This window comes from Flavobacterium panici, from assembly GCF_903819335.1.
Lineage (GTDB): Bacteria > Bacteroidota > Bacteroidia > Flavobacteriales > Flavobacteriaceae > Flavobacterium > Flavobacterium panici.
In genome coordinates, this window is record NZ_CAIJDE010000058.1 from 57,672 (window position 1) to 173,014 (window position 115,343).

A 115,343-nucleotide genomic window follows, 5' to 3' on the forward strand; every position below is an offset into this window, starting at 1 on the left:
AAAACTTATAAAAACTACTCTTTTACACGCTCCATGTAAGAACCTGAAGCTGTATCGATTTTAATTTTATCACCTTCGTTGATGAACAACGGAACGTTTACAGATGCACCAGTTTCTACTGTAGCATTTTTTGTAGCGTTTGTAGCTGTATTTCCTTTTACTCCCGGCTCAGCGTAAGTAACTTCAAGAACTACAGATGCAGGCATATCTACAGATAAAGGTAAATCAGTTTCAGTATTAATCTGGACCATTACATTTGTTCCTTCTTTTAATAAATCCGGAGCATCTAAGATATTTTTGTTTAAAGAAATTTGTTCAAATGTCTCAGCATTCATAAAGTGAAATTCATCACCTTCTGGATATAAAAACTGGAACGTATGTGTCTCAACTCTAATAACGTCAATTTTGTGACCAGCAGAAAAAGTATTATCCAATACTTTACCTGAAGTTAAGCTTTTTAATTTAGTTCTTACGAAAGCTGGACCTTTTCCTGGTTTAACGTGAAGAAATTCAATGATTTTATAGATATCGTGATTAAATTTAATACACAATCCGTTTCTAATATCTGATGTAGATGCCATTTGTTTTTTATTTTAGATTTTTGAATGTAGATTTTAGATTTTAGATTTTGAAAAACTCATCCACATTGTATTTTTATAATATGATTTAAATTTTATTTTACAGCTTAGAAATCTAAAATCAGAAATCTAAACTCTAAAATTAATAATTCCCTGAATAACCTTTCATAATTCCTCGTGATGAATTTCTGATAAAATCAAGAATTTCATCTCTCTCAGGAGTCGCTTCCATTTCAGCTTCAATAATACTTAAAGCTTGTGTTGTATTGTAATTCTTTTGATATAAAATTCTGTAAATTTCCTGAATTTCTCTAATTTTTTCAGTACTAAATCCTCTTCTTCTTAAACCAACTGAATTGATCCCCACATATGATAATGGTTCCTTAGCCGCTTTTGTATAAGGAGGAACATCTTTTCTTACCAAAGACCCGCCAGAAATCATAGCGTGATCTCCAATATGAATAAACTGGTGAATTGCTGCCAAACCACCAATTACGGCGTGATTACCAACAACTACGTGTCCTGCTAATGCAACACCATTTACAATGATAGCGTTATTACCAATCTCACAATCGTGTGCAATGTGAGCATAAGCCATAACTAAACAATTGTTACCCAAAATAGTTTGTCCAGAAGCTACTGTACCTCTATTAATCGTAACACATTCTCTAATTGTACAGTTATCTCCAATAATTGCAAGAGAATCTTCTCCTCCAAATTTTAAATCTTGCGGCACCGCAGAAATTACAGCTCCTGGAAAAATGTTGCAATTTTTACCAATACGAGCACCTTCCATGATGGTCACATTTGAACCAATCCAAGTACCGTCTCCAATAACAACATTATTGTGAATTGTTGTAAAAGGTTCAATTACAACATTTTTAGCGATTTTAGCGCCTGGATGAACATATGCTAATGGTTGATTCATCTATGTTTTATATTTTAATTAAAATAGTCTAATTTTTAGGGCAACAAACCTAAACAATAAATTTGATTAATTATTGTTTTCTTGCAATTTGTGCCATTAATTCTGCCTCAGTCACTAATTTTCCGTTAGCATAGGCATTTGCCTGCATATGGCAGATTCCTCTTCTGATAGGAGAAATCAACTCACATTTGAAAATTAAGGTATCACCCGGCAATACTTTGTGTTTGAATTTAACATTGTCAATTTTCATGAAATATGTCAAATAATTTTCAGGGTCCGGAACAGTGCTTAAAACTAAAATTCCACCTGTTTGTGCCATTGCTTCAACAATTAAAACTCCCGGCATTACTGGAGCTTCAGGAAAATGTCCTACGAAGAAATTTTCGTTCATCGTAACATTTTTCAAACCAACCACATGACGATCAGACATTTCAATAATTCTGTCAATTAATAAAAACGGCGGTCTGTGAGGAAGCATTGCCATGATTTTGTGAATATCCATCAATGGCTCCTGGTTTAAATCATAAACAGGAACATGATTTCTCTGTTCTATTTTAATGATTTTTGCCAGTTTTTTAGCAAACTGAGTGTTTACAAAGTGACCTGGTTTATTTGCAATGATTTTTCCTTGAATACGAACTCCAATTAAAGATAAATCTCCAATAACATCAAGTAATTTGTGTCTTGCAGCTTCGTTTGGATAATGCAAAGTAAGGTTATCTAAAACTCCGTTTGGTTTAACAGAAATCTCTTCTTTACCAAAAGCTTTCTTTAAATTAGCCATTGTAGACTCAGAGATTTCTTTGTCTACATAAACAATAGCGTTATTTAAATCGCCGCCTTTAATTAAACCGTGCTCTAGTAAAGATTCTAGTTCATGTAAAAAACTAAAAGTTCTTGAGCTTGCAATTTCTTGTTTAAAATCTGATAAACTTTTAAGCGTAGCATTTTGAGTACCTAAAACTTTTGTACCAAAATCTACCATCGTAGTTACTTGATACTCATCGCTTGGCATAACAAGGATTTCGCTTCCAGTAGCTTCATCAGTAAACGAAATAACTTCTTTTACTACATAAACATTACGGCTTGCGTCTTGTTCTTCGATTCCTGCTTTTTCAATTGCTTCAACAAAATATTTTGATGAACCATCCATGATAGGAAGTTCAGAGGCATCCAATTCTATAATAATATTATCCAAATCGCAACCAACTACAGCCGCTAAAACGTGTTCCGGAGTTTGTATTTTAACACCTAATTTTTCTAAATTAGTTCCTCTTTGCGTATTAACAACATAATTAGCGTCAGCCTCAATGACTGGCTGGCCTTGCAAATCTACTCTTACAAAAGTGAAACCATTATTAATTGGAGCTGGTTTAAAAGTCATTGTAACTTCTTTTCCAGTATGTAATCCAACGCCTTTTAGTGAAATTTCATTTTTGATGGTCTTCTGTTTAACCATTATTTCCATTTTTTGGGTTTATTATTTGTTTTTTTATTTCTTCAACTTCGGCAACTATTTTAGGAAGATTTTTGAAATGAACATACGATTTATTAAAATCCGTATATCCAAGTGATGGCGTTCCTTGGAGAATTTCATCATCTTTAATATTTCTTGCCACTCCAGACTGCGCCTGAAGTCTCACATTATTTCCTATTGTTAAGTGGCCTGCGATACCAACCTGTCCGCCAATCATACAGTTTTCGCCGATTTTAGTAGAACCTGCAACACCGCTTTGGGCAGCAATTACAGTGTTTTTACCAATTTCAACATTATGGGCGATTTGAATTTGATTGTCTAATTTAACTCCTTGTCTAATAATTGTAGAACCCAGAGTTGCTCTGTCAATTGTAGTATTGGCACCAATATCTACATTATCTTCGATAATTACATTACCTATTTGTGGCACTTTACTATAAACTCCTTCTTCATTTGGCACAAAACCAAAACCGTCTGCACCTATAATAGTACCGGAATGTATGGTACAATTATTACCAATTATAGTTTCAGAATAAATTTTTGCACCGGCAAAAATAAACACATTATCGCCAATAACAACATTATCGCCAATAAAACTGTTTGGGTAAATTTTTACATTATTTCCTAAAACTACATTTTGTCCAATATAACTAAAGCTTCCTAAATACAAGTTTTCACCATATTTAGTTCCCTCAGACATAAAAGACTGTGGTTCGATTCCGTTTTTATTCAATTTTACCTGATTATAAAAATGCAATAGTTTAGAAAAAGAAGCATAAGCATCTTCAACCTTAATTAATGTAGTCGTGATTTCCTGTTCAGGTATAAAGCTGTCGTTAACAATGGTAACTGTAGCTTTTGTAGTATATATATAGTTGATATATTTCGGATTAGCCAAAAAAGTAAGAGATCCTTCCTCTCCTTCTTCTATCTTAGAAAGTCGAGAAACTTCGGCATTGGGATTCCCAACAACTTCTCCTTCTAAAATTCCTGCTATTTGTTCTGCTGTAAATTTCATCGCGACAAAAATATAAAAAATAGATTTTAAATGTTAATTTTAGATAAGTTGTTTTGGAAAACAGATATAATATTTTGTCACCAATTTAGATAACGATTTCAGATTCAACTGATCAGAAGCTTCAACAACATCCTCAATTGTTTTATCTTTTTTCAAAATTCGTATTGGTTCGGCAGCTTTACTATAAGCCTGATTCTTAATTTTACCTCTAAAAATAAAATAACCGGCATCAAGTGCCGAAATATTATGTGCTTCTGCAAATTCTTCTTTTAAAGATTGGGATTCTTCCATCGGAATTTTGTCTGCACTAAGTTTAATCTTTAATAAATCTCTGTTAATGATCATTTTACTTAAGGTAGAAAGTATAAAATCAGAATTTCTCTGCCATGCTTTTAAAGCGCTGATGATATCAAAATCATCTAACTGGGAAAATAAATCCAGTTTTTCGGCATCAAAATCTTCAAGACTAATTTTGTTTTGTATAAAATACAAAAGCGGTTCACTACAAGGAAGTTTAACTCCTTTTAAAGTCAATTCTTTAGCTCGTTTCAACACTTTCATTAAAATTAACTCGGCAACCAGACTTGTTTTATGCAAATAAGCCTGCCAATACATTAATCTTCGCGAAAGCAGAAATTTCTCTACAGAATAAATACCTTTTTCCTCAATCACCAAAACGTCGTCAACAACATTCATCATCTGAATTAAACGTTCTGAATTCACATTTCCTTCTGCAACTCCAGTATAAAAACTATCTCGTTTAAGATAATCCATTCTGTCCATATCTAATTGACTAGAAATCAATTGCAACATGAATTTTCTATGATATTCACCTTTAAAAACCTGAATTGCAAGGCTTAATCTTCCGTCAAATTCATCATTAAGCCTGTTCATAAACAATAATGAAATGGCTTCGTGATTTACATCTTCAACAATACTTTTTTCCATAGCATGCGAAAACGGTCCATGCCCAATATCATGCAGTAAAATAGCAATTAATAAAGCACATTCTTCCTCATTTGAAATCGCAACACCTTTAAAACGAAGACTTTCAACAGCCTTTTGCATTAAATGCATACAGCCCAATGCATGATGAAAACGAGTATGATTTGCTCCCGGATAAACTAAATACGATAATCCCATTTGCGATATACGTCGCAAACGCTGAAAATAAGGGTGTTGAATTAGGTCGTAGATGAGTTCGTTCGGTATAGTTATAAACCCGTATATTGGGTCATTGAATATTTTTAATTTGTTAATTTGAGTCACTCTTTGGTTATTTTTTGGTCAACAAATATAAGTAATTAAGTATAAATTCATTTCAGTTTTTAACTTAAAAAACAGATATTTACTATAAGTATTTTCTTAAACATTAAAAAGGCGCAAAAAATAATTCTAAATAAATTTCAATTCGTCATCCTTAATTTTATACTATTTTTAATACTTTTTAAGTTCTATACTTTTAAATTGCATTAAAATTAAAACTGTTTATGGATAAGATAAAAATACTTTGGGTCGATGATGAGATCGATCTTTTAAAGCCACATATATTATTTCTCGAAAAAAAGAATTACGAAGTTACCACAAGTAATAACGGTCTTGATGCCATTGCTTTGTTTGAAGAAGAAAATTTCGACATTGTTTTCCTTGATGAAAATATGCCGGGAATGAGCGGACTTGAAACCCTTTCTGAAATGAAAGAGAAAAAATCAGCTATCCCAATGATTATGATTACCAAAAGTGAGGAAGAATATATAATGGAAGAAGCGATTGGTTCTAAAATCGCCGATTATTTGATAAAACCAGTAAATCCGAACCAGATTTTATTGAGTTTGAAGAAAAATCTGGATGATTCCAGATTAATTTCAGAAAAAACAACGCTCGATTATCAGAAAGAATTCCGCAAAATTTCAATGGAATTAGCAATGGTAAATTCGTATGAAGACTGGGTTGAATTGTATAAAAAATTGCTTTTCTGGGAATTAAAATTAGAAAACATTAACGATCAGGCAATGGTCGAAATTCTTGAATCTCAAAAAGTTGAAGCTAATTCTCAATTTGGGAAATATATCGAAAGAAATTATGAAGACTGGTTTGCACCAAAAGCAGACAAACCAATTCAGTCTCACAATTTATTTAAAGAATTAGTAGTTCCTGAAATCAAAAAGAAAGACAAACCAATCTTGTTTGTTGTAATTGATAACCTTCGCTACGATCAATGGAAATCATTTGAAACTGTAATTTCTAATTACTATAAATTAGAAAAAGAAGTTCCGTATTTTTCTATTCTTCCAACTGCTACACAATATGCCAGAAATGCTATTTTCTCAGGTTTAACGCCTTTAGACATGGAAAAACAATTTCCGCAATATTGGAAAAATGACGTTGAAGACGGCGGAAAAAACCTTTATGAAGCCGAATTTCTTTCGGCACAAATAAAACGTTTAGGATTAAACATTAAAGAAGATTATTTTAAAATCACCAATTATGCCGGCGGAAAAAAACTGGCTGAAAACTTTAAAGCCTTAAAAGGTAACGACTTAGTAACGGTTGTATACAATTTTGTGGATATGCTTTCGCACGCTAAAACTGAAATGGAAGTAGTAAAAGAGTTAGCTTCTGATGATAAAGCGTATCGTTCACTTACCTTGAGCTGGTTTAAAAATTCTCCTTTATTAGAAATTATTCAACAAGCACAAGTTTTAGGTTTTAAATTGATTTTAACCACAGATCACGGAACAATTAATGTAAAAAATCCGTCGAAAGTTGTGGGAGATAAAAATACAAGTTTAAATTTGCGCTACAAAACAGGCCGCAGTTTAACATACGAACAAAAAGATGTTTACGTAGTTAAAGAACCCAAAACAATTGGTTTACCTGCTATAAATATGAGTAGCTCGTTTATTTTTGCCAAAAATGATTTTTTCCTGGCTTATGTAAACAACTATAATCATTATGTAAGTTATTACAAAAACACATACCAACACGGTGGAATTTCATTAGAAGAAATGATTATTCCGTTCTTGGTATTTAACCCGAAATAAAGTTTTCAGTCTCGGTTTACAGTATTCAGTAAAAACTTGAAATTGATTTAAAATATATTTTGCCACAGATTAAAAAAATTAACACAGATTAAAAAATCCTTAAAATCCTTTTAATCTGTGGCAAAAAAATAATTTCGCTTTCGCGGAAGATAATTGAAATGAATAAAAAAGTTTACAGTCGCAGTTAACAGTTTTCAGTCTGAGACTGTTAACTGCGACTGAGACTAAAATAAATAAACATAAAAATGACTATCGTTTTTTCATTAGATCAAATTCAGGAAGTTGCACAGCAAATTTTAGATTCAAACCCTAAAAAAATCATTCTTTTTAATGGAGAAATGGGCGTTGGAAAAACTACTTTAATTAAGCAGTTATGCAAAAGTTTAGGAGTTCAGGATGCTACCAGCAGCCCGACTTTTTCTTTGGTAAATGAATATTATACTTCTAATAATCAAATCGTTTATCATTTTGATTTCTACAGATTAAACAAAGAAACCGAAGCACTCGATATGGGTGTTGACGATTATTTATATTCAGGAAATTGGTGTTTTATCGAATGGTCTGAAAAAATTGCAAATCTTCTTCCGGAAGAATACTCTACCATTAATATTGAATTATTGGCAGACGGAAAAAGAGAATTGAAATTAGCTTAGAAAACTCTGCGAACCTCTGTGAATTCTTTGTGTCCCAAGGCTTCGGGATTGTAATAAAATTTAACACAAAGATCCTCAAAAAATAACTTAACATTAGACGTTACTATTAGCAGAATTTTTGCACTAATTTTAAAACTTTTTACGTAATTTGTACCCTTAATATTTTGCACAATCCATGTCAATTACCTTAACTCCATTTACAAAACAACAATTGCTTCCGCAAGAAGAAAAACTTGAGGTTGGTCGTTTTAAAAGAGAACTTTTCATAGGAATTCCTAAGGAAACAAGCTATCAGGAACGTCGTATCTGTTTGACTCCTGATGCCGTAAATTCCCTTACTTATGAAGGTCATCGTGTTATGATTGAATCTGGAGCAGGAGAAAGTTCGAGTTATACCGATAAGGAATATTCAGATGCAGGTGCAGAAATTACAAAAGATACCAAAAGAGTTTTCGGTTGTCCGCTGCTATTAAAAGTAGAACCGCCAACATTAGCTGAAATTGAAATGATAAATCCGGAAACGACAATCATTTCGGCCATTCAATTGAAAACCAAAAAGAAAGCATACTTTGAAGCTTTGGCACAAAAAAAAATTACAGCTTTAGCTTTTGAATATATTAAAGATGAAGACGGTTCTTACCCTGCCGTAAAATCGCTAAGCGAAATTGCAGGAACTGCTTCAATCCTTATTGCTGCCGAATTAATGATTACTGATGAATTTGGAAAAGGACTTTTATTCGGAAATATTACCGGCGTCCCTCCTACTGAAGTTGTAATTCTTGGAGCCGGAACGGTTGGTGAATTTGCAGCAAAAACAGCCATTGGATTGGGTGCAAACGTAAAAGTTTTCGATAATTCAATCACAAAATTACGTCGTTTACAAAATAATTTAAACCAGCGAATATTTACTTCAACGATACAACAAAAAGGTTTATTAAAAGCTTTAAGACGTTGTGATGTTGCGATTGGAGCTATGAGAGGAAAAGAAAGATGTCCGATTGTAGTTAATGAAACTATGGTCGAACACATGAAAAAAGGCGCCGTAATTGTCGATGTGAGCATTGATACGGGAGGTTGTTTCGAAACTTCAGAAGTTACAACTCACGAAAAACCTACTTTCATAAAAAGTAATGTTTTACACTATTGTGTACCAAATATACCTTCACGTTATTCCAAAACTGCCTCATTATCAATTAGTAACATTCTAACACCTTACCTGCATCAGATAGCCGAAGATGGTGGTTTAGAAAGTGCAATTCGATGCAATAAAGGACTTAAAAACGGAATTTATTTATATCATGGAATCCTAACAAATAAAGCAATTGGCGACTGGTTCGACCTGCCAGACAACGATATTAATTTACTTGTATTTTAAAGGAACTTTAATGTACCTTTGCCAAAATTTTATTTCATGAAGTTCGTACACCGTTTTGCATATTATTTGATTGGATTAATTATGGGATGCTTTTTTGTAGCCCTTGTATTTAGTGGTAAAGACACTCGCTGCAATTATTTTCCAAACGCCCGAGTTTTAAACAATCTAAGAACAAAACCTTTTAAATATTCCGATAAAGCAATTCAGACTTTAAACGAAAAATGGGTTGATACTGCCGATATTAAAAATACTTTAACTTACGGTGATGTTGATTTTGATCAAAGTAATGTTCCGTTTAACAAGGGAAAATTATATGTCATTGAAGGAAAAACAGTTAAAAATCAAGAGATTATTCTAAAAGTTACTAACTACGAAAACGAAGCTGTTTTAGAAGAAATCATTAAGAAAGCTGTCGAAAAATAGTCTATAAATCTATTAATTTATTAAGTTTTTTGTCATTTCGAGAAACGAGAAATCGCACACGAAACTCGACAAAGATTAGTGATAATCTTGACGGAATTACTAGTGTGATTTCTCGTTCCTCGAAATGACAAATTAAGCTTTTTACCACTCTATTTCCTTAAGTCCTTTTGATTTTAGAAAAGTATTTGTCTGGCTAAAATGTTTATTTCCAAACCAAAAACCTCTATTAGCACTTAAAGGAGACGGATGTCCTGATTTTAAAATATGATGTTTAGAAGCGTCGATCAATGCTGCTTTCTTTTGAGCAAAACCGCCCCAAAGTAAAAACACAACATTTTCAGATTCAGCAGAAATTTGTTTAATAACAGCATCAGTAAATTTTTCCCAGCCTTTTCCCTGATGACTTCCGGCTTCGGATTGTCTAACGGTTAAAGTAGCATTTAAAAGAAAAACTCCCTGATCTGCCCATCGCTCTAAATTTCCGGTTTTTGGAAGCGGCTTTCCTAAATCAGTTTCGATTTCTTTGAAAATATTATATAAAGATGGAGGAAAGGGAATTCCGTCGTTTACAGAAAAACACAAACCATTTGCCTGATTAGGTCCGTGATAAGGATCCTGACCAATGATAACCACTTTTACCTGATCGAAATGACAATGATCAAAAGCTGAAAAAATCTGGCTTCCTTTTGGATAACAAACCTTTGTTGAATATTCAGATTTTACAAAATCGATTAATTCATTGAAATAAGGTTTTTCAAATTCTTCATTCAAAACCGGTTTCCAGGAAGAATGCATTTTTACGTCCATAATTTTTTTATGCGAATTTCAGAAATTTTTAAGTTAAATCATACTTTAACAAACAATAAAATAACACAATAACTTTACAGTATTCAATGATACTATTTTTGTATTTTTGCCTGTACTTTCTTAAAGAAATTAAATGATTAGTATTACCGAAAAAACATTACAAGATTTACAATTTCCAACAGTGCTCGAAACCATTTCGGCTGGCTGTAATACAGATATTGGAAAAGAAAAAGCTTTACAAATAACACCATTCAGAGATAAAGAAACCTTAATGCAGTCTTTAATGCAGACTTCAGAATATGTTTCGTCTTTTGAAAATAACAACGCAATTCCAAATCATGGATTTGACGCTATAACGCACGAAATTAAGTTTTTAGCAATTGAAGACAGTTTTCTTGAAGTAGGCAGTTTTAGAAAAATTGCGAATCTTTCTGCGACAACAAATGTCTTATTGAATTTCTTAAAAAAATTCGATGATTATTATCCAAACTTAAATGCAAGAGCTTCTCGTGTAGAATTAACAAAAGATATCATAACTCATATTGATGCAATTGTTGATAAATACGGAGAAATTAAAGACAATGCTTCTCCTGCACTTTTGAGTATTCGTCAGAATATGAATTTGGTTCGAGGAAAAGTAAACCAAAGTTTTGGTGTAGCTTTAACGCAATACAATGGTTTAGGATATTTGGACGACATCAAAGAAAGTTTCGTTCAAAACCGACGTGTTTTGGCTGTACTTGCTATGTACAGACGTAAGGTAAAAGGCTCTATTTTAGGAAGTTCTAAAACTGGAAGTATTGCTTACATTGAACCTGAAGCTACTTTAAAATATTCAAGAGAATTAGCGAATCTTGAATACGAAGAAAAAGAAGAAATTACGCGAATTTTAAAGAATTTATCGAATATAATTCGTCCGTATTTACCTTTACTAATTGAATATCAAGATTTTTTAAGTGATATTGATGTCGTTGCCGGAAAAGCAAAATATGCCAACCGAATCAACGGAATTTTACCAGCAATTACTGAGGAAAGAAGATTGTTTTTTAGAGAAGCGTATCACCCAATTTTGTATTTGAACAACAAGCAAAAAAATGAAGTTACGCATCCGCAGACAATTGAATTAAAACAAGAAAACAGAATTATTGTAATTTCTGGACCAAATGCCGGAGGAAAAACAATTTCCTTAAAAACAGTTGGTTTGTTACAATTGATGCTTCAATCGGGCATATTAATTCCGGTTCACGAACGAAGTGAAACTTTCTTGTTTGACAGGATTCTAACAGATATTGGAGACAATCAATCTATTGAAAATCATTTAAGTACATATAGTTATCGTTTAAAAAACATGAATTATTTCTTGAAGAAATGTAACAAGAAAACCATGTTTTTAATTGATGAATTTGGTACAGGTTCTGATCCTGAATTGGGTGGAGCTTTAGCTGAAATTTTCTTAGAAGAATTTTATCACCGTGAAGCTTTCGGAATTATTACAACGCATTATTCCAACTTAAAAATTCTGGCTAACGAATTACCTTTTGCTACAAATGCAAATATGATGTTTGACGAAAAGTCTTTAGAACCAATGTACAAATTGGCTTTAGGACAGGCAGGAAGTTCTTTTACGTTTGAAGTGGCGCAAAAAAATGGGATTCCGTTTGGATTGATTAATCGTGCCAAAAAGAAAATCGAAGTTGGAAAAGTTCGTTTTGACAAAACCATTGCAACACTTCAAAAAGAAAGATCGAAGCTTGAGAAAACTTCTCTTAATTTAAAAGAAGAAGAAACCCGTGCGCGTGAGGAAAGTAAAAAGATGGAAAATATCAATACTAGAATCCAGCAGAAATTAGAAAGCTATCAGGAATTATATGACAGTAACCAGAAGATCATATATATAGGACAAAAAATTGATGATATTGCTGAGAAATATTTCAACAACAAAAACAAAAAAGAACTTATTGGTGAATTTTTGAAAATTGTCGAAATCGAAAACTCAAAACGTAAAAAAGCAACTCCAAAGGAAACTAAAGCGATTACCGAAAAGAAAAAAGAAGTTATTGCCGAAGTTCAAGTAAAAGTTGAAGAAATTCGTAAAGAGAAAAAAGAGAAGAAACTCAAACCAGTTATCGAAAAACCAAAACCAATTTTAAAAGTTGGTGACCGAGTTAGAATGCTCGACGGAAGATCTGTTGGAAGTATTGACTCTATCGAAAAAAACAAAGCAACTGTCAATTACGGAATTTTTACTTCGAAAGTAAGTTTAGACGAATTGGAGTTTGTTGAAGCTGGGAAGAAATAATTTTTTTTGAGTTTTCAGTCGTATTGACATTTTTTAGTTTGAAAAATGGGAGAAATTGAGACAAAATTAAAATAAAGCGATTTAAGAAACGATCTTAAAAAAGACAATTACGAAGATGGAAAAATTTCAAAAATTGCTTAAAAATAATTTATGAAAGCTGTTTTTGATTGATTAAATTTATTAAATTTTTACATTTAATAAATTATAACAATAGTCTTTTTATTCTCATTTTTGTCATTCCGAGGAACGACTAGTAGCATAGAGCTTTGTCAAAGTTTCAAACTTTGACAAAGTTTTCATCTTAAACCAACAAAATGCAAGACTTACCAAAGTACAAAAAAATAATCCTCTTCGACGGCGTTTGCAATCTGTGCAACGGCGCAGTTCAGTTTATTATCAAACACGACAAAAAAGATATTTTTCGTTTTGTGGCTTTGCAGTCAGATTTAGGAAAAGAAATTTGTAATTATATTGGTGTTGATCAAACTAAAATTGACAGCATTATTTTGTATAATCCCGGAGTTGCTTATTATCATAAATCTTCTGCAGTTATAGAAATTGCAAATGACTTAGGTGGAATTTACAGTTTACTTTCTGTTTTTAAAATTTTACCTGAAAAACTTCGAAATTATATTTACAACTATATTGCTAAAAACCGCTATAAATGGTATGGCAAAAAAGAAAGCTGCATGATTCCTACTCCGGAATTGAAGGCTAAGTTTTTGTAAATTCCAATTTATAAAAATTCCAAATGCCAATTTTTATGCTATATTTTCATTTCGACGTAAGGAGAAATCGCACAAGTAATTCCGTATAGAATGTCGCCAATCTTTGTCGAGTTTCGAGTGCGATTTCTCGTTCCTCGAAATGACAAAAAATAAAAATCCCAAATTTCAAATCTATTACAATTTGGAATTTGGGATTTAAAAATTTGAAAATTATTAAAACTATCTAATCAATTTTCTATATTTCAAACGTTTAGGAGTTAAATCACCACCAAGACGTTTCTTTTTGTTTTCTTCATAATCAGAGAAACTTCCTTCGAAGAAATATACTTCAGAGTCACCTTCAAAAGCTAGAATGTGTGTACAGATTCTGTCTAAGAACCATCTGTCGTGAGAAATAATTACTGCACAACCTGCGAAATTCTCTAAACCTTCTTCAAGTGCACGAAGTGTGTTAACATCTAAGTCATTCGTAGGCTCATCCAGTAAAAGTACGTTTCCTTCTTCTTTCAAAGTCATTGCTAAGTGTAAACGGTTACGCTCTCCACCTGAAAGCATTGATACTTTTTTGTTTTGCTCGCCGCCGCCAAAATTGAAACGAGATAAGTAAGCTCTTGAATTTACTTGCTTCCCTCCCATCATAATCAATTCCTGACCATCAGCAAAGTTTTCCCAAATAGATTTATTCGGATCAATGTTAGAGTGTGACTGATCTACGTAAGCGATTTTTACAGTTTCTCCAACTGAAAATTCTCCGCTGTCAGTAGCTTGCTCTCCCATGATCATTTTGAAAATGGTAGATTTACCTGCACCGTTTGGTCCAATAATTCCAACAATACCAGCTTGTGGCAAAGTAAAGTTCAAATTATCATATAATAATTTTTCACCAAAAGCTTTGGCAACATTTTTAGCTTCAATAACATTTGTACCTAAACGAGGACCATTCGGAATATAGATCTCCAAGTTTTCGTCCAATTGTTTTTGGTCTTCATTTAATAATTTATCGTAATTCTGTAAACGTGCTTTTTGTTTTGTCTGACGTCCTTTTGCTCCTTGACGCACCCATTCCAACTCACGCTCTAAAGTTTTTCTACGTTTAGAAGCTACTTTTTCTTCCTGAGCCATACGGTTTGATTTTTGGTCTAACCAAGAAGAATAATTTCCTTTCCATGGAATACCTTCTCCTCGATCTAACTCAAGAATCCAACCAGCAACATTATCAAGGAAATATCTATCGTGCGTTACCGCAATTACAGTTCCTGCATATTGTGCTAAGTGCTGCTCTAACCAAAGTACAGATTCAGCATCAAGGTGGTTGGTAGGCTCATCCAGTAATAATACATCTGGCTGTTGTAATAACAAACGACATAAAGCTACACGACGACGCTCACCTCCAGAAAGGTTTTTAATAGGCGTATCACCTTCCGGCGTACGCAAAGCATCCATTGCGATTTCTAATTTTGTATCGATTTCCCATGCACCTAGAGCATCTATTTTGTCTTGCAAAGCTGCTTGGCGATCCATTAATTTATCCATTTTATCTGGATCTGAGTAGTTCTCTTCAAGACCAAATAAATCATTAATTTGATTGTATTCTTCTAAAACTGCCATAGTTTCAGCAGCTCCTTCACGAACAATTTCGATAACCGTTTTAGAATCATCAAGAATTGGCTCCTGCTCTAAATAACCTACAGTATAACCTGGCTGAAAAACCACATCTCCCTGATAATTTTTATCAACTCCTGCAATAATTTTTAAAAGAGAAGATTTTCCAGAACCGTTAAGACCCAAAATACCAATTTTAGCTCCGTAAAAGAAACTTAAATAAATGTTTTTAAGTACTGGTTTGTCTGCTCCCTGATAGGTTTTACTCAATTTTTGCATTGAGAAAATTACTTTCTTATCGTCTGACATTCTATTTATTTTTTATTTTGATTAATTATTTTTTTATTGAATTTATATTGCAATTGATTTTTGCAATTGATATCGAAAAGATTAAACTCTACCTTTTAAAGCGTTAAAAACCCAGGCATTAGCAAAAAAACCAACACCTGCCGCCGCAAATCCCCAGCCAGAAACATCGCTATATCTAAAAGCGCCAAGACCTATAAGCAACAATCCCATAAGTACCATTATAAAAGTAGCCCATCCTAAAACGGTATTTTTATTCATTCCCATAATTGTGTAATTATTATTTTTAAGTAGTAAAATTTTTAGAAAGGCAAATATCGTGAATTTTCACGGCTTAATTAAATATTTTATACAGCATTTCTTTTAACAAATCTGATTGTGGTAAAGCGTTGGCTCCTACCCCTTTACTTTTTACATCAATATCTCTTAACGCTCCAACAATCTGACTGACTTTTCGCATTGGATAATTTTTTACAGCCAAATCGTATTCTTTTAAAAAATACGGATTTACCCCAATTGCTGCTGCCACGTTCTTTGGATTTTTATCTTTAAGTCCGTGGTATTTTAAAAGCTGTACAAAAAATCCAAAAACTAAACCGGTTGTCATTACCAGCGGGTATTCCTTTGGATTATGAGCAAAATTTTCGGCTATCTTATAAGCTTTCAACTGATTACGTTCGCCAATTGCTTTTCGAAGTTCAAATACATTATAGTCTTTACTAAAACCAATATTTTCCTCAATATGCTGCGGCGTAATGATTGTACCCTGCGGTAAAATTATCTGCAGTTTTTCTAATTCGTTATTTATTTTACTTAAATCAGTTCCCAAAAATTCAACAAGCATAGCATTTGCTTTTGGATCGATTGTATATTTTTTTCCAGCCAAAACTCGTTTAATCCAATCTCCAACCTGATTTTCGTATAGTTTTTTACTTTCGTAAACAATTCCTTTTTGCGCTAAAAGTTTGGTTACTTTTTTTCGTTTATCGAGCGTTTTATATTTATAACAAAAAACCAAAACTGTAGATGGCATCGGATTATCAACATACGATTCGATCTTATCAATTGTTCTGGATAAATCCTGTGCTTCTTTTACAATAACAACCTGACGATCAGCCATCATAGGATAACGTTTCGCTGTTGAAACAATATCTTCAATAGAAACATCTCTTCCGTATAAAACCGTTTGGTTAAATCCTTTTTCTTCTTCGGCCAGTACATTTTGCTCAATGTATTCAGACAATTTATCTATATAATAAGGTTCTTCGCCCATTAAAAAATAAATAGGTTTTATATCTCCTGCCTTGATATCATTGACAATTTTTACAACTTCGTCCATTCAAATATTTTTGTTTCAAATTTCAGGTTTCAGGTTCACGTTCCAAAACTTGAAACTTTAAACCTGAAACCTGAAACTATTTTATATTTTTGCTTTATGTTAAAACTAAATTTCCCTACATATACTTTCCGATTCAAAAATAGCGAAAATAAAGTGTCTATTTTTGATGAAATCAGGAAAAAATTTATCATTCTTACTCCAGAAGAATGGGTTCGTCAGCATGTTGTTCATTATTTAATTAATGAAAAAAAATACCCAAAATCGCTTATCAATGTAGAGAAAGTTTTAACTGTCAACGGATTACGAAAAAGATATGACGTTGTGGTTTTTAATTCTGATGGTTCTATACATATATTAGTAGAGTGCAAAGCGCCTGAAGTTAAAATATCACAAGCAACTTTTGATCAAATTGCCCGTTATAACATGACCATGAAGGCACGGTTTTTGAATGTCACGAATGGGTTAAGTCATTTTTATTGTCAAATGGACTTTGAAAATGAAAAATATCAGTTTTTACAAAACTTACCAGATTACCATATTAATAAATAAAATAAAACACTTTTGGATAAAATAGCAGTTGTCATTTTAAATTGGAACGGAGTTAAATTGTTAGAACAATTTTTACCATCTGTTTTACAATATTCAGAAGAAGCTACTATTTATGTGGCTGATAATGCATCAACAGATACTTCTGTAAATTTTGTTAGAGAAAACTATCCATCAATAAAAATTATTCAAAATAGCGGAAATCATGGCTTTGCAAAAGGTTATAATGATGCACTTCAAAGTGTAGATGCTGAAATCTATGCTTTAGTTAATTCTGATATTGAAGTAACTGAAAATTGGTTAAAACCTATTATTGAAACTTTCGATAAAGAAAAAGAAACCGCTATTATTCAGCCAAAAATCCTGGATTTTAAAAACAAAGAATATTTTGAATATGCCGGAGCAGCGGGCGGATTTATTGACAAATACGGTTTTCCGTTTTGTCGAGGCCGAATTTTTGATACTGTCGAAAAAGACAACGGTCAATATGATGACAGCTGTAAACTTTTTTGGGCATCGGGCGCTTGTTTCTTTATCAGAAAAGAAGTCTACCATGCTTTAGGAGGCTTTGATGAAGCTTTTTTTGCGCATCAGGAAGAAATTGATTTATGCTGGCGTGCTGCAAATGAAGGACATACAATAAAATACAATTCAGAATCAGTTGTTTATCATGTTGGAGGAGCAACTTTACAACAGGGAAATCCTAAAAAAACGTATTTAAACTTTAGGAATTCATTGTTAATGCTTGTTAAAAACCTGCCTAAAAAAGGATTGTTCTTTGTAATTTTCTTTCGAATGGTTTTAGATGGAATTGCGGGTATCCGTTTTCTTACACAAGGAAAGTTTGGGCATACTTTTGCAATTTTAAAGGCGCATTTTTCATTTTATTGCCTATCTTTAAAATATCTAAACAAACGAAAAGATTTTCAAATACAGCAATACTATACCGTAAAAAGTATCGTTTTCCTTTATTATATAAAGAAATTAGAGGTTTTTAAAGAAATCTTTAACAGTAATCAAAATATTAAAAACTAAATTTGTAATCAACGTTTAATTAAATATAATACCTATGAGAAAAATAGTTATCGCACTATCAGTATTAATGGCCTTAACTTCGTGTGTATCTAAAAAGCAATATGCTGCATTAGAGGCTAAGCAAAAAGAGACACAAGATTTATTAAACTCTTGCACAGTTAAATTAAATTCTTGTCTGGAAGAAAAAGCAGGATTAGCAGCAACAGCTGAAAGCTATAAACAACACAATCAAGATTTAATCAACAGCTCTAAAGATTTAACAGTTTTAACTACTAAAGGTGCAGAAAACTTAGAAAAATCGCTAGAAAGCTTAAAAGAGAAAGATTTAAAAATATCTAGACTTCAAGATGCTCTTACAAAAAAAGACAGTGTAACATTAGCATTAGTTACAAGTTTAAAAGGTGCAGTTGGAATCAACGATCCGGATATCGAAATCAATGTTGAAAAAGGAGTTGTATTTATCTCTATTGCTGATAAATTATTATTCAAAAGCGGAAGCTATGAAGTAAGTGATAAAGCAAAATCAGTTTTAGCTAAAGTTGCAAAAGTGGTAAATGACAAACCTGATTTTGAGTGTATGGTTGAAGGACATACTGACGATGTTCCTTACAAAAGCAACGGAGTTTTGCTAGACAACTGGGATTTAAGTGTTAAACGTTCTACTTCTATCGTTCGTGTCTTGACAAATGACTTAAATGTTAACCCTGCAAAATTAATTGCTGCTGGTAGAAGTTCATACGTTCCATTAGTTGCAAACGATTCTCCAGAGAACAAAGCTCGTAACAGAAGAACTCGTATTGTTGTTATGCCTAAAATTGATCAATTCTACGATATGATCGAGAAAGAAATGAAAAAACAGGCAAAATAATTTTTAAAGTAACATATACTTTATATACAGAAAAGGCTGGTCAATTGACCAGCCTTTTTTTGTACCCTTAATTTTTTTTAACAACCAATTAAAATAAATTAAGACAACATTGCTTTTATTAACTAACTAAATTTTAACTATACTAAAGTTAGGTATAATTTTTTAAGTTTTATGCAATTTAAGTTTTTTTTTACAAAATATCAATATCACCTTTTCCTTCCCTTACAATAACCGGCTCATGTTCTGATAAATCTATAATGGTTGACGGAATATTATCTCCATAACCACCGTCAATTACCATATCAACCAGATTCTGCCATTTTTCAAAAATTAATTCAGGATCAGTAGTATATTCAATTACATCATCTTCATCACGAATCGAAGTCGAAACAATTGGATTCCCTAACTGGCGAACAATTTCTAAAACAATATTATTATCGGGAACACGAATACCAACAGTAGTTTTCTTTTTAAACTCTTTTGGCAGATTATTATTTCCCGGCAAAATAAATGTATAAGGCCCAGGCAATGCTCTTTTTAATATTTTAAAAGTCGATGTATCGATCTGGCGCACGTAATCTGAAAGATTACTTAAATCATGACAAATGAAAGAGAAGTTTGCTTTCTCTAATTTAACTCCTTTTATTTTCGCTACTTTTTCTAATGCCCTCGAATTGGTAATATCACAGCCTAAACCGTAAACAGTATCTGTTGGATAAATTACCAAACCACCATTTTGAAGCACTTTTACAACCTTTGCAATTGCAGCTTCACTGGGTTTATCTGGATATATTTTTATGAATTCTGCCATTTTTGTTTTTTGTTTAAAGTTTTTTGTTGTTTCAAGTTTCATGTTTGTCAGGCTGAGCGAAGTCGAAGCCCACGTCCAATTAGAGCGCCCTTCGACTTCGTTCAGGGTGACAAATATTTTCAAAATTTGAAACAAATATTCTTATCCTACAACATCTAATTTAGCAAATCTTAATAGAAGTTTTTTAATTCCTCCTACTTCAAATTTAATTTCGGCTTTTTTATCAGCTCCAACTCCTTCTAAATTAATCACTTCTCCTTTTCCGAAACGTTCGTGCATTACGACATTTCCAATTGTTAGTTTACTGTCAAATAAATTAGTATTAGAACTCTCCGGCGCATTTCCAGATACAGGTTTCAATTTACGAATGTTTAAATCCGGTTTCGGGTTATTATCTGTAATATGTTTTGGCGGCGTTCCACCTACTGGTTTTGCTAATCGCAATTTTGATTTATCAATGTCTCCAAAAATATCACCATCGATTGGTGATTTATAACGATAATTACTTTCTGACGGAGTTAGATATTCTAGAAACTGCCCGTCAATTTCTTCAATAAAACGAGAGGGCTCACTATCTGTCAATTTCCCCCAGCGGTAACGAGATTGCGCGTAAGTCAAATATGCCTGATGTTCTGCACGCGTTAGCGCTACATAAAACAAACGACGCTCTTCTTCCAATTCACTTCTCGTACTCATACTCATCGCACTCGGAAACAAATCTTCTTCCATACCAACCACAAAAACATGAGGAAATTCCAATCCTTTTGCTAAGTGAATCGTCATCAGCGCCACACGATCTTCATCATTGGTATCTTTATCCAAATCTGTTGCCAAAGCCACATCTTCCATAAATTCAGAAAGTGCACCTCTAGCTCCGTCAATTTCTCTTTGTCCTTCTGTAAAGTCCTTAATACCGTTTAAAAGTTCTTCGATATTTTGGATTTTTGCCATTCCTTCCGGAGTTGCATCTTTCTTCAATTCCTGAACCAGACCGGTTTTCTTTGCAACGTGATCTGTAATATAAAAAGCATCCTGATTCTGATCAATAACCTGAAAACTCTGAATCATCGTTACAAAATCTTTCAATTTGTTTTTAGTTCCAGCGTTTAATTTAAGATCAATTTTATCGATGTTCACCATTACTTCCCAAATCGAACGTTTGTAATGATTTGCAGCAATAGTTAATTTTTCTACGGTTGTATCTCCAATTCCACGTGCCGGATAATTGATTACACGAATCAAAGCTTCTTCATCTTTCGGATTCAGAACCAAACGCAAATAACATAAAACGTCTTTAATTTCCTTACGTTGGTAGAAAGATAATCCACCATAAATTCTATACGGAATATCACGTTTTCTCAACGCATCCTCCATTGCACGCGATTGAGCATTAGTACGATACAAAATTGCAAAAGCTCCATTATGCAATTGATTCTGCATTTTCTGTTCAAAAATCGTACTGGCTACAAAACGACCTTCTTCGGCATCTGTCAAACTTCGGTGGACTTTAATTCTTGGACCAAAATCATTTGCAGTCCAAACTACTTTATCCAGTTTAGTTTTGTTGTGCTCCATAACCGTATTTGCCGCTTCCACAATATTTCGGGTTGAACGGTAATTCTGCTCTAAACGATACATTACTACACCATCGTAATCCTTTTGGAAATTCAAAATATTATTGATATTCGCTCCACGGAAAGCATAAATACTCTGTGCATCATCTCCAACCACACAAATATTCTGAAATCTGTCTGACAAAGCTCTAACAATCAAATATTGAGAGTGGTTTGTATCCTGGTACTCATCAACCAAAATATAACGGAAACGATCCTGATATTTTGCTAAAACCTCTGGAAAACGAGTCAGTAACTCATTTGTCTTCAGAAGCAAATCATCAAAATCCATTGCGCCAGCCTTAAAACAACGTTCTACATACTGCTGGTAAATTTCTCCCAATCTCGGTCTTTTTGCCATTGCATCAGCTTCGACTAATTCCGGATTATTGAAATAGGCTTTTACTGTAATTAAGCTGTTTTTATAACTGGATATACGTCCTAAAATCTGTTTTGGTTTATAAATATCACGATCGAGCTGCATTTCTTTAATAATTGAAGAAATAAGTCTGGCCGAATCCTGGGAATCGTAAATTGTAAAATTAGACGGATAACCTAAATGATCTGATTCTGAACGAAGAATACGGGCAAATATCGAGTGAAAAGTTCCCATCCAAAGGTTTTTAGCCTCAGATGCTCCCACAATATCCGAAATCCTGTGCTTCATTTCACGGGCTGCCTTATTGGTAAAAGTCAGCGACAAAATGTTGAAAGCATCAACACCCTGAGCCATCAAATAAGCAATTCTAATTGTTAAAACACGGGTTTTCCCCGAACCTGCACCAGCAATAATAATCATTGGCCCGTCTTTTTGTAAAACAGGCGCTCTCTGTGCTTCGTTTAGCTGGTCAATATATTTCTGCATGTAATTTTTCTCCTTTATGCAAAAATAAGAATTAAAAAAGAAAGTTCCTAAGATACAAATGAAAGGTTCTGAGATACTAAGATTCTGAGATGCTAAGTTTTTTTGAAGCCAAAGAATAAGCATTTTATTTAATATGGTTTCCCGCTTTCGGCTATATCTCCTCCCGATAGCCATCAAGATGCAATGATATCGCCTCTATCGAGGCTAGGCTCAAAAAAATGGTATTCTTTAATTTTTTTGAAAGAAAAATCTTAAATTAATTTTATCTTTGTAAAGCTTATAAAATAAAATGAAAATAATAATTACCGAAAATGCTGAAAAAACTTATTTCGAGCTTACTAACAAGTATTCAGAAAATAAGGCAAAATTATTTTCTAAAAAGACAATTGCAATTTTGGAAATGATTCAAATAAATAATCAAATTGGTTCAAGGTATAAAAAAACTGCTTATAGAAAATTCTTAATAACAAACCAAGTGTATCTTTTTTATAGAATTGAGGAAAATATTATTTACGTAACACTATTTTGGGACAATAAAAGAAATCCTTTAAATTTAGATATTATACTTAGTTCGTAGCTTTTCTTTAAAATCAGAAAAATCTACAGTTCTTCCTGCTTTAATATCTTCTTCGCTTTTTTGAAGTTCCTGAATCAAAATTTCTTCAGGAAACAATAAAGTCGTAATTAACTTTACTTCTTGATGTGTGAAGCTTTTTGATTTTAATTTTCTATAATATGTAGCATGTTTCAAACCTAGTTTTTGCATGAAAAACTCAGCTTTATAATAAGATTTACTTATTAATTCTGGAAGACTATTAATATAATTCTCGTAATTTTCAACTATTTGTATCATTAAATGATATTTTAAGTATTATAATTTCACAAATATACTCTAATAAAATGATAATTAAGATAGAAAAACAACAAAAAACTTAGCATCTCAGAACCTTAGCATCTTAGCAACTCTATTTATAAAATACATCGTAAGCAAATCGAATCAAAGTTCCCACAACAACAATCAAAAAGAAAATTCTAATAAAACCATTTCCTTTATTGATTGCGAGTTTTGCACCAAGCCAGCCGCCAAGTCCGTTGCTGACTGCCATTGGGATTGCGATTGTCCAGATGATTTTTCCTTTTATCATAAACAAACAAATTGAACCGAAATTCGTTGCCAGATTTACCATTTTCGCATTCGCGGAAGCGTGCAAAAAATCAAAACCTAAAAGTGCAATAAATGCCACAACAAAAAAGCTTCCGGTTCCGGGGCCAATAAATCCGTCGTAAAAACCAACGATAATACTAATGACAACTGCATATATTATTTGAGTTGCTGCCGAATGATCTTTGGCAACATGCTGTCCGAAGTTTTTCTTTGCATAAGTATATATAAACAACAATGATAAAACGACAAGTAAAAGAGGTTTCATAAAATCATTGCTTACAAGTGTCAAAATAGTAGAACCTAAAAATGCGGATGGAACTGCTAAACACATCATAATCAAAAGCAATTTCCATTGAATAACTACTTTTTTCAGGTATTGAAATGCAGCAAAGGCTGTTCCGCTGAAAGCTGGAATTTTTAAAGTTCCAATAACTGTTGAAACTGGTAGATTTGGCAATAAAATTAATCCCATTGGTGTTTGGATAAGTCCGCCGCCGCCCACTATTGCATCAATAAATCCTGCTGCAAAAGCTGCCAGGCAAAGAAAAAGTATTATGTATGAATCCATTAAAAGTGTATTAAAAAACAAGTAGCAAAAGTAAGTTTTACAATTTGTTTATTCGTGTAAATTTAAAGTGGATTTCTCGTCAAAAAGTATATTTTTGCTAAAAAAATTTACCCAAATGGATTTTACAAGAATTATAGAATTAGCAAGTTATACTTTACCTGCAATTGTTACCGGATTTGTAGCCTACAGTTTTTTTGAACTGCATATTAAAAACAATGATAAAAAGCGTGCTTTTTTGTTAAACAGACAGGCGCATAAAGAATCACTTCCGATACGTCTACAAGCTTACGAACGTATGACTTTATTTTTAGAGCGTATCAATTTGACAAAATTATTAATCAGAATCACTCCTATTTCTCACGATAAACATGATTACGAAAACTTTGTAATCGACCAAATCGAACAAGAATTTGAGCACAATTTAACGCAGCAAATTTATATGTCTGATGAATGCTGGACAATAATTACGACTGCAAAAAACTCAACAATTCAAATGATTCGTAAAGCTGCCATGAGCGACCGCGTTGACAGTGCAGATAAACTTCGTGAAGTTATTTTGAATGAACTTTTAGAAAAACAATCTCCAAGCAATGCAGCTTTAGGTTACATTAAAAACGAGGTTGCTGAACTTTGGTAGAAAAATAATTTTAGATTTTAGATTGCAGAGTTCAGATTTATGAAACTTTCAATCTAAAATCTAAAATCAGCAATCTAAAATCTAAAATCATCTGTTATCACTCATAACCTCAGACTTATTCTGAGCATATTCATAACCTTGTTTCCACCATTCTTTCATTATTTCCTTATTGAAAATTAATGCGTTGTCGGTCAATTTGGTTGGAGTGTAATATAAATTAAGCTTTACATCTTTAGTGTTTGCCATAAGTTTTCCTATAGCAATATCATGTTTTTCAACTTGATCTAAGGCAATTCGGAATAAATCAATCATTAACGAAAATGGATTTTTACCAATAACCATTTTACTTGTATTGACTTCTGTTTCTAAAATAATAACATCGATTTCTGTTGCGCCTCGGTTAATAGCTTCACGAATTGGAACCAAACTTGAAAATCCGCCATCGCCGTATTCGGAATTGTTTTTTGAAACCAAACTCATAAACGGAACATAATTACTGGAGATCCATGACCATTCGCAAAACTCTTCATAACTACAGTCTTTTACTGACTTATATTCTGATTCGTTTTTAGTGAAATTGGTAACCGTAATAATTACGTCATTATTCATTTTTTTAAGTTTGTTGAAATCAGAGATTGAAAAATTATTCTGGATATATTTTTTCAAACCTTTGCTTTCGCCAAAAGTTCTCTTTCCCTTAAAAAATTGACGAAGTACATTAAAGTGATTAATCGTTACAATATCTACTCCTTCTTTTACTTTCACTACAAAGGGGCAGATATTAAAAATACTGGACATTGTAACATTTGTATAAACGGAATGTATTTTTTTGATATGACCGAGAGCTAAATGCGGAATAAGCAAACTTCCTGTAGATGTTCCTATAAATAAATCGTATTCATGATGTTTTTCTTCAATTAAATACTGTGCAACTCCTCCGGCGAAGGCTCCTTTACTTCCACCACCAGAAATAACTAATGCTCTCATAAAATATATAGTAGGTTTTGTTTTTGGTTAGAAAATAGAAGAAAGAAAATAGAATATAGACTCACCTAAAAATCTATTTTCTTTATTCTATTCTCTATTTTCTATTCTTTTAATAAACGATTCAATTGAAACTGTTCATCGGGGTTCAAATTAGGTAAAATTCTATTAAATGAAGCACGCATTTCTGAATTTTTTAATAAAATCCTAATCGAATCTCTACCAAATTTTGAAAACTGCCACATATGGTGCGTTGTGGCGTTAACTAAATTGGTTAAAACTTCATCGTTAATAAACTTAAACGCAATCAATTTTTCTAATGCATTCTGGCGTGTTGTTGCTTCATATTTTGTTGTAGAAAAAGCAACTAATTCATTTATTAATCCCTCAGGATTACTGCTGTAATCCTGAGTCGATAATGCAAGCGACAGCCACAATGTACGAAGGTTATAATCGTTAAAACCAATCCAGTTTTTCGATTTATCAAGATATTCTTTTCTATGATTCGGGAAGTTATTCCATAAATAGAATAATGCGGCTTCTTGTGTTTGATACGATTTATCGTCTAAAAGTGTTTCATATTCTGTTCTAAAATCTTCCGGGATTTTTGATAAAGTTTCTGCTAAAGTCTGACGAAGCTGTACGTTATTTTGATGCAAAGCTTTCAATAATAACTCTTTTTTATCTTCATATTTTTCAGTCTGTAATTGCGAAATAATTGCTTCTTTCACTGAATGATGAATATCTGAATCCATAGTTTTAGTGAAGAAATCAAGCTTTTCTTTTAAAGGTGTTTTCTTTAATTTATCAACTTCTAAGTGCACTTTAATTGCATTGTTTTTGCTTAATAAAGCATTGGCTGTCGGCGTATCAAAAGCTGTAGATTCCAGCCAGGTTTTTTGAAACTGAACCAAATCAAAATCTGAAACTTTTTTAATTTCGTCGAAGAAATTCTCTGTGTTTACATTCTTGAATGCATATTTATTCAAATAACTTTTTATGGCTTTTTTAAAGGCTTTGTCTCCAATAGATTCATGCAAAACAAAAAGTGCCCACGCTCCTTTTTCATAAAAAGTAAGCGAACTTGCTTTTCCATTTAAAACCGGAATAGTGTCTGTTCTTGAAGCAAATTTTATCTGCTGTGCCGTATCGTATAATTTGGCGTAAAAATAATCATCTCCAAAAATACTTCTTTCTGCCAATAACGCATAATACGTTGCAAAACCTTCCTGAAGCCAGTGATGTGTGCTGCTTTCGGCAGTAATTAAATCTCCAAACCAATGATGTGCCAGTTCATGTGCATCAACATTAGTATAATTTCGATCTGTAAAACCAATATTATCCACTACATAACGAGTTGTAAAAAGTGTCGTTGTTGTATTTTCCATTCCGCCATACAAAAAATCGCGAACCGGAATCTGCCTGAAAACTTTCCACGGATATTTTACTCCAATTTCTTTTTCGAGGAAATCAAAAATTCGTTTTGAATAGCGATATGTTGGTTCAAAACGCGATGCATCTTTGTTTTCGATATAATATTCTAACGGAATTTTAGATTTAGATAAAAATTGTTTTTTATCATATTTCCCAATAGAAAGCACCAATAAATAAGAACTCATTGGGTTTTCCATTTGGTATTGCCAATGCACCAGATTATCTTTCTCCGTTTTACTTTTTAAAACTCCGTTTGAAACGACCTGATATTCTTTTTTATAGGTAATTCCGAGATTGAAAATTACCTTTTCATTTACATCATCAAAACTCGGAAACCAATTACTAGTATATCTTCCCTGTCCCTGCGTCCAGATTTGAATATCGTCATTTTCAATATTTACAAAATACAAGGCTTGTTTTGGTTTTACATTATAACTGAAAGTCAAATGATTATTTCCTTTCTGGAAGTTGTTGATGATTTGTAATTCTTTGTTTGTATTAATAAAAATTACATCTTTTCCGTTAATTTGAACATTTGTAAACTGCATGTTCTTGGCATCGATTTTTATCGTATCAATCGGCTGTAAAACCTCAAAATCGTAATCTACTTGTCCGTAAATTATTTTTTGGGAATCAACGATATTCAATTGACCTGAAACCGATTTAAAATCAACATATTTGGTTTGCTGCGCAAAAATGAAAGTGGTTATAAAAAAGAAAATGTATTTCATTGCAATTATGAATTTATAGAATCCGTCTCCCAAGATATTGGATTATTTTTAATATAATCATAAATTGTTTCAAATGTTTTATAATTTCTAACAATATGATCGTGATAGTTTTGCTGCCAAATTGATTCAAAACCATTTATTTGTTTTGTCGTAATCGATTTAAAAAGAGCTACAAATGATGAAATGGAATTGGGTTTACGAGAGAATGTCTGCAAAGATTGGTTCTGTAGAGGCGCACAGCAGTGCTTCTCCGCAAAGGGTGTCGACAAAGATTGCGTTTCATTCGTTGTGGATATGCTGGACGTAGACGCACTGCTGTGCGTCTCTACAATATGCGACGGTTCAATACGTGACGTTTTAATTTGCGACGTTTGAATCTGCGCATTTGAATTTGATTCATTCGATAATTTCAACAACGATTCGTTTGATGATTTCGACAAAGATTGGTTCTGTAGAGGCGCACAGCAGTGCGTCTCCGCAAAGTGTGTCGACAAAGATTGCGTTTCATTCGTTGTGGATGTGCCGGACGTAGACGCACTGCTGTGCGTCTCTACAATACGCGACGTGTTAATACGCGACGTTTCAATCTGCGTATTTATATTTGATTCATTTGATAATTCCGGCAACGATTGGTTCTGTAGAGACGCACAGCAGTGCGTCTCCGCAAAGTATGTCGACAAAGATTGCGTATCATTCGTTGTGGATGTGCCGGGCGTAGACGCACTGCTGTGCGTTTCTACAATACGCGACGTTGAAATCTGCGACGTTTCAATATGTGTCGTTCCAATCCGTTTTTCCATATTTTCCTGAATTTCAATCAATAAATGAATATGATTTGGCATCACAATCCAATTATGAAAAAACCAATTTTTACGAATCTTTATCGATTTCAAAAGCTCATTCTCCACAATCTTTCCATTTTCATTTAAAATCATTTTTCCATCTTCAACAGATCCAAAAATGCATTCTCTGTCTTTTGTAACCATTGTAATGAAATAAACTGCTTCACTAGAATAATCCCAATCTCTCAATCGATTGGAATCAATTTTTAATTTGTCCTTGTATAATGTCATAAATTGGCGTGTAAAAACCCAAAGTTACAAAGGTTCCGCCAACAAATCGAATGAAATTTGTAAGTTTACCGCACAAAAATAATCCAACGTGTCGACACCTAAAAAAGCCTTATTTAACTGGAGCAGCGGAAAAGATTCTGCACTAACATTATACAAAATTCTTCAAAATCCGGAATTTAAAATCGAATGTTTATTAACGAGCGTGAATCAGCAATATCAGCGAATTTCAATGCACGGCGTTCGCGTGGAATTATTACAGGCTCAGGCAGAAAGCATCGGAATTCCATTAAAAATTATGCAGGTTCCGGAAATGCCGACAATGGAAGTTTACGAAACCGTAATGACAGAAACTTTGACAGAATTAAAAAAACAAGGAATTATGTACTCTGTTTTTGGAGATATTTTTCTGAAAGATTTGCGAAAATATCGTGAAGAACAATTGGCGAGAATAGGTTTTGAAGGTGTTTTTCCCATTTGGAAAATTCCATCTCTCGATTTAATTCAGGAATTTATTTCGCTTGGATTTAAAACTATTGTGGTTTGTGTAAATGAAAGATATTTAGATAAAAGTTTTGTCGGCCGAATTATCGATCAGGATTTTATAAATGATTTACCTGAAAACGTTGATGTCTGCGGAGAAAATGGAGAATTTCATACTTTTACTTTTGACGGACCAATTTTCTCTAAACCAATTGATTTTGAAATTGGTGAAATTGTTTATCGAAAATATGAAAAACCAAAAAGTCAGGATTCATCCAATAAAGCCTGTGACACAAGTGCAACAGATGCTTTTGATTTTGGATTTTGGTATTGTGATCTTATTTAATTGGTTCAATATAAAAACAAATTTATATGTCTTTGCAAGAAAGTTACGAAGTAAAAAAAGTGCTTCAGTTTCTAAATGAAATTAACATCAACATAATTGAAAAAGAGCTGGGTACAACTTTTTTACCCGGATTGGATTTAGGACCAAATTGCATTTATATTGATTATAATAATTTATTATATCCCGGAGATATTTTACATGAAGCCGGGCATCTAGCCGTTACAACTTCTGAAGAAAGAAAATTGATAGGCACAGCCAAAATTTCTTCTGAATGGCCTACTCAGGGAGAAGAAATTGCGGCTATTCTATGGTCATTTGCGGCAGCCAAATATTTGAATTTACCGCTAGAATTTATATTTCATCCAAATGGATATAAAAATGATTCTGATTGGTTAATTTCAAATTTCAGCAATGAAAATTACATAGGATTACCTCTTTTGGAATGGATGGGTTTATGTTTGGGAAATGAACTTGCTGCTAAAGAAGGAAAAGCGGCTTTTCCAGCAATGCTAAAATGGATGCGGGATTAATTCTGTTCCTCATACATTGCTAACAAATTCGTAACCGTATTCAAGTTACGCATTGTGCCAATTACATTTAGTTTTTTCTCGATATATTTCAATTCCAGTCTTGTCTTTCCGGCGCCAACAGCATATTTAATATAAATCCTGTTTTCGTCAATAGTTGCTTCGTCTGGCTTAAACTGACTGATTTTTAAATCATGTATATTTTCTTTCTTCAAAGCAATTGCCACAAAAACAATATAAAGTTTTTTGATATCTATATCTTTTTCCTTCAAATAAAGATTGTTTGCAAAGCACAATTCTAAATCCTTTTTTGCAATTACAATGGCAGGAACTTCATGTCCGAAAACCTTAAAGATTTCCTGCTTGATCATAAAACCCACTTTTGCAGCATCTTCTTCACTATCAACAAAAACATTTCCGGATTGCAAATAGGTACGAACATTTTGAAAACCAATATTTTCAAGCATTGTTTTCAAAGCGTCCATTTTAATCATATTGTGACCAGAGACATTGATTCCGCGAAGAAGTGCTAAGTGTGTTGCCATTTTTAAAATTTTAGTCAAAGATAAATATTCATTGTATCAAAACTAGTCTTCATCTTCACCAATTTCAATATCGAACTTGGTTAAAAAATCATTGAGTTGTTTTTTATACTTTGCTTTTGCTTGATTTACAATTTCATCCGTTTCTTCGTTTGTTTCTATTGCGTTTAAATTAAATTCCTTTTTAACCCATTGCTGAAATTCCTCTTTATTTTCATTTTCTTCGTAATATTCTTCATCTTTATAGAAATAAGCATTGTCAAAATCGACTGAAACTTCGGTATCCAAAGTTAAAAGATGAATCAATTTACGTGTATTTTCAGCTACAACATGAATTCCGCCTTCGTCACCAAAAACTACTATTGGGCAATTATTTAAATCTTTATCAATAAGCCAGTACGCATAAGAACTTCCTGAACCGTTTGCGCCAGCAAATTCAATAAAACTATTATAAAATTCTTCTTCTTCAGACCATGTTTTTATTCCGGTTTTATCATCATAAATTAACAATCCAAAACATTCTGAATAGGTTTCTGATCCATACTTTTGATCAAATTCATACAGTTTTACTAAATCTTCAGGTAAAGCATAATTGCCAAACTGAACTGAATATTCTTCTAAAGAAAAACTATTATCATATTCCTGATATTCTGTTTCTTCATCGTCGTCTTCATCATCATCTTCTTCAGAAGGTTCTGCTGTCAATACTTCAAAAGCTTCTAATGCAGCACATTTTACAGTAAACATTTCTATTCCGGGTGCAGTTTCATTATTGGCCCATTGGTATTTAGTTTCTCCATCTTCATCAAGATATTCAAGAACGAGCGTGATTTCTTCATCATCATGGCACCATAAAGCACGCATTTTTATATTAAAACCATTTCCAATTTCTTCAGAAAGCTGGCTGTATTTCTTTCCTTCATAAGTAAACGGAATAAAGGAATATTCGTTTGTTCCACTCTTTTTACTAATTCTGCCTATGTGTTTTACATATTCTAATTGAGATAAAACTTCCACCATATTTATAAACTGACTACGAAAATCAGTATACATATATTTTTCTTTTTTATCGTAATCAAGAATTGAAAGTCCTTCATTAAAAACGTCTTCGTGGTAATTATTTCCTAGTATTTCTGTACCATATTCTGAATGTTCGATAAAAGAATCGTCAACAATATCAGATAATTTATGTGTTGATGGAAAGTAGTTTTCAATTGTAATTATATTGCCGTCAGCATCACTGAGATTGCTGCAAATCATTATATCCGGTCTGTTTACACTAACAATTGCCTGAATATCTGTAAAACGTTCAAAATGCATCAGCATATCGTCGCTGTAAATTAACCACGATGTAACATCTCCTTTTACAAAAAGTTCTCCGTGATTGTATTCACCAATAATGGTATCGCATTTTAAACCTCCGCCTAAATAATGTACATTTCCAAACAAAGTGATATTGACCGTTTTAGTTTCTCCCAAAACAATCAAAGCGGGCGAATTATCGGTATCAAAAGAACTTATCAATTTTGTGACATTCAGATTTCCTTTAAAAATAAATCCCAGAATAAAAATATCCTCATGTTCTTCTGTAGTGAAATCCATCTCGAAGATATCCATTTCTACATCTTCTTCTGCTAATAAAAAGATTGGATTTTCTTCATAATCAGGAAAACGCCAGGTATCTTCAAAAACATTGTAGATTTTTTGACCGTTAAAATCCGTAAGATCTCCAATAATAGTGTGGGCTTCGTTTCTATTAATAACTTTAAACGTAACACCTGCAAACACAATAGTTTCAAAAGGAACTTTTTCTTCTTTACTCATTTTCTTAGTGGCTTATATTTAAAACAAATCTAATAATTATCTTTATTTATTAAAACAAAACTGACTATAAACGAAAAAACTCTGTTAAGTTTCTAACAGAGTTTTTTTATTTTGAATTTCGTGAAATCTACAACTATTTTGTTTTTTCGTATACCAATGTTGGGCCATCGCAATTTTGCCATGTACTTATTAGTTCTTGTGCTTCATTAATAAATAATTCTTCGCTTAAATTTCCGGTACAGCTTTCTATAATATCGCTTGTGCTGGTATAAGTTAATTTAAAATGCTTCTGATTTTGAATTTCTGTTATCGAAAAAGTTCCTGATGCCGTTGTTGTAACTCCATCTTTTGTTCTGGTTTTTATAAATGTATTATCTTTTTTTAAATCATAATATTCCAGATATTGCGGCTTGCCAATAATATAAATAGCTTCAACAAAAGAACCAGTAGATCTGGTAAGTTTCCATTTTCCGTAATAAGTAAAAGAAGATCGGGAATCGGCATTATCACTTGAGCAGGAAACAATACTTAACATTAATATAAAAATAGAGGCAAATTTTTTCATTTTGATTTTATTTTTAAAGTTTAACTATATAAATAGATGACAATATTGTTAAAAGGTTGCTTATCTGCGTAATAAAATTTTTCAAAACTAATGTACTTTCAAATTTCCTAATTAAAATTTATCTTCGCTTTTCAAATTAAATCCCAAAATAGAAATTCCAAATTCCAATACCGAAATCTAAAATCAACAATCTAAACTCTAAAATCTAAACTCTAAAATCTAAACTCTAAAATCTAAACTCTAAAATCTAAAATTCATAAATGTCTAATAATCTCCTTGAAACTCCTATCGAATACTTAAAAGGTGTTGGCCCAAGTCGTGGTCAATTGTTTCGTAAGGAATTAGGAATTCATAAATATGGAGATTTAGTCAATTTTTACCCAAACCGATATATTGACAGAACACGTTATTATAAGATTAACGAACTGCAAAATACAGGAAGTGAGGTTCAGATTGTTGGAAAAATCATCAACATAAAAACGGTTGAATTTGCTAAAAACAAAAAACGTTTAGTTGCCAGTTTTGTTGATGAAACCGGAATGATTGAACTGAACTGGTTTCAGGGCCATAAATGGATTCGCGAAAGTTTAAAACTAAACGAACAGCTTGTTATTTTTGGAAAATGTTCTTTGTACGGAAGCCAATTCAGTATGGCACATCCTGAAATTGAGTTGTTGAGCGAACACGAAAAAAGTCTTCGTTCTGCCATGCAGCCGGTTTATCCATCGACAGAAACGCTGACAAACCGCGGCATTTCAAACCGAACGATCAATAAAATGATGGAACAATTGTTTATTGAAACTCAGGCTTTGTTTACCGAAACTTTCCCGGCTTATTTACTTGAAGAATTGAAGCTGATTCCAAAAAGGGCGGCTTTATTTAATATACATTTTCCAAAAAGTGCAGATGCTTTGGCGAAAGCCCAATTTAGATTAAAGTTTGAAGAATTGTTTTTTATTCAATTACAATTAATTACTAAAAACTTAATTAGAAAACATAAAATAAAAGGGCATCCGTTTACAAAAGTGGGTGAACTTTTTAATGATTTCTACCAAAATCATCTGCCGTTTGATCTGACAAATGCCCAAAAAAGAGTGATCAAAGAAATTCGCTCAGATATGGGAAGCAACGCCCAAATGAACCGATTACTTCAGGGAGATGTTGGTTCAGGAAAAACGATTGTGGCTTTTATGAGCATGCTTTTGGCGATTGACAATGGTTTTCAGGCGTGTTTAATGGCACCGACAGAAATTCTGGCTAATCAGCATTTTCTTGGATTGTCGGAATTTGCTAATACACTAAACATCAACATTAAAATATTAACGGGTTCAACTAAAACTTCTGAAAGGAAAATTATTCATGAAGAACTGGAGAACGGAAGTTTGCAGATTTTAATTGGAACTCACGCTTTGTTAGAAGATAAAGTAAAATTTCAAAGTTTAGGTTTGGCGGTTATTGACGAGCAGCACCGTTTTGGTGTAGAACAACGCTCTAAATTGTGGAAGAAAAATGATATTCCGCCGCACGTTTTGGTTATGACGGCAACGCCAATTCCGAGAACTTTGGCGATGAGTTTATACGGCGATTTGGATATTTCTGTAATTGATGAATTACCGCCGGGAAGAAAACCTATTGAAACTGCACATCGTTTTGATTCGAACCGCTTAAAAGTCTGGAAATTCCTGCGCGACGAAATTGCTAAAGGAAGACAAATTTATATTGTATATCCGTTAATTCAGGAATCTGAAAAAATGGATTATAAGGATTTAATGGACGGTTATGAAAGTATTTCGAGAGATTTTCCACTGCCGCAATATTCAATTTCGATTCTACACGGAAAAATGAAACCTGCGGATAAAGATGCCGAAATGAAACGTTTTTCTGAAGGAAAAACCAATATTATGGTCGCAACAACTGTAATTGAAGTTGGTGTAAATGTGCCAAATGCCAGCGTTATGATTATCGAAAGTGCCGAACGTTTTGGTTTATCGCAATTACATCAATTACGCGGACGTGTAGGCCGTGGCGCGGAACAGAGTTATTGTATCTTAATGACAAGCCACAAATTAAGTGCCGACAGTAAAACGAGAATGGAAACGATGGTACAAACAAATGATGGTTTCGAAATCGCCGAAGTCGACTTAAAACTTCGCGGCCCGGGAGATTTAATGGGAACGCAGCAAAGTGGTGTTTTAAATTTACAAATCGCTGATATTGTCCGCGATCGTGATATTTTATCTTTGGCACGAAACTACGCATTAAAAGTTTTAAAAGAAGACGCTCCGCTACAAAAACCGGAACATGCTATTTTAAAAATGGTTTTTATAGAATTGACGAAGAAGAAAAATATTTGGAATTATATTTCGTAAGGTTCAAAGGTTCAGAGATGCAAAGTTTCAAAGGTTTTAACTTGACGAATGTCATCCTGAGCGAAGTCGAAGCGAAGGCTTATGAAACCAAAAAAACTTAGCATCTTAGCGTCTCAGAACCTTAGCATCTTAAAAAAAAATACACTCCACTGCATCAATAAGTTTTACATATTCAGGTGATTAGATTTGTTGGGGAGCAAACTTTTGATTTGAATATTACGTCGACGCAATGAAGTATATTTATTAAACTATTTCTTGGGCGGCGTTTTGTCAAATAAACCGCTGAATAAGCCTTTGCTTACTTTGTTTTTATCATCTTTTCCTGTAGAGATTAAATGGTCGATATATTCCATATAAGTCTTTTTTCGCTCTTCTAAAAAGCCAACCAAATATTCTTCAGAAGCGATTAGTCCGCTTGTTTCTTCAATCTGTAAAAGCTTTTTATATAATGGTTCAATAAATTTTGTAATAAGAGGTTCAGGAACCGATTTTCTGGTTCCAAAGTAGCCTACAATATCTCCATCAGCATCGGCAATAATTTTAAAATCGGTTACAACCCAGTAATAACGACCGGTTTTTGCCATATTTTTTATAACAACATGAATGTTTTCACTTGATTTAATGCTGTCCCACAAGAATTTAAAAATCACTTTTGGCATATCAGGATGCCTCACAATATTGTGAGGCTGTCCTACAAGTTCAAATTCATCATATCCTGAGACATCTATAAAATCTTCATTGGCATAAAGAATCGTTCCGTTTTTATCTGTTTTACTAAGTAATACTTTATTTTTATTCCAATCTACTTCTCTGTCAGAAGGCGTTGGACGGTTAAATCTCGTATCCATAAATTTGCTGCTAATAATTAATAAATGGTTGATTGTGCGTGTAAAAATGTTGGTGCGGGGAAGTTGGTTTTTACAGTTTTTAATTTCTGGTATTAGTCGATTTTACATGAATATCATTTACTAAATCATCAATTTTTTTGGCACTTTCACGCATCATATCCAAATATGTTAAAAGCTTATCATTATCGGTATGTCCTTTTGAAACATCAATTAATTTTAAAACAGAATTTACCGGAAGTTTTAAATCCAGGGTTGTTCTGTGAATAAAATCGTTGTATTCTTTTGTTGCAGATAATGAACTGTATTTAGCAGAAGCCAGTTTCATGTTTTCTAATTCGTATTCATCAGAAATTTTAGAGATATGATTGTGGCTGTGTTCTTTAAAATAATAAGCCCAATACCCATTCATGAAAAATACAACGGCAGCCAAAACAGTATGGATAATAAGCGTTTCTAAATCAAAATTTACTTGCGAAAAATAAACCTGAAGTCCGTTTGCATCATTATAAACGAAGTTTTGCAAATAAGCCAAACCAGCATGATGAAGCACAACCAAAAGCGTTAAGGGAATCTGCAGTTTCCAGTTTTGATAAATAATCAAAATAGTACTCGCAATAAAAACTGTAAAGTGCATTTCGAATAAACCATGCATTTGGTAAATATATTGTGCCATAAATACTGCCAGTATAACTGACAGAACGTATTGATAAAATTTAGAATTCTTTAGAAAAAACTTTGCCGAATAATAGGCCAAAAGGTTCAGCGTCCCAACTCCTACTCCAATTTCGAATGTATCATACTTAAAGGATAATCCGATTCCGAGAAGAAAATAAACGGCTAGAACATAATTAATAATGATATCTGATTTTTGCGTCATAGTCGACATAAAACTGTGCAGATAATCTTGCTCATTTAAACTGGCTTTTGTTTTCATAGGTTTAAAAAATTTTAGTTAGTGATAGATTTTATTTAGTGCAATTTGGTAATGAACATCCGTAAGCTCTAAGAGCTAAAGCATTAAATGAGGGCGAAATATTTTGTTTTAACAGCGAATCGATCGCCATTTGGGCGTAATTACTTTCGGCATCTGTGCAATATCTTGTTTTATTGTAATTACCACGATAATATAAATTATGATCAGCATCAAGCAGAACAGCTTGCGGAGTAGAAATTACACCGCACTTTTGAGCAATGCCTTCATCAAAATAAACTGGAATTGGTGCTCCGAATTTTTGCTGAATTTCTTCGATAGAAAAAGTTCTCTTTTTGTTTAACACCACAATTTTAAAATTGATTTTATTTCCGTATTTCTTTATCAAATCACTTACGTGCGGCACATTGAAGCGTGAGCACGGACAATCCGGATTAAAGAAGTGAAAAAAAACAGGTTTATTATCAAATGCACAGCATTGCGACAAATCAACTTTGGAGCCCATTGCTATAGCATGATAATTTTTCGGTATTGGCGTTGGCAGACTATATTTAAATTCATTCTGCCAAAAAAGATAACCAACTGAAAATAGTAAAAGTGTAAACCATAAAGCTAAGAGTATTTTTTTCTTCATATATTATTTTTTTAGCAATTAAGAACAAAAAATATAAACACTTGTTAATATAATTATCAAATAATTTCTGTAAAAAACCTAAAAAATTACACCTAACTCATTATTTTAACTAATAAACCTACATAATTTAGTAAGTATTAGTAGCAAAACCAACATTTTGTTTAACATAGTAATGTTACAAATAAATTCGATAAACTGCAAAGAAAATCGGACAAAAGCGAAAAAAAATTATGAAGACTGAGCAATCATTGAAGTTCTGAGATGATAAAACCACAAACATTAAATTTTACTTTTTAAAATAAAAAATTACATTTATTTGATTATGAGACAGATAACTTACAAAACATTTTAATTGTTAAGAATTACAAAAAAAAGTAATATTTACATTTAAACCTTTTCTTAAAAACGATGTCTAAAAGCAAACTTTTGCTGTTAGAGCTAATTAAAACGATTTGAAATTATTGTAAGCCAAGTGTTAAATAAAAGCTAACGCCTTTTGGTTTCAGCACAAAAAGTTAAATTTGCTAGTTGCAAAAAAACATACAACAAAAAAACATTCACCTAAATTTTATGAAATTAAAACACCTAATCTACGCCTTGATCATCATCGTTTTAGGAGGATTTATTACTTACCGAATAATATCCAACAAAGGCAAAAATGACGAATCAAAAAAATTTGGCGATAAAGATAAGCCAACAACTGTAACCGGACTTGTTATTAAAACTTCGACTTTTGATAACAACTTATCTTTATCTGGCTCAATCGAAGCAAACGAACAAATTGAAATTCACAGTGAAGTTTCGGGAATTGTAGAAGGTATTTATTTTAATGAAGGAACTTACGTGAATAAAGGTCAGGTACTTTTTAAAGTAAACGACATTGAATTAAAAGCACAATTAAGACAAGCTGTAACCAAAGAAGGCTTAGCAGCAGAAAACGAAAGAAGAGCCAAACTTTTACTTCAAAAAGAAGCCATCAGCCAGGAAGAAGCAGATGTTGCAAGAGCAGATTATGCTTCGGCGCAGGCGCAAAGTCAATTAATTAGAGCCCAAATATCTAAAACCTCTGTAAAAGCACCATTTTCAGGAAAAGTTGGTTTACGTTCTATTTCACCGGGAACTTATATTACACCAACAGTTGTAGTAGCAAAACTGGTTAATACAGGAAAATTAAAAATTACATTCTCAATTCCGGAAAAATATGCAGCGCAGGTAAAATCCGGTTCAATAATCGATTTTAATGTTTCGGGATCTGATAAAACCTATTCAGCAAAAATTTATGCAATCGAGCCAGAAATTGCAGTTGCAACACGTACATTACAAATTCGCGCTATTGCAGATAATACCGACGGAAAACTTTTCCCAGGAACTTTTGCCGATGTAAAATTACCATTAAATATTATTAAAGATGCTATAGTTGTACCTTCTCAGGCTATCATACCTGTTCAGGACGGTAAAAAAGTGTTTATTGCAGATATGGGCAAAGCCAAAGAAGTTATGGTTGATGCCACAACAAGAACTGATGCTTCTATTTTGATTTTATCAGGATTAAAAGCCGGAGATACTTTAATAACAAGCGGTGTTATGTCATTAAAAAATGAAGCACCTATAAAAGTTAAAGTAAAATAGTCATAAAGCCGAAAGTCCAAAGTCGTAAGACTTAAATATAGATTTAAAGATGGCAGTAAGATTTAGCAATAAATCTGAAATCTAAAATCAACAATCTAAAATCTAAAATCACACATGAGTTTATCAACTACAAGTATAAGAAGACCTGTTTTAACCATTGTACTGAATTTATTAATCATATTATTCGGTTTTATTGGTTATACGTTTTTGGGTGTTCGTGAATTTCCTTCTATCGATCCCGCACAGGTTTCTATTAGAACCAATTATACAGGAGCCAATTCTGATATTATAGAATCACAAATTACAGAACCTCTTGAAAAAGCAGTAAATGCAATTGACGGAATTCGAAACATAACATCATCCAGTAATCAGGGAAGCAGTAATATTACCATCGAATTTAATCTGGATAAAAATCTGGAAGAAGCCGCAAATGATGTTCGTGACAAAGTTTCGCAGGCTGTTCGAAGTTTACCTCAGGATATTGATGCGCCGCCGGTGGTTTCTAAAGCCGATGCCGATAGTGAATCTATTATTTCGATGACGGTTCAGAGCGATACCCGAAGTCCTTTAGAACTAAGTGATTATGCCGAAAATGTAATTTCACAGCGCTTAGAAACTATTCCCGGAGTAAGCGGGGTTCAAATTTGGGGACAAAAACGTTACGCCATGCGTTTATGGATTGATCCGATAAAATTAAATGCTTATAACTGTACTGTTGCTGATGTTCGGGATGCCTTAAATGCGCAAAACGTAGAATTACCATCTGGAAAATTAACTGGAAACAATACCGAATTGACCGTAAAAACCATTGGAAATCTTTCTAAACCAGAAGAATTTAATAACATTATCATTCGAACAGACGGAGAGAAAATTGTTCGTTTGAGCGATGTGGGTGGTGCCGAATTAGGACCTGAAAATATCGAAACTTCTTTGACATCTTCAGGACTTCCAATGATTGGTTTAGCCATTGTCCCAATGCCGGGAGCCAATTATCTTGATATTTCGAAAGAATTCTATAAAAAATATGATGCTCTAAAAAAGGATCTTCCAAAGGATATAAAACTAAATATTGCACTTGACAATACGCTGTTCGTAAAAAAATCGGTATTGGAAGTTGCCGAAACTTTAGGAATTTCGATCATTCTGGTAATCATTATTATTTATCTTTTCTTTAGAGACTGGGCAATTGCGTTCAGGCCTTTAATTGATATTCCCGTTTCATTAATTGCTACTTTCTTTATCATGTGGCTTTTCGGGTTTTCCATCAATGTATTGACTTTATTAGCCATTGTTTTGGCAACAGGTTTGGTTGTGGATGACGGAATTGTAGTTACCGAAAATATATTTAAAAAGGTCGAAGAAGGAATGTCGCCAATTGAAGCAGCCATTAAAGGTTCTAATGAAATTTTCTATGCCGTAATCTCTATTTCAGTAACACTTGCGGCGGTATTTTTACCTGTAATTTTCTTAGAAGGTTTCGTAGGCCGACTCTTTAGGGAATTTGGGGTCGTTATTGGTGCCGCTGTATTAATTTCTGCCTTTGTATCCTTGACTTTAACGCCAATGTTAAATGCTTATTTAATGAAAGGCGGAGAACAAAAAAAATCAAAATTCTATATAAAAACAGAGCCATTTTTCGAAAAAATGAACAGCGGTTATGCGGAGTCTTTAACCAAATTCATGGATAAAAAATGGATCTCCTTCCCCATACTTATTGCTTGTTTTGGATTGATTTATTTGTTTTTTACTATACTCCCAAAAGAAACTGCTCCTTATGATGACAGAAGTTCGGTAACCATGAGAATGACCACTCCAGAGGGTTCTTCTTATGAATATACCAACCGTTTTATGCAGGAAATATCAAAATTGGTTGATGATTCTATTCCGGAGAAAAAAGTCAGCTTGGTAATTACCGCAGGAGGTTCCGGAGGTTCTGCAACAAATTCCGGTTTTATCAGGCTTTCGCTTAAAGAACCAGACGAAAGAAACAAGTCTCAAAAAGATATAGCCGATCAATTATCAAAATGGACTAAAAAATATCCAGATGCTAAAACATCTGTGATTCAGCAGCCTACAATTGCCGTGAACAGACGTGGAGGTCTTCCGATTCAGTACATTATTCAGGCTCCAACTTTTGAAAAACTAAGAGAAAAAATCCCTGTTTTTATGAATGAAGTAGGTAAAAGCGATGTTTTCTCGACAACAGATGTCAATTTAAAATTTAATAAACCTGAAATCAACGTAAGTATCGATCGTGAAAAAGCAGAGAGTTTAGGAATTTCTATTATTGATATTGCACAAACTTTACAGCTTTCGTTAAGCGGACAGCGTTTTGGATATTTCATTAAAAACGGAAAACAATATCAGGTTATAGGTCAGTTTGATCAAAAAGACAGATCAAAACCGCTGGATTTAACTTCAATGTTTGTGAAGAACAAAAGCGGACAATTAATTCAAATGGACAATGTTGTCAATGTTGTTGAGCAGAGTAATCCGCCGCAATTGTACCACAACAATCGTTATATGTCTGCAACCGTTTCTGCAGGTTTAGCACCGGGAAAAAGTATCAGCGATGGTATTGAGGAAATGGACAGGATTAAAGCCAAAGTTTTAAACGAAAGTTTTACAACAGATTTAAGTGGAGAATCGCGAGATTTTGTGGAGAGTAGTTCTAATACTTCTTTCGCATTTGGATTAGCTTTATTATTAATTTTCCTGATTCTTGCAGCACAGTTTGAAAGTTTTATCGATCCATTTATTATCATATTAACAGTACCAATGGCGGTTGCCGGAGCTTTATTTTCGCTTTGGTTATTCAATCAAACGTGGAATATTTTCAGCCAGATTGGAACCGTAATGCTTATTGGCCTGGTTACTAAAAATGGTATTTTGATTGTCGAATTTGCCAATCAGTTACGAGAGCAGGGCAAGCCAAAAATGGAAGCTATTCTTGAAGCATCAGAAGCACGTTTACGTCCTATTTTAATGACGAGTTTAGCGATTGCATTAGGAGCATTACCAATTGCAATGTCGCTTGGAGCTGCTTCTACCAGTAGAATTGGTATGGGAGTTGTAATTGTGGGAGGAACAATTTTCTCTTTGGCGCTGACTCTTTTTGTGATTCCGGCGATCTATTTTATGTGGTCAAAAGCCAGAAAACATTATCCTGAATTTGATCGTATCGACGAATACGAAAAAGAAAGTAAATAATATTAGCCATGAATTCACGAATACAATTTGTGAATTCATGGCAAAAGAAAAATAATATGAATATTAAGAATATATACTGCACTTTAATAGTTCTGTTCTTTTGCGTTTTTAAAACAAATGCACAGGAAGTTTTGACTATTGAAGAAGCAATGAAAATCGCTTTAGAAAATAATTTTGAGATTAAAATTGCCAAAAATAATTCGACCATAAGCGAAACAAATGTTACTGTAGGAAACGCAGGAATACTGCCAACCGCTACAGCTAATATTGTTGACAACAATAGTGTTACAAACTCAACTCAGGTACGTCAAGACGGAACATCAACTACATTAAACAATGCAAAAAACAACAGTTTAACGTATGGTGTTAGTTTAGGCTGGACGGTTTTTGACGGCATGAGAATGTTTGCGAGATACGATCAGTTAAAAGAACTTCAAAAATTAGGCGATTCTGAATTAAAAAGAACTATTCTCGTAAAAATTGGTCAGGTAAATGCTGCTTATTATGATTTGGTTCAGCAACAGCATCAATTAGCGGCTTTAGATACTACAATTGTAATTTCTAAACAAAGAGTAGAATTAGCACAAAATCGTTTCACCATTGGTAAAGCTTCAAAATTAGAAGTTTTAAATGCGCAGGTTGATTTAAATACAGATCAGGTTACTTTATTAAGACAAAAAGAATCCTATGCGAATGCTAAAATATTATTGAACCAATATTTAGCACGTGATCCTAAAATTAATTTCAAAGTAACTGATGTTGTTACTGTTGATGATAAACTGGTTTTGGCCGATTTAATGAATTTGGCACAAAAACAAAATCCGGCTTTAGAATCGCAGATTATCAATAAACGTATTGCCGAATTACAGCTGAAACAAGTAAAAGCAAGTAGATATCCAACTGTAAATTTAACTTCTGGTTATAATTTTGCCGAAAGTCAGTCGAGTTTAGGATTTACAAGTGAAAACTCTTCAAGAGGTTTTACCTATGGATTTAATGCTTCGATGAATATTTTTGACGGATTTAATCAGCATCGAAATGAAAAAGTAGCCAAGCTTCAAATCGAAAATTCTCAAATTGCAATTGACCAGCAAAATATGATTCTGAACACGCAATTAAGTACTGCTTTTCAAACGTATTTAACCAATTTAGAATTAATTGATTTAGAAGAAAATAACGAAGCAATTGCCAGACAAAATTTAGAAATTACTTTAGATAAATTCAGAATTGGAACTATCACAACCATTGATTTCAGAACGGCTCAGCTCAATTATGTAAACGCAAAAGTTCGTTACAGCAATGCGCAATACGAAGCAAAATTATCTGAAATTGCCTTAAAAGAATTAGCAGGAAATATTAATTTTTAATTTTTCAACTAATAATTAAGAGAACTAGAACCACTTACCTATAAAATATAAAGCATTAGTTTGAACTCATCTTCATCTGCTAATCTCCTAAATCTGCGGGGAAAAAATCAGCTCGCAGATTCAGCAGATTCAGCAGATTTTTTTTTCATATTACAACAAATTAGGTGATTTTTTATTTTAAATTTGTTTCAAAACAAAATTTAGATGATCTCTTATAATACCAAAGAATGGTTTACGTTCATATTCCATTTTCATAAATCAGATACCGTTAGAAAACTATTTCCAATCATGCTTGCGATTGGTGTTTATGCCGCAGCCGTTGGATATCTGGAAGTTGAATACTTTAAAGTTGGCAAAAATGATTATATCCACAACATTCCTATTATGCACGGAATGCTTGGTTTTGTCATTTCGTTATTACTGGTTTTTAGAACAAACACCGCGTATGACCGCTGGTGGGAAGGACGTAAACTTTGGGGAGGTTTGGTAAACAGTAGCCGTAATCTGGCTATAAAACTTTCGGCAATTTTAAAAGACGAAAACGACAGGAGTTTCTTTAGAAAATTTATTCCGCTATATGCTGATATTCTGCACAAACATTTAAAAGATGCTGATACCAGCAAACAACTTTTTGAAGATGTTGATTTAGAAATTGACCATCATAAACACAAACCCAATCAGCTTAAAAGAATCATGTATCATAAAATCAATGATTTGTATGATGCAAAGAAAATTACTGGCGATCAGTTAATCATTTTAAATGACGAATTGCAATCGTTTACAGATATCTGCGGTGCGTGCGAGCGTATTAAAAACACGCCTATTCCCTACTCTTACAGCGCTTTTATCAAGAAATTTATCTTCTTTTATACCATGACACTTCCGTTTGGATATTCTATTAGTTTGGGATATTTTGTAGCGCCGGTTGTCGTTTTTATATTTTATGTTTTGGCGAGTTTGGAGCTTATTGCCGAGGAAATCGAAGATCCGTTTGGAGATGATGAAAATGATCTTCCAACAAAAAAGATTTCTGAAAACATCAAAAAACATATTGAAGAATTGATTTAAACAAGCTAAAACTCAAAAGAATAACATACTATTTTGAGCTAAACAGATGTTTTAAGGGAGAAAAACCAAATAAATTCTTTCTTACTACAATTCTCAATCCTTATATTTGTATCCTGATAAAAGAATAAAACTAACATGAAAATATCTTATAACTGGTTAAAACAATTCATTAAAACGGATTGGACATCTGAGCAAACTTCTGAATTATTGACAGATCTGGGTCTTGAAGTTGAAGTTGTTGAGAAATACCAGTCTATTAAAGGCGGATTAGAAGGAGTTGTTGTAGGTCACGTACTTACCTGCGAAAAACATCCTGATGCAGACCGATTAAAAGTTACTACAGTAAATATTGGTTTAGAAGCTCCTGTACAAATTGTATGCGGTGCTGCGAATGTGGCTGCGGGACAAAAAGTTCCTGTTGCAACTATTGGAACCGTTTTATATGATAAAGAAGGCGTTGAATTTACTATTAAAAAAGGTAAAATTCGCGGACAGGAAAGCCACGGAATGATTTGTGCCGAAGATGAATTAGGTCTTGGTACGGGACATGACGGAATTATGGTTCTGGATGAAAATCTGGTTCCGGGAACTAAAGCTTCTGAAGTTTTTCAAATTGCTGATGATGAAGTTTTCGAAATTGGTTTAACACCAAACCGTGCCGATGCAATGAGCCACTATGGAACAGCGCGCGATTTAAGAGCCGGAATGCTTCAAAGAGGCGTAAACGTAGAATTGATTACACCATCTGTAAGCAATTTTAGAGTTGATATGCGTACACTTAAAATTGATGTTAATGTTGAAGAACCAGCTTTAGCACCAAGATATTGTGGTGTAACAATTTCAGGAATTACGGTTCACGAATCTCCAAAATGGCTTCAGGATCGTTTAAAAGCAATTGGTTTAACGCCAAAAAATAATATTGTCGATGTTACTAATTATGTTTTACATGAGTTAGGACAGCCGCTTCATGCTTTTGATGCTGCAAAAATTACCGGAAAAGTAATTGTAAAAACATTGCCGGAAGGAACAAAATTTACCACTCTTGATGATGTTGAAAGAACATTGCATGCTGAGGATTTAATGATTTGTGATGAAAAAGGCCCGCTTTGTATTGCAGGTGTTTTTGGAGGAAAAAAATCGGGCGTTACAGACGGAACAACTTCTATTTTCTTAGAAAGTGCTTATTTTGATGCTGTAAGCGTTCGTAAAACAGCAAAAAGACATCAATTGAATACAGATGCTTCTTTTAGATTTGAAAGAGGAATTGACCCAACTATTACAGAATATGCTTTAAAACGTGCGGCTATCTTAATTCAGGAAGTTGCAGGTGGAAAAATTACATCAGATGTTGTAGAAGTTTATCCTAAAAAAGTGGAAGATTTTTCGGTTTTATTGAATTTCAGCCACGTTTCTAAAATCATTGGACAAGAAATCCCAAAAGATACCATCAAAAAAATCCTTGTTTCTTTAGATATTAAAGTAAACAGCGTTTCTGATACTGGTTTAGGTTTAACTATTCCGGCGTATCGTGTTGACGTCCAAAGAGAAATTGATGTTATTGAAGAAATTCTAAGAGTTTATGGTTACAACAATATTGAGTTTTCTAAAAAATTCAATGCAACGGTAGCTAATTCTCCAAGAACAGAAGATTATAAAGTACAAAATGTTATCGCTTCTCAATTAAACTCTCAAGGTTTTCATGAAATGATGGCAAACTCTTTAACAACAGCTGCTTATGCAAAATTATCGACTGTTTTAAAAGAAGAACATAATGTTACCATGTTAAATCCTTTAAGCAGTGATTTATCAACAATGCGTCAGTCGTTGTTGTTTTCTGCTCTTGAAGCGATTTCATACAATATCAATAGAAGAAATTCTGATTTAAAATTATTTGAATTCGGAAAATCTTATCACAAATACCTAAACGGTTACGAAGAGCACAAACATTTAACTTTATCTATTTCTGGAAACAGAAATAAAGAAAGCTGGACAACGCCTCAAAAAGGAACTGATTTCTTCTTATTGAAAGGGTATGCAAAAGGTATTTTGGCTCGTTTGGGAATTGAAAAAATTTCGAATGCTCCGGTTCAGTCTGATGTTTTCTCAGAAGGAACTTCTATTTGCTACAACAATGATACATTGGTTGAAATGGGAGTCGTGAAGAAATCGATTTTAAAGCATTTCGGAATCAAACAAGATGTTTATTATGCTGATTTCAACTGGGATTTGATTTTAAAAATCATTACAGGAAAAATTAAGTATACGGAGATTCCTAAATATCCTGAAGTTCGCAGGGATTTAGCTTTATTAATCGACGAGAAAACGACTTACGAAAGCATTTTTAACCTGGCGAGACAAACGGAGAAAGTACTTTTAAAAGACATTAATTTATTTGATGTATATCAGGGAGATAAACTTCCGGAAGGTAAAAAATCGTATGCTTTAAGCTTTACAATCCAGGATAATACAAAAACGCTTACTGATGCTCAGATTGATAAAATCATGTCTAAATTACAACAGACTTTTGAAACTGAACTTGGCGCAAGCTTAAGATAAAATCTTAAAGTTATAAAATAACAAACCCGACAGGTATTATACTTGTCGGGTTTCTTTTTTTTGTTTCAAGTTTTTTTGTTTCAAGTTTCAGGTTTCAGGTGGTTGCCTGAGTATTGTTTTACCATAAAATTCGCAAAGAATTTCACAAAGTGTCTGAATGTTTTTGTTGACCCACATCTTCAAAACATTATTTCTTTACGCAATCCTTTGCGGACTTTGAGGTAAATTAACAAGCTGCCGAGCCTGAAACCTTAAACACCAAAAAACAAAAACACTAACTAATAAAATATTTATTTCAAATTTGATTCTAAAATCTTAATTGTTAATTATGTATTTTTAGTTATAAGTTTTTCATTGTGTCTTTTTCTGCTAAAAGAATTTTCTTTACTGTTGTTTATGTGCTTTTAGCATCCGTTCTTATTCCTAAAAATTGACATCGTAAAATTATTTAATTACAAAATAGTATTAAGCCGTATTTTAACCCGTTTTTTTAGATAATTTTACCTGTAAAAAAAGGGTGTTTTTCCCCTTGCGTTGTTTTTAGGCATCAAATAATTTTGTCGTCTACAATTAAAAAAACAGTAAACTAAACCAGTAACCAATTAAATTAAAAAAACAATGAAAAATCCTCCCGCAAAACCGAATCAGTTAATATCGAAAGAATTTGCAAAACAATTAAATGTTAACTACAATGCTAAAAAAGCGGCTTCCTTAACTGGTAAACGCGCTAAGAAAGAAGATGCAAATGCTGTTTGGTATTCATTAGAAGCTTTAGAAAGTTATATACACTATATTAAAACCCATGGCGCACAAGACGGATATAACGTAGATGGAATACGTTTTTATTTTGGTGTATATCCAGATGATGAACAACACGGCGAAAAAGCCGGATTAACAACCCTATTCTTGGTTCCAACAGGAAAAAAAGTTGAAGATAATACCGCAAAAGTTCAAAGCTTTGCCATGGTGCAAGAATCAGCTCCAGCTGATATTCAAAGTCTTGACCCTATGAATTACGGTAATATCGGCAGACCGCCAAGCTTAATCTATTAATAAAAAATATGTTTGAATTTTTAAGATCGTATATCATTTATTTAGCTTTATTATCAGGAGGCATCGGATTAATTTCAATGCATAAATTACCTGGTAATAAAGCTAAATTTTTAGTAATTTTAATCTTTTTTTCTGCACTAATCGAATTAGTGGGATATTATTTTACCTATTTGACAGGCTTATTAAATTATTATGTCTATAATTTCTATATGTTTGTCAGCTTTTCTGCCTATATATTACTGCTCCGAAGTCTTTTGTCGAAGATAAATTACAGAATGACGGCAGTTTACTTTTTAATTCTGTTTATTGTTTCCTTCTTTTTAAATATTATTTATTTTAAAGAAGATACAAATCGTTCCTTTACATACAGTTTTGCCATAGGTGTAATGTTAGTATTAATATTATCCTGCTTATATTTGGTGGAGATTTTTAATTCAGACAAAATTTTAAATTTCAAACGATCTGTTTTTTTCTGGTACATTTTAGGAATATTGGTTTTCCACGTTCCTTTTACGCCTTTTATGTTAGCCATCAATTGGTTTCTTATCAAACAAGACGAATCGGTATTTAGTTTAGTATTGTTCATCTTAAATTTTTTAGCACATAGTTGTTATATTATAGGTTTTTTATGGAGCGAAAAGAAATACAACTATTAGTAATTTCATTAGGTATTGTTTTTTTTACTTTACTGGCCGTTGTACTTGTACTTTTCTTTTATTTTTTAAAGAAGAAGAACAGCTATCTGGTCGAAAAAATGGAATCTGAGATGTATTTCCAATCGGAATTGGTAAAAACCCGCATCGAAATTAAAGATCAGACACTTTCTGAAATCAGTAAAGAACTTCATGATAATATTGGCCAGATTATATCCGTTGGAATCATGCAGCTTAATATGTCTATAAGCAGTAAAAGTATTCAGGTAGAAGAATTAAAAGATCTTAAAAATGTACTTGCAAAAGCACTTGACGAACTCAGGATTTTATCGCGCATTATTAGTAAAGATAATTTACTGCAAAGCAACTTTATTGAAGCTATAAAACAGGATTTAATACGTATAAAAAAACTTAGAAAAATTCAGTACCGCTATAATTTAACTGGAGAAATTCCCAATATAAGTGAAGAACACGATTTATTCATTTACAGGATTTTTCAGGAAGCTTTACACAATAGTTTAAAACATTCCCACAGCGATTTATATGAGGTAAATATTGTAACAACTGAAGACCTTTTTCAATTAAAATTAAAGGATTTCGGAATTGGCTATGATCCTCTTAAAGCAAATTCCGGACAAGGATTAACTAACATGAAACTTCGGGCTAAACTTATTGGAGCTCAATTAATCATGGAATCAGATTCATCAGGAACAACCGTAACTTTAGAATACCCTTTAACCACAACCAATGAAACCGAATACTAAAAGTAAAATTATTATTGTCGACGATCATCAGCTTTTTTCCCAATCATTAGAACTTTTAATTAAAAGTTTTGGAGATTACGATGTTATCGAGCGATTTGAAAACGGAAAGTTGTTTATTTCCTACCTTCAGGAAAATCCAGATACTAATATCGATTTGGTATTATTAGATGTTAATATGCCCGTTTTAGACGGTTTAAGCACCATGAAATGGGTTAAGGAAAACAGACCTGATTTAAAAGTAATTGCACTTTCTGTAAACGACGATGAAGAAATCATTATAAAAATGATTACAAACGGTGCAAAAGGTTATTTATTGAAAGATACATCACCCGAAATTTTTAAGGAAGCTATTGAATGCGTTATCGAAAAAGGTTATTATTTTACCGAATCAGTTTCAGCAATGCTCGTTAACAAAGTCAACAGCGATAATAAAAAAATCAGTTTAAAGGAAAAAGAACTGGTTTTTATAAAACATGCCTGCACGGAGATGACTTATAAAGAAATCGCCTCAGAAATGTGTTTAAGCCCTAAAACCATTGACGGTTACAGGGAATCTTTATTTGATAAGTTAGAGATAAAAACGAGAATAGGTTTAGTTTTGTACGCTGTTAAACATAAAATTGTTTTTATTTAAACTTTTTGGGCGTAGTTATTTTAACACATAGAAACATAGATTTAGCACTCAGAAAAAAGGCATTTCACTCATTTTAAACACACAGAGACAGCTATGTTTTAGAAACATGTTTCTTTTTATATTCTTTTAATGCATTTAAAGCCTATGTTTCTATGTGTTAAATGATTTTTTATTAATTATATAACCAACGAGTTTGTTTAATTAATAAGAAAGCGCGGCAAAAACTGGAAACTCTTTGATTTTTTCTCTTCCGTTAAGGAAAGTCAGTTCCATTAAAAAATTACATTGTACAATTTCACCACCTAACTTTTCAACCAGTTCACAGACCGCTTTTGCAGTTCCGCCAGTTGCCAGAACATCATCATGAATTAATATGCGGTCTCCTTTTCGAATAGCGTCGGTATGCATTTCAAGGCTGTCCGTTCCATATTCTAATGCGTATGAAGCTGAAATCGTTTCATAAGGCAGTTTTTTAGGTTTCCTTACCGGAATAAATCCTGCATTTAGTTCTTGCGCCAATAACATTCCGAAGAAAAAACCACGACTTTCTGCCCCTACTACTTTATCAATTTTCTGTCCTTTTAAAGAATTTACCAAAATAGATAAGCATTCTTGCCTTGCTTCAACGTCATTTAAGAGCGGAGTGATATCTTTAAATAAAATTCCTTCTTTAGGAAAGTCCTGAATATCACGTATATAATTTTCAATCTTCATTTTTTTTTATTTTTCTGTATTTTTTTGCTTGTTTATCTCACATTTATCTCTATATTTGCACCCGCAAACAGCGTTCAACAAAGCTACGAAAATTAGCTGAACCAAGCAAAAAGGCCTCGTGGCGCAACTGAATAGCGCATCTGATTACGGCTCAGAAGGTTACTGGTTTGAATCCAGTCGAGGTCACTCTATGGGACAAAAGATAAAAATCATCTTTTGTCCCATTTTTTTTTGTCTTTAACTCCTTGTTAATCATATAAATACCCTCTACAATTTTGTTCACTCTAGCGGTTTGTATTTTATTTTCACGAATCGTAAAATTTTCAGGATAAACCAAACCTATTAAGCTTCGAGCTTCCGAAAGATCCATATCCGCATAAGCCACATTCATTTAATTAAGTTCTCAATTCCTTTATTTAAAAGGGATTCGATGCTGTGTCTATCTTTTGCTATGGAGGATAATTCCCTTTCAAGGTTTGTAATTCGTGCACTATAGTCATCCTTCATTAATTTATAATCATCCGAATCTATTTTTGATGTTAAAAGAAGATCCCTTGCATTACTTAATCGAAGTTCATAATCTTTAATCTGTTCTAAAAGTCGTCGTTTCTGTTCACCAGCATTATTAGCCAATTCTCGGTGAGTTTCAAATATTACAGATGTGTATATTTTTTTGACCTCTGGTATTGGCTGGTATTTTTTTAGATCATCAATAAATAATTTATTGGCTATTTCAGAATTGATTCTAAATTTACACTGGGCTTCGCAATGATAATAATAGTAGTGTTTATGTCTACCTTTACACTTGCTTCCCTGAAGCTTTTTTTGACACTTTGGACAATTAAAAAATCCTCTGAGCGGAAATTCTACAACTGTTTTAATTTTAGGTCTGTAAATACGGGATTTTCCATCTAAAATATCCTGAACATTATAGAAAAGACCTTCCGAGATTAAAGGCTCATGCTGTCCTGTAACTAACATGCTTTCTTCATCTTTATATTGGGGGACAAAAATTTTACCACAGTAAATTGGATTTCGAATTAAACCCCACATATTGCTTTTGGTTCTTGTAAAACCTCTTCTGCATGCAAGATGGTAAACCTGTTCGGTGTTAAACACTCCTCTTGCAATTTCTTCGAATATCCATCTCATTACTGATGCAGCCGGCTCTACAAGAGCAATATATTTAGTTCCGTCCTCTTTTGATTTATTTGCATAACCAAAGGGAGCAGTTCCCATATATCTTCCTTCTTTTTTAGCTCTTCGCATTCCATGAAAAGTATTCAAAGCCCGTCTGTCGTTCTCTACTTCTGGGGCAGCGAGATAAAAAGCAAGCATCATCTTATTTTCCGGAATAGATAAATCAAGAGGCTGTTCGATAGCTTGTGGCTCCACTCCAAGTTTTCGTAGAACACTTATCATTTGGTATGCGTCACCAGCATTTCTACTAAACCTGTCCCATTTTGTAAATAAGACAAAGTCGCATTTGTTTTTTTCTCTTTTAAGATTAAGAAGTAATTTATTCCATTGTGGTCTATTAAAGGTTTTGGCTGAATGATCTTCATAAATAACATTACGAACTTCAATAAAATTTATAGAACAATACTTACGTAGGACCTCTTCCTGATTTCTTTGTGAATATCCCTTCTCAGCCTGCTCGTCTGTGCTTACACGAATGTATAAATCTGCAATAATACTCATGATTCTAAAAATTTTGAAACGACCGCATGGGCCAATTTTCGTAAAAATAGCAAAATTTCAGTTGCTTCTTCAATTGTAACATTCATACCCTCAGAGTTTAACATTTGCATAGCTTTCTCTGGAGTTATTTTTCCTCTCATTTTTTCTTCTTCATTTTCCATCATCATTTAATTAAATAATAAAAGCCCTTTACGGGCTTTCATGGTTATTTATCTATGTGCAATCGTAAAAGTAAATCTTGCTTCCTTGTGTTTTCTTAAACGAAGGCTCGTATTTAAGATATCCATAATCACTCAGTTCCTGGATGCATCTGTGGTAAGTATGCGGAGAGGAAATCTTTGCTATTGGTGTTATATCATGTCTATAGACCTGTATTGGGTTTACAAACTGATTCTGCGTCCTGTACTGAAGCAGAGACATGTAAATAGCAATATGTGTCGAGCTTATTCGAAAATCATTTTCAATTGCTTTAAAAAAGTCCGATAGCGGTTTTAAATTTTCCATTTTGAATAATTTATAAACTTTTACTTTTAGCTGTTCTATATTGTCTTTGAGAAGACTGTATCGCTACATACTTTGCTTGCTTATTTGAAGTTTTGGAATTTTGATTTAAAAGATCCGAAAGCAATACTTTTTTTAAATCTTCATTGTGGATCAAAAGCCCTCTATTTTGAGGATTAGCTTCTACATAAAAATTTTGGGAACTGCCATTTCTTTCTAATTTAACCAGCTCTCTGCCTCCATTTTTTAAAGATCTCAAGATTTCCCCAACCTGTAATTGATCCAAAGAATTTATAGGCAATTCTTCCAAAGCCTTCTTTAAATCATAGCCGTACTCTTGAGGAAATTCTTTTACTCTATAACTGCCAGATGCATCTTTATCATTTAAATCCAATTGCTTCCTTGTTTAGACATGAATTATCTGGAACAGTTAATAAAGCGAGATTTTTAATTGAGTGAATAGTTGAAGAATCTGAATACTCACTAAATAACTCTGTTTGGATCGCATCAAACTGTTCTTGATTAATTTTTGTAAGCTGTAAAATAGCTTCAATTTTTGATAGAAACTGTAATTTTTCGTGGCTTAAAAAATATCTTTTTTGTTCCATTAAAAGTTGCCTCTTTTGTTTTTCACTTTTCAGTTCTTCAGACTGTTGTGCATGAATATGCTCTAAACTCCATTGTCCTTCTGAGAATAGATAAAATGCAAAACGATTATACCCGCTATTCATTGTTGAAATAACATTAAAAAGCAATAGTAACTCCTTAGCTTTTTTAGGGTTGTAATCATATCCTATCTGTTCTAAATCAATTTCGTTGAAATGGTTTTTAATGAGGATTTCCAGTTCCTTTTCTAATTCTAATTTTGTATGGCTCTCGGTCAAATTTTTAACTGATTCGATATTCTTATCTATGTGAAGAAGAAAACCAATTAAATGAAAGTATATATTGTCATCATACCATTCTACAAAAGTTCTATAATATGTTTTTACTTCGTCCCAAAGGAAATCTTTAGCGCTATTGTATCTATCATCATATATTGCGATATTTTTTGCAATTAACTCATTAAATACATAAAATGACCATAGAGTATCAATCTCTTTATTCAGTTTTAAATCTGTTTTATCAATATATTTATCGGCAATTAACTCAAAAATAAATTCAATATGATTAGTATAAAATTTATTTGGATTTATAAACCTCCAAAAATCTTTTTTTCTCAGTGTATTTTCCATATCATCCCATTCATATCCTAATTTTAATTGATACTTTTTCTTCTCCCTATCATTCATAGACTGCTCGGACAAATAGAATATCGCTTTAATTAATTCTCCATTAGTTAGATCAATTTTTCCTTGATTGTATTTTGCAAAGGCCACATTCGGTGTATCTCCTCTCGGATCAATCTCATACCAAATAAATCGGACATTATTTGCGTGGTCAAATAAATCTTCAAAATCGTTTTTTAATAACGTATTACAGAAATCCCCAAGATTTATATCGTCATTCTCTAGCCATTTCTTAATTATTAAAAAAGCTTCACTCATTCTGTAAAAATCAATGTTTGCTTTGTCAATAGTAGTAACTGAAGTAATATTCTCTAAAAATTCTTTACTGCTAAATTCTTCCTTTTCTCTTGTTTCGTATTCTAATGAAAAAAGAGTCGTTGGAAGTTTTAAAAGACGTAATGCACCTTTAAGTGATGACAACAAAATTAGAATTGTCGTTAATCTTTGCTGCCCGTCAATGACCTCCCATTTGTTATCGTCTTTTTTTAAGACAACTATTGGCTGCAAGCAATAAAATTCTCCAATTTTATTATCGTTTTTTTTCTTTGTATCTTCTTGGAATTCATAGATATCATTTAACAAATCTATAATCTGTCTTTCTTCCCATCTATATCCTCTTTGGTAAGAGGGAATTATGAAATGATGATTACCATCTAAAAATTCAGCAATAGATTTTAATCTTGGATTTATTATTGTCTCTGCGGTCATACTTTTATTCGTTGATCTGTTTTACCAATAAGTCATTACTGTAAAAAACTGTATGGCAGGCATTCGTCGAAAAAGCGAAACTTCGTAAAGGCCAAAAAGTTTTTATTCAAGCAGGTTCTGGCGGAGTTGGTACAATAGCAATTCAGTTTGCCAAACATCTTGGGGCATTTGTCGCCACGACAGCCAGCGAAAAGAATTTTGACATGCTGAAAGCCCTTGGAGCTGATATTATAATAGATTACAAAAAGGATAACTTTGAAAATATTCTTAAAGATTATGATGTGGTACTTAACAGCCAGGATGTTAAAACACTTGAAAAATCATTGACAATTTTAAAACCGGGAGGCAGTATTATCTCAATTTCTGGACCTCCAACTCCAGAGTTTGCAAAATCAATAGGCGCATCAGCAATAATACGATTCATTATTTGGCTGACCAGCCTGAAAATCCGTAATAGGGCTAAAAATTTAAATGTTAATTATTCCTTTTTATTCATGAAGGCGAACGGAAGACAATTAGAACAAATTGCTGATTTACTTGCCTCAGAAATTATTAAACCAATTGTAGATAAAATTTTTCCTTTTGAGCAGACCAATGATGCTTTTGATTATATGGAAAGCGGACATGCAAAAGGAAAGGTTGTGGTAAAAGTAAAATAATAGTGTTATGGAGTTGCCTCAGTTTTTGACGCAATTATAAATTGGAGTTGCCTCCATTTTTTGCCATAAAAAGTTAATCCGGTTTTTTAAAAAGATATTATACGTCAAAATTTTGTAGCAGAATCATGGCACATCATAATGAGAAAAGCTGTACCTCAGCAATATAAAGGGTTTCTAAAAAAGGCTCTAATGGCGGAGCGATTTGTTTTTTTAAACTAAATTATGCATTACCATTTTTTTCATGATTAAATTTTGAAAAAATACAAGTGACGCTTTGCGATAAATTCCAGAAGGAAATGTAATAGTTGCTTCACGAGTAATATTTTTACTTTCAATTGGGACCGCAACAAGTTCCGGAAAATGAAACAAGGAAGTATCCATTAATATGGTACACCACTTTTTTGAATTAACCAGATCCAATAAACTGTGAATATCATTGATTTCTATTTTTGCTTTTAATTGCATATTATTTTTTAGAAGTGTTTCGTCCAGAAAATTCCTGATGCTGTAACTTTGCGAAGGCAGCACTAAAGGTAATTCCGCAATTTTTTGAAATGTGATTTTTTTAAGCTTACTCCACGGATGTGATGTATGAAGAATCAATGAAAGATTCGCAGAGAAAAGACGCATCACATCAAGCTGATTATCCTCAGACGAAGGCATAAATGAAAGCATACAGTCAATTTCGTACGAGCGTATTTTTTGCATTAAATCTGATGTAGAACCCAATACAATCTGGATCTGAATATCGGGAAATTCCTCATTAAATTCCGTCGCTGATTGCAATAGTAAATTTACAAGACCGTAAGTGGATCCAATAATTATTTTTCCTGTCTTAAGGTTATTCAAATCCATTAAAACCTGTTTTGCTTCTTCTGCCTGTCGAATCGTTCTTCGCGCATATTCAAGCATTATTTCTCCTGACTCTGTCAGTTTAACTCTCCTCCCTATTCTATCAAAAAGAAGAACATTTAGTGACGTTTCTAATTCTTTTATCTGATGTGATAATGTACTTTGAGTAATATATAGATCATCGGCTGCCTGAGTGAAATTTAAAAGTTCTGCCGCGCGGACAAAGTATTTTAATTGACGAAGTTCCATCTTTTCTAATTTTTTTATAAAAATACTATTATAAATCGAAAATTTCGATCGTTTACATCTAAAAATACCATTTCCACGATTGGTTTACATTGTCGAACTTTGACATAAATTAATTTAAAAATAGAAAAGATGGAAATCGTACAAACACCCGAAAATGCATTATCAGCTTCAATTGTTTCAGCAATAATGAATGCCCCAATTGAAAAAATCAATATAGCAGACTGGCTTCTAAATCTGCCAGATGCCGAATACCAGCGCTGTTCTGTGAACCATATTGCAGCGGGAATTACTTCAAATTTTGAAGGGATACCAATGTCTATCAATGTAGAATACGTCGGAACTGCACTTGTTGTACAGCACTATATTTTTGATGAATATCGTGCCGATTATTGCCGCATGTTATCTATTTCTGATACTATTACAGCGAGCGGAAGATCTAAAGTACAGGTTCTTTGGGAATTAAAAGCAGAAAGAATCGACGACAAAACTTCCAAATTCACCAACACCATTCATGCAACAGCTACACCAGAATTTTTAAATTTCATCAAAGAAAACGGAATTTCTTTAGCGGAAGCTGCAAAAGCAAGACAAGAAGCCTCTGACACCCACAACCACGAAGAAACACCTCTGTTTGCAAAAAGCATTGAGAACAAAGCTTTATTTGGAAAATATAATCTACCTTTTCAACAAATTAGACTATGAAAGCTATTACAATCACAAAATTTGGAGGTCCTGAAGTTTTGCAGCTAACGGAAGTTACTGATTTAATTCCTTCTAAAAATGAAGTGTTAATTCAAGTAAAAGCATCTGGTATCAACCGAAGTGACATTCTCCAGCGTAAGGGAAAATATGCGGCTCCAGATAGCACTTCTAATGAAATTCCGGGTCTTGAAGTGTCTGGTATAATTGCAGCATGCGGTCCTGAAGTTACGCAATGGAAAAAAGGAGATCGTGTTTGTGCCCTTCTTGCCGGGGGTGGCTATGCTGAATATGTTGCTGTTAAAGAAGGTCAGTGCCTGCCTATTCCTAAGGGTTTAAATTTTGTAGAAGCGGCAAGTCTGCCTGAAACGGTATTTACAGTTTGGTCTAATATTTTTGATCGAGGCAAACTCAAAGCTGGTGAATCCCTATTAGTTCACGGAGGTAGCAGCGGTATCGGAATTACAGCTATTCAAATTGCTCATGCTCTAGGGTCAAAAGTTTTTACAACAGTTGGTTCAGAGGAAAAAGCAAAGTATTGTGATGCATTGGGATCTGATCTTTCTATTAATTATAAAACAGAGGATTTCGAAGAAATTTTAAAAGGCAAAGGCGCAGATGTAATTCTTGATATGATAGCCGGACCTTATTTTCAAAAAAATCTCAACGTCTTAAACGAAGACGGAAGACTTATTCATATTAATGCGGAGAATGGAAAAGACGTAGAACTTGATATTTGGCAGTTAATGGTAAAAAGAATCACGATCTCCGGAAGTACACTACGCGCAAGAGATTATAACTACAAAAAACGATTAACAAAAGAAGTATTCCAAAACATCTGGCCATTAATCGAAAATGGAAAATTCAAGCCCGTTATTTACAAAACATTTTCGTACCAGAATGTTATAAACGCTCATCAATGCATGGAAGAAGGAAGCCATATTGGTAAAATTATACTGGATTGGGATTCCTAAAAATTATTGCAAGCCCTGAAGCAATTTAGTTAAAAATGCTTCTTTCTCAAATTAAAATTCTAGAGATTATTTTTTTAAAACTGAATTACGCCCTACAGAATAAATGAATTTGAGGGCGTGATTTTTACTTTTTACACAAGCTTTAAATGAAACACTTTTATTATTGTGGCAGAATGATGGCGTATAGTGTTTTCGGAAATAGAAAGTAAACAAATTCAAGTGTTAACGAGGTTAGGTTCGAAACTGTATTAAATTATCCTCACCGAACCCCTAAATTATTTTTTTAAGTATTCCATTAAATATAAAACCGTTAAACGGCAAGACAGAATACCAGTATATTTTACCTATAAGTCCCAGTGGTTTAAAAGTAGCATCCTGATATAAGGTATTGTTGATTATTTTAAATTCCAGCCACGCTTCGCCCGAAAGTTTCATTTATGCATACAAAATCAGTCTACCTTCCTTCTTCTCGGCGTATATTACCTTTCCAAAATCCAGTGCATATCCTGCATGTATTTGCTTCCAAATTTTATAATATTACGATAAAAGCCTAATATCTAAAAAGATATCAGGCTTTACTTTAAAAAACGAATATTTAAGTAAGTAATTAAAACTTAAACAAAATTCCATGCATTTAATAAAAATCGGATTTTAAAAAATAGATAAGACCACTAATAAGCAATATTAAACTTATTGCTGTTAACAAGGCCAATTGCAAGAATTTTGTTTTAGATAACACATATTTCATTTAAATTTCATACAAAGTTAAATTTTCATTTTTAACATCATTTTTTCAATTCTGGAAAGTGAAATTTCGGGATTCGCTCCAGGAGATTCAGCTACTAATGCACCTACTGCACAGGCAAAATCAATTGAATACTGAGGTTCTTTTCCACTTAACAATGAAGCTATCAAAGCCGCGAGAAATGAATCTCCGGCACCTACGGTGTCAGCAACTTCAACAGGATATCCCTCATTTTCATAAAGTCGGCCTTCCCACATTAGCAAGGCTCCGTGTTTGCCTCTCGTTACACACATTCCCGTTACTTTACTTCGTTCAGCTATAAAATTCATATTGTCTTCCAGACTTGTAAATGGCGAAGCCATAGCTGCAGTAATTTCTAATAATTCCTCATCATTAAACTTTATAAAATCCGCTGACTGCATGAGGCGATCCAGCATTTCATACGAATAATGTGGTTTTCTTAAATTCACATCAAAAACCTTGTAGACTTTTTTTTGCAGCATTTCTTCCAGTGACAGCCTTGAAACCTCATCACGGCAAACTAAACTGCCATAAATTAAAACATCCGCATTAGCAACTGAATTCCTCGCCAAATCATTCAATTCAATTTTATCCCATGCAGACGGGTAACTGATTTCATAACTTGCCGATCCGCGCTCATTTAAGGTTACGTTGACCAAACCAGTTGGAAAATCTTCAGAAACTACAATTGTATCCGTTTCAAGTCCCAGTTGTTTCACTTGCTCTTTTATTGCTCTCCCGTCTTCATCATTGCCTACACAACTTATCATAGCTACTTCGCAACCCAGCGTTTTCATTCGCAAGGCTACATTCAATGGTGCTCCGCCAATCTTTTTTTCATTGGCAAAAACATCCCAAAGTACCTCTCCGTATGCCACCGCCTTAAGGTTTTTTCCGTTATTCATTCTAAAATATTTTATTATTGTTCTTATTCAGGCTGGGTTATCTGAAGATTCGAGATTGTGCTCGTTTGTCCTTCAGCAATTAAACCCCATTTATTTTTGTCTCTTCCGTAAACGCGATTTGTGAGCGCTGCTTTTCCGTTGATGTAAACTACGACAACACTTCCTTCAGTAATTATTTCAACATCATATTTTACATTCGTCTGAAATGCATATGGTAAACGGGTTACTTCCTGCGAAGCCGAATTATAACCGCTTATTTTACTATTAGCAATATCCAAAACCACTTTATAATAACTTCCTGTATCATTGGTATGAAAAACAAATCCAGTTGTTCCACTAGCTTTCGCTAAAGTAACTTCGGCTTTTATTTTGACTTTCTTTCCAACGCTTTTAAAAGTAACCATTGCTTTTTCTGTTTCTCCGGACAAAGAATAAGTTCCATTGTTAGCTGTTGCATTAGAAGTAATCTCATCTACTTCTGCAGTAGCATTCTTTTTCGAAAACAAATCCTTAACCGACTTCGGCGATTGAGTTCCTAAAGTTCCATCTGAATTCTGAGTTAATTCATGAATGACCATATTCCCCGCCCAATCTTTATTTCCTAAATCATTCTCAGGCGTTTTTCTGGCATTCCATCCAAAAACATATCTTTTATTTCCGTCAGAAGCCGTTTTTCCTGCGTAAAAGTATTCTCCATCAATTCTGTCATTTTCCGGTTTTGTCCATGGACCAGTTATTGATGATGAAATTCTATAATGCGTTCCTTTGTTTCCGCTCCAATTCTCAGAAAAAATTAAATACCAATTGCTTCCCATTTTGAAAATATCCGCACATTCCATCATCAGATAATTATCTTCAGGAGTTGTCGTATAAATCGGAGCTTGAACATCCCATTTTCCTGATGCAGGATCTGCGCTTGTAAAATGCAGCAAAACGGCTTTTCTTCCAGGTTCTGTCTGTGTACTTACTAACATGGAATATTTTTTCAATTCATCATTATAAAACACATGCGGATCTCTGAAATCATAATTGTAGTAGCCCGCCGGAGCTGTAATTTTAAAAGAAGGAACTTTTGTCCAGTTTTTCAAATCTCCACTTGTTGCACACAACACACTTTCTCTCGCATTCGACTGAACAAAAACGGGATTTTCATTGTGCCCTGTATAATAGAAATAATAAAGATTGCCCACTTTGACAACTGATCCTGTGCCAATAGCAAAATCAGGTTCAAGCGTTGTACCATATGGAATGGTTTGACCTTCATAAGTAAAATGCGCCAAATCTGTACTTTGATATTCATGAATATCATGAAACCCTTTTCCAGCAGGTTTATTCTGTGCATCATGTAGAAAGTAAATATGAAATTTTCCGTTATCGAAAAAAGGCATAATATCTCCGGTATAACCCGCACTGTAATATGGGTCGTTTGCGCCCATCCATTGCGCGGGCGGAACAGGAAAAACATTAGTTATTTCAGAATTTCCTCCTGAAATCGAACCTCCAATATACGTTTCATCCTGACTGCATGAAGCCAGTGAAAAGAAAACGAAGGCGATTGTTATTATATTTCTATATTTCATTTTAGTTAAATTCAAGGTGGATTATTTTGCCGCTAGATAATTGATACTGTTTTGTGTCAGCAGTTTAATGTTTGTAATAAACTCGTTTGCCTGACTTGGCACTCCGCTGCTATTGGTTTCATTGTACCAATCGTAAGCTCCCATAGAAATAACAATTACATTTTTATTTGTACTCGTGTTCGGGAATTCTGCAATTGTTACTCTTCCGTTCAGTTCATTATCCCAGGCTTCACTTGCCAGATTGGTTCCTCCTGTTTGGTTTCTCCAGCCTTCTCCATTATTGTAGCCTCCCCATTCCGGTAAAAACCACCACGCTGTATGGTTTAATCTGAAAGTTCCGCTTTGTAATAAATTGGCTTTTCCAGCTTCAAAAGTGGTTAAACCCTGAAATATTGGATGACCTTCATGACCAACAAATGACATTCCCCATGAATTTCCATCTACAAATCCATTTGGAGGAAAATCACCAAAAACATTATTCGGTCCTTTTCCTGACGGAACAATTCCTAAAGCATCGACATATTGCGAAGCAAAAGAAGTCAAAAGCAAGTTTCCGCCATTTGTTCTGAAATTTTTCAATGCGTTTGTAACCGCAGGATTATAAGCCACAGAAGGTAAATTTGCAGCCGAATCAAAGTGCCACCAAATGACGTCGATATCACTTAAATCGGCACCATTTTGTATACTTTCAAAGGAAATATATTTTGCTCCTGGGAAATTATCAAACAACCAGTTTGAAGCTGTAACTTCATCCATATTTGTAATTCCTGATCTTGTAGCAGCAGTTCCTAAAAATGCAACTGTTAATCCTGTAACTGGAACTCCAACATTTGCTGTATAATTAACGCTTTTACCATTTGATGTTATTACAAAAGTAACCGCATTCGTAAAATCAACGGTTGCTCCTGAAGCTGGCGAAATTGTAACGCCCATTGTAACTTCAATTACGGGTTTAAGCACTGTCAAATCAGTATTTTCAGGAAGCGTCATATTAATGGTTTTACTAATATCGTTTATCGTTGCCGCAATGCCATTAATCGTAAAACTCTTAATCGGACTTAAAACGGTTGTGGTTACCGTATAATCTTTGTATAAATTGCCATTAACTACTCTGAATTTTACTGGATTTGTAAAATTCATAGCCGAATTTAATTCCGGATTTGATGTTGCGCCATCGACAAAAACAACTTCCGGTTTTATAGCTGTTATGTCAGATCCGTAAGGCATTACAACAGTAATTTTTCCTGTTGTCTGATCAATGTTTCCTGAAACTCCATTTAATTTGAATGAAAGTACATTTGAAGGCGAACTCACATCAAATCCGCCAGTTTCAAAACTATTTTCGCAGGCATTAATTATAAAAATCATTGCCAATACTATAGACACTTTGGTCCAATATTTATTTAAAGCTTTTTTCATATTGCTGATTTTTAAAGATTAATAACCTGGATTCTGTTTGTACAATCCCTGGCTGAAATTAATTTGCTTCAACGGAATTGGGCAATATTCTTCTTTATGCGCATCAAAAAAAGCATCCTGATAATACGTACGTTTTGTTTTTTCTTTAGCATAAAAATCATTCATCACCTGATCTGTAATTCCCCAACGGACAAGGTCGAAGAATCGGCTTCCTTCCATTGCCAATTCTAAACGACGTTCCCAACGCAACGCTTTACGGGCAAAATCCTGCGTCCAGTTGCAATTGCTTCCGTCCACATAAGTATTGATTTTGAAATTACTCACATAAGGCAGTCGTCCTGTACTTTGTGCGGCTCTTTCTCTGATTTCATTGATCAACGGCAAAGCTTCAGATTGTCTTCCTAATTCAATCAAAGCTTCGGCACGCATCAAAATCACATCAGCATAACGAATCTGAATTCTATTTTTAGAATTTCCGTAAAACGGATCAATACTTACGACACAAGTGCAATTTGGAGCAACGTTTTCTTTTAAAGAAGCAAAATAGCCATACGTTCCCGGAGATCTTACCCAAGCTTCAACATATAGAAATTCAGGATCATATTTATATGGAAGACCAGGCATTGCAACAGTATGATACAATCTTGGATCAACTGTATTGGCATCAATATTTTTATAATCAAAATCTTCGTTGTTGTACGTGTCAAACTCAGGCAAACCATTTGCTCCGGTTTTAAAAGCATTCACTAAATTCTGGCTTGGCTTATGAAAATCGCAACAGCCTAAACCTTGCGGTGTAGAAAGAACATCAGAAAAATTCAATCTTCCGTAAAGCGTTCCATCGTTATCAGAAAACTGAATCGAGAAAATAGCTTCCGGTCCGTTTTCGTATGTTCCCGGTAAGAAGTTGTTGGCGAAATCCGGTTCCAAAGAAGCTTTTCCAATTACTTTATCCGTTGCTGCAATTACTTCCTGCAAATGCTGCTGACTGATTCCTGTAACTTTAAATGTTTCATCTTGCGTATAAGCCTGATACAATCTAGTTTTTGCCAAATACGCATAAGCTGCTTTTTTATTGGCGCGTCCAACTTCTGGTTGTGTGTCAGGCAAATTATCAGCCGCTGCTTGAAAATCTTCTGCGATTTTTTTCCAAAGTTCTTCATTTGAAAGTGCTTTGTTTGAAATCGTTTTATAATCTTCTACGGGAACATCTTCGGTAATATAAGGCACATTTCTGAACATGATTTTCAGCATAAAATAGAAATGTCCTCTTAAAAAACGCATTTCAGCCATACGTGTTTTCTTCAATGGATAATCGGCTTCTGAAATTTGTTCCAAAGCTTTCAACGCTTTATTGGCTCTTGAAACACCCACATAACTGATGTACCAGAAACTGTCCAACTCTCCAAAATCTGGACGGATATTATTTGAAACTTCAAAAAAATGAAAATCTTGGATATCATTTGTACCGCTTCCGCCTTTGTAGGCATCATCAGAACGAACATTTCCAAACGGCCATAAACTGTACGGAGAATCGTAATGATCATTTCCTAACTGTGCATAAGCTGCATTCATAAATCCTTCAACCGACTGCGGTGTAACAATATCTTCTTCTGACAACACACCACGCGGATCATTTTCTAAAAAATCGGAACAGGAAGCGAAGAAACCTATCGCTAAAAATCCTGCCATATATAATATTTTTTTCATTTTTAAATCTTTTATTATAAAGTAAAATTAAGACCTGCCGTAAAAGTTGTTGGCTGTGGATATCCAAAACCTGCATTTTCAGGATCAACTCCTGTGAAGCTTTTCGCATCAAGAATCAATAAATTTTGACCGCTGATATAAAACCTGAAACTTTCCATGCTTAGTTTTTTCAATAAATCTTTTGGCAGACTGTAGCCAAACTGTAAAACTCTAAGTTTAAGATAACTTCCGTTTTCTACATAATATGTTGAAAATCTTGATTCTGCATTTCTGTCTACTGTTGTCAATGCCGGAATAGTTGAATTTGGATTATCCAGAGACCAGGCATTCAGCAGGCGTGTTCCTTTATTGGACCCGACATCATCAACACTCCAAAAATCAGTCTGATATTTTGTATTGTTAATTACATCAACATCTGTTGCACCTTCCCAAAAAGTGGTAAAATCAAAGTTTTTATAAGACAAGTTTAAATTAATTCCATACAACAATCCCGGATTTGGATTTCCGATCCACGTGCGGTCTTTATCTGTAATTGTTCCGTCGCCATTTAAGTCTTTGTAACGAATTCTACCAAGTCCTTTTCCTTCCTGAATTGCAGAGTTGTCTACCTGATCCTGACTTGTAAACAATCCGTCAGTAACATATCCGTACATCGAATTAATTGGACGCCCTAAAATATTATCATCCAGTCCGTCGCCTCCGTAGTTGTTTTTTACTTCATCCGGTAATTGTGTAATCCTATTTTTGTTTGCCGAAATGTTTCCGGAAATATCATATTTCAATCCAAATGAAGTTTCATCATGATAGCCTAAAGAAAACTCCCAACCTTTGTTTTCCATAGAAGCACCGTTTACCCAACGGTTTCCTCCTTCGCCAATAACTCCTAAATAAGGCGGCAATACCAAAATATCATCTGTTTTCTTGATATAATAATCTATAGATCCGCTCAATTTTTGTTTGAATAAACCAAAGTCCAAACCAATATTGGTTTGTGTAGTAGTTTCCCATTTCAAATCATCATTTCCAGATTGCGTTGCAATAAAACCAGACGGAAGCAATCCGTTTCCGTTTCCTGCAATATCGTAAGCTGTTCCAAAAGAAGTTGCCCAAGTTGGGCTTCCGCCTGCGTAACTTGCCAGATAAAGCGAATAAACTGCTGTATTACTTATTTCCTGATTACCGGTTTGTCCCCAGCCTGCTCTTAATTTTAAGTCAGAAAAAACAGGGGCGTTGTTTTTAATGAAATTTTCGTTGCTGATTCTCCATCCTGCAGAAACTGCCGGAAATGTCCCGAATTGATTGTTTTTTCCAAAACGAGAAGAACCATCACGACGAATTGTAGCCGAAACCAAATAACGATTATCAAACTCGTAATCTGCTTTTCCAAAATAAGAAAGCAAAGAATATACAGTAGAAGTTCCGCTGGTAAACGATTCGCCTGTTCCTGCATCAGGATACATATAATCCGGCGTTTCGATCAAAAAGTCATTTTTACGCAACGTGTTTGTATCATAAGTATCTTTATACATCTCCGTTCCCGCCATCAAATTCAGATTGCTTTTTCCAAAGTTTAAACTATAAATTGCTGTATTCGTCCAAGTCCATTTATCACTTATTGACTGATCGATAGTTACAGAAGTCTGATCGTTTTGCAGATAACCCGATTTGTAGCTTCTTTGTAACGTGCGTTTTTTGTAAAAACCATAATCCATTCCGAAACTGGTTTTGATATGCAGATTTTTAATAATTTCCAAATCCGCGTAAGCGTTACCAAAAAGGCGCAAATAATCGTATTTGTTGTCTTTATTATATTCTAAAAGACGAACCGGATTTTGTCTGTCGTTCATTCCTCCAACCGGTCCTCCCCAACCAATTCCGTCAACAGTATGAACCGGAATAATTGGTAAAGCTCTAAGAGCAGGATCTAACACGCCCGGATCTGTTACTTCGTTCGTACGGTTTAAACTGAAGTTTTCTCCGATAACTAATTTGCCATCAAAATATTTATAAGAACTGTTCATTCTCGCAGAAATTCTTTCGAAATCTGTTGTTTTTACAACACCTTCATTTCCATAATAACCTAACGAGAAAACATAATTTCCTTTATCAGAAGCATTCGATACAGACAAATCATAAGAATTGGCAACTCCAGTTTGAGAAATTGCATCATACCAATCTGTATTTGAAGCTTTAATGGTTTGTTGTGCATCAAGATATTCCGGAACCAAAACTTTGTTCAATTGCGGTTTGTTGTTATTAACCGACCAGTCAAATTGATAACGCAAATTGTTATTATTCGGATTTAAACCGTCGTTAATATTTGCCTGCCAAAGTGCCTGCCCAAACTGGTTTGCATTTAACACATCTAACTTTCTTGAATAATCAGAAAAGGAAGCATAGGTACTGAAATTGATTCTCATTTTACCTTCTTTTCCTTTTTTGGTTGTAATGATAATGACACCGTTTGAAGCTCTGGAACCGTAAATACTTGCTGAAGAAGCATCTTTCAAAACCTGAATGGTTTCAATATCATTAGGGTTTAATTCATGCATTCCGGATTTTGTCGGCATTCCGTCAATTACATAAAGCGGATCTGTATTGTTCAGCGTCCCCACGCCACGAATCACCACTTTTGTATTTCCACCGCTTGGCGAACCATCAGACGATACTTTTACTCCGGCAATTCTTCCTTGTAAAGCTTTGATCGGGTTTGGCTCTGGCTGTTTCATGACTTCCTTCATGTTTACAACGGCAACTGCGCCTGTGATATCTGTTTTCTTTTGTTTAGAGTATCCTGTTACGACAACTTCATTTAGCTGGTTGTTATCTACTTTTAAAGTTACATTGATCATTTTTTGACCTTTAACAGGAATAGATTGTGGAGCATATCCTATAAAGGAAACTACAAGTACAGCATCTGGAGCAACATTTGGGAAGGAAAAATTCCCATCAAAATCGGTGACCGAACTGGTATTTGTTCCTGAAATAATTACTGTCGCTCCAGGAAGCGGCATTCCGTCATCAGACGAAATTACCGTTCCTTTTATTCCGTTTTCCTGTGCCATCATGAGCATTGGAAAAAAGAAAAATAGAAAATATAAAATCTTATTTCTCATAAATTTTGGTTTGATTAAGGTTATTTTAATAGTTAGTTATGTTTTACTGCCATTTCCCTGGCAGTTTTTTATTTTGCAAATAGATGTAACTAGCCTGAAAGAGATTATCCTTCTTACGGTTGTACGATTTGTTTTTGGATTGAATTAGAAAAATTCTATTCGATTTTCTTATTGCTTTTTATTGATGTCCAATACTTGAATAATCCCATTTTTTATTTCTATTTTCTGCTTTGAAGAAATAGTAAGGGCTGAAAATGGTTTGTTTAGGAAAAAGATTTCCGTCATTACTTTTTCGCCATTATTGTAGAATATTTCGATTGACGTTTTATCCAGAATAATTTTAAAAGCGGCACTTTTTTGGCTTCCTTCCAAAAATGCTTTGCTTACTGGTAAAGCAAACTTATCTGAGAAATCAGTTATACCAGCTTTAGAACGATCAATAAATAAGTAATTTTCTTTATTGTTTAAACCAAAACTTAAAGATTCTCCATTTGCATTAGAAAGTGTAAAAGTGTAATCTTCCTGTTTTAAGTTTTTTAAATCTAAACTAACAACTGTCTGAGTTAAATCTACTTTTCCGCTTTCAATTAAATTTAAAGTTCCTTTTCCGGTTTTACTTTTTGTTTTAATGGTTTTAGAAACATAATTATTGATTTCTTTTACCGGCGTGCTAACCAAATTATAATGGTTTTCTTTTTTAACCAATTTCAATTCGCGCGGAATTGTGGTACTGCTTCTCCATGTCGTTGTTGGAACCTGTTGTGCATATTCCCAGTTTGACATCCATCCGATAAATAAGCGTCTTCCGTCTAAAGTTGGAACATTATTCCACGTCACTCCGGCATAATTATCTTTTCCATAATCTGCCCAGACTGCTTTTTCATTATTTACTCTTTCAGCAAAAGTAGTGTCCATTGTAAATGTTTTTCCGTCAAAATCTCCAACAAAATATTGAACTCCGGAACCTCCGTTTGGCCCGCCCGGATTAAGGTTTACAATTAAAACCCATTTTGTTTCTTTTGTTCCTTCTACTTTTATTTCGAAGAAATCAGGACATTCCCAAACACCACCATGAGCACCAATATTTTTTCCAAATTCAGATGCAAATTCCCAGTCTTTCAGATTCGATGATTTGTAAAAATGAATTCGATCCTGTGCTGCCAAAGCCATAATCCATTGCTTATGAGTTTCATCCCAAGATACTTTTGGATCTCTAAAATCTCTAATTCCAGGGTTTTTCACGACAGGATTTCCTTCCTCAAATTTCTGCCATGTAAAACCGTTATCATTAGAAAAAGCAATATCCTGCTGTTCCACATCAATTTTGCCTGCTTTTTCCTTTGTCATATCATGCAACGTGTAAATTGCAACAATCGGAGCTGCTTTTCCGGTTCCTAAACCAGATATATTCTGAGTGTCGACAACAGCACTTCCTGAAAATATATATTTGTCCTTATCTGGGTAAAGCGCAATAGGCTGTTCTTCCCATTTAATTAAATCTTTAGAAATCGCATGTCCCCAATGCATTGGTCCCCATGTATTTCCATCAGGATAATGCTGATAAAACAAATGATAATAGCCATTGGCGAAGAACATTCCGTTAGGATCGTTCATCCAGCCTTTTTTTGGCGTAAAATGAAAATGTGGTCGATACATTTGTTCTTCCGCTGTGTTCGATACAGTTACGGCAGCAGTTTGTGCAGTTGCAGAAGACGGTTTTAATCCTACTATCGACAGTAAGGCAGCACTATAAAGAGCTAACGGCAGATGTTTCTTTGATTTCATTTTTGTGGTTATTTTTTTTAGTTAGTGTTTCGCTTAAAGCTTCTAAAGAGATTCCTTTTGTTTCCGGCATCAGAAAAATTACGAACAACAGTTGCAACACCATCATCAATGTAAAAATAAGGAATACAACTTCGGGTCCTATTTCTGAAAATAACATTGGAATTAAAGACGGAATAATTGCCGCTAGAACCCAATGTACTGAACTTCCAAATGCCTGTCCGGATGCACGAATATGATTTGGGAAAATTTCTGAAATAAAAACCCAAATGACCGCACCCTGACCAATTGCATGTGAAGCAATAAAAAGGAAAAGGAAAATAGGAACCGATAAACCTCCCCAATTGTAATAAAAAGAAGCCGATACTAATCCGAGTGAAATAATATACCCAACAGAACCAATGTACATTAACAACTTTCTTCCTAATTTGTCGATTAATGCCACACCAATTAAGGTGAAAATAAGATTTGTAACTCCAATTCCGATACTGCTTAACAACGCTGTATTTTGTCCTAAGCCGGCTTCTTCAAAAATTCTTGGCGCATAATATAGAAATGCATTAATTCCTGAAAACTGATTGAAAAAGGCAATTAAAAAAGCCAGAATCAATGGGAAACGATATTTCTTCATGAAAATATTTTCGTGTTTGGTAACACCGTTTTCACGGGAATCGTCGATTAAATCAGAAATATTTGCATACGGATCAATTGTATATAAAACTTTACGAGCTTCTTCGTCACGATTTTTCGACAAAAGCCATCTTGGACTTTCCGGAATTGTCAAAATAAACAGAATATAGATTAGAGAAGGAATTGCCTGAACTCCAATCATCCATCTCCATGCATTTTCGCCAATATCTTTTAAAAAGTAATTAGAGATAAAAGCAATCAAAATACCTAATACAATATTGAATTGATACAAAGCTACCAATCTTCCTCTTTTGTCTGCCGGAGCAATTTCTGATACATAAGCCGGAGCAGCAATAGTTGAAGCACCAACTCCTAAACCACCAACAAATCTGAAGGCAGCAAAAACAAACGGATCATTAGCAAAAGCGGCACCAATTGCAGAAGCAAAGTATAAAATACCAATCCAGAACAGCGTTTTTTTACGTCCTATTTTATTCGTTGGAATCCCTCCAAAAATAGCACCGACTACAGTTCCCCATAATGCCATTGCCATAACAACTGAACCATGAAAGGCATCTGACGAGTGCCACAGAAGCTGTAATTGTTTATCAGCTCCAGAAATAACTACGGTATCAAAACCGAAAAGAAAACCTGCCAGTGCAGCAGTAACAGACCAAATCAATATCTTATTCATTGTACATGTATTAAAAACTTGTCGCTAAGATATCTGCAAAAAAAACAACTTATTTTTAATGATGTTACAATTTATTTCTATAAATATTGATAGTTTAGCATTTTAAACTCAAAGCCTTTATTTACAAGGTTTTACGCAAATTAAAAAACTTTTACGAAAACCTTGTAGTTTCGATTTTGTTACATAACCTTCAAAATTGATACTTTAAAAGAAACAATTTCAAAGACAAATTAGCTTGACGTTTTGTATTCTTTAGGAGAAATTCCAAATTTATTCTTAAAAGCTGTAGAAAAATAGTTTGGAGAAGAGAAACCTAACGAGTAGGCAATTTCAGAAATATTCATTTCATTTGACTTCAAAAGCTCTGCTGCTTTCTCTAATTTGACATTATTAATATGATCGCTAATATTAATTCCGATAATTGCTTTCACTTTTCTATACAGCTGAACTCTCGAAACCCCAAGTTTATCCGCCAAATCCTCAACAGAAAACTTTGGATTCTCAACGTTCTTTTTAATAATATCATTCATTTTGGTAATAAATGACTGTTCCTGATTTCCAAACTTAGATTCAGGTTCAACTCGGTAAATATTATTGGTGTAATAATAACGTAGTTTTTCTCTGTTGAAAAGCAAACTCGATAGAGATTGTTTTAGAATTGAAAGGCTAAAAGGTTTTGTCAAATACTGGTCTACTCCACTCTGAAGTCCTTTTAAAACAGATTCTTTATTACTTTGCGCCGTTAGAATTATAATTGGAATATGTGACGAACGAAGATCTTTCTTTAGTTCTTTGCTGATTTCGTAACCATCTTTGTCTATCAAATTAATATCGCAGATAATAATATCCGGAATAATTTCCAACGCTTTTTCAATTGCATCGCTTCCGTCAGAATTGTAAACTAAATATTCATTCGAAAGTTTAGCTTTTAAAAAATTAACTAAATCTACATTGTCTTCAATAATTAGCAACGAATGTTTTTCAGCATCTGAACTCGTATTTGATTCTTTTAAATAAGGTTCTATGTTTAAATTGTCGGTAATTAAATTCGGAATACTGGTTAGGCCTTCGACTTTCTGAATAATTTCACCAGGTTGCAAATGACTGTTTCCTTTTAATAACGTAATCACAAATTCGCTGCCTTGTTTAGATTTCAGTTCAATAGTTCCCTGATGCAAAAGCACAAACTCTTTAGACAAATGCAAACCAATTCCGGAGCTGTTTTTATTATTATTTGAAGCCCTGAAAAAAGGATTAAAAACGTTAGACAATTCATTTTCCGGTATCCCAATTCCAGAATCTTTAAAACTAATTTTAACTGTGTTGTCGTGATTTTCGATAATCGAAATACTAATTTTTCCATTGTCTGGAGTAAATTTAAAAGCGTTTGAAAGCAAATTAAAATACACCTTATCCATGAGCTCCCTATCAATAAATAACTCTAGATTTTTGTTTTTACATATAAGTTGAAAATCGATATTTCTACGGGCAGCTTCACCTTTAAAATTAATCATCACTTCGTTGGTAAAATCAGAGATTTTAGTATTTGAAGCTCTTAAAGTAAATTTTTGTTCTTCAATTTTTCTAAAATCCAGCAATTGATTTATTAATCTGAGCAGTCGATTTGAGTTTTTATGGATTAGTTTTACTTCATCGATAAGAGCAGTGCCTTTAATTTTTTCGTTTTCAATCAAAGACTCTACATAACTCATAATTAAGGTTATTGGAGTTTTGAATTCATGTGAAAGTCCTGTAAAGAAATTCAATTTTGCTTCGTTGCTTCTCTGCGCTATTTTAGCCATTTCCTGAATTTCATTATTCTGATCAATTACAGTTTGATTAATTCTTTCAAGCTGTTTTTTCTTTCTTGAAATAGAAATCGTTGAATAAATGCTGTAAATCGTCAAACTCAAAATAATCACTAAGAAAAAACTTAGCAATCGAACCAGATTGTTCTGTGAAGCATATTCTCTTTCCTGAACTTTTATCGCTCCCTGCTGCGACTCAATAACTGTTTGCTGCTGATCGACTTTATCCATTTGATTTTCGATAATTTCAGCATTATTCTTGTCTATTACTATTGTATTGAGAATATTATTTTTAGCAATTGCTTCTTTATTGTACATTTTTAAGGCCAATTTCAACGCTTCATTTCCTCCTGTCGGATATAGAATTGTACCGTCTAAAACTCCGCTCTTCACCAATTCTATCCCCCCATTTACTGAATTTAGTCCATCAACACCAATAAATTTGATTTTCTTTTCTAATCCAACAGTTTTAGCAGTTTCCCAGGCGCTTAAAGCCATACGATCATTATGGGCAAAAATATATTCGATGTCAGGGTTTTGCAAAAGGATAGTTTTTAAAGGCTCTTTAACAGATTCTCCTTCCCAATTGCCATGAATAATATTATCGACTCTGAAATGTTTATTTTCATTGATAATCTGTTCAAAACCAAGACTTCGCTCGTATGCTGGTGAAGAACCGTTTGCTCCTGTAATTTCTATAATCTTACCTGACCCTTTACTATGCGAAATAATATATCGGGCAGCAATTCTTCCAATTTCAATATTATCAGCTCCAAGGTAGGCAGTATAGCTTTCTCCCTCGATTTTTCGATCTACAACAAGAACAGAAATTCCTGCCTTTATTGATTTTTCTACAACTGCAGTCAAAGGTTTAGATTGAATTGGAGATACAATAATAACATCAACTTTCTTAGATATAAACCCTTCAATATCTTCTATTTGTTTCTCAATATTGTTATTAGCGTCTTTTATAGTTAAATCTACTTCTGGTCGTAAGGAAGCTTCAATCTTCATTGAGCTGTTCATTTGTTTGCGCCAATCATCTGTAGTCATAGCCTGAGAAAATCCAACTTTTATTTTATCGTCCAGTTTTTGTTTGCAGGAAATTAAAGTTGATGATGCCAAAAAAAACAGCAAAATATATTTTACAGTGTGAAACATGAAATTATAAGTTTATGTAAATGAAAGTGAGTTTCGAAAATACCTTCTTAAACTAGTAACTTGCCAAAATAATTAGGAAGGATTATTTTGTTATGACAAGTAAGAAGTGCGTATATGATTGTAAAGATAAAATTAAACTTTTAAGTTTTAACAATGACACCTCATAATTTTCTCATTATTATAATCAACAAATTTTCTTTGCCAACATTTCAGTAAAGTTCAATGTAAAATCGTGGTAAAAGAGGTTAAAAAAACAACAAACGCAGGAATACGCGGGTTCCGTGCGTAAGGTTCCAATCCTGCTCTCCTCATTGCAATAAAATGCATAAATAATTATCTTCTAATTAGATTAAAGCGGTTTAAAAAGTCTAATATCCCGACCAAATTTTGATTTGAATAATCTCAAAATTATTATACAATTTTACAAAAAACTAACCCGTTCTCTTTACATAGTACCAAATTTTATTTTCAAGAATTTTGTAAAAAGCTATTACATCTTAATAAATTTAAATATACATATGTTTTAACAGTCTTATTTCTAGAATTTAACCCACTTTAACTTATAAATATGATCGGCTTGTAAATCCACTAAGGTCAACTTGACTGGATTCAAACCATTCATAAAATACTAAAAAATAAGGATCATGTACAAAAGTTGGGGATTAGGTAAAAAGATTAGATAAATACAATTCACTGCCCGAAGATTTAAAAACCTATACAAGCTGTACATCATTTCATCTACAATTAATCAAAGGAGAATTAAACATGCTAATAGATAAAATGTTGTTGCTTTTAGAAAAAAACCGGTTGACCATAGTTTTCTTTAGAATATTTTCAGAAACTATAATATTCACATTAACTCGCGGTCAACACAGCCAAATGGCCAGTTGATCACAATTAGCACTATTTTTTTCACCACCTACAAATTTTTGTTAAAGAGACAATAGTCCTATAAATGAAGTATTTTATCCTATAACTATCTCACTAACTGTATCTTATTTTGCAAAAGAAATAGAACTCCAAAAAAAGCATCAGCTTTATTTTAAACATTTCTATTTCATAAAAATAAAACAGAGTAATTAAACTAGAACGGAAATTAAATAATGCCAGAAAAATAAAGGGTCCATCTTTTCAGTCATATCATTAGTAACGTAAAATTGGTAACACAGAAACATCTAAATTATCATCTTCAATTTCATTAGAAGAGAAAGGGATCCTCGCTATTGAAGGATTGAGAATCACAATAGTTCCATTAGATTTTGGCGTTTTTGTTAACTGTCTTATAGTTTAAAAACAGCAACGATCCACAAATAACCGCCAATTTAAACACTTATACTCTTATTGGTTCATTTATTACTTTTCGATAAATCTAACAACTAAATTATAAAAGTATTACTAAATGTTCCTGTAATTTATCTTTCAAAATATGATATTCCATATATCAATAAACAATTAATAATCAACGCATTAATATCTGATTTTCAGAACTAAATTTTTGAATTGATAAATAAAAGTAAAAAAAACTATGACTCCTATTAATGCCGTAATCATATCTGAAGAAAAAGAGACTTTTCAAATCTTAAAAAAATTTGAAGAAGAAAATGCTATGATTATGGAAATAATTGGTAACGCAGATGGTATAAAACACGGAATGATTTTAATAAAAGAAAGAAAACCAGACCTTATCCTCTTAGATATTCATCTTAAGGATGATCTGTTTTTTGAAATGCTTGAACAATTGGAATTTAGCATTCCAAAAATTGTGTTTATATCAGCAAACAAGGATTATGCTGTTAGGGCCTTTAAACATGATGCTGTTGATTTTTTACTGAAACCAATTGATTTTAATTCCATAATAATGGCTATTTATAAAGTAATTAAAAGAAGGGAAATGGAACGCTCTTATCAGCATCAAAAAATTAACAATTTAAATATTTCAAACACTGTTAATCAAAAAAATGACTACGTTGCCGTTGCATCATTAGAAAAAATAGAACTCTTACCAATGTCAGAAATTATTTTTTGTAAGGCAGATGGAAAGTATACCGTTTTTATTCTACCCAACGGAACCAGTATAATGTCAAGCAGAAATCTGGGTGAATACAGTGCAATTTTGGATGACAATTATTTTTTTAGAATACATCATTCCTATATTATCAATCTACGTCATATTGTTAAAATTTCAAAAAAAGATGGGTATTTCTGCGAACTTTCGAATGGATCAGTTTTACCAGTTGCCAAAAGACGACAAGATGATTTTAATAAATTTATAAAACTTAAAGATTAAAATAATATAAGCTAAATATAATTACTAGCAAATGAATACCCATAATATTCCAGAAAACGATGCGGCAAAAAAGAAAAATAATAATACTCCTTATTATTTTGAAGAACCGTTACATGAACTTGCTAAAATTTTAGATTTTTCCATGGATCTAATTTGCTCTTGTGATGAAGAGGGAAGATTTGTATGGGTAAATAAAGCTTCAGAACGTATTTTAGGCTATACGCCTGAAGAATTAATTGGTAAAAAATGCCGTGATTTTATATTTCATGAGGATGCTAATATTCCTATAAACGAAAATATTGATTTTAGAAGCGAGACACACTTACCTATGTTTGAAAAAAAGTTCATACACAAAAATACAAGCATTATTTATTTGCAATGGTCTGCTGTACGGGATGATGTTAAAAAATTATCTTATTGCATAGGCAGAGATATTACTGAGAAAAAAAATATAGAAAAAGCAATTGAAATAGAAAGACTGCAATTCTTTAATATATATTCGCAGGCACCTTCCTATATGGGAATTTTAACTGGTCGCGACCATGTTTATGAATTGGCAAATGAACTTTATCTGCAATTAATTGATAAGAAGGATATTATTGGGAAGGCCGTCAAAGATGTTTTACCCGAACTTGAAACACAGGGAATTTTTGAAATTCTAGATAATGTATATCAAACAGGTGAAAGCTTTTCAGCTAATGAAATGCTCATAACATTTGATCGTTATAGCAACGGAAAACTAAAAGATGTTTACTTAAATTTTATTTTTCAGGCTCGAAGGGATGCTAATAATACTATTGACGGAATATTTATTTTTGGCAATGATGTAACAGAGCAGGTTCTATCGCGAAAAAAAATTGAAGAAAGCGAAAAAATGTATAAAGATCTAATCCATAAATTGCCAGTTGCCACCTACTCTTGCGATGCTGAAGGACGAATAGTGCTTTATAATAAAGCTGCAGCTGCGTTATGGGGCAAAGAGCCTGAACTAGGAAAAGATGTATGGTATAATTCATGGAATTGTACGGACAATAAGGAAATAATTATAGAACGCCCTAATGGAGATAAACGCAATGTATTGCCTTATCCAGTTCCGTTTCACAATACTGATGGTGAGATAACAGGAGCCGTTATTGTACTTTCTGATATTACAGAAATGAAATTGGCACAAAAAGAACTGAGAAAAAGTGAAAAAAAATACCGGTATCTTTTTGACAACAATCCCATGCCAATGTGGATTATCGATTTAGTGTCTTTTAAATTTCTGGATGTAAATAAAATGGCAATTCTGCAATACGGATACAGCCGTGAAGAATTCCTTTCTATGACTGCTTTGGACATACGTCCAAATGATGATAAAATCCATTTCATAAAATCGAGTGATACTTCAAATATTAATCAATCAAATTATAACAGGGGAATATGGAATCATATAAAAAAAGATGGAACTATTGTTCCAGTTGAAATTATTGCCCATAATATTGTATATGAAGGAACTGCAGCAAGATTGATTCTCTCTAATGACATCTCTGATCGTAAAAAAGCAGAAACAAATCTGGAAAAAAGAAATCGGGAACTCATCAAAACCAATTCGGAACTGGATCGATTTGTATACAGTGTATCACACGATCTGCGTTCCCCCCTAACTTCAATTCTTGGTCTGATCTCTTTTATTGAAACAGAAAGCAAGGAAATTGATACGCTTAAACATGCCGAACTGATACGGATCAGTATCAATCGTCTGGATGACTTTATAAAAAACATTTTAAGTTATTCACGAAATAACCGTACAGGGCTTGAAGTGGAACAAATTTCGCTGAAAGAAATGATACTTGACATAGTAGATTCGCTTCAAAGAATGAAAGAAGCAAAAGGAATTCGTTTTGAAATTGAAATACAAGAACAAAAACCTTTTTATACAGACAGGCTGCGATTTACAACCATTCTAAAAAATCTAATTTCCAATGCCATAAAATACCATAAAAAAGAGAATGCTGACAGATTTGTAAAAATATTGGGATATTCAGATCATGAAAATCTCCATTTTTCAATAGAAGATAACGGGATAGGAATTGATGCCGCGTATCATAAAAAAATATTTGAAATGTTTTTTCGTCTTTCGGGCAAAGATGGCTCTGGTATTGGTTTATATATCGTAAAAGATGCCGTAGAAATAGTGCAGGGCTCTATAGAGGTACAGTCAGAAAAAGGGACTGGAACCAAATTTAATATCACACTAAAAAATTTGAAACCATGTCAAAAGAACTAGACTCAAAATTTGAAACAGTAATGATTATTGATGATAATCTCGTAGATTTATATATTATCTCGCGTATGATCACTAAGAATAATTTTGGAAAAAATGTGCTGCATTATACGGAGGCACAAGAAGCAATGAAATATTTGCAGGAGAATCAGGATAATATTTCGAAATTACCTCAAATCATTTTTGTAGACATCTACATGCCTTTAATGTCTGGATTTGAATTTCTGGAAGCATATGAGACATTATCAACTAACTTGAAAAATTATTGCAAAACCTACATCGTATCCTCAACAATAGATAATGAAGATATCGCACGATCAAGCAATAATAAGAATGTGGTTTCTTTTCATGTTAAACCGCTTACCAAAGAATTTCTTGACCGAATTATTTAGGAATAATTACTTTAAATATTACTTCCAATAATTCAATCAAACCAAATCAGTATTTTATACTTCACCACTAAGCTGGCACTATCTCAGTGATTTTAATAATTACTACAACTGTTGTTTTTAAGTGTGCCCCACTTCCATAACGGATTAATATATTGATTCTTAAAATTTAAATCAGAAATTCAGCATAACAAATTAGCAGAATTTTAAAAATCAGGTATGCTGGTTTTTGTTGCTCCTTTTATAATTTTCAGCATTATAGTTTTCCTTCATTAAACGGTTATACCGTATAGCTGTCAGTTATTACTTCTCCCTTTTACATTAAAAGGCATTCTAGTTAATTTGTATATAAGCTTTTAAAATCAATGCCTTGTAAAACGTCAATTTTTTTTTGCGTAATAAACTGTTATCAAAATAATGAAAAAAACTAACTTTCTATTTCATTTTTCTTATTCGAATAATACCTCATTCAACAAATCTACCTTCCCCAGGTTTACCCGATGAATCAGTTAAAGCTCCTATTGACTCAATGCTTTTTTTACTATTTACAGGAGGTATCGGATTTGATAGTTATCATTTTAAAAAGAAATAGACTTTAAATTTAAAATGCGCCATAGTATTATAATTTAAACCAAAAGAATATGAAAAAAACTTTACTATTAATCTCTGTTTTGCTTTCTTTTCAATGTTTTTCACAAATACATATTAGTGCCAATACACCTATCTATAATGGTAATGGTGACAATTATGATGGACCGCCTCCCCCGCCTCCCCTAATTCCTTATTTTAAGCTCAATACTATAATAAACGATGAGTTTACAAGAGAGCTTAAATTAGTTTTTGCTTATGAAGCAACAGACGGCGTCGATAGTAATTTCGATGTAAAAAATATGGATGGAGATTATCCTCAGGACATTTCTTTCTGGATTGAAGACGGAGATTACGTAATTCAGGGACTCAGTTTCAATTTATTCAAAAGAATTCCACTCTCTGTAAAAGCAGCTGTAAGTACAAAATTTAAATTTTACATATCTGAAAATGACGGCTTTGATGATAGACAGCCAATTTATATATACGATGCACTTGATGGGTCTTACCATGATATTAGAAACACCCCATATCAAGTTGTAGTTGCACCCGGAAAAGATACAGAACGATTTAAAATAAGCTTTACTAATAATACAACGTTGGCAACAAATAATGCAGTCAGAGGCATTTTTTTTATTAGTCAGGACAATAAAAACCAGGTTTTAAATGCCACAAATCCAAATAATGAAATTATGAAATCATTTGAGCTTTATGATATTCTTGGAAGGACTGTTATTTCAGAAGATAATTTAGGCACCCAACAAAACTTTAGCTTTTCAACTTCAGGGTTAAGTGCCGGGATATACATCGCAATATTCAAAGCGGCCGATGGTGCAAATATCACTCAGAAAATCATTATTTCTAATTAGAGTAATTAAAAATTCAGTATAACAATAATCAGTTAGGAGCCTGTTTTTTTTGAAAGCTAAATATCAGTTAACTGAAATTTTACGATTTATTGAAATTGCCCTCACATACTTATACTTTTTAGAAATATTTCTGTGCTGTTATAAAACTGCAATACATTGAAAAAATAAAATATTATTTTTTAATTTAACTAAATGAGTTAAAAATTGTCAAATCACAGGGCAATAAAATCTATGCAAAAAAACTTTTATACCTACATTTTTACACCTAATAATTGGATTTATTTTAGATTATTGTATACTCTCTGGAGAAGGGATTTATTCCTCTCCAAGTAAGTTTTTAGCGATTCAGGCTCAATTCCTAAACCTGCTGCTTCTTGAGGGTCAACTTTATACCCTTCCACATTCTGCCAGATAAAAGCTTCGGTCCCCCATTTAAACAACCCGCTGTCGGTGGCTTGCTCATCCGTTATACTAATGGCCTCAAATTGCTTACCAGTAACGCTTGAAAGCGCATCTGCAACCTCTCCCATTGTAAGTGAATCTCCCACAATAGCGAATTCTTTCTTGTTGAATTTGTCAGGCTCTGCAAATGCCTCAGCTGCAAAACGACCAATATCTTCAGGAGACACCCAGTCTATTTTTGTATCCGGCGCAGTTGGACTCATTATTTTACCCTCCGAAATAGTAGGAAACATCCACTCATTTTTAGGAGGAAGCAGGTTTACCATGATAAACGGAGGTTTTATGATTGTCCAGAAGGTAAATCCGGCATCTTTAACAACGTTTATAGCTGCAGCTTTCTCTTCCCAGTAAAGCGGCTCCCATCTGCTTTTATCCCAGTCCGCAAAGTTTTGATGATCTCCCGCGCGGGCAACAGAGGTGTGAACTATCTGCTGAATCCCAGCGGCTTTTGCTGCAGCAACCAGATTTTTTGCATGTCTAGTTTCCTCTCCCTTATTTCCAGGATGGGACCCCATTTGCATCGAGAATACGCCTGTTGCACCTTTAGCGGCTTCAGTCAGACTTTCTAAATCATCGAACGTCGCTTCAGCTAATTCAACATTCCTTGCAGCGAGTGCTTTTGCAGCTTCACTGTTCTTATTTCGTACAATAGCCCTCACCGCTATATTTTTAGCTAATAATGCTTCAATCACTGCTCCTCCCTGAGTACCTGCCGCGCCAGCTACCATTATTAATGATTTATCTTTCATATTTTTATAATTTAATTTTTTTGTAAATTTACGCCGTAATTGGTTTACAAAAGATACCAGTTACCTAAAGGATGCCAGATATACAAAAAGATAATTCAGAAAATGCACAGCAGATCAAGCATTTGCAGGATGCCCTATACGTGATAAGCGGGAAATGGAAACTCCCCATATTGACAGCTGTGCACCAGGGTAACAGCCGATTCCGTGACATACAGAGGAGTGTGAACGGCATCACAAGCAAAGTACTGTCAAAGGAACTTAAAGAACTGGAACTAAACAAGCTCATTTTGCGCAGGGTCTATGATGACTCACCTCCGACCGTTGAGTATACAGCTTCGGTGTATTGCGATACGCTGCACAATATGATCTCCGAAATGATTGAGTGGGGTAAAAACCACCGTGACAAGATCAGGGAAGTTTAATAAATAATAGGACTGCTTTGATGTTAGAGATAATGCCGCCATATGCTCTTTTAGAAATTATAAGTATAAGGTCTTACATCAGCATATTATTTACAGTCAAAGTTTTGTATTAAAATCATTTCCAAAAAAATAGATACGCCCTTTCCCTATTAGCTCCGATAGCAGTGAAAATCCTTTTGTGCTGGTGTTCGGTGCAAAAGATTGCTTCGCCAGTTCGCTGCGCTCGGGTGGAACGTATAGTGGAAAGAGCTCCAAAAAATAATATCATATAAAATTGACCCTGGATACTATAGACCGGGTTTTCGACAGCCCGAAGTTTTATAAAGTTCCCTGCGCAGCCTGAAACTAAATTAGCCAAATCAGTTATATGAACGCGCAAGGTCAAACACGCAGACTAAAAAGCAATCCTTTACCCCTTTCCGACATTCTTTTCCGAAACAAAAAATAAATTTCTCACCGGACCCAATAAGGCTTTTGCCCAGTGCAGAAGAAAGACTTTTTTCAGCAGCAGCACAAAAGCGTTAAAAGAATTTGGTTTCTGCACATAAAGGTCTGCCCCTTTAGCAAAGGCATCTTCAATATCGGCAGGATGATCCCAGGTGGAGAGCATAACGGTGGGAATGCCACGAAGATCATCGTCTTTCTTTATTTCTTCCAGCGCCTTTTTGCCCCCTTTAACGGGCATATTGACATCTATAAAAATAATATCGGGATCGCTCTGAGATTCATCCCTGAGCGTATCGAGGAGCTCCTGCCCATTTTCAACGGTCGTTACCTCAGAAGCAATCTGCGCTTCATCCAGGGCATCGATGAATAATTCCTGGTCTTCGGTATCATCCTCGGCCAGCAGAATTTTTATCGGCTCTTTTTCTTTTGGGCTTTCAGCATCCGGATTCTCAGCACTTATCATATTGAAGCGGTTTTATAATTTCCAAATGTACTAAAAATGCCCAAATGAAATTATGCCGTACAAAATTAATGGTCAAAGGATCTCATTTTACAAACCCTTTTAAACTGCGGAATATTGAAAACAGCATTATGCCAGTACAATATACCCCCTGCTGTAAAATAATCCACAGGCTAAGCCCATGTTATCCGACAATCCCTTAAATTAGTTTTTTAAGCATGCCGTTAAATATAAATCCATGAAACGGCAGCACGGCATACCAGTATAGTCTTCCCATAAGCCCGCGGGGCTTAAAAGTGGCCGCCTGATATAAGGTATTGTTGATTATTTTAAATTCCAGCCAGGCTTCGCCGGGAAGTTTCATCTCGGCATATAAAACCAGTTTGCCCTGCTTTTTATCGGCGTATACAACCCTCCAGAAATCCAGCGCATCCCCTGCATGTATTTCCTTTTTATGTGTCCTTCCCCTCCTTGTGCCTACACCGCCAAAAATCTTATCGATGAACCCGCGCAGCTCCCAAAGCCAATCGGCATAATACCATCCTGTGTCCCCACCTATGGACCAGATCCGTGCGATGGTATATTCCCTGTTTATAATTGTTCTTTTTCTTCTGTCAATATAACAGCCTCTTTTTGGAACCTTTAAATATTGAGAAACATTTCCTCTAAATTGCCCGCTTACTTGTGAATCTTTCCAGCTCGAAATAATATCATCATCACTGATCTTTTTCAAAGCCCTTTCTAAAGCCTGCCGGTAAGAGATCGGTGTAACTCCCAGTAAATTATTAATTCTGTTATCTCCGCAGATGACTTCCACTTTCATGCTGCTAACCAGCGCCGAGGCCAGCTTAAAAGAAGTTGACGTCACAAAATACAGCCAGTAAGACGATAATTTCGGGGTCATCACCGGTACGGTGTAAATGTATCTTTGGAGTTTTTTTACTCTGGCAAACTCCAGCAGCATTTCCTTGTAGGTCAAAATATCAGGTCCCCCGATATCAAAACTTTCATTATAAACTGCCGGGTTTAACAGCGAGCGGATTAAAAATTCCAAAACATCGCTGATGGCAATCGGCTGGCATTTTGTATTGAGCCATTTAGGGGTAACCATAATGGGCAGTTTATCCACCAGATCGCGTATTATTTCAAAAGAGGCGCTTCCTGATCCTACTATTATTCCCGCCCGAAGTACAGTTAACGGCACTGCTGCGGTCTTTAAAATATCTTCCACCGCCTTTCTTGATGATAAATGTTTGGATAGTGATTTATCATTTACAATTCCGCTGAGGTAAATAATCTGTTTTGCATTTGTCTGGTTTATTTTTTCAATGAAATAATGTGCCGAAATGCTTTCCAATTCATCATAATTGGAAGCGCCGGACATGGAATGGATCAGGTAATAAGCTGCATCTATATCATCAGGGATATTTTTAAGACTTTCCGGATCCAGAAAATCAGCTTCAATGACCTGTATTTTATTTTTAAACTGTTCAGGAAAATAAAACCTGTTTTTATCCCGGACGCAGCAGACCACCTCATTTCCGTGGTCCAACAGCAAGGGCAGCAGCCTCTTGCCGATATAACCTGTAGCACCTGTTAATAGAATTTTCATCTCTGAGCTGTTTTACAATTTAAAGCTTACCAAACCATAATCCATCGCGAAAATCTGGCCTGAAATTGATGCTGCATCTTCAGAAATAAGATACCCTGCCATACGGGCCACCTCTGCGGGCTTGAGGTAATTTTTCAAGGGGTGGCGCTCGATCATATTTTCTTTCATACGGTCGTTTCTTAAAATAGATCCCGACAAAGAAGTCTCTGTAATAGTCGGGGCAATACCATTGATACGAATTAACGGGGCAAGTTCGGCACCTAGCGATTTAACCAGACCCTCTACTGCTGCCTTAGAGGCCGCAATACTGGAGTGAAAAGGCATTCCGAGCTTTGCCGCAACGGTACTGAATAAAACAATAGAAGGGTTTTCCCCTTTCTTTAACGCAGGCAGATAATGCTGAATCACTTTGACGGCACCCATCACGTTAATTTCAAAATCTTTTCTGAAATCATCCAGGCTTAAGCCCAGAATGGGTTTGAGGTTTATGGACCCCGGACAATACACCAGGGCATCTATACTTTCAAATTCAGGCAAAGCATCACGGAGCACATCAACTGAAAAATGAATTAAATTTGGATGAGTAATATCGGGAGCTGTCCTGCTGATATTGATTACCTTATAATTTTCCAGCTGCTGCACTAAAACACCATTACCGATTCCTTTACTGCCGCCAACAATTACAATAGTTTTCATTTTTTTAAAGATTTAGAATTAAAGAACCGTTCTGATTGTTTCTGCTATGATTTTCAAGAAAATAAGATATTATTTATTAAATATCAAAAAGACCAAAGGGGTATTTCATATAAGATAATATCTTAATGTTAAAGATAATAATTGTTTAACTATTTTTAATAAATATTAAACAAATTAAAAACTATTTTATTTAACTTCGCTATGCTCTCCTTAATTCCCTATTGGGAATCCCTCAAAAAAATACAATTATGAAAAAAGTAAAACGGCAATTTCCCGATCGTGACCTGGATCGAATCATTGAAATGGGATGGGAAGACAGAACCCCTTTTGAGGCCATTGCATATCAGTTTGAGCTTCAGGAAGCTGATGTAAAAATTTTAATGAAGAAGGAACTCAAACCCGGCAGCTATAAACTTTGGCGCAAAAGGGTAGAAAACTGTCAAACAAAGCATCTGCGGAAACGCAGTGACGCAATTAAACGCTTTAGATGCAGCGAGCAGCGGGCCATTTCCAATAACAAAAAATCGAAGCAGAAACAATAGAAACAATCAACTGTATTATTGGAATTATGATAAAAAATGCAGAATTCATGTAACTATAAACATTTAAAAGCCAATAGCTTCGTCATTAAAACTATACCAATCAAATCTAACGCTATGTACCGTAATCCAGGGCTTCTACAAAATATAATTGATGCTATCCCTCTTCCCGTCGGAGTGTATGTGGGAGATAATTTAGAAATTGCACTGGCCAATGATGCCATGATCAAAACATGGGGCAAAGGAAATGATGTACTTGGAAAAACCTATCTCAGTGTTGTTCCTGAAATTGAAAACCAGCAGATTCTCGATGAGGCCCTTGGCGTTCTCAAAACCGGAACAGCCTTTCATGCTGTGGGCAGAAAAGTAGATCTGGTCATGCAGGGAATTATGACCGAACATTACTTTAATTATAGTTTTATTCCGCTCTTTGACGAGCATGGAAAAGTCTATGGCGTGCTTAACACCGGCGCTGACATCACGGATCTGCACAAAGCAAAAGAAGAAACCCTGAAAGCGAATGAAAAATTAACCATAGCCATACAAAGCTCCGGGATAGGAAGTTATGAAATAGACCTTGAGACCAAAAAAATCAAGACTTCAGCAAATTTCAATACGATCTGTTCCATTGGAAGCGAAACAACAAATGACGATTTAATTTCAAAACTTCATCAAGAGGACCTCCCGGCGCGCGAAAAAGCACACCAGCAGGCTGAGGCAACGGGAAAAATATGTTATGAGGCAAGAATTTTAAATGATAACGGCTCCTACCGCTGGGCTAAAATCAATGGAAAGATTATCAAGGACAAGGACGGGTCTGCAAAGACCATCATTGGGATTGTTCAGGATATACATGAGCATAAGGAATTTCAGGAAGAACTAAAAAAGCAGGTCGCAAGCCGCACAAATGAGCTCACGCGTTCTAATAGCGATCTGATGCATTTTGCCAGCGTAGTAAGCCACGATCTTCGAGAGCCGCTGCGAAAAATTAAATTTTTCAATACCCTTTTACGAAATGACATAGAAGACAATGTTAATGAGAAATCTAAAAAATACCTTCATAAAGTAAGCCAGTCTGCCCAGAGAATGGAAAATATTATAGAGGGAATTTTGACCTATTCCACCCTTGACAAAACTTCACAGTTTATAGAAACAATTACTCTTAATGAGGTTATTGAAGACATAAAAATAGACCTCGAGCTCATAATAAGAGAAAAAGGTGCTATTTTAGTTACTTCTGATCTTCCGCAGATTCAGGGAGCGCCGATTTTAATTAACCAGCTTTTCTATAACCTGATCCAAAATGCCCTGAAATTTTCCAAAGCGGGCGAGCCTCCCAGAGTTATCATAACAAGCAGCATCATCAATAGTGACGGCCAGGATTTTGTACAGATAAAAATAAAGGATAATGGTATTGGAATTGATCCTAAATTTGCAGAAAAGATTTTTACGGCATTTGAAAGACTGCATTCTAAAGATCAGTACGAGGGAAATGGCTTGGGTCTTGCCCTGTGCAGAAAGATTGCCGAAAGGCATAATGGCAAAATAACTGCAGCCGGAGAAAAGGACAACGGCGCCGAATTTACGGTGACACTTCCTTTAAAACAAAAAACCGATACGCTGTAGCAATTGAAATTTACAACTTCACCCGTTAGAGGAATTTTACAATAACAGCAATCTGTCTGATAAAATAATATTAGACAGCTTCATAAATACATCTTTTTTATTTTGCATTCCTGTAAATTTCAATCTTGCCAATCACATCAAAATCCAATGTATAATTGAGAGCAGGCTGATAATTTTCATCGGTGAGGACAATTTTCATAACCTGATGAATTGTAGGATGAGTGTCTGTATCTGCATTTTTGAAATAACAGGATAAAATGACAATATTCCCTTCGGAACATTATTGTTTATAAAAAAATAAAATTCTTCTATTTTAGTGGGCTCCACAAATGACTGACCTGAAAAGTTAAGTGGATTTTGCCCTATAAAGGCCTGAAACTGCTCAAGCTCAAGAATATTAAAGGAAAGTGCCTTCAAACTGGAACTATCGGCCTTGTCAAGTCTGAACCATTTGAGATTTAGAATTAACCTTTTAGAATTAAAACTATAGTTAAAATATGCCAGCTGTGTATTGATGGGTATACATGAAGACGTTCCTTTGTTAAATTTAATTCTCCTATTCAATTTTTAAAAAGAAACAGTCCTGAAGCGGAGTAAAAATTAATTGAATCTTAAGCAATTAAAAAAAATAAGAATCGCAACAATGCGTTATTTCGTATATACCTAAAAACAGACTGCAAAATGAAACTAATTACATTATTTCTTCTATTAAACATACTTCCCATCAACTGGGAACCTGACTTTAATAATGCAAAAAAAACGGCAAAGGAAAAACATGAATTAATCCTATTGAACTTCTCCGGTTCAGACTGGTGCGGACCTTGTATTGTGACGCGCAAAGACTATTTTGAAAGCCAGGTATTCACAGACATGGCCAACCAGAATTTAGTATTGGTGAATGCTGATTTTCCAAGGAAAAAGAAAAATATCGGAACACCCCAGCAGGTCAAACGAAACGAAGATTTAGCCGAAATATACAACAAGGAAGGAAGTTTTCCTCTAACGCTTCTTTTGGATGCCGATGGAAAAGTACTTAAAACCTGGCATGGAAAACCAGAAATTACTCCTGAACAGTGGACTGCCGAAATAAAAGCGATCTGTGAGAGCCGAAAATAACATAATTAAGACCCAAAAATATTCGCAATCCCTAAAACTTATGGGGAACAACTTTACTATAACAGTTGTTGCTGAAAATGAAAAGCTGGGTAATGAAAATATCGATCTTGCCATTGAAGAAATCAGACGGATTGAGAAACTTTTGACGACCTACAAGGCAGATAGTCAGACCAATTTTATCAATGATAATGCAGGTATTAAGCCTGTTAAGGTAGATTTGGAAGTTTTTAATCTTATCGAAAGATCTATCGGAATTTCGAAAATTACACAAGGCGCTTTTGATATTTCTTATGGAAGTATCGATAAAAGTCTATGGAATTTTGATAAAACAATGACAAGTCTTCCTGATCCTGAGACGGCACTCAAAATGGTACATCTTATTGACTACCGAAACATAATCCTTGACAGAGAAAATATAACAGTGTTCTTAAAAGAAAAAGGAATGCGAATTGGTTTTGGAGGTATCGGAAAAGGATATGCTGCTGAAATGGCAAAACAAATTCTTATAAAACATAATGTGCAGAGCGGCATCATTAATGCCAGCGGAGATCTTTCGGCTTGGGGATTACAGCCTAATGGTAAAAAATGGACTATTGGCGTGGCGGATCCCGATGCTCCAAATGCGGCATTTTCGTACATGGAAATCTCTAATAAAGCCGTGGCAACTTCTGGAAACTACGAAAAGTTCGTGACCATTAACGGGAAAAAATATTCGCATACCATTGACCCAAAAACAGGACTACCAATAACCGGAATAAAAAGCGTGACCATTATCGCATCAAATGCAGAATTTGCAGATGCAATGGCTACCCCAATAGCAGTTATGGGTATTAAAGCCGGCTTGTTTTTAATAGATCAGATACCGGATCTGTATTGTATTATAATCGACGACAACAATAAAATTTACACTTCTAAAAACATTAACCTGAAATGAAAAAGCCAAAGCAAAAAAATCTCGTGCTCCTCTACAGTATTGCTTTTACAGGTATACTGCTCACCTCCTGCACTTCCGTAAAGGAATACCAGAAAGGGAAAATCAACGATTCTGAAATGGTACTTTCTAATAGAAAAATCGAAAAGACAGAACTTAGTTTTCAATCCTACCGTGAGGGAGCTTCCGGAGCAAATTCAGGAAAAAGCGGCGGCGGCTGCGGCTGTAACTAATTTGATTTGATCAAAAAATGAAAAGAATATTCATAACAGGATTTGCTTTATTGGCACTATTTCAGCTAAGAGCACAAAATGTTCCTACTGATTCTACCAGTTATAAAAGCAAAAAATTAAAACTCGAAGAGGTAAATCTGGTTTCCAGTTATTATAAACAGGATGGAAACAATTCTGCCGTTACAGGAGGAATTGGTTCTGAGCATCTTACTGATATCGCTAACACTATTGATGTTAAACTGGTAAAATATGGTGAAAACGGGATCAAACATACCTTTGATATTGAAGCCGGCATTGACCATTATACTTCTGCTTCATCAGATATGATTGATTTGAGTGCGAATTCATCTGCTTCATCTTCAGACAACCGCTTCTACCCTTCATTAACTTATCTGAGAGAAAATGAGGAAAAAGGAAGAACACTTGGGATTGGCGTTTCATCATCAACTGAGTTTGATTATCAATCTTTTGGAGGAAACATCAGCTTCTCACAAAAAACAAAGGACAGAAACGGAGAATTTACCGCTAAATTTCAAACCTTTATAGATCAGCTGAAATTAATTGAACCCGTGGAACTTCGTGTACCTGGAAGTGAAGGTTATGACAGCGCTAACAGAAATACTTTTGCAGGAACTTTAAGTTATTCTCAGGTTGTAAACAAAAACCTGCAGGTAATGCTTGTAGGTGATGTTATCAGACAAAATGGGTATTTAAGTCTTCCTTTTCACAGGGTTTATTTTGCAGACGGATCTGTTCATCAGGAAAAAATGCCGGATACAAGACTTAAAATTCCACTTGGAATCAGGGCCAGTTATTTTTTTGGGGATAATATAATTATTCGTGCATATTACAGATATTATACTGATGACTGGAGTTTAAAAGCTCATACCGCTGATCTTGAAATTCCGGTGAAGTTAACACAGGCGTTTTCAGTGAGTCCGTTCTACAGATATTATACCCAGACAGGAACGAAATATTTTAAACCTTACGGCGAACATACTGCAGCTGATGAATATTATACCAGCAACTATGATTTATCTAAGTTTGACAGCAGTTTCTTTGGGATGGGAACGAAATTCACGCCCCTTAATGGCATTTTCGGGCTCAAGCATTGGAATACGTTAGAGATTCGTTATGGTCATTATACCAGAACTACTAATATGACTTCTGATATTATCAGCATTAACATAAAATATAAATAACACATAATCAAATACTTAAAAACATATAAATTTTTCGGCACGTTTATTGTTTTTACCGAAATATAATTAATGACTTAAAAAGTAAAATCATGAAAACTTTAAAATATTTTTTGATCGGAATTTTATTCCTTTCATTTAGTTACACTCAGGCTCAGGTATCAGTAAATGTGAATATAGGAACACCTCCTGCATGGGGACCTGCCGGTTATTCAGATGTTCGTTATTATTATCTGCCGGATCTTGAAACTTATTATGACGTAAGCACGTCAAATTATGTTTATTTAAATAACGGACAATGGGTTAGAACCAGATCACTGCCTTCAGCCTATAGAAACTATGATCTTTATAATGAATACAAAGTAGTACTGACTGATTACAGAGGAGACAGACCTTACGACAACTTTAAATCTCACAAAGTAAAATACGGAAAAGGGTATAAAGGAAAACCTCAAAAAACAATAGGACAAAAGCCAGGAAAAGGAAACAATAAAGATAAAAGCCACCATGATAATGGAAACCATAATGGAAATGGCAAGGGAAAAGGAAATGGTAAACATTAATTTAAAAGAGGCTTTTGGGAGCCTCTTTTTTATCTTCAAAGAGCAGCCAATACGTCATATTTTAAAATATAATCCATAAAAGCTTATTCACAGAAGCAAAAAAAATGGTTTACTTCTTTTTTATAAGATGGATTAATGATCTCAGATTATTTATAGTAAACAAGGTAATTATAAAATTAATTAATAATCGTGTAAATTGTCATTAAATTAATTAATCTAACTTTAACCAATAAGGAATTCATTACTCCTATGCAAAATTAAGTAAACATTTTTTGGAAGATTATGTTTATGGACAGACCCGTCGAAGCATGCAGCGCCGCTGGCGGGTTCTATTTTTTATAGCTTGTTTCAGAGACATCGTATAAGTTCGAAACTGTAGTTAATTAAGTATTTATGAGAGATTGATTTTGTATTTTTCTTCTACTGGTGATGCTGGCTTTTTAGTTTCGAGATGTCCTATTTGAAATACTTTTTCAATAAATTCGATACTTTGATCTACTGACGTATTTTCATTTTTTAAATGACTTGCAAAATGGTTTGTTAATTTTTGAATAATTCTGGAACTGATTAAATCAATCTGAACATCATCAAAATTGGTTGTTTTCTTTTTTTGAAAAGCAAATTCAGCCGATACAATGTCATTTAGTTTGGATTTTAATGCATGAATAGTTGGTGCACATTTACGACCATTTATCCACGTATTAAATTCTAATTTCATATCGTCAATAATAGCTTCTGCAGCAGGAATATGTTGTTTTCTTCTTTCCAGCGTATCATCAGTAATTTGAGATAAATAATCCAGATGTATTAAAGTTACTCCTGATATTTCTTCTACATTCGTATCTACATTTCTTGGAATGGATAAGTCTAAGATTAATAAAGGTTTCTGTAAATTTAGAGATGTTTTGTCAATAGTTGGATTTTGCGCTCCAGTCGCCACAACCAGCACATCTGCCTGCTGTAATTCTTCTTGTAAATTGGCATAATCTTTTACAATAACATTCAGTTTTCCAGCCAATAATTCGGCCTTATTTTTTGTTCTGTTTATAAGAGCAATATGACTGTTTTTAGTATGTTTTACTAAGTTTTCACAAGTATTTCTTCCTATTTTTCCTGTTCCAAATAACAAAATATTTTTATTTCCAATATCTGCTACATTTCGGATTATATATTGTACTGATGCAAAAGAAACGGATGTTGCACCAGAAGAAATTTTAGTTTCCGTTTTAACTTTTTTACTCGCTTGAATAACAGTATTTACTAAACGATCCAGAAATGTATTTACCAAACCTTCCTGTTTACTACGATTAAAAGCGATTTTAATTTGGCTGATAATTTCAAAATCTCCCAAAATCTGACTGTCTAAACCTGTTCCTACCCGAAACATGTGGTTAACAGCTTCTTCATTTTTATATATATAAGCAACTTCCTGAAATTCTTCTACAGAACCATTGCTGTTTTCGCAAAGCAATTTGATTAACTCATAAGGATGATGGGCAAAACCATAAATTTCAGTTCTATTACAAGTAGAAGTAACAATCAAAGATTCTATACCTTCTGCTTTAGCTTGTAATAATAAATCAGATTGTGCTTTAGTGTCTAGACTAAATTTTCCTCTTATAACTGCATCTGCTTTCTTGTAACTTAACCCTAATGCGTAAAAAGTGGTGGATCTGGACATATTAAAATTTTCCATATTTATGGGGTTCCTTAAAAAGTTCAAAAATTATTACTTGCTAATTTATACAACAGCGCTAAAAGTGCTTTTTATATCGCTGTGGAACAAATTGATTCAAACCGGCGATTTTATATAATTTCCTGATATTATAACAATAACAGTTTTTCAAAAATATTTATATATTTTAAAATGATATTGAAATATAAAACGCTGCCCTTTTCAGACAGCGTTTTGCTAAGAAAATTATTTTTGAACTATAGGAGTTCTCAATGATTCTAAAACAGCAACAATGTCTGTATAAAGTTCTGTATTTGAAGCAACACCATTTGCATTTGCTGCAGCTCCAACATATCCTTCAAATTTTGTATAATCTGCACTACTGGATTTTGTTCCCATACGAGGATTTTTTGCAGGATCATGAGCAGCAACCATGTTCAAACCGGAATATGTATTTACCGCATTTGTACCACCAGTATTATAAGAAAAGAAATCAGTCAGATTATCGGACAGTTTAGCAATATTAGTAGACTGAGTAGTTCCAGTTTCTGCTAATAAAGGAGCAAAATGTGCTTGTAAATTCCCCGAAGCATTAGATTGAATATCAGCAACAATTAATCCAATAGTTGAATTTACCACTTTACGGAAACTCAAACGTCCCTGTTCAATCATTTGACCGGAGTTATCTGGATCAGAAACCATTTTAGTTCCACCTAAGCGTTCATAGATTGATGCCTTTACAGGAGGTTCTGGGGTTTCGTCATCATTACTGCTGCAGGAAATCATAGCTGCAGATGCAGCAAGTAATACACTAAGTGTAAGTTTTGAATAAATTTTCATAAATTAAGGTATTAAAGGGTTAATTAAAAAAACGGTTTATTTTTTGAGATAATTTATAGCTCAAACTATTTTGATCCATTGGGCAGACTTCTTTGTTTGCTAAATTTGCCGGTAAAATATAACGCTTAGCATCATAGTTTCTTTTAGACATCAACTCATTGAAAACTTTCTCTGAATTTGTAATTTTATTATTGTGGAAATACACCACAACATTTCTTTTAACGATAATAGAGTCAGATGTCAGACCTTTTATACTTCTTAAGTCGGCACAGATTTGTCTGGCTTGAAGAGAATCGATATCTGATTTAAAATCGATTCTGCTTACCTGAAGATTTGGGGTATCATAAACAGGTGGTTTTGCTGTTATAATATGAAAAAGTAAAATGGCGATAAATAACCCAAATATTCCGATCAGTATAAAAAGTCCTTTTTTGATTATTTTATTAGTTTTCATAATTTTTATGGTTTTAAAATTATCTACGTTTACTTTATCGTTGCGGTTTTATAAATAATTGCAAATCGATTAATTTAGAATCGTTTTAAATACAGAAATTACCTAATAATTTAATTATAAAGGAGATACTAGAAAACTCTGGCAAGATTAAATCCAAAAAATATATCTCCTTTTGTCCAGTCGCCAGTAGTTCTTCCAAGATATCCGGCTTCATCAATTGCTTGTGAACTGGTAAAATGCATCTGAAAAACGTGTCCGCCAGTCTCTAAATCAAAACCTATAGATAGCGGATTTTTATAAAGTGAATTTGGTGCTCTGTTTAAATGCGCCGCATAATCCATATTTAAAGACCAGCGCTTAGCAAATTTATATCTTCCTCCAAATCCTATAGCATATTGAGTATTGCTTTGATCTACATCTTCAACAAAATTTTGATGAAAGAATGACGGCACAATTTCTAAAGACAGCTTTTCAGAAAATTTTCTGGAAATCAGCAGCTGTGCAACATAAGTAAGTCTGTCTTTAAATTGAAGTTTCGGATACAGACTTTCTTTTAACGTGTTATTAATAGACAAACTATTAAACCCGGCAATAGTAACTGGGAAACCATCTTTTATTTGAGGAAACAACATATATTTTGTTGCAAAATCGTAAGCAAATTCACTTCTGGCAGCACTTACGTTGAGTCCATTTGTTAAACCGTAAATAAATTTTATTTGTGTATTGGCATTATCCAGTCCGTAGAAACCTTCAAAACCATCTTTAATAGAACCAAATCGGTGTGCAACAACAAAATACAAATCTCCTTTTGCGGCCAATTTTGTAGACTCAAGATTAACGATTTTTAAGGCTTTGAATGCAGAAGTCACTTTTTCTTTTGCAGAAGGAGTTTCTACTCCAGACAATAAATCAGTTTGGGAGAAGGTTAACAGTGGAAATAAAAAAAATAATAGAATAAAGTTTTTCATGAGGTTAGTTTTAAATTGTTATTTGTATTAGTGTACAACTGAAGATTGGTCTATTTTAAATTCCTGGAGCAATTCGTCATATCCTAAAAAACGCCCTTTGATCTTGAGGTATTTTCCGGATGTAATATTTTGCGGCAAACGGTTTTTGAATGTCACAAATATTTTTTCGCTCATAACAATTCCATTACTGGCTTTATCAATACTTGTTACTCGTGCAGATAATTCAATTGTTTTGTCCTGATATTTGATGTAAGCCAGACTATCGTTTGAAGTAAACTCTCTTTCTAGTTCGTTAACGGTTACAACATAATCGGCAGTTTCTGATTCTATATTTCTATGCCCTTTGTAGATGTAGAGGTACGCCGAAATTCCGATTATTATAAAAATGGAAATTGTAATTAGTATTTTTTTTTTCATAACTGGTTTTTAGTATTTCAAATTATCTACGTTAAAAAATACCTATTGGATTTAAAACATTAAATATGCCTCTTGCCAAATCTGTATTATTCTTTTCAACGTATATGATTTTGAAATGCCTGATGATTCTTAAAAAAATCATGCATTATTTATAACTAAAAACCAATCTTATGAATTTAAAAACCCTTTTCGCCATCTCATCATTAGCATCAATTTTTGTAAGTTGTGCCAACGATGATCCAAGTACTTTAATTGACTCTACACCAATTAATGGTTTGGCAACATACAACCAAAATGTAAAATCTATTATTGATAATAACTGTGTTGTATGCCATGCCGCAGTTCCTAAAAATGGCGCGCCAATGTCTTTAGTTACTTATGAACAGGTGAAAAATGCAGTTTTAAACCGAGGATTGCTTACACGAATTTCTTTAGAAAATGGAGATAGTTCCTTAATGCCGCAAGGCGGACCAAGATTGCCTCAAGCTACTATCGACATTATAAATAAATGGAATCAAGATGGATTATTAGAAAAATAATCTATAACAGCAACATGAAGAAAATCATAATAATGCCAATGATATTGGCTTCTTTTATTGTTTTTTCGCAAGAAAAAATAGTAACTAAATCTGCAACAATAACTCTGGAAGCTTCAGTTCCTTCTTTTCAGCCGGTTGCGGGAACTAACAGCAATGTAACTTTTGTTTTAAATCCCGTAACAGGAGAAGTAGCAAGTCTGGCTTTAATGAAAGGATTCGAATTTGAAATGGCATTAATGGAAGAACATTTTAATGAAAATTACATGGAAACCGATAAGTATCCGAAAGCTATTTTTAGAGGACAAATTGAAGATTTTGACATTAAAAATCTAACTGAAGATTATAAAGATTACACTATAAAAGGAAAATTAGAAGTACATGGAAAATCTAAGGATATAAATGCCGATGCAAAAATTACAAGATCAGGTTCCCGAATTACTTTTATTTCTGATTTTGAAGTAAATGCAAGTGATTTTAGTATTCCAATTCCGTCGCTTATTAAATATAAACTGGATAATAAAGTCAAGATTCAAATAATTGCGGTTTTAAAATAAAAGCCGAACAAAACAGAATGATTTTATAAAAAATAAAAGACAGAATAATGAAAAAAATCATACTTATTGCAATGTTATGTGTTTGCGCTATTAGTTTTTCACAAGAAAAAATGATTAGCAAATCAGGGAAAGTTACTTTTGAAGCTTCTGTTCCTTCTTTTGAAGAAGTCAAGGCAGTAAATAAGAACGTTACTTTTGTTTTAAATCCCGTAACAGGAGAAATTGCGAGTTTAGCCCTTATGAAAGGTTTTCAATTTAAGGTTGCTTTAATGGAAGAACATTTTAATGAAAATTATATAGAAAGTGACCAATATCCAAAAGCAATATTTAAAGGAAAAATAGAAGGATTTGATTTTAACAGCCTAACTACAGATTTTAAGGTTTTTACCATAAAAGGAAAACTGGAACTTCACGGAAAATCAAAGGATATAAAAACTACAGCAAGAATACGCAAGTCAGGAACTGGAATTAATATTTTATCTAATTTTACTGTAGATTCAAATGATTTTAATATTGAGATACCCAGTATTGTTAAAGACAAGGTTTCAAACAAAATAAATATTCAAACTGATGCGGTTGTAAATTGATAGGCCAAAAGATAGAAATAGGAATTTATTTAATTTTGCTAAAACTGATCTAAATTCTTCACTTAAATACCGGGTTATATATTCAAAACTAATCCTTATTTATAAATTAAAATCACCATTGTTTAAAATATTTTAACGTTAAACCTTACGATACATGCAAACCGCCAACTAATCGAAAATCAAAATAATTATCTTATAAATTCAGTTCTAGGTTTTAATTCAAAAAAATGGTTTTATCTTTGAGCCTTTAGAAAAATTGACATTCGCTATGGAACAGAAAATACATCAGGGTAAAAACGTAAAACGTTTCAGAGAAATGCTTAACATAAAGCAGGAAGCATTAGCTTATGATCTTGGAGAAGACTGGAACCAAAAGAAAATTTCTTTATTGGAGCAGAAAGATGTAATTGAAGACAAACTGCTAAAACAAATCTCTGCAATATTAAAAATTCCTGTTGAAGCTTTTCAGAATTTTGATGAAGAGCAAGCGATAAATGTTATTTCAAATACTTTTACAAGTAATGATACATCAACATTAAATGCAGTTAATCCAAACTGTACATTTAATCCAATTGATAAAATTGTTCAATTGTATGATGAAAAAATTGCGTTATACGAGCGTATGTTGAAAGAGAAAGATGAAATGATGGTGAGGCTTGAAAAATTAATAAATAAATAATTTATTTATAGAAGATATATAATTTCACAAAGAGACGTTCGAGTCTCTTTTTTTTATTTTAGATCATTATTTTACTTATGCAAAATCAGGTGACATGTACTTTTTCTTCCATCCAGAAACAAAAAAAAGATTCTTTGTAGGCTTCATAATTTCATTTAAAAGATTATAATTTCAACTATTTCCTCCCAATGCAAGAAAAAGATTTATGCGTTGTGTGATTTTTTCACTGCGAATTCTTAAAAGATTAATCTGCGCAGCGAATAAATCAATCTGCTGTTTAGATACGCTTCGTAAATCAGCTTTACCTACTTCAAAAAGCTTCTGTTCTAATTGAAATGATTTCTGACTGCTGTTAACCGATTCTAGCAAAAGTTTCTCTCTAACTTCCAAACTTTGTATTGCATCAAGAGCATTCTCGACATCAACTATTGCATTAAACACCGAGCGTGCATATTCTGCAACAGCTATTTTTTGTTCTGCAGTTCTGATCTCAATATTTGCATTTAAAGCACCTCCTAGATAAAGAGGCTGTGCAAAAGTTGCTCCAACTCCTCCAATAGGATTAGAAAAACTTGGTTTTAACTGAATGACTTCACTTGTAATCGCACCAAAACTTCCAGTAAGTTTTAAATTAGGCAGACGAGCCAGTTTAGACTCCTCTACTCTATGAAATGCTGCTGCAAATCTTTTTTCTGCCGCAATGATATCTGGTCTGTTTTCTAAAATCTGCAGAGGAATTCCTGCTGGTATGGCACTTTTAATTTCAATTAATTCATTTTTAACCTGAATTTCTGCCGACGGATATCTTCCCAACAAAATCTCCAATGCTCTTAATTGGTTCGAATATGCTAGTGCCAACTGCAGCTGACCGTCTTTTACTGCGCTTAGATTTGTATTTGCGGCTTCTATATCTATTTCTGTTCCTATTCCAATTTCGTGTCTTTTTTGGGCTAATGCTAAAATTTTCTCAGAAGCATCAACCATTTGATCTGCCAGCTGACTTTCAAGATAAGTTTCTGATGCTAAGTAATAATTTCGGACAACTGCGGCAGAAATTGATAATTTAGCAAACTCATAATCATTTTGTGTTGCCTCTAACAATGCTTGATTAGCATTTCTTGCATTTCGTAATTTTCCCCAAATATCAATTTCCCAGGAAGCAGAAAATAAGGCACCGCTTAGTCCTGAATTCAAATCATCCCCCATTTTGGTGCTTGATCTTCCTAATAAACTTACTGCTGGACGCAGTGCAGCCTGTGATGCTTTTACATAGCCTGAAGCCTGTTCAATTCTTGCACTGCTGATCCTTAGATCCACATTATATCTTATTGCCTCTGCTACAACAGAATCTAATTGGGAATCATTAAAAAAAGAAATCCAGTTATTTTGAACAGCCGAAGCATCAGATGTATTATATTTTACAGATTTCCAGTTTGAAGGCAGATTAAAATTGATTAAAGCTTCCCTTTGAAGTTCATTCCTGTCAGGCGGTGTTTTCACTTTACAGCTGTATAACAAAACTGCAAGAATAGAGCTGATAATCAAAGTGCTCCTCCTGTTTCTAATTCTCGAATAATATGTTTGATATACTCTCATTCGTATTAGTGTAGTTTAAGAATAAGCCAGTCCAATTTTGTCCCTACTCTAAGAATAACCTTTCTTACCAATTGAATAGCTTTTCCGCTGTCAGTATATATAGCCCCCTGGCCCATAGCACCAGGTGCAAGAAATAAACTTTTATCCTTATCTGCCACTTTCAGGCGCACCGCAAAGCGCCCTTCCGGTGGTGCTTCAGCTCCTGTCTGAGGAACAAGTCCGCTCATTGGTATCTGCCCTTGCCCTGTTGCCCAGACAATGTTGTCCACCTCACATTTAATAATCTGATTGGGATAAGGTTTTAAAGCAACTTCCGCTTCGTTGCCTCTTTTCGCATATCGTAGTTCATTCTGTTCATAAAATGCAATAACCCACTGTTCATCCTCAACAAAACTCATCACCGGTTTTAAAGGAAGCTGCACTGCCATAGAACCTTTTCTAAGCTGGAGATTAATTACACGTCCGTCTGCAGGTGCGTAAAAAACAGTCTGCGAAAGCTGCCATTTGGCGTCTTTTATTTGTGATTTTACTTCTTCTAAATCAGCTCTCGCCTGTGCTATTTCTGAAAGTTCTCCTGAACCTGCTTTGGCGGACATACGCTGCATGATTGCCGATTTCTGTGCTTTTGAAACACCAATCTGCGATTCCAGATCCTGCAGATCAGCCTGCGCCTGCTCATAATCAAATTTTGTTCCTGCACCTGCACCTGCAAGCGCTTTAGTCTGATCTACTCTTTTTAAAGCCAGCTGGTATTTAGCGTTTACAACTCCAATCGTATTTTCAGCAGACTGCAATTGAGCCTCCAGCTCACGGTCATAAGCTTTTGCAGTAACAATTTTAGCCTCTAATGAAGGGAGTCTGGCTTCAAGATTATTAATTTTATTCTGAAAAGGAACCGGATCAATTTTAAAGAGCACTTCTCCTTTTTTTACATGGGTATTGGGTTCAACCGGAACATCAATAACCTGCCCGGAGACTGTGGGAACAATCTCCACGGTATAATTAATCACGCGGACATCATGAGAGGAAGGAGCGAAAAGGTTCAAGAACAAAATCAAAAGGCTTAAAAACACAACAGGAATAGCGATGGAAATTACCTGAGTGACCGTATTCCATGGCAGCCATTTAAATTTAAAGAAAATGAGCCACACAAATACACCGTAAATTGCTAATAGTAATATTTCCATAAGATGTGTATTAAAATTTAAAAATTAAACAGGTTTTATTTTAGTCCAGACCTTCTTTTTCTCTTTCTGCTGCCTTTTCTGCCGCTTTTTCGTCGGCCAAATCTTTCATCGTCTGTTCGTGATAATCTCCCTGATCTGTTTTGTATGCCATTTTATAAAGAACAGGTTTTGAATATGCCCAAAGCCAGGCTAGCGGCCAAAGCAATCCTCCAAAAAATAATGAAAGCAGACATAGTGTTTTTATGGCTTCTGCCTGAGGATGTTTTCTTTTCTCCGCTATTTTCTCAGGCAGAATATGAATCATCAAAAAAACGGTTATCCCAATTATTGGAGCAATAACTAAAACCACCCAGCTCATAGCTTCTGCTATTCCATCGAGTGCTTCTCCCGAGGCATGGGCATAAATTTCCTGTGGCATTAAAGACAAGAAAAAAATAACAGTTAGATATTTATGAACACTAAAATTTTGTTTGTTTACAGCATTATTTTTCATGACATCAGGGTTTTTATCCGTTATTAATTATAATCTTTCAGCCTAAGTTCAATCTGTTTATTACTTCGGAAAAATAAAAATAACAACAGCACGCCAGCCCCAGTCTGCTTTATTGCCATCTGGTGCAGCAAGATTAAATCTTGGTCCTATAATAAGGGAAACTTTTTGTTTCCCAATGCTTGTCAATCCGCTTACCGTTGGTGTCAGCCAGATTGTAGTAGTACTTGCTTCCCAGTTTTGGGTCATTTCCATAGTAGCTCCCAACCCGGCTCCGCTTTTCCAATTATAGGTAAAAAATGGCTGAAGAAAAAGTTGATTAACATCCGGGCGGTCGTCGCTTCCCGCCACGCTCCAAATTTGATTTGCCAAAGCTCCGTAAGTCCATCCGCCGCTTTGTTTTAAAATAACTCCTGTTGGACCAATACCAAATTTTTTAGTAGTTAAAAAATCATCTGTACCAGTAGGGATTAAAAAAACCGGACCTGCCCCCCACGTTATACCATTTTTAGAATTTTTAGGACTAAAAAAAGCGCTTAAAACTGCATCACTTAATCCACTTTCTTTAGCTCCCAAAGACGTAATATTATTCTGGGTCACTATTGGCAGAATAATTCTTCCAATCATATTCCAGTTTTCACTAATACTAATTGGTACCACAGGCTGAAAATTCATCGTATTACGGTTTCCTTTATTTGGACCTATTCCATAATCTGTATTGTTTTGAAATGGGACACTGATTAAAGACGCTATTGGATTAGAAAGTTTCTTAGCCAGTTCTTCATCACTTTCCTGACCGAAAACAAGACTGGAGGCCAAAAAACAAATTATTAGTATTTTATATCTATTTTTCATAATGACATTCTTTGAATTCTTTAGCTATGAACAGGATTTTCATTTTCTTTCAATGGAGGATAATCTGCCATTGCGGGAAATTTATCAAGGTCTACGTGAATCGAATCATTCAGTCCCGACATAGCATGTTCTGCATGTCGATATTGCCCAAAACTCGGCCATACAGGTCCTTTTTTGAATATTTTCCATCGCCAGACTAAAGCACAGACAACAAAATTGGCAACAAAACTTATAGAAGCAATAACAATTGCACTGGTGTTGCTGATTGGAATTGGTACAAAACTTTTTTCCATAACAAATACACTGAACGAAAAAAGGTAGAAATAAAAGAATCCCAGAGTAGTTCCTCGCGTAGAAACCCATGTGCCCGGAATCCATAAGGCCAAAAATGTCGCTGTTAAATTAAGCGCAATACTATTGGAAGTGTATTCATTAAAATTGAGATAGGAGAAAGTAATATTCCAAATATCATAAGCAATGATCCAAAGTTCCGGCTGACCTGCCCATATCAAATCTTTAGAAGGCTGGCGGTTTGGTCCTATTCCTCTCCATCGTGTCATGGCAAGTATGCTGAAAATTCCTGCTGCTCCGTTAAGTATATTTGGCAGGTAGCCGGAATGAAAATCTACTTCGCAGGCTTCAAAAATATTGATTCCTAATATTGCCGCACATAAAAAGCGCATCCAGACATATTTAGTAAGTGAAGTATGTCTCGCCAACCAAAAAATCCAAATCGTAAAGACCAATGTTAAATTTTTTACCCAGCGGAACAAAGGCATATTATCTAGTGTATTTATCCAGTAAACCGCTAATATAACGACCCCGACACCAGCTACAATTGGAGTAAACCATTTCCATTTTCTCCAAGCCATATAAACTAATGCAAGCCCCACAAAAAGCAATAAGAAATGAATATAAGGCCAGCCAATACTACGATGTGTAAATGTTAATTCACCGCCTCCAGCTCCTGGTATACTTGCCGTCATTGATTCGCTGTCTACAATTTTAAATTGAACTCCATTGATCTGTGGAGCTTCAGCCGATCCGTTAATAGTTATAATATTGCCGACTTGAGTATAGTTTAGCCTTTCTCTTGCATAATGCGCTGGCATTGTCCATATAAGTTTAACTGTACTGTCTTCGCGAAAACGCAGAAGATACCATGAACTGGCTACTTTCTACCGCTTTTTCCCTGCCCTTCAGTGATGACTACCCACTCTCCTTTTTGCTTAGCAATTGCAGGAATTTTATCAGCAGATAGAGTTTGCTGCGTATCGTTTTCAAAAACTTCAAAGCTTCTTTGATCGCAGCCTGAAAGTAATAGTATTAAAAGTAATGCTCCCAAAATGCCTTTTACAATTTTTTTCATCAGATTTAAAATTAGGGGTTAATAAAAATATTACTGCTTAATATTAAATTCATAATATTCAGTTTATTGATCTGTTCTTTCTGCTATATACCGGAGAATTTCTTCCTCTAATTCTATTGATAGAGTTTCATATTCCATTCTGCATTGAAAATCTTCCTCGGTTTTTTGCTTAAAAAATTCTACATTTTCTTTAGTAATATTATAGTCATCACACATACATCTAAAATTATCATCTACCAGATACAGAATCTTAATGGATTCTTGGCAGTTTGCAAATTTTTCATTTTGTAAGGCTAAAGGAATTGACATTTGACATCTTTTACACTGAATATCAATCAAATGTAGATAGATAGAATTATCTATTTGCGTCAAATGACGTTAAAAGGTGTTAAATTTCACGGTAAAAAGAAAGTTAAAACCTACAAATAAAAGTTAAAATCTTACAAAAAGTTATATAATAAATTAAATCAATTTAATTTTGATTTTTATTTTTCTACAAGCCGTTAAACGATTGTCTATTAACTATATGTAACTTATATATGGAGGCTGTAAAAAAAATTACCCAAGATCAAATCTATACCGAACTGGAATCTGTTTTAAATTATTCTGCTTTAAAAAATTCCCCTATCTTAAGCCGTTTTTTAAAACATATTGTAACAGAAACCATAAATGAAAAGCAGCATTTAATAAAAGAATATTCTATTGCTGTAAATGTTCTGAATAGATCGCAGGATTTTAATTCTCATGATGACTCGGTAGTCCGTATTCATGCCGGAAGGCTGCGCCGATTCTTAGATGAATTTTATAATCGAGAAGGAAGGAATAATTCCATAAGAATTGTTATTCCAAAAGGCTGCTATATACCTCAATTTATCCATAAAGGAACTGAAAACCCCGCTGTCTCTTCTCATGACATTGCAAATCCAGTGATAGCTATTTTTCCTTTTAAAACTATCACTGAGAAACATAATCTAGATGTTTTCTCTTTGTTAATTTGTGAAGAATTGAGCGCCGAACTTTCTCGTTTTCAAGATATTTCGGTGATAGGGAATTTTTCTTCAGAACTACTTTTTAAAATCAATCAGAATACTCTTGAAGCTGCAAAGCTTATAGGTGCAGACTTTGTTATGACAGGCAGCCTGAAATGCCATAACGAAAAACTGCTAATAAGAATAAATCTCTTAAATGCATTGACAGGCCATTATATATTGACAAAATCTTTTGAATATGATAGTTTTGAAGATATTATGAATATTCAAAACCAGATTGTTCAGAACGTTGTTTCCGCAATGGGTGGTTATTATGGTATAATCTTTAAAGAAGTAATAAAAACTCATCCTTCAAAAATATCTGACAATTCAAGCATTTGGAAAGGAGTATACGCATATTACCAATATCAACGAGGATATTCTAACGAAAATTACCAAAATGCGCTAAATGCCTTAAAAACTGCTGTTAAACTTCACCCAAACCATGCTGTAAGCTGGGCAATGCTTGGAGAATTTTATCTGGATGGAATAGCGCTTGGGATTGATGATGATGCGAATACAATTTCTGAGGCATACAGCTGCTTAATGAGATCTATTAAAATTGATCCCGACTGCCAGCATGCGATGTATGCCTTAACATGGGTTAATTTATTTAGGAGAGACCCGGAAGCTTGTCTTATTTATGCAGAAAAATGCATAGCTATTAATTCCCATTCTTCTGGCATGGTTTCAGGAGTTGGCTGCCTTTTAATCTTTGCCGGATACTTTGAAACAGGTTTCCAAATAATGGACGATGCGATTCGTACAAACCCCATTTATCCATGGTGGATAAATATAGGTTACTGTTATTATTACATCTACAAAGGAGATTATAAAAATGCTTTTTTCTGGGCAGAAAAAATGGATTGCGCAGAAACTTTCTGGGATCCGCTACTCAAATCTGTCTCTTTATCATTCTTAAATGAAGATGTTGAAGCAAAAAAATACCTGGTAAAACTGATTGAATTGGAACCAAATACGGCACTTAAAATTAAAGGTATGATTTCAAGTTATATTCTTACTGAAAATGTTGTTTCAAATATGATTGAAAGTCTTGAAAGAATAGGATTAAAATTAATGCTTAAGAATTAAGTTTAGAGTAAAGAGTTGTTAAATTGATATCTTGATACTTGCTAAATTTTACATTAATATTTTTCAAAATATCTTTTATTTTTAGTTTTTGATAATGCAAAAATTCAAAAAATATACATTTACATAAGATTAAAAATTTTTGTTCAAAAACATATTTAAAAATTGATTCTTCACTTTCTAAGTATTTAACTCCTACCGATCCATACTAACCGCTCTATTATAAAATACAAAATAATTATCTTACAAATTCACTTGAAAATAAGGCAATTTCTTTATATTATTCATAAAATGGTTATCGTGATATGATTGTATTTGAAACAAAAACTCATTTTTATCAATAAAGATGTCTTACCTTTTCAAATACTGGAAAAGGTAATTGTAATTCTCAGTCATTGTTTAGGATTATTTTAATTTTTTTTTGAGGAGTTTTTCTAAATCTTCGGGACTAATATTCCTTGCAACTATTTTACCTTCGGGGTTAATTAAAAAATTTGATGGGGTAAAAGAAATGTATTTTTTTACAGCTTCGCTATTGTCAATGCCTCTTTTTTCAATCAAATTTTTCCATTTTAGATCATTCATTTTCAAGAAATTTTGCCATTGTTGCAAATCTTTATCAACGGAAACTGCTAAAATCTCAAAATTCCTGTCTTTATATAAATCGTGAATCTTTTGTAATTTAGGAAATGCAGCGATACAGATACTACAATAGGTTGCCCAAAAATCTATAAGATACCATTTCCCTTTTAAAGATACTGTTTTAAATACAGTATTGTTTTCATCCGGCAATTCAAAATCATAAACCATATCGTTTACATTTATGTCGTTTTTAGAATACAGTTTTTTTTCTATAATGTAGATAGTGCCTTTTCGTTGATTTTTTTTATCTAATTTACTATATATTTTTTTTAATTGATTTTTATCCAAGGTGCTATCCCAACACATTTCCTCTATTAAATTCCCCACATAATAATTTTTGGGGTTTTTAACTGCCATTGTGTTGAGCTTTCTGTATAACTTTTGATGCCTATCTTTAGCAAATAAATTACTAGCAGCAAATCTTTCATAATCGGCCTGTATTAAAGCTGTTTTTGTACCCACAATTGAAGTTGCATGAAAAAAAACTGTCGTATCCTTGTTTTGGATTTCTTCGTAAAAAGCTAAGTTGATTTTAACGTTTTTATTTTCGATAAAAAATTCTTTTTTCATTATACAAGGTTTTCCTCTCAACCAGAAAAATACATTTGTCATGTTACCTTGTATACGGCCTTTGAAAGAAAATTTATTGTTTTTTACTAAACAACTATCTTTTTTATCATCATAAGAAACGTATAAATAACCTTTGTAGTTATTTTTTAAAACACCCTTTAATGTAAAATAATCTTGACTATTTTTTTGTGCTTGAATTAGACTAATAAAAAAAAATAAGATAATAATATAGAGTTGTTTTTTCATGGGCAATTTTCTTGTAATTAGAATAATTATTGAGATGTTAGATTTTCAATATCTTGTGCTTGATTTTTTTTACAAGATGAAAAAAAATTGTGATTGTAGAAAAATGCTTAAAAATTGGCAATTAAAATTCATGCATTTGCTACTTATAAATTATTGAGAACTATTCAGTAAACTTAATTTTTTTTGAATCATTTTCTTAGATAAATTTCTTTTAAAATTTCAACATTAGTTTACTACATTGATAAAGCATCATCTTTATATGATGAAATTACACTTATCATATCCATATTTGCGTGATTTTCCGGCATAACAAAGCATTACTTAATATTTTCCGTCAGGATAATAGATAATTGGTACGAATTAATTTTATAAGTAATAGAGCAAAAGATATAACAAAATAAAACAACTGTTTTCTGAAATTTGATTAGTTAATAGAGCTGACATGAAAACATTTTTACAAAACAACAGACTGCCTGCCGTTTATAAACACTTCTTAACATTAGTCCTGCTGGAGAATAATAATATAGACAAATAAGTATGACATCTGAAATTATAATCAAATGCAGCGAAGCCATAGCAGCCAAAGGCTGGAAAATTGCCTTTGCAGAAAGCGCATCAGCTGGAAAATTAAGTTTTGAATTTTCTTTGTCTCCTGTCTCAGGACAAATTTTAAGAGGCGGGATTGTGTGTTACGAAGTATTTGTAAAAGAAGAAATCATGCTCGTGCCACACGATCTTATAGAGACCTATACGCCTGAATCAGCAGAGGTGACCAGTGCACTTGCAGAACGCGCTGCTGTTATATTTAATTCCGATATTACCGTTGCCCTAACAGGTCTTACCACTCCAGGAGGAAGTGAAAACGAGGAAAAGCCTGTCGGCACAATATTTATCTCTATAATTACACCTATGGGAACCATAAATCACAGAGAGGTTTTCACCGGCAGTCCGCAGGAAATCCTGCAGCAGGCAGCAGACAAGACCGCTTCGCTGATTTTTGAAAAAATAAAATCTAATAAGCCGTATTAATATTTACAGACAATATAAATCAAAACCGCAAGAGCCAAAGTTTTTTTTAAGACTGTCTCTGCATTAAACCTATCATTATGAGCACAATATTTAAAAAAGGACAAGATGTAAAACAGGAATTTGGCGGACCTGTAATGAAAGTAATCGGTTTTGAACCCGATTTGATAGAAAATGTCATAACACAGTGGGAGGACGAACAAGGAACCGTTATAACTGGAAAATTTATGGATTCAGTTCTGGTTCCCGCTCAGCAACAATAGAAATTGAGCTCGATGCAGATATACATAAATTGAATCCATCGCGCAATAACCTAAAGGAAGTCTCTTAAATTCTCAGCAATAAATACAATTACCAATGGATATTGAAAAAATAAAAAAACGAATTGCCATTCTCGGCGGAGGTCCAAGCGGGCTGTTTGTCTATAAGAGATTAATAGAATCAGGAAGAAATGATTTTGATATTGATATTTTTGAAAGAAAAGCAGAACTTGGATCGGGAATGCCATACAGCATTGAAGGCGCCAATGATGAACATGTTACCAATGTGTCGGATAATGAAATACCTGTAATTGTGAATGCTATGGCAGAATGGATTAAAACTGCACCTTCAGATTTACTGGAAAGATTTAAAATTGATCCGGAGCGCTTTAATGAATATAAAGTAGTACCGCGCCTTCTTTTTGGCTATTATCTCAGCGGACAGTTTGAACTTCTTCAGCAAGCCGGAGCAAAAGCCGATATTGTCACAAAGGTTCATTTAAACAGCACGGTCACTGATGTCATTTGGAATTCAGCAAAACAAGTTGTAAATATTGAAGCAGCTCATAGTGTAAGCCAGGAATTTGATTACGTAGTAATTTGCACCGGACACAAATGGCCTGTACGTTATGAAGGTACCATACCGGGATATTATGATGCTCCTTACCCTCCTCAAAAACTGGCACAACGGCTTAATCATCCCATTGCTGTAAAGGGTTCTTCCCTTACTGCAATTGACGCTATAAGAACACTTGCCAGACATAACGGTAATTTTGAAGAATCAGCAGATGGCAGCCTCTTTTTTGAGCCGCTGGCCGAAAATGATGCGTTTAAAATTATCATGCATTCCAGAAGCGGGATGCTTCCGGCAGTGCGTTTTCACCTTGAAGACTCCCATCTTTCCAACAGTTCCCTGCTAACAGCAGAAGAAATTGATACGCACAGAAAAAATAATGATGGTTTTTTATCACTTGACTTTCTCTTTGAAAAAGATTTTAAAGAAATCTTCAGAGAGAGGGACCCCGAATTTTATCAGCAGATTAAAGGATTTACAATTGAAGATTTTGTAGCTGAAATGATGGAGCTGCGTGAACGTCTGGACCCATTTCAGCTGTTAAGGGCAGAATTTAAGCAGGCAGAAAAATCCATTAAAAGACAGGAATCTATTTATTGGAAAGAAATGCTTGCTGTACTTAGTTTTGCAGTGAATCATCCCGCAAAATATTTATCGGCCGAAGATATGCAGCGTCTGCAGAAAGTACTCATGCCGCTTATTTCGATCATAATTGCTTTTGTACCCCAGAAATCTTGTTCTGAACTTTTGGCACTTCATCAGGCCGGAGTACTGGATCTGGTTCCTGTAGGAGCCGAAAGCACAGTAGAGCCTCAAAATAACGGCGGCATACTTTATAAATTTACAGATAATGATAATATACAGCAGTCTGTTTATTACAAAACATTTATTGACTGCGTGGGTCAGCCTCATCTCTCGTATAATGATTTTCCTTTTCAGGGTCTGCTCTCCCAGAAGGCTGTCAGCCCGGCACGATTAAAATTTAAATCATCCGAAGAAGGATTCACAGCCTTTAATAAAAACAGCCGTACTATTGAAAAAGACGAGCAGGGCGACTATTTTATGCAGGTTCCCGGAATTGCAGTCAATGATAATTTTCAGATTATTGACCAGTACGGAGCCTACAACAAAAATATTTATATGATGGCTGTTCCTTATATGGGCGGCCTTAACCCCGATTATTCAGGTTTGGATTTCTGCGAGGCAGCATCGATGCGAATCGTGACAGAAATACTTGAGACTTACGGTAATCCATGAAGCAATAATGTGGAAATTTATAATATAAAAAACATGTACTATTTAAAATAAAAAACCTGCACAGTGTGCAGGTTTTTCATTAATAATATTTCAATTATATTATAAAAAAGTAATGCGATATTATAGCCGCTTATTTCCATGGATCAAGAACTACCTTAACACAGCCATCTTCCTTCTTATTGAAGATATCATAAGCATGTGAAATTTCAGAAAGCGGAAGCCTGTGGGTAATAATGTCATCAAGCTGAACTTTACCCTCTATGACGTATTGTAAAAGTTTATCGATATGTTTATGCGCAGGAGCCTGTCCGCCTTTTAAAATTATACCCTTATCAAAAAACTGTCCCAGCGGAAAATTATCATAATTGACAGGATAAACACCCAGAACAGAAACAATACCGCTTCGTCTGACAGCGCTCATACAAGCTTCTAATACTTTAATGGAACCTTTTTCAAAATTGATAGTGGCTTTGATTTTATCGGTCAGACTTCTCTCTGGTTCAAATCCTACTGCATCGATACATACATCTGCACCACGGCCTTTAGTAAGGGCTCTGATCTGTTCAACAACCTCTTTTGGATCATCCCATAAAATAGTAGTGGCTCCCGTGGAAACCCTGGCTTTATCAAGACGATACTGAAGAGTATCTACTATTATGACCTGCGATGCGCCCCTAAGCCATGCACTTTTAGCTGCCATGATCCCTACGGGGCCAGAGCCAAAAATAGCAACGGTCTCTCCTCCTTTTACTTCACCCCAGTCCACTCCTGTATATCCGGTAGGAAAAATATCGGTAAGAAAAAGCACCTGCTCATCCGTAAGGTTTTCAGGCACCACACGCGGTCCATAATTGGCATATGGAACCCGTACATATTGTGCTTGTCCCCCATCATAACCTCCGTAAAGATCAGTATAGCCAAAAAGCGCTCCTCCTTTTTCAGTCAGGATTCCTCCCTCAGGTCCATAATGCTCAGGATTACTATGTTCGCAATTTCCCGGAACATCATGATTGCAGAAAAAACAGTTTCCACATGCAATTGGAAAAGGAACCACTACTCGGTCTCCTCTTTTTAAATGGGTAACTGCTGCTCCTGTCTCCTCTACTATTCCCATAAATTCGTGGCCCAGAACCATTGGAGAAGTCGGCATGGCCCCGGAATAAATATGCAGATCTGATCCGCAGATCGCCGTAGAAGTAACCTTTAAAATAATATCGTCCTGTGCATTGATTTTCGGATCCTCTACCGTATCGTATTTAACAGAACCCGGTCCGTGTATAACTGCTGCTTTCATAATAGTTTTTTTTAAAAATTATCAGAAAACTAAGTAACTGTAAATTAAACGATTAATCTTATACAATAATTCCTAATTCTTACAAATACAACATGAATCTACAGCTAAACAATAAAGAATACTGCTGCCAATAATTATAAGGATAAGACTGGATTTTTATCGGTAAAAAAAAAACCTGCACTATTAAAAATAGTACAGGCTCTTTATTTCAAATCAAATCTGGGATTTGCGACTGAAATTATTTTTGATCTTCCTCTTTCGCATCAAAATTGATCGTATTATAAGCCGCTTCAGTTAATAAAACATCCGCTTCTTTTTCTTCAGCAAGGGTTTTTTCAAGCAAAAGTACCGCATCATCTTCTCCCAAAGTCGTTGCAAAAGCCGCCAATGTACCATAAGTAGCAATTTCGTAGTGCTCAATTTTTTGAGATGCGGCAATAATTCCGGCATCTCTTACCGGTCCTGATTCTGTTTCCTCCATAATGCTTTCGCCCTCTTTTATAAGTCCTTCCATAGCATCACACTTTTTAGCTGCTGCTTTTTCACCTACAGATTTAAAAACTTCTTCAAGTCTGGCTACTTGTTTCTCTGTTACAGCTAAATGATCGTTTATTGCAGTAATTAGATTTTGAGATGTGGCATTTTTTGCCATTTTTGGAAGTGCTTTAACCAATGCTTTCTCTGCCCAGTAGATATCTTTTAATGAGTCTACAAACAATTCTCTTAGTCCTTCAGCAGCAGAAGGTTTTGCTTTTACTGTTCCTTTGGCTGTGGTTTTAGATGTTGTTTTAGCAGTTGCTTTAGCTGTTGTTGTTTTATTGGCAGCAGTACCTGTGTTGCCTGATTTGCTTTTTGAAGCGGTCGTTTTTTTTATCGCAGTTTTCATAATGTTTTTTTTAAGGTTAAATGCCAAAATTACAACAGCCTATATCTTAAGACTTTATAGATTTTAAGCAATTTCTTATAGTATTCAAACCTTGCATCGCTTAGATTCAAAAAAGTGTTTTTTCTAAAAAAATAATATAAATATACTTTTAGGCAAAATCTTATAAAATGTTATATAAATTATGTAAAGAAAAAATTAGTTAACCTTCTGAAATTTGTTGTAAATCAATTTGATATGAAGCCATTTTTACACAGATACGGATTATTCATTTATTTTATGCTTATCTCCTTCGGTACGATGATAGTGGGCATTTATCTTTAATAATAACAGTGAGCTTGCTAAAAGATTAAAATGCATGGTTCATGTTTTATTTCTTACTCGCTTACACGCTATTATATAACTAACTAAAAAATATCATTATGCATACAGTTACACCTTGGAGCGCGACTGCTCAGGCAGATATTGAGAATAGTGAGATCCTTTTAGAAAGAAAAATTAGTTCTTTTACTTACCAGCTTTATAACACAGGTGATTCGCTCTGGATCGCTGTTATAATGCCAAATAATGGAAAAATAGCTTTTCGTACTGCCTTTGCTATGAACAGCTGTTTTGAGGTATCAAATTTGTTTGATGATCAAGATAGCATTGTTATTATTTTAAATTCAAGACTTGGGAGCTATGAAGTCCGTATTAATTTTCCGGATACTGTAACACCTGTTTTACACTACACCACGTCATTTACGGCCGTTGTTCCATTGATGATGCCGTTTTGGCCTCGTGATATAATTCCGCTGACACAAAATGGAAGTGTCGAAAATACTGCAGGAACAATTCATATGGAACAATTTGGTTCCCGCTCCGGACTATTGTTTGCCAGCATAACAAAGCCTAAAACAGGATCGTTTTTTTATTTCCAAAATCTTACTTCATTGTCGGAATATTGTGAGGCTACCCAAACTGAATCTAAAAATACAGTCGGGGGAAAATGGCCCGAACTTGGTTTTCAGCTTCCTGCCACTGATAAACTGCCTCTGCCTGCAGGTAAAGCTTTTATCCTTTCAGACGCCTATGTAATATTAGAAACGGAAGTTGTAAATAAACCAACGGCCATTTGTGAACACTTTTTAAATAATCTTGTCAAAATATATAAGGTATTAGAACAACCCGCAATTGAATATAACAATTGGCCGGATATTGCAAAAAAGGTAATTGCCGACTTAACTAATAATAAGGGTTCATGGACTCAAAAAAAAGGAATTCCTTACCTCAATGCTTACTTATGCGATTATGAAACTCCCGCTGAAAGTATGGTTCAGCTTGCTGTACTAACTCCTTTTAAAGAATATGAAAAATGGAGCGGCGAGAAACAGCCGCTTTGCGAAGATTTGATTAAAGGACTTCCTGCTTTTTACGATCCCAAAATAAAATGTATAAACCGCTGGCTTCCTGCCCTTGCTGATCAGCTGGATGGTTCTGAAGAACAGAAAAAAGAAATGGTGATGGATTCCTGGTACCTGCATCACCCGCTGATGAATCTGGCGAGACTGGCGCTTCAAGGCAATAAAACAGCAGAGAAACTTCTATTGGATTCCGTTGATTATGTAATCAGGACTGCGCGTCATTTTAATTATAAATGGCCTGTATTTTATAATATGGAAACACTCGAAATTATAAAAAAAGAAACTGCCCCCGGCGCAGGAGGGGAAAATGACGTCCCGGGCTCCTATGCTCATTTAATGCTTTTAGTTTATAAGCTCACAAAGGAAAAACGCTATTTAAACGAAGCTGAAAGAGCGGCAAAAAAACTGGAAGATCTCGGCGTTTCTATTTTATACCAGGCCAATAATACTGCCTTTGCTGCCGGTGCCCTACTAGAATTGTATAAAATTACCAAGAAAAAAATGTATCTCGATCTGAGTTATATCTGTCTTGCCGGGCTCTTTAAAAATGTACAGCTGTATGACTGCAGGTATGGATTTGGAA

Annotated in this window: 102 protein-coding genes, 1 tRNA gene and 1 pseudogene (1 of these 104 only partly in view); 47 read left to right on the forward strand and 57 right to left on the reverse strand. The window is 34.0% G+C overall.

The window, feature by feature from the left end; all coding sequences use genetic code 11:
- Positions 1 to 14 precede the first annotated feature (14 nt).
- The 5 genes from efp to FLAPXU55_RS18725 form a co-directional block, all read right to left on the reverse strand.
- Positions 15 to 581 carry an elongation factor P gene (gene efp, locus FLAPXU55_RS18705; RefSeq protein ID WP_053471427.1) on the reverse strand — a complete coding sequence of 189 codons (567 nt, stop codon included), beginning with the start codon at positions 579 to 581 and terminating at the stop codon, positions 15 to 17.
- Between the two features lie 139 nt (positions 582 to 720).
- Positions 721 to 1,506, reverse strand: a complete 786-nt coding sequence (gene lpxA / locus FLAPXU55_RS18710) for an acyl-ACP--UDP-N-acetylglucosamine O-acyltransferase (protein ID WP_029270176.1) — start codon at positions 1,504 to 1,506, stop codon at positions 721 to 723.
- Between the two features lie 70 nt (positions 1,507 to 1,576).
- Positions 1,577 to 2,965 (reverse strand): bifunctional UDP-3-O-[3-hydroxymyristoyl] N-acetylglucosamine deacetylase/3-hydroxyacyl-ACP dehydratase, encoded by a 1,389-nt coding sequence (locus FLAPXU55_RS18715; protein WP_053471479.1) that lies wholly within the window; start codon positions 2,963 to 2,965, stop codon positions 1,577 to 1,579.
- Positions 2,958 to 4,001 carry a UDP-3-O-(3-hydroxymyristoyl)glucosamine N-acyltransferase gene (gene lpxD / locus FLAPXU55_RS18720; RefSeq protein WP_073481315.1) on the reverse strand — a complete coding sequence of 348 codons (1,044 nt, stop codon included), beginning with the start codon at positions 3,999 to 4,001 and terminating at the stop codon, positions 2,958 to 2,960. Before lpxD ends, FLAPXU55_RS18715 begins: the two co-directional genes overlap by 8 nt.
- A 39-nt stretch (positions 4,002 to 4,040) precedes the next feature.
- The gene (locus FLAPXU55_RS18725) at positions 4,041 to 5,270 is read right to left on the reverse strand and encodes an HD domain-containing protein (protein ID WP_180860167.1); all 1,230 of its coding nucleotides are present in this window, start codon (positions 5,268 to 5,270) and stop codon (positions 4,041 to 4,043) included.
- A 221-nt stretch (positions 5,271 to 5,491) separates the two neighbouring features.
- Between FLAPXU55_RS18725 and porX the strand changes: the two genes are divergently transcribed.
- The 4 genes from porX to FLAPXU55_RS18745 all read left to right on the forward strand — a co-directional run bounded on the left by porX (position 5,492) and on the right by FLAPXU55_RS18745 (position 9,496).
- A complete protein-coding gene (gene porX / locus FLAPXU55_RS18730; RefSeq protein ID WP_053471424.1) occupies positions 5,492 to 7,045 on the forward strand; it encodes a T9SS response regulator signal transducer PorX in 1,554 nt (517 codons plus the stop codon).
- 245 nt (positions 7,046 to 7,290) lie between these two features.
- The gene (gene tsaE, locus FLAPXU55_RS18735) at positions 7,291 to 7,698 is read left to right on the forward strand and encodes a tRNA (adenosine(37)-N6)-threonylcarbamoyltransferase complex ATPase subunit type 1 TsaE (protein ID WP_180860170.1); all 408 of its coding nucleotides are present in this window, start codon (positions 7,291 to 7,293) and stop codon (positions 7,696 to 7,698) included.
- Between the two features lie 175 nt (positions 7,699 to 7,873).
- Positions 7,874 to 9,073, forward strand: a complete 1,200-nt coding sequence (locus FLAPXU55_RS18740) for an alanine dehydrogenase (protein ID WP_053471421.1) — start codon at positions 7,874 to 7,876, stop codon at positions 9,071 to 9,073.
- Between the two features lie 36 nt (positions 9,074 to 9,109).
- Positions 9,110 to 9,496, forward strand: a complete 387-nt coding sequence (locus tag FLAPXU55_RS18745) for a DUF4258 domain-containing protein (RefSeq protein WP_053471420.1) — start codon at positions 9,110 to 9,112, stop codon at positions 9,494 to 9,496.
- A 141-nt stretch (positions 9,497 to 9,637) separates the two neighbouring features.
- On the opposite strand, the gene FLAPXU55_RS18750 is transcribed toward FLAPXU55_RS18745, so the two are convergent.
- A complete protein-coding gene (locus FLAPXU55_RS18750; protein WP_180860173.1) occupies positions 9,638 to 10,303 on the reverse strand; it encodes a uracil-DNA glycosylase in 666 nt (221 codons plus the stop codon).
- Between the two features lie 133 nt (positions 10,304 to 10,436).
- Between FLAPXU55_RS18750 and FLAPXU55_RS18755 the strand changes: the two genes are divergently transcribed.
- Positions 10,437 to 12,602 carry an endonuclease MutS2 gene (locus tag FLAPXU55_RS18755; protein ID WP_180860176.1) on the forward strand — a complete coding sequence of 722 codons (2,166 nt, stop codon included), beginning with the start codon at positions 10,437 to 10,439 and terminating at the stop codon, positions 12,600 to 12,602.
- A 314-nt stretch (positions 12,603 to 12,916) separates the two neighbouring features.
- Positions 12,917 to 13,330, forward strand: coding sequence for a thiol-disulfide oxidoreductase DCC family protein (locus FLAPXU55_RS18760; protein ID WP_180860179.1), 414 nt, complete (start codon positions 12,917 to 12,919; stop codon positions 13,328 to 13,330).
- A 219-nt stretch (positions 13,331 to 13,549) separates the two neighbouring features.
- Here FLAPXU55_RS18760 and ettA read toward each other — a convergent pair whose 3' ends face one another.
- From ettA to holA, 3 genes are all read right to left on the reverse strand, one after another.
- A complete protein-coding gene (ettA, locus tag FLAPXU55_RS18765; RefSeq protein WP_053471416.1) occupies positions 13,550 to 15,241 on the reverse strand; it encodes an energy-dependent translational throttle protein EttA in 1,692 nt (563 codons plus the stop codon).
- A gap of 81 nt (positions 15,242 to 15,322) precedes the next feature.
- Positions 15,323 to 15,505: a CAL67264 family membrane protein gene (locus FLAPXU55_RS18770; protein WP_056209547.1), complete on the reverse strand. Its 183-nt coding sequence runs from the start codon at positions 15,503 to 15,505 to the stop codon at positions 15,323 to 15,325.
- 67 nt (positions 15,506 to 15,572) lie between these two features.
- Positions 15,573 to 16,577, reverse strand: a complete 1,005-nt coding sequence (holA, locus tag FLAPXU55_RS18775) for a DNA polymerase III subunit delta (protein ID WP_180860182.1) — start codon at positions 16,575 to 16,577, stop codon at positions 15,573 to 15,575.
- A gap of 96 nt (positions 16,578 to 16,673) precedes the next feature.
- Between holA and FLAPXU55_RS18780 the strand changes: the two genes are divergently transcribed.
- The 3 genes from FLAPXU55_RS18780 to FLAPXU55_RS18790 are packed head-to-tail and all read left to right on the forward strand — an operon-like array spanning position 16,674 to position 19,026.
- On the forward strand, positions 16,674 to 17,126 hold the full coding sequence (locus FLAPXU55_RS18780) for a type I restriction enzyme HsdR N-terminal domain-containing protein (RefSeq protein ID WP_053471413.1): 453 nt from the start codon (positions 16,674 to 16,676) through the stop codon (positions 17,124 to 17,126).
- A gap of 12 nt (positions 17,127 to 17,138) precedes the next feature.
- Complete coding sequence (locus FLAPXU55_RS18785; RefSeq protein ID WP_180860185.1) at positions 17,139 to 18,158, forward strand: glycosyltransferase family 2 protein; 1,020 nt, start codon at positions 17,139 to 17,141, stop codon at positions 18,156 to 18,158.
- 34 nt (positions 18,159 to 18,192) lie between these two features.
- Entirely contained in the window at positions 18,193 to 19,026 is an 834-nt protein-coding gene (locus FLAPXU55_RS18790; protein ID WP_053471411.1) for an OmpA/MotB family protein, read from the forward strand.
- A 190-nt stretch (positions 19,027 to 19,216) separates the two neighbouring features.
- Here FLAPXU55_RS18790 and FLAPXU55_RS18795 read toward each other — a convergent pair whose 3' ends face one another.
- Positions 19,217 to 19,837 carry an L-threonylcarbamoyladenylate synthase gene (locus FLAPXU55_RS18795; protein ID WP_073481338.1) on the reverse strand — a complete coding sequence of 207 codons (621 nt, stop codon included), beginning with the start codon at positions 19,835 to 19,837 and terminating at the stop codon, positions 19,217 to 19,219.
- A gap of 141 nt (positions 19,838 to 19,978) precedes the next feature.
- Positions 19,979 to 22,315: an ATP-dependent helicase gene (locus tag FLAPXU55_RS18800; protein WP_180860188.1), complete on the reverse strand. Its 2,337-nt coding sequence runs from the start codon at positions 22,313 to 22,315 to the stop codon at positions 19,979 to 19,981.
- A 289-nt stretch (positions 22,316 to 22,604) separates the two neighbouring features.
- Here FLAPXU55_RS18800 and FLAPXU55_RS18805 point away from each other — a divergent pair, with 289 nt between their 5' ends.
- A complete protein-coding gene (locus FLAPXU55_RS18805) occupies positions 22,605 to 22,892 on the forward strand; it encodes a hypothetical protein (RefSeq protein WP_180860192.1) in 288 nt (95 codons plus the stop codon).
- Here FLAPXU55_RS18805 and FLAPXU55_RS18810 read toward each other — a convergent pair.
- Entirely contained in the window at positions 22,869 to 23,168 is a 300-nt protein-coding gene (locus FLAPXU55_RS18810) for a hypothetical protein (RefSeq protein WP_180860195.1), read from the reverse strand. The genes FLAPXU55_RS18805 and FLAPXU55_RS18810 overlap by 24 nt on opposite strands.
- A 112-nt stretch (positions 23,169 to 23,280) precedes the next feature.
- Positions 23,281 to 24,048, reverse strand: coding sequence for a sulfite exporter TauE/SafE family protein (locus FLAPXU55_RS18815; RefSeq protein WP_180860198.1), 768 nt, complete (start codon positions 24,046 to 24,048; stop codon positions 23,281 to 23,283).
- Positions 24,049 to 24,163: 115 nt separating this feature from the next.
- Between FLAPXU55_RS18815 and FLAPXU55_RS18820 the strand changes: the two genes are divergently transcribed.
- A complete protein-coding gene (locus FLAPXU55_RS18820; RefSeq protein WP_053471407.1) occupies positions 24,164 to 24,685 on the forward strand; it encodes a DUF7935 family protein in 522 nt (173 codons plus the stop codon).
- A gap of 87 nt (positions 24,686 to 24,772) precedes the next feature.
- On the opposite strand, the gene FLAPXU55_RS18825 is transcribed toward FLAPXU55_RS18820, so the two are convergent.
- The 3 genes from FLAPXU55_RS18825 to FLAPXU55_RS18835 form a co-directional block, all read right to left on the reverse strand.
- Positions 24,773 to 25,672, reverse strand: a complete 900-nt coding sequence (locus FLAPXU55_RS18825; protein ID WP_180860201.1) for a patatin-like phospholipase family protein — start codon at positions 25,670 to 25,672, stop codon at positions 24,773 to 24,775.
- A gap of 101 nt (positions 25,673 to 25,773) precedes the next feature.
- Complete coding sequence (locus tag FLAPXU55_RS18830; RefSeq protein WP_180860204.1) at positions 25,774 to 27,834, reverse strand: M1 family metallopeptidase; 2,061 nt, start codon at positions 27,832 to 27,834, stop codon at positions 25,774 to 25,776.
- Positions 27,835 to 27,839: 5 nt separating this feature from the next.
- Positions 27,840 to 28,907, reverse strand: a complete 1,068-nt coding sequence (locus FLAPXU55_RS18835; protein WP_180860207.1) for a transposase — start codon at positions 28,905 to 28,907, stop codon at positions 27,840 to 27,842.
- 88 nt (positions 28,908 to 28,995) lie between these two features.
- Between FLAPXU55_RS18835 and FLAPXU55_RS18840 the strand changes: the two genes are divergently transcribed.
- Both FLAPXU55_RS18840 and FLAPXU55_RS18845 read left to right on the forward strand, forming a co-directional pair.
- The gene (locus FLAPXU55_RS18840) at positions 28,996 to 29,733 is read left to right on the forward strand and encodes a Dph6-related ATP pyrophosphatase (protein ID WP_180860210.1); all 738 of its coding nucleotides are present in this window, start codon (positions 28,996 to 28,998) and stop codon (positions 29,731 to 29,733) included.
- 26 nt (positions 29,734 to 29,759) lie between these two features.
- Positions 29,760 to 30,263, forward strand: coding sequence for a hypothetical protein (locus tag FLAPXU55_RS18845; protein WP_180860213.1), 504 nt, complete (start codon positions 29,760 to 29,762; stop codon positions 30,261 to 30,263).
- On the opposite strand, the gene FLAPXU55_RS18850 is transcribed toward FLAPXU55_RS18845, so the two are convergent.
- From FLAPXU55_RS18850 to FLAPXU55_RS18860, 3 genes are all read right to left on the reverse strand, one after another.
- Positions 30,260 to 30,805 (reverse strand): DUF1697 domain-containing protein, encoded by a 546-nt coding sequence (locus FLAPXU55_RS18850; protein ID WP_180860216.1) that lies wholly within the window; start codon positions 30,803 to 30,805, stop codon positions 30,260 to 30,262. The two genes, FLAPXU55_RS18845 and FLAPXU55_RS18850, sit on opposite strands and share 4 nt — an antisense overlap.
- Positions 30,806 to 30,847: 42 nt before the next feature.
- The gene (locus FLAPXU55_RS18855; RefSeq protein WP_180860219.1) at positions 30,848 to 32,626 is read right to left on the reverse strand and encodes a hypothetical protein; all 1,779 of its coding nucleotides are present in this window, start codon (positions 32,624 to 32,626) and stop codon (positions 30,848 to 30,850) included.
- Positions 32,627 to 32,759: 133 nt separating this feature from the next.
- A complete protein-coding gene (locus tag FLAPXU55_RS18860) occupies positions 32,760 to 33,191 on the reverse strand; it encodes a hypothetical protein (RefSeq protein ID WP_180860222.1) in 432 nt (143 codons plus the stop codon).
- Between the two features lie 260 nt (positions 33,192 to 33,451).
- Here FLAPXU55_RS18860 and recG point away from each other — a divergent pair, with 260 nt between their 5' ends.
- Complete coding sequence (recG, locus tag FLAPXU55_RS18865; RefSeq protein ID WP_180860225.1) at positions 33,452 to 35,560, forward strand: ATP-dependent DNA helicase RecG; 2,109 nt, start codon at positions 33,452 to 33,454, stop codon at positions 35,558 to 35,560.
- 248 nt (positions 35,561 to 35,808) lie between these two features.
- On the opposite strand, the gene FLAPXU55_RS18870 is transcribed toward recG, so the two are convergent.
- The 3 genes from FLAPXU55_RS18870 to FLAPXU55_RS18880 all read right to left on the reverse strand — a co-directional run bounded on the left by FLAPXU55_RS18870 (position 35,809) and on the right by FLAPXU55_RS18880 (position 37,973).
- On the reverse strand, positions 35,809 to 36,408 hold the full coding sequence (locus FLAPXU55_RS18870; protein ID WP_180860228.1) for a PAS domain-containing protein: 600 nt from the start codon (positions 36,406 to 36,408) through the stop codon (positions 35,809 to 35,811).
- Positions 36,409 to 36,487: 79 nt separating this feature from the next.
- The gene (locus tag FLAPXU55_RS18875; protein ID WP_053471397.1) at positions 36,488 to 37,342 is read right to left on the reverse strand and encodes a hypothetical protein; all 855 of its coding nucleotides are present in this window, start codon (positions 37,340 to 37,342) and stop codon (positions 36,488 to 36,490) included.
- 31 nt (positions 37,343 to 37,373) lie between these two features.
- A complete protein-coding gene (locus FLAPXU55_RS18880) occupies positions 37,374 to 37,973 on the reverse strand; it encodes a peroxiredoxin family protein (RefSeq protein ID WP_180860230.1) in 600 nt (199 codons plus the stop codon).
- A 570-nt stretch (positions 37,974 to 38,543) separates the two neighbouring features.
- Here FLAPXU55_RS18880 and FLAPXU55_RS18885 point away from each other — a divergent pair.
- From FLAPXU55_RS18885 to FLAPXU55_RS18910, 6 genes are all read left to right on the forward strand, one after another.
- Positions 38,544 to 39,602, forward strand: coding sequence for an efflux RND transporter periplasmic adaptor subunit (locus FLAPXU55_RS18885; protein WP_180860233.1), 1,059 nt, complete (start codon positions 38,544 to 38,546; stop codon positions 39,600 to 39,602).
- Positions 39,603 to 39,716: 114 nt separating this feature from the next.
- Positions 39,717 to 42,812, forward strand: coding sequence for an efflux RND transporter permease subunit (locus FLAPXU55_RS18890; protein WP_180860236.1), 3,096 nt, complete (start codon positions 39,717 to 39,719; stop codon positions 42,810 to 42,812).
- Between the two features lie 56 nt (positions 42,813 to 42,868).
- A complete protein-coding gene (locus FLAPXU55_RS18895; RefSeq protein WP_180860361.1) occupies positions 42,869 to 44,179 on the forward strand; it encodes a TolC family protein in 1,311 nt (436 codons plus the stop codon).
- 204 nt (positions 44,180 to 44,383) lie between these two features.
- Positions 44,384 to 45,247: a bestrophin family protein gene (locus tag FLAPXU55_RS18900; RefSeq protein ID WP_180860239.1), complete on the forward strand. Its 864-nt coding sequence runs from the start codon at positions 44,384 to 44,386 to the stop codon at positions 45,245 to 45,247.
- 135 nt (positions 45,248 to 45,382) lie between these two features.
- Positions 45,383 to 47,803, forward strand: a complete 2,421-nt coding sequence (gene pheT, locus FLAPXU55_RS18905; protein WP_180860242.1) for a phenylalanine--tRNA ligase subunit beta — start codon at positions 45,383 to 45,385, stop codon at positions 47,801 to 47,803.
- A 618-nt stretch (positions 47,804 to 48,421) separates the two neighbouring features.
- A complete protein-coding gene (locus FLAPXU55_RS18910) occupies positions 48,422 to 48,856 on the forward strand; it encodes a hypothetical protein (protein ID WP_053471391.1) in 435 nt (144 codons plus the stop codon).
- 331 nt (positions 48,857 to 49,187) lie between these two features.
- Here the strand turns inward: FLAPXU55_RS18910 and FLAPXU55_RS18915 are convergent, their stop codons facing one another.
- Positions 49,188 to 49,442, reverse strand: a complete 255-nt coding sequence (locus tag FLAPXU55_RS18915) for a hypothetical protein (RefSeq protein WP_159439046.1) — start codon at positions 49,440 to 49,442, stop codon at positions 49,188 to 49,190.
- A gap of 42 nt (positions 49,443 to 49,484) precedes the next feature.
- Here FLAPXU55_RS18915 and FLAPXU55_RS18920 point away from each other — a divergent pair, with 42 nt between their 5' ends.
- Positions 49,485 to 50,273, forward strand: a complete 789-nt coding sequence (locus FLAPXU55_RS18920) for a sensor histidine kinase (protein WP_053471389.1) — start codon at positions 49,485 to 49,487, stop codon at positions 50,271 to 50,273.
- A complete protein-coding gene (locus FLAPXU55_RS18925) occupies positions 50,257 to 50,907 on the forward strand; it encodes a response regulator transcription factor (protein ID WP_180860245.1) in 651 nt (216 codons plus the stop codon). The genes FLAPXU55_RS18920 and FLAPXU55_RS18925 overlap by 17 nt, the downstream gene beginning before the upstream one ends.
- Before the next feature lie 201 nt (positions 50,908 to 51,108).
- On the opposite strand, the gene FLAPXU55_RS18930 is transcribed toward FLAPXU55_RS18925, so the two are convergent.
- Positions 51,109 to 51,621 (reverse strand): adenine phosphoribosyltransferase, encoded by a 513-nt coding sequence (locus tag FLAPXU55_RS18930; protein ID WP_180860248.1) that lies wholly within the window; start codon positions 51,619 to 51,621, stop codon positions 51,109 to 51,111.
- Positions 51,622 to 51,733: 112 nt separating this feature from the next.
- On the opposite strand from FLAPXU55_RS18930, the gene FLAPXU55_RS18935 reads away from it, so the two are divergent.
- Positions 51,734 to 51,807 (forward strand) — tRNA-Arg (locus FLAPXU55_RS18935).
- A 201-nt stretch (positions 51,808 to 52,008) separates the two neighbouring features.
- Here the strand turns inward: FLAPXU55_RS18935 and FLAPXU55_RS18940 are convergent.
- The 4 genes from FLAPXU55_RS18940 to FLAPXU55_RS18955 form a co-directional block, all read right to left on the reverse strand.
- The gene (locus FLAPXU55_RS18940; RefSeq protein ID WP_235992101.1) at positions 52,009 to 53,322 is read right to left on the reverse strand and encodes a recombinase family protein; all 1,314 of its coding nucleotides are present in this window, start codon (positions 53,320 to 53,322) and stop codon (positions 52,009 to 52,011) included.
- Positions 53,319 to 53,489, reverse strand: coding sequence for a hypothetical protein (locus FLAPXU55_RS18945; RefSeq protein WP_219637275.1), 171 nt, complete (start codon positions 53,487 to 53,489; stop codon positions 53,319 to 53,321). Before FLAPXU55_RS18945 ends, FLAPXU55_RS18940 begins: the two co-directional genes overlap by 4 nt.
- Positions 53,490 to 53,836: 347 nt before the next feature.
- Positions 53,837 to 54,217 (reverse strand): hypothetical protein, encoded by a 381-nt coding sequence (locus FLAPXU55_RS18950; RefSeq protein ID WP_180860252.1) that lies wholly within the window; start codon positions 54,215 to 54,217, stop codon positions 53,837 to 53,839.
- Positions 54,204 to 55,820 (reverse strand): DUF262 domain-containing protein, encoded by a 1,617-nt coding sequence (locus tag FLAPXU55_RS18955; RefSeq protein WP_180860254.1) that lies wholly within the window; start codon positions 55,818 to 55,820, stop codon positions 54,204 to 54,206. Before FLAPXU55_RS18955 ends, FLAPXU55_RS18950 begins: the two co-directional genes overlap by 14 nt.
- 134 nt (positions 55,821 to 55,954) lie before the next feature.
- On the opposite strand from FLAPXU55_RS18955, the gene FLAPXU55_RS18960 reads away from it, so the two are divergent.
- Positions 55,955 to 56,479, forward strand: a complete 525-nt coding sequence (locus tag FLAPXU55_RS18960) for a zinc-binding dehydrogenase (RefSeq protein ID WP_262891003.1) — start codon at positions 55,955 to 55,957, stop codon at positions 56,477 to 56,479.
- A 210-nt stretch (positions 56,480 to 56,689) separates the two neighbouring features.
- Here FLAPXU55_RS18960 and FLAPXU55_RS18965 read toward each other — a convergent pair whose 3' ends face one another.
- Positions 56,690 to 57,580: a LysR family transcriptional regulator gene (locus tag FLAPXU55_RS18965; protein ID WP_180860256.1), complete on the reverse strand. Its 891-nt coding sequence runs from the start codon at positions 57,578 to 57,580 to the stop codon at positions 56,690 to 56,692.
- A 129-nt stretch (positions 57,581 to 57,709) separates the two neighbouring features.
- Here FLAPXU55_RS18965 and FLAPXU55_RS18970 point away from each other — a divergent pair, with 129 nt between their 5' ends.
- Positions 57,710 to 58,282 carry a hypothetical protein gene (locus FLAPXU55_RS18970; protein WP_053471268.1) on the forward strand — a complete coding sequence of 191 codons (573 nt, stop codon included), beginning with the start codon at positions 57,710 to 57,712 and terminating at the stop codon, positions 58,280 to 58,282.
- Positions 58,279 to 59,253: an NAD(P)H-quinone oxidoreductase gene (locus tag FLAPXU55_RS18975; protein WP_180860258.1), complete on the forward strand. Its 975-nt coding sequence runs from the start codon at positions 58,279 to 58,281 to the stop codon at positions 59,251 to 59,253. The genes FLAPXU55_RS18970 and FLAPXU55_RS18975 overlap by 4 nt, the downstream gene beginning before the upstream one ends.
- A 270-nt stretch (positions 59,254 to 59,523) precedes the next feature.
- Here the strand turns inward: FLAPXU55_RS18975 and FLAPXU55_RS18980 are convergent.
- From FLAPXU55_RS18980 to FLAPXU55_RS19020, 9 genes and pseudogenes are all read right to left on the reverse strand, one after another.
- A pseudogene (locus tag FLAPXU55_RS18980) lies at positions 59,524 to 59,772 on the reverse strand (DUF2867 domain-containing protein); the annotation flags it as partial.
- Between the two features lie 246 nt (positions 59,773 to 60,018).
- On the reverse strand, positions 60,019 to 60,924 hold the full coding sequence (locus FLAPXU55_RS18985) for a carbohydrate kinase family protein (RefSeq protein WP_180860260.1): 906 nt from the start codon (positions 60,922 to 60,924) through the stop codon (positions 60,019 to 60,021).
- Positions 60,925 to 60,947: 23 nt separating this feature from the next.
- The gene (locus FLAPXU55_RS18990; RefSeq protein ID WP_180860262.1) at positions 60,948 to 62,504 is read right to left on the reverse strand and encodes a glycoside hydrolase family 32 protein; all 1,557 of its coding nucleotides are present in this window, start codon (positions 62,502 to 62,504) and stop codon (positions 60,948 to 60,950) included.
- A 21-nt stretch (positions 62,505 to 62,525) separates the two neighbouring features.
- Positions 62,526 to 63,923: a DUF4960 domain-containing protein gene (locus FLAPXU55_RS18995; protein WP_180860265.1), complete on the reverse strand. Its 1,398-nt coding sequence runs from the start codon at positions 63,921 to 63,923 to the stop codon at positions 62,526 to 62,528.
- Positions 63,924 to 63,941: 18 nt separating this feature from the next.
- A complete protein-coding gene (locus FLAPXU55_RS19000; protein ID WP_180860268.1) occupies positions 63,942 to 65,633 on the reverse strand; it encodes a RagB/SusD family nutrient uptake outer membrane protein in 1,692 nt (563 codons plus the stop codon).
- 14 nt (positions 65,634 to 65,647) lie between these two features.
- On the reverse strand, positions 65,648 to 68,749 hold the full coding sequence (locus tag FLAPXU55_RS19005) for a SusC/RagA family TonB-linked outer membrane protein (protein WP_180860271.1): 3,102 nt from the start codon (positions 68,747 to 68,749) through the stop codon (positions 65,648 to 65,650).
- Positions 68,750 to 68,917: 168 nt separating this feature from the next.
- Positions 68,918 to 70,534, reverse strand: a complete 1,617-nt coding sequence (locus FLAPXU55_RS19010; RefSeq protein WP_053471261.1) for a glycoside hydrolase family 32 protein — start codon at positions 70,532 to 70,534, stop codon at positions 68,918 to 68,920.
- On the reverse strand, positions 70,497 to 71,855 hold the full coding sequence (locus FLAPXU55_RS19015; protein WP_053471260.1) for a sugar porter family MFS transporter: 1,359 nt from the start codon (positions 71,853 to 71,855) through the stop codon (positions 70,497 to 70,499). The genes FLAPXU55_RS19010 and FLAPXU55_RS19015 overlap by 38 nt, the downstream gene beginning before the upstream one ends.
- Positions 71,856 to 72,085: 230 nt before the next feature.
- On the reverse strand, positions 72,086 to 74,824 hold the full coding sequence (locus FLAPXU55_RS19020) for a substrate-binding domain-containing protein (protein ID WP_180860273.1): 2,739 nt from the start codon (positions 74,822 to 74,824) through the stop codon (positions 72,086 to 72,088).
- Between the two features lie 1,525 nt (positions 74,825 to 76,349).
- Here FLAPXU55_RS19020 and FLAPXU55_RS19025 point away from each other — a divergent pair.
- The 4 genes from FLAPXU55_RS19025 (at position 76,350) to FLAPXU55_RS19040 (ending at position 81,223) form a co-directional block, all read left to right on the forward strand.
- Positions 76,350 to 77,111, forward strand: a complete 762-nt coding sequence (locus tag FLAPXU55_RS19025) for a LytR/AlgR family response regulator transcription factor (RefSeq protein WP_180860276.1) — start codon at positions 76,350 to 76,352, stop codon at positions 77,109 to 77,111.
- 31 nt (positions 77,112 to 77,142) lie between these two features.
- Positions 77,143 to 79,380 (forward strand): PAS domain-containing sensor histidine kinase, encoded by a 2,238-nt coding sequence (locus FLAPXU55_RS19030; protein ID WP_053471257.1) that lies wholly within the window; start codon positions 77,143 to 77,145, stop codon positions 79,378 to 79,380.
- The gene (locus tag FLAPXU55_RS19035; RefSeq protein ID WP_035644045.1) at positions 79,365 to 79,769 is read left to right on the forward strand and encodes a response regulator; all 405 of its coding nucleotides are present in this window, start codon (positions 79,365 to 79,367) and stop codon (positions 79,767 to 79,769) included. Before FLAPXU55_RS19030 ends, FLAPXU55_RS19035 begins: the two co-directional genes overlap by 16 nt.
- 638 nt (positions 79,770 to 80,407) lie before the next feature.
- Positions 80,408 to 81,223 carry a T9SS type A sorting domain-containing protein gene (locus FLAPXU55_RS19040; RefSeq protein ID WP_053471256.1) on the forward strand — a complete coding sequence of 272 codons (816 nt, stop codon included), beginning with the start codon at positions 80,408 to 80,410 and terminating at the stop codon, positions 81,221 to 81,223.
- 278 nt (positions 81,224 to 81,501) lie between these two features.
- Here the strand turns inward: FLAPXU55_RS19040 and FLAPXU55_RS19045 are convergent, their stop codons facing one another.
- Positions 81,502 to 82,434 carry an NmrA family NAD(P)-binding protein gene (locus FLAPXU55_RS19045; RefSeq protein WP_053471255.1) on the reverse strand — a complete coding sequence of 311 codons (933 nt, stop codon included), beginning with the start codon at positions 82,432 to 82,434 and terminating at the stop codon, positions 81,502 to 81,504.
- 71 nt (positions 82,435 to 82,505) lie between these two features.
- Here FLAPXU55_RS19045 and FLAPXU55_RS19050 point away from each other — a divergent pair, with 71 nt between their 5' ends.
- On the forward strand, positions 82,506 to 82,856 hold the full coding sequence (locus tag FLAPXU55_RS19050; RefSeq protein ID WP_035644047.1) for a winged helix-turn-helix transcriptional regulator: 351 nt from the start codon (positions 82,506 to 82,508) through the stop codon (positions 82,854 to 82,856).
- A 409-nt stretch (positions 82,857 to 83,265) separates the two neighbouring features.
- Here the strand turns inward: FLAPXU55_RS19050 and FLAPXU55_RS19055 are convergent, their stop codons facing one another.
- From FLAPXU55_RS19055 to FLAPXU55_RS19065, 3 genes are all read right to left on the reverse strand, one after another.
- Positions 83,266 to 83,766 carry a response regulator gene (locus FLAPXU55_RS19055; RefSeq protein ID WP_053471253.1) on the reverse strand — a complete coding sequence of 167 codons (501 nt, stop codon included), beginning with the start codon at positions 83,764 to 83,766 and terminating at the stop codon, positions 83,266 to 83,268.
- Positions 83,767 to 83,962: 196 nt separating this feature from the next.
- The gene (locus tag FLAPXU55_RS19060; RefSeq protein WP_053471252.1) at positions 83,963 to 85,375 is read right to left on the reverse strand and encodes an SDR family oxidoreductase; all 1,413 of its coding nucleotides are present in this window, start codon (positions 85,373 to 85,375) and stop codon (positions 83,963 to 83,965) included.
- Between the two features lie 12 nt (positions 85,376 to 85,387).
- Positions 85,388 to 86,071 (reverse strand): SDR family NAD(P)-dependent oxidoreductase, encoded by a 684-nt coding sequence (locus tag FLAPXU55_RS19065; protein ID WP_053471251.1) that lies wholly within the window; start codon positions 86,069 to 86,071, stop codon positions 85,388 to 85,390.
- Positions 86,072 to 86,319: 248 nt separating this feature from the next.
- On the opposite strand from FLAPXU55_RS19065, the gene FLAPXU55_RS19070 reads away from it, so the two are divergent.
- The 7 genes from FLAPXU55_RS19070 to FLAPXU55_RS19100 all read left to right on the forward strand — a co-directional run bounded on the left by FLAPXU55_RS19070 (position 86,320) and on the right by FLAPXU55_RS19100 (position 92,278).
- The gene (locus tag FLAPXU55_RS19070) at positions 86,320 to 86,613 is read left to right on the forward strand and encodes a TIGR03643 family protein (RefSeq protein ID WP_180860279.1); all 294 of its coding nucleotides are present in this window, start codon (positions 86,320 to 86,322) and stop codon (positions 86,611 to 86,613) included.
- Positions 86,614 to 86,727: 114 nt separating this feature from the next.
- Entirely contained in the window at positions 86,728 to 88,236 is a 1,509-nt protein-coding gene (locus FLAPXU55_RS19075) for a sensor histidine kinase (protein WP_180860282.1), read from the forward strand.
- Between the two features lie 681 nt (positions 88,237 to 88,917).
- Entirely contained in the window at positions 88,918 to 89,352 is a 435-nt protein-coding gene (locus FLAPXU55_RS19080) for a thioredoxin family protein (RefSeq protein ID WP_053471248.1), read from the forward strand.
- A 40-nt stretch (positions 89,353 to 89,392) separates the two neighbouring features.
- Positions 89,393 to 90,286, forward strand: a complete 894-nt coding sequence (locus tag FLAPXU55_RS19085; protein WP_180860285.1) for an FAD:protein FMN transferase — start codon at positions 89,393 to 89,395, stop codon at positions 90,284 to 90,286.
- Entirely contained in the window at positions 90,283 to 90,516 is a 234-nt protein-coding gene (locus tag FLAPXU55_RS19090) for a DUF4266 domain-containing protein (protein ID WP_053471246.1), read from the forward strand. Before FLAPXU55_RS19085 ends, FLAPXU55_RS19090 begins: the two co-directional genes overlap by 4 nt.
- A gap of 17 nt (positions 90,517 to 90,533) precedes the next feature.
- Positions 90,534 to 91,718, forward strand: coding sequence for a DUF3570 domain-containing protein (locus FLAPXU55_RS19095; protein WP_180860288.1), 1,185 nt, complete (start codon positions 90,534 to 90,536; stop codon positions 91,716 to 91,718).
- Positions 91,719 to 91,807: 89 nt separating this feature from the next.
- The gene (locus FLAPXU55_RS19100) at positions 91,808 to 92,278 is read left to right on the forward strand and encodes a hypothetical protein (protein ID WP_053471244.1); all 471 of its coding nucleotides are present in this window, start codon (positions 91,808 to 91,810) and stop codon (positions 92,276 to 92,278) included.
- Between the two features lie 391 nt (positions 92,279 to 92,669).
- Here FLAPXU55_RS19100 and hemA read toward each other — a convergent pair whose 3' ends face one another.
- The 5 genes from hemA to FLAPXU55_RS19125 all read right to left on the reverse strand — a co-directional run bounded on the left by hemA (position 92,670) and on the right by FLAPXU55_RS19125 (position 96,632).
- Complete coding sequence (hemA, locus tag FLAPXU55_RS19105; RefSeq protein WP_180860291.1) at positions 92,670 to 93,974, reverse strand: glutamyl-tRNA reductase; 1,305 nt, start codon at positions 93,972 to 93,974, stop codon at positions 92,670 to 92,672.
- A 225-nt stretch (positions 93,975 to 94,199) separates the two neighbouring features.
- On the reverse strand, positions 94,200 to 94,793 hold the full coding sequence (locus FLAPXU55_RS19110; protein ID WP_053471242.1) for a globin family protein: 594 nt from the start codon (positions 94,791 to 94,793) through the stop codon (positions 94,200 to 94,202).
- 19 nt (positions 94,794 to 94,812) lie between these two features.
- Positions 94,813 to 95,247: a hypothetical protein gene (locus tag FLAPXU55_RS19115; protein ID WP_053471241.1), complete on the reverse strand. Its 435-nt coding sequence runs from the start codon at positions 95,245 to 95,247 to the stop codon at positions 94,813 to 94,815.
- Between the two features lie 128 nt (positions 95,248 to 95,375).
- Positions 95,376 to 96,215, reverse strand: a complete 840-nt coding sequence (locus tag FLAPXU55_RS19120; protein ID WP_053471240.1) for a DUF5777 family beta-barrel protein — start codon at positions 96,213 to 96,215, stop codon at positions 95,376 to 95,378.
- 27 nt (positions 96,216 to 96,242) lie between these two features.
- The gene (locus FLAPXU55_RS19125) at positions 96,243 to 96,632 is read right to left on the reverse strand and encodes an OB-fold protein (RefSeq protein ID WP_180860294.1); all 390 of its coding nucleotides are present in this window, start codon (positions 96,630 to 96,632) and stop codon (positions 96,243 to 96,245) included.
- Positions 96,633 to 96,802: 170 nt separating this feature from the next.
- Between FLAPXU55_RS19125 and FLAPXU55_RS19130 the strand changes: the two genes are divergently transcribed.
- The 4 genes from FLAPXU55_RS19130 (at position 96,803) to FLAPXU55_RS19145 (ending at position 98,991) form a co-directional block, all read left to right on the forward strand.
- Positions 96,803 to 97,171, forward strand: coding sequence for a hypothetical protein (locus FLAPXU55_RS19130; RefSeq protein ID WP_053471238.1), 369 nt, complete (start codon positions 96,803 to 96,805; stop codon positions 97,169 to 97,171).
- 14 nt (positions 97,172 to 97,185) lie between these two features.
- Positions 97,186 to 97,725 carry a YceI family protein gene (locus FLAPXU55_RS19135; RefSeq protein WP_082356405.1) on the forward strand — a complete coding sequence of 180 codons (540 nt, stop codon included), beginning with the start codon at positions 97,186 to 97,188 and terminating at the stop codon, positions 97,723 to 97,725.
- A 47-nt stretch (positions 97,726 to 97,772) separates the two neighbouring features.
- Positions 97,773 to 98,312, forward strand: coding sequence for a YceI family protein (locus FLAPXU55_RS19140; RefSeq protein ID WP_180860297.1), 540 nt, complete (start codon positions 97,773 to 97,775; stop codon positions 98,310 to 98,312).
- Positions 98,313 to 98,580: 268 nt separating this feature from the next.
- Positions 98,581 to 98,991 (forward strand): helix-turn-helix domain-containing protein, encoded by a 411-nt coding sequence (locus FLAPXU55_RS19145; RefSeq protein WP_180860299.1) that lies wholly within the window; start codon positions 98,581 to 98,583, stop codon positions 98,989 to 98,991.
- Positions 98,992 to 99,162: 171 nt separating this feature from the next.
- Here the strand turns inward: FLAPXU55_RS19145 and FLAPXU55_RS19150 are convergent, their stop codons facing one another.
- The 7 genes from FLAPXU55_RS19150 to FLAPXU55_RS19180 form a co-directional block, all read right to left on the reverse strand.
- A complete protein-coding gene (locus FLAPXU55_RS19150; protein ID WP_180860302.1) occupies positions 99,163 to 100,587 on the reverse strand; it encodes an efflux transporter outer membrane subunit in 1,425 nt (474 codons plus the stop codon).
- A 5-nt stretch (positions 100,588 to 100,592) separates the two neighbouring features.
- Entirely contained in the window at positions 100,593 to 101,582 is a 990-nt protein-coding gene (locus FLAPXU55_RS19155; protein WP_219637276.1) for an HlyD family secretion protein, read from the reverse strand.
- A gap of 232 nt (positions 101,583 to 101,814) precedes the next feature.
- Positions 101,815 to 102,267 (reverse strand): DUF3302 domain-containing protein, encoded by a 453-nt coding sequence (locus FLAPXU55_RS19160; protein ID WP_235992105.1) that lies wholly within the window; start codon positions 102,265 to 102,267, stop codon positions 101,815 to 101,817.
- A 60-nt stretch (positions 102,268 to 102,327) separates the two neighbouring features.
- Complete coding sequence (locus tag FLAPXU55_RS19165; protein WP_053471232.1) at positions 102,328 to 103,119, reverse strand: hypothetical protein; 792 nt, start codon at positions 103,117 to 103,119, stop codon at positions 102,328 to 102,330.
- A 20-nt stretch (positions 103,120 to 103,139) separates the two neighbouring features.
- Positions 103,140 to 104,231, reverse strand: a complete 1,092-nt coding sequence (locus FLAPXU55_RS19170) for a DUF5692 family protein (RefSeq protein ID WP_180860305.1) — start codon at positions 104,229 to 104,231, stop codon at positions 103,140 to 103,142.
- A gap of 59 nt (positions 104,232 to 104,290) precedes the next feature.
- Positions 104,291 to 104,488 (reverse strand): hypothetical protein, encoded by a 198-nt coding sequence (locus FLAPXU55_RS19175; RefSeq protein ID WP_180860308.1) that lies wholly within the window; start codon positions 104,486 to 104,488, stop codon positions 104,291 to 104,293.
- 63 nt (positions 104,489 to 104,551) lie between these two features.
- The gene (locus FLAPXU55_RS19180) at positions 104,552 to 104,797 is read right to left on the reverse strand and encodes a hypothetical protein (protein ID WP_053471230.1); all 246 of its coding nucleotides are present in this window, start codon (positions 104,795 to 104,797) and stop codon (positions 104,552 to 104,554) included.
- 230 nt (positions 104,798 to 105,027) lie between these two features.
- On the opposite strand from FLAPXU55_RS19180, the gene FLAPXU55_RS19185 reads away from it, so the two are divergent.
- Complete coding sequence (locus FLAPXU55_RS19185; RefSeq protein ID WP_180860311.1) at positions 105,028 to 106,608, forward strand: tetratricopeptide repeat protein; 1,581 nt, start codon at positions 105,028 to 105,030, stop codon at positions 106,606 to 106,608.
- 402 nt (positions 106,609 to 107,010) lie between these two features.
- Here the strand turns inward: FLAPXU55_RS19185 and FLAPXU55_RS19190 are convergent, their stop codons facing one another.
- Positions 107,011 to 108,063 (reverse strand): TlpA disulfide reductase family protein, encoded by a 1,053-nt coding sequence (locus tag FLAPXU55_RS19190; protein WP_180860314.1) that lies wholly within the window; start codon positions 108,061 to 108,063, stop codon positions 107,011 to 107,013.
- A gap of 537 nt (positions 108,064 to 108,600) precedes the next feature.
- Between FLAPXU55_RS19190 and FLAPXU55_RS19195 the strand changes: the two genes are divergently transcribed.
- From FLAPXU55_RS19195 to FLAPXU55_RS19205, 3 genes are all read left to right on the forward strand, one after another.
- Complete coding sequence (locus FLAPXU55_RS19195; protein ID WP_180860317.1) at positions 108,601 to 109,092, forward strand: CinA family protein; 492 nt, start codon at positions 108,601 to 108,603, stop codon at positions 109,090 to 109,092.
- 77 nt (positions 109,093 to 109,169) lie between these two features.
- A complete protein-coding gene (locus FLAPXU55_RS19200) occupies positions 109,170 to 109,352 on the forward strand; it encodes a hypothetical protein (protein ID WP_053471225.1) in 183 nt (60 codons plus the stop codon).
- 94 nt (positions 109,353 to 109,446) lie between these two features.
- On the forward strand, positions 109,447 to 111,180 hold the full coding sequence (locus FLAPXU55_RS19205; protein WP_180860320.1) for an FAD/NAD(P)-binding protein: 1,734 nt from the start codon (positions 109,447 to 109,449) through the stop codon (positions 111,178 to 111,180).
- Positions 111,181 to 111,310: 130 nt separating this feature from the next.
- Here the strand turns inward: FLAPXU55_RS19205 and FLAPXU55_RS19210 are convergent, their stop codons facing one another.
- Both FLAPXU55_RS19210 and FLAPXU55_RS19215 read right to left on the reverse strand, forming a co-directional pair.
- A complete protein-coding gene (locus FLAPXU55_RS19210) occupies positions 111,311 to 112,474 on the reverse strand; it encodes a zinc-dependent alcohol dehydrogenase (RefSeq protein WP_180860323.1) in 1,164 nt (387 codons plus the stop codon).
- A gap of 238 nt (positions 112,475 to 112,712) precedes the next feature.
- A complete protein-coding gene (locus tag FLAPXU55_RS19215; RefSeq protein WP_180860326.1) occupies positions 112,713 to 113,360 on the reverse strand; it encodes a YciE/YciF ferroxidase family protein in 648 nt (215 codons plus the stop codon).
- 419 nt (positions 113,361 to 113,779) lie between these two features.
- Between FLAPXU55_RS19215 and FLAPXU55_RS19220 the strand changes: the two genes are divergently transcribed.
- On the forward strand, positions 113,780 to 115,343 hold the 5' portion of the coding sequence (locus FLAPXU55_RS19220) for a hypothetical protein (protein WP_180860329.1). Its footprint extends 620 nt past the window's final position; only the first 1,564 of its 2,184 coding nucleotides appear in the window; it begins with the start codon at positions 113,780 to 113,782; its stop codon lies beyond the right edge, outside the window.

Bases quoted from the DNA above. Each gene is read 5' to 3' on its own strand.
- FLAPXU55_RS19175 (WP_180860308.1), bottom strand. From the start codon at position 104,488: ATGAAAAAAATTGTAAAAGGCATTTTGGGAGCATTACTTTTAATACTA.
- FLAPXU55_RS18870 (WP_180860228.1), bottom strand. From the start codon at position 36,408: ATGGATACGAGATTTAACCGTCCAACGCCTTCTGACAGAGAAGTAGAT.
- FLAPXU55_RS19060 (WP_053471252.1), bottom strand. From the start codon at position 85,375: ATGAAAATTCTATTAACAGGTGCTACAGGTTATATCGGCAAGAGGCTG.
- FLAPXU55_RS19160 (WP_235992105.1), bottom strand. From the start codon at position 102,267: ATGAAAAATAATGCTGTAAACAAACAAAATTTTAGTGTTCATAAATAT.
- FLAPXU55_RS19150 (WP_180860302.1), bottom strand. From the start codon at position 100,587: ATGAGAGTATATCAAACATATTATTCGAGAATTAGAAACAGGAGGAGC.
- FLAPXU55_RS18875 (WP_053471397.1), bottom strand. From the start codon at position 37,342: ATGAAAACAAAAGCCAGTTTAAATGAGCAAGATTATCTGCACAGTTTT.
- FLAPXU55_RS18805 (WP_180860192.1), top strand. From the start codon at position 22,605: ATGAAAATAATAATTACCGAAAATGCTGAAAAAACTTATTTCGAGCTT.
- FLAPXU55_RS19050 (WP_035644047.1), top strand. From the start codon at position 82,506: ATGCCAGATATACAAAAAGATAATTCAGAAAATGCACAGCAGATCAAG.
- FLAPXU55_RS19055 (WP_053471253.1), bottom strand. From the start codon at position 83,766: ATGATAAGTGCTGAGAATCCGGATGCTGAAAGCCCAAAAGAAAAAGAG.
- FLAPXU55_RS18940 (WP_235992101.1), bottom strand. From the start codon at position 53,322: ATGAGTATTATTGCAGATTTATACATTCGTGTAAGCACAGACGAGCAG.
- FLAPXU55_RS18740 (WP_053471421.1), top strand. From the start codon at position 7,874: ATGTCAATTACCTTAACTCCATTTACAAAACAACAATTGCTTCCGCAA.
- porX (WP_053471424.1), top strand. From the start codon at position 5,492: ATGGATAAGATAAAAATACTTTGGGTCGATGATGAGATCGATCTTTTA.
- FLAPXU55_RS19045 (WP_053471255.1), bottom strand. From the start codon at position 82,434: ATGAAAGATAAATCATTAATAATGGTAGCTGGCGCGGCAGGTACTCAG.
- FLAPXU55_RS18985 (WP_180860260.1), bottom strand. From the start codon at position 60,924: ATGAATAACGGAAAAAACCTTAAGGCGGTGGCATACGGAGAGGTACTT.
- FLAPXU55_RS18830 (WP_180860204.1), bottom strand. From the start codon at position 27,834: ATGAAATACATTTTCTTTTTTATAACCACTTTCATTTTTGCGCAGCAA.
- FLAPXU55_RS18970 (WP_053471268.1), top strand. From the start codon at position 57,710: ATGGAAATCGTACAAACACCCGAAAATGCATTATCAGCTTCAATTGTT.
- FLAPXU55_RS19095 (WP_180860288.1), top strand. From the start codon at position 90,534: ATGAAAAGAATATTCATAACAGGATTTGCTTTATTGGCACTATTTCAG.
- FLAPXU55_RS18835 (WP_180860207.1), bottom strand. From the start codon at position 28,907: ATGACATTATACAAGGACAAATTAAAAATTGATTCCAATCGATTGAGA.
- FLAPXU55_RS19080 (WP_053471248.1), top strand. From the start codon at position 88,918: ATGAAACTAATTACATTATTTCTTCTATTAAACATACTTCCCATCAAC.
- FLAPXU55_RS19215 (WP_180860326.1), bottom strand. From the start codon at position 113,360: ATGAAAACTGCGATAAAAAAAACGACCGCTTCAAAAAGCAAATCAGGC.
- FLAPXU55_RS18845 (WP_180860213.1), top strand. From the start codon at position 29,760: ATGTCTTTGCAAGAAAGTTACGAAGTAAAAAAAGTGCTTCAGTTTCTA.
- FLAPXU55_RS18925 (WP_180860245.1), top strand. From the start codon at position 50,257: ATGAAACCGAATACTAAAAGTAAAATTATTATTGTCGACGATCATCAG.
- FLAPXU55_RS19090 (WP_053471246.1), top strand. From the start codon at position 90,283: ATGAAAAAGCCAAAGCAAAAAAATCTCGTGCTCCTCTACAGTATTGCT.
- FLAPXU55_RS18990 (WP_180860262.1), bottom strand. From the start codon at position 62,504: ATGAAATATAGAAATATAATAACAATCGCCTTCGTTTTCTTTTCACTG.
- FLAPXU55_RS19100 (WP_053471244.1), top strand. From the start codon at position 91,808: ATGAAAACTTTAAAATATTTTTTGATCGGAATTTTATTCCTTTCATTT.
- lpxA (WP_029270176.1), bottom strand. From the start codon at position 1,506: ATGAATCAACCATTAGCATATGTTCATCCAGGCGCTAAAATCGCTAAA.
- FLAPXU55_RS19025 (WP_180860276.1), top strand. From the start codon at position 76,350: ATGACTCCTATTAATGCCGTAATCATATCTGAAGAAAAAGAGACTTTT.
- FLAPXU55_RS18825 (WP_180860201.1), bottom strand. From the start codon at position 25,672: ATGAGAGCATTAGTTATTTCTGGTGGTGGAAGTAAAGGAGCCTTCGCC.
- FLAPXU55_RS18885 (WP_180860233.1), top strand. From the start codon at position 38,544: ATGAAATTAAAACACCTAATCTACGCCTTGATCATCATCGTTTTAGGA.
- FLAPXU55_RS18850 (WP_180860216.1), bottom strand. From the start codon at position 30,805: ATGGCAACACACTTAGCACTTCTTCGCGGAATCAATGTCTCTGGTCAC.
- FLAPXU55_RS19005 (WP_180860271.1), bottom strand. From the start codon at position 68,749: ATGAGAAATAAGATTTTATATTTTCTATTTTTCTTTTTTCCAATGCTC.
- FLAPXU55_RS19165 (WP_053471232.1), bottom strand. From the start codon at position 103,119: ATGAAAAATAGATATAAAATACTAATAATTTGTTTTTTGGCCTCCAGT.
- FLAPXU55_RS19145 (WP_180860299.1), top strand. From the start codon at position 98,581: ATGGAACAGAAAATACATCAGGGTAAAAACGTAAAACGTTTCAGAGAA.
- FLAPXU55_RS18750 (WP_180860173.1), bottom strand. From the start codon at position 10,303: ATGGACGTAAAAATGCATTCTTCCTGGAAACCGGTTTTGAATGAAGAA.
- FLAPXU55_RS19190 (WP_180860314.1), bottom strand. From the start codon at position 108,063: ATGAAAAAACAACTCTATATTATTATCTTATTTTTTTTTATTAGTCTA.
- FLAPXU55_RS18810 (WP_180860195.1), bottom strand. From the start codon at position 23,168: ATGATACAAATAGTTGAAAATTACGAGAATTATATTAATAGTCTTCCA.
- FLAPXU55_RS18755 (WP_180860176.1), top strand. From the start codon at position 10,437: ATGATTAGTATTACCGAAAAAACATTACAAGATTTACAATTTCCAACA.
- FLAPXU55_RS19040 (WP_053471256.1), top strand. From the start codon at position 80,408: ATGAAAAAAACTTTACTATTAATCTCTGTTTTGCTTTCTTTTCAATGT.
- FLAPXU55_RS19030 (WP_053471257.1), top strand. From the start codon at position 77,143: ATGAATACCCATAATATTCCAGAAAACGATGCGGCAAAAAAGAAAAAT.
- FLAPXU55_RS19110 (WP_053471242.1), bottom strand. From the start codon at position 94,793: ATGAAAATTTATTCAAAACTTACACTTAGTGTATTACTTGCTGCATCT.
- FLAPXU55_RS18965 (WP_180860256.1), bottom strand. From the start codon at position 57,580: ATGGAACTTCGTCAATTAAAATACTTTGTCCGCGCGGCAGAACTTTTA.
- FLAPXU55_RS18780 (WP_053471413.1), top strand. From the start codon at position 16,674: ATGTTAAAACTAAATTTCCCTACATATACTTTCCGATTCAAAAATAGC.
- FLAPXU55_RS18915 (WP_159439046.1), bottom strand. From the start codon at position 49,442: ATGAACAATACTAAACTAAATACCGATTCGTCTTGTTTGATAAGAAAC.
- FLAPXU55_RS19015 (WP_053471260.1), bottom strand. From the start codon at position 71,855: ATGAATAAGATATTGATTTGGTCTGTTACTGCTGCACTGGCAGGTTTT.
- lpxD (WP_073481315.1), bottom strand. From the start codon at position 4,001: ATGAAATTTACAGCAGAACAAATAGCAGGAATTTTAGAAGGAGAAGTT.
- FLAPXU55_RS19130 (WP_053471238.1), top strand. From the start codon at position 96,803: ATGAATTTAAAAACCCTTTTCGCCATCTCATCATTAGCATCAATTTTT.
- FLAPXU55_RS18910 (WP_053471391.1), top strand. From the start codon at position 48,422: ATGAAAAATCCTCCCGCAAAACCGAATCAGTTAATATCGAAAGAATTT.
- FLAPXU55_RS19070 (WP_180860279.1), top strand. From the start codon at position 86,320: ATGAAAAAAGTAAAACGGCAATTTCCCGATCGTGACCTGGATCGAATC.
- FLAPXU55_RS19075 (WP_180860282.1), top strand. From the start codon at position 86,728: ATGTACCGTAATCCAGGGCTTCTACAAAATATAATTGATGCTATCCCT.
- FLAPXU55_RS18890 (WP_180860236.1), top strand. From the start codon at position 39,717: ATGAGTTTATCAACTACAAGTATAAGAAGACCTGTTTTAACCATTGTA.
- FLAPXU55_RS19210 (WP_180860323.1), bottom strand. From the start codon at position 112,474: ATGAAAGCAGCAGTTATACACGGACCGGGTTCTGTTAAATACGATACG.
- FLAPXU55_RS18880 (WP_180860230.1), bottom strand. From the start codon at position 37,973: ATGAAGAAAAAAATACTCTTAGCTTTATGGTTTACACTTTTACTATTT.
- hemA (WP_180860291.1), bottom strand. From the start codon at position 93,974: ATGGAAAATTTTAATATGTCCAGATCCACCACTTTTTACGCATTAGGG.
- FLAPXU55_RS19020 (WP_180860273.1), bottom strand. From the start codon at position 74,824: ATGTTTCACACTGTAAAATATATTTTGCTGTTTTTTTTGGCATCATCA.
- FLAPXU55_RS19200 (WP_053471225.1), top strand. From the start codon at position 109,170: ATGAGCACAATATTTAAAAAAGGACAAGATGTAAAACAGGAATTTGGC.
- FLAPXU55_RS19085 (WP_180860285.1), top strand. From the start codon at position 89,393: ATGGGGAACAACTTTACTATAACAGTTGTTGCTGAAAATGAAAAGCTG.
- FLAPXU55_RS19205 (WP_180860320.1), top strand. From the start codon at position 109,447: ATGGATATTGAAAAAATAAAAAAACGAATTGCCATTCTCGGCGGAGGT.
- FLAPXU55_RS18930 (WP_180860248.1), bottom strand. From the start codon at position 51,621: ATGAAGATTGAAAATTATATACGTGATATTCAGGACTTTCCTAAAGAA.
- FLAPXU55_RS19140 (WP_180860297.1), top strand. From the start codon at position 97,773: ATGAAAAAAATCATACTTATTGCAATGTTATGTGTTTGCGCTATTAGT.
- FLAPXU55_RS19180 (WP_053471230.1), bottom strand. From the start codon at position 104,797: ATGTCAATTCCTTTAGCCTTACAAAATGAAAAATTTGCAAACTGCCAA.
- efp (WP_053471427.1), bottom strand. From the start codon at position 581: ATGGCATCTACATCAGATATTAGAAACGGATTGTGTATTAAATTTAAT.
- FLAPXU55_RS19195 (WP_180860317.1), top strand. From the start codon at position 108,601: ATGACATCTGAAATTATAATCAAATGCAGCGAAGCCATAGCAGCCAAA.
- FLAPXU55_RS19115 (WP_053471241.1), bottom strand. From the start codon at position 95,247: ATGAAAACTAATAAAATAATCAAAAAAGGACTTTTTATACTGATCGGA.
- FLAPXU55_RS18770 (WP_056209547.1), bottom strand. From the start codon at position 15,505: ATGGGAATGAATAAAAATACCGTTTTAGGATGGGCTACTTTTATAATG.
- FLAPXU55_RS18860 (WP_180860222.1), bottom strand. From the start codon at position 33,191: ATGAAAAAATTTGCCTCTATTTTTATATTAATGTTAAGTATTGTTTCC.
- FLAPXU55_RS18790 (WP_053471411.1), top strand. From the start codon at position 18,193: ATGAGAAAAATAGTTATCGCACTATCAGTATTAATGGCCTTAACTTCG.
- FLAPXU55_RS19065 (WP_053471251.1), bottom strand. From the start codon at position 86,071: ATGAAAACTATTGTAATTGTTGGCGGCAGTAAAGGAATCGGTAATGGT.
- FLAPXU55_RS18715 (WP_053471479.1), bottom strand. From the start codon at position 2,965: ATGGTTAAACAGAAGACCATCAAAAATGAAATTTCACTAAAAGGCGTT.
- holA (WP_180860182.1), bottom strand. From the start codon at position 16,577: ATGGACGAAGTTGTAAAAATTGTCAATGATATCAAGGCAGGAGATATA.
- FLAPXU55_RS18795 (WP_073481338.1), bottom strand. From the start codon at position 19,837: ATGGCAGAATTCATAAAAATATATCCAGATAAACCCAGTGAAGCTGCA.
- FLAPXU55_RS19010 (WP_053471261.1), bottom strand. From the start codon at position 70,534: ATGAAATCAAAGAAACATCTGCCGTTAGCTCTTTATAGTGCTGCCTTA.
- recG (WP_180860225.1), top strand. From the start codon at position 33,452: ATGTCTAATAATCTCCTTGAAACTCCTATCGAATACTTAAAAGGTGTT.
- FLAPXU55_RS18995 (WP_180860265.1), bottom strand. From the start codon at position 63,923: ATGAAAAAAGCTTTAAATAAATATTGGACCAAAGTGTCTATAGTATTG.
- FLAPXU55_RS18900 (WP_180860239.1), top strand. From the start codon at position 44,384: ATGATCTCTTATAATACCAAAGAATGGTTTACGTTCATATTCCATTTT.
- FLAPXU55_RS18945 (WP_219637275.1), bottom strand. From the start codon at position 53,489: ATGATGATGGAAAATGAAGAAGAAAAAATGAGAGGAAAAATAACTCCA.
- FLAPXU55_RS18800 (WP_180860188.1), bottom strand. From the start codon at position 22,315: ATGCAGAAATATATTGACCAGCTAAACGAAGCACAGAGAGCGCCTGTT.
- FLAPXU55_RS18975 (WP_180860258.1), top strand. From the start codon at position 58,279: ATGAAAGCTATTACAATCACAAAATTTGGAGGTCCTGAAGTTTTGCAG.
- FLAPXU55_RS19135 (WP_082356405.1), top strand. From the start codon at position 97,186: ATGAAGAAAATCATAATAATGCCAATGATATTGGCTTCTTTTATTGTT.
- FLAPXU55_RS18895 (WP_180860361.1), top strand. From the start codon at position 42,869: ATGAATATTAAGAATATATACTGCACTTTAATAGTTCTGTTCTTTTGC.
- FLAPXU55_RS18820 (WP_053471407.1), top strand. From the start codon at position 24,164: ATGGATTTTACAAGAATTATAGAATTAGCAAGTTATACTTTACCTGCA.
- FLAPXU55_RS18920 (WP_053471389.1), top strand. From the start codon at position 49,485: ATGGAGCGAAAAGAAATACAACTATTAGTAATTTCATTAGGTATTGTT.
- FLAPXU55_RS19000 (WP_180860268.1), bottom strand. From the start codon at position 65,633: ATGAAAAAAATATTATATATGGCAGGATTTTTAGCGATAGGTTTCTTC.
- FLAPXU55_RS18855 (WP_180860219.1), bottom strand. From the start codon at position 32,626: ATGAGTAAAGAAGAAAAAGTTCCTTTTGAAACTATTGTGTTTGCAGGT.
- FLAPXU55_RS19185 (WP_180860311.1), top strand. From the start codon at position 105,028: ATGGAGGCTGTAAAAAAAATTACCCAAGATCAAATCTATACCGAACTG.
- ettA (WP_053471416.1), bottom strand. From the start codon at position 15,241: ATGTCAGACGATAAGAAAGTAATTTTCTCAATGCAAAAATTGAGTAAA.
- pheT (WP_180860242.1), top strand. From the start codon at position 45,383: ATGAAAATATCTTATAACTGGTTAAAACAATTCATTAAAACGGATTGG.
- FLAPXU55_RS18815 (WP_180860198.1), bottom strand. From the start codon at position 24,048: ATGGATTCATACATAATACTTTTTCTTTGCCTGGCAGCTTTTGCAGCA.
- FLAPXU55_RS19120 (WP_053471240.1), bottom strand. From the start codon at position 96,215: ATGAAAAACTTTATTCTATTATTTTTTTTATTTCCACTGTTAACCTTC.
- FLAPXU55_RS18745 (WP_053471420.1), top strand. From the start codon at position 9,110: ATGAAGTTCGTACACCGTTTTGCATATTATTTGATTGGATTAATTATG.
- FLAPXU55_RS19170 (WP_180860305.1), bottom strand. From the start codon at position 104,231: ATGCCAGCGCATTATGCAAGAGAAAGGCTAAACTATACTCAAGTCGGC.
- FLAPXU55_RS18760 (WP_180860179.1), top strand. From the start codon at position 12,917: ATGCAAGACTTACCAAAGTACAAAAAAATAATCCTCTTCGACGGCGTT.
- FLAPXU55_RS19125 (WP_180860294.1), bottom strand. From the start codon at position 96,632: ATGAAAAAAAAAATACTAATTACAATTTCCATTTTTATAATAATCGGA.
- FLAPXU55_RS18955 (WP_180860254.1), bottom strand. From the start codon at position 55,820: ATGACCGCAGAGACAATAATAAATCCAAGATTAAAATCTATTGCTGAA.
- FLAPXU55_RS19035 (WP_035644045.1), top strand. From the start codon at position 79,365: ATGTCAAAAGAACTAGACTCAAAATTTGAAACAGTAATGATTATTGAT.
- tsaE (WP_180860170.1), top strand. From the start codon at position 7,291: ATGACTATCGTTTTTTCATTAGATCAAATTCAGGAAGTTGCACAGCAA.